The sequence below is a fragment of the Paucilactobacillus salsurae genome (assembly GCF_054784995.1).
This window is the reverse complement of record NZ_BAAHWX010000002.1, coordinates 1-115,343: the sequence shown is the minus strand read 5'-3', so window position 1 is coordinate 115,343 and position 115,343 is coordinate 1. Positions and strand designations below refer to the sequence as shown.

The window sequence follows — 115,343 nt, the reverse complement described above, 5'->3', positions numbered from 1 at the left end:
CTAATTTATCTTTTATGCCAAATGGTGCAGCTTTAACAGTGACTGTCTTTTGTAACTTATCCATGTTCTCACTCCTATAAACTATAAATTGATTTCCAATAAAATGAATAAATATGAATAAACGAAACGATTGCTATTTTTCCTCTTTTTATATAATTAAATTTTGCCTCCCCGTTTTTTTGCGATAAGTATCGTATTTACCAGCATATATATGAAAAAGCAGAATTATTTGGAAAAAGTGATATACCAGATTCTGCACACTAAGATCATAATAGTTTTTGAAAGCGCTGTCAACATCAGTAAATCGGCTTTTGTTTAATTTAATGAAATTGATTTCATATAGCATCATAATTTTCAAGTGAATCAATGTGTTTATTAATTTTTTGTAAATTTAAAAAAATTTACAAAATAAAAAAGGAATCAAATTTCTATTTTGTAGAAATTTGATTCCTCTATTATTTTATTAGTGAAGCTTCTAGGCGAAATTCACTATAATTCTATAATTTACTTCTTCAATGGTGTCCAGTTCCACTTAGTAAATTCTTCAATATCGCGACCTTCATCACGAGTAATCTTGAAGTGCTTATCTAAGATACTGTCCATCTTGTCATTGAATGCTTTACCATCAGCGGCTGATACAACGCCTTCTGAAACAAGTGTTTCAACGGCATCTTTAGCTTGGTGGAAACGATCCAATTCTGAGTATACACGCATGTCATATGCAGTAGTGATGTCACCGTCTTCACGATAACCATGTACATGTAAACCAAGGTGTTGACGTTGATAGAACATTGATTCAATCAAGTCTTCATAGCCGTGGAATCCAAAGACAACTGGTGTGCCTGATTCGCCAAAGAACTTAGTGAATTCCGCATCAGATAATGAACGTTCTGCGTTCAATGCGCCATTCTTTTCTTGTAGACGGTTCAATTCAACAACGTTAACGTAACGCATTTTAACTTGTGGGAAGGCATCGTTAACAAGATCAAGTGCAGCAAGTGTTTCAATTGTTGGTTCAACACCGGCTGAAGCAAAGACGATATCTGCCTTTTCGCCTTCAGCAACAGTTGAAGCCCAGTCAATTGTCTTAAGACCCTTGGTAGCTAATTCTTCAGCTTCTGAAACTGAGAACCATTGTTGACGAGGTTGCTTTGAAGCAACAATATGGTTAATCTTTTGACGCTCAGTAAAGGCACGATCAAAGACTGCAAGCAATGTGTTACCATCAGCTGGCAAGTATTGACGAATGAAGTCAGACTTCTTTTCAGCCAAGTGAGTCAACAGACCTGGATCTTGGTGAGTGTAACCATTGTGGTCTTGTTGGAATACAGTTGATGTTGAAATTAAGTTTAATGATGGATAATCATTACGCCATGGTTGGTCAGCAGCTTGGCGAATCCACTTGAAGTGTTGTGTAATCATTGAATCCACAACGCGTAAGAATGATTCGTAAGAAGCAAAGATTCCTGTTCGACCAGTCAATGTGTAAGCTTCAAGCCAGCCTTCTGCTTGATGTTCTGATAATTGAGCATCTAAGATACGGCCTTCTGGTGCTTCAAATTGGTCATTTGGTTCTTTGATTTCTTCCATCCATTGACGGTTTGTAATATCAAACATTTCCCAAAGGCGGTTTGACATTGTTTCATCAGGTCCGAAGAAACGGAATGAATGTGGATTCTTGGTAGCAATTTTAGCCAAGTATCCTGACAATACGTTCATATCCATGTTACGGTTAGCATCAGCTAATTGTGTTCCACGGTTGTCAGCGTTAATGTCATTTGTAAATTCTTTCCAGTCTGGCAAGTCAAGTGTTTCTGGCTTTTCGCCACGAGGACGACCACCATTAGCAACTGGGTTTTTAGCCATACGTTTGTCACCCTTAGGTGCAAAGTCAGCAACTTCAGCCTTCAATGAACCATCAGTATTGAATAATTCTGTTGGCTTGTATGAATTCATCCATTCTTCAAATTCTGGTAATTCACTAAGATTCTTTTGTGAAAGACCAAGTGGAACTTGGTGAGCACGGAATGAATTTTCAATTGGTTCACCGTGTGGATTATGTGTAGGACCGCCCCAACCTTTAGGAAGGCGAGCAATCACAACTGGCCATGCAGGAACGTTTCCGTCTTGGTAACGACCGTTTTCACGAGCATCTTCTTGAATTTGTTTGATATCAGCAATTGCTTGATCAAATAACTTAGCAGCTTTTTCGTGATAAGTCATGTAATCGTGGATATCATCATTTTCAAGGAAGCGAGGTGAGTAACCTAATCCAGTAAAGAAGTTTTTAATTTCTTCGTCACTCATACGTGAGAAAATTGTTGGGTTAGAAATCTTAAATCCATTTAAATCAAGAATTGGTAACACAGCACCATCATTCTTAGGGTTCAAGAACTTAATTGAATGCCAAGCTGTCATTGCTGGACCAGTTTCAGCTTCACCATCACCAACGACAGTGAATGCAATTTGGTCTGGGTTATCTAAAACAGCACCAGTAGCGTGTGAAAGTGAGTAACCAAGTTCGCCACCTTCGTGAAGTGAACCTGGAGTTTGAGCAGTCATATGTGATCCGATACCACCTGGGAATGAGAAACGTTTGTATAAACGTGACATACCTTCAAGATCTTGGGTGATTTCTGGATAAGCTTCAGTATATGAACCATCCATATATGAGTTTGTAACCATAACTTGACCACCGTGACCTGGGCCACCGATGTAGAACATGTTCAAACCATACTTGTTGATCAAACGGTTAGCATGTGCGTAAAGGAAAGTTTGTCCTGAGATAGTACCCCAGTGACCGATAGGCTTAACCTTAACGTCATCTGCTTTAATTGGTGTATTTGTAACTGAGAACAATGGGTTGCTCTTTAGAAAAATCATGCCGCCTGAAAGGTAGGTACTTGCGCGCCACCATGCATCAACTTTTCCCAAATATTCTTTGGAATCGTAATCTACTGCCATGAATTTTACACTCCTTCATAAACTTAAATAACTACTAGATAAAATTTGTAGCAACAACAACGTAAATTCCTAAGTTCTAATTTACACTCACTATGATACTTGGTTTTTCTAAAAAGTCAACTTTTTTGAAAATTGATACGGTCCAATTTAATCAAGCAACATAATCACGTTGTAAGGGCTTTTATAGCTACTTTTTGCAAAAAAATTTTTTAAAAAAGTTCGGATTTTATGGGTATTTTGATGTGAACACGCCTCTTTTGAGAGGTGGTTCTTCTATTATAAATTAAAAGTCATCATCCTTGTTGGATGATGACTTGAGGTTATTTTTTCAGAGTTGGATACTAACTCAACTTTTTGTTTTCTCTCTTTTTATCCGAAACGTGCTCCGAAAAACTGCACCTTCCGGTTAACCCACTAAAAGTAAAATCCCAAAACCAGGGATTTCACTTTTAGTACGTTAATCCTCAGGTGCAACCCGTTTTTCTCCGCACTCTATTCTTCATCCAAACTAACAAACGTATTATACTTCAAATACTTATAATGTAACCGCATGTTAGATACTTCAAATGGTGTTCCGTCATCTAGGAAGAAAATTCCTTCCATAATTCCAACGGGTTCCGTTGGTGACAGTCCTAATAGTTTTTGATCTTCCTTATTAGAAGGTTCTGCTAAAATTGACAAGAATGATTTTGTAACGGATTTACCTTCTATGTCTTCTAAATAATTGAAGATTGAGCCCTTCACCACATCCGGTGTTAATGCCGGCATAATTCGAATTGGGATATAACCTGTTTCGATAATAATCGGTTGCTCATCAAATAAACGTAGCCGTTTAATTTCATAGACAAAATCATTATCCGTTAAAAATAAATCATGTTGCAATTCCGGACTAGCCGGAATGACTTGATAGCTTAACAACTTAACAGATGGTTTTTTGCCATCCACTTGAAAACTATCCGTTACCCCTAAATTAGTCCCCTCGTAATGAAACATTGACTGATTTTTTAAGTATAATGGGTTAATAAAGGTTCCCGAACCACGTTTTTTAAAAATGATCCCTTGTTGTGCCAAAACATTTAATGCTCGTTTGACAGAACTTCGACTAACCTGATATGTTTCACTTAACGATCTTTCATCAGGAAGTTTCTTATCACTAAATTCATTATTAAAAATTCGCTCTTTGAGATCATGCATGACCTTGCGATATACTAAGTCTGCCATTCCATTAAGCTCCTCAATTTCAAACCCTAAGTTTCATATTCTGACATGAGTATACCAGATTTTTACAATTGGTTGTATACTTTTATAAAATTGGTCCGTTCCAAAACTTGGACTAACGAAAGGTGGCTCTTACACTTGAGTAAGAAAAAAAGAATTAAAAAAACTTTAGTTGAACAAATTCTTGATAAAAATAAAATCGATTACGAACAAACAGAATTTCCCACCCATCAGGAGGGAGACGTTGCTCAACTGACCGTTGACCACAGTGACATTGACGAACACTTAATCTATAAAACATTAGTCCTGACTGGCAATGAAACTGGTCCTGTGGTTGGTGTCTTACCAGTCGATATACACATGGATGAAAAGAAGCTCGCCAAGGTCTCTGGCAATAAAAAGGTTAATATGGTGCCTTTAAAAGATTTGTTAAAAACCACTGGCTATGAACATGGTGCCAACACACCTGTGGGTATTTTTGAAAAATTTGGTTACCCAATCTACTTTGACCAAGCAGCTGAATCTGAACCTTATATCTATGTCTCTTCAGGTAAAATTGGGCGGTCAATTAAAATTAATCCCGTGGCATTAGCACAATTAGTGCAAGCGCCATTTGTTGATTTAGAACAAGCTTAGTGAGGTCGTAAAATTGTTACAGTCATTTGGTCAAGCAATTGAATTTACAGGCCTTTTCTTAGTTGTCATTCCACTTATTTTAGGAACACTGCTGGTACTGATAGCGCGAAACACCAAAAAAATAGTCGTAAACAACTTTAGCTACGCTGCTCAAATTTATGGTGGCTTTATTGGGATCGTGATTCACGAATTGAGCCACCTATTCGTCGCACTACTGTTTTTCCACAAAATTAAAAGTTTTCGGCTACTGAAATTTCCAAACCAAATGAGTAACGATCAATCGTTAGGATACGTTAACCATACTTGGAATCCACGTAGTTTTTATCAAAGAATCGGTAACCTATTTATCGGTATTGCCCCAATCATCGGCAATACAGTAGCTATTCTTTATTTAACAAAGTGGTTATTTCCAACACTATTGCCTTTTCTAATGAGTCGATTTACCACAAATCCAGTCGTTGACGCTTCACCGTTAGTTTGGTGGCATGTCATCGTCTGGTTCCTATTAATCGTCAATATTTGTATCGGTGGCTTTGACCTTAGCCAGGCTGACTTGTCTAATTCAGTATTGGGCGGCATCAGTTTTATCACGGTCTTCGTGCTACTTAATTTAGTGATGGTCTTGCTTAATCAGGGATCCACCTTAATCAGCACGGTGCAAGGATTGATGTTACCTTTTATTTTTTCGATGGGACTTGCTTTGTTACTTTCCATCTTCGTTAATTTAATGATTCGTGGCCTAATTTTATTACGTTAATCCTGCCATTCATCTTTAAAGGCCGCCACAAAATCACGCATTAATTGCTGACGTTGTTGTCCAATTTGTTTGGCACTTTCGGTATTTAGCATCTCATAAATTTTAAATAATTTTTCATAAAAATGATTAATCGTAGTCCCCGGCTCTTGACGATATTGTTCCTTTGTCATGTGCATGCGGGGCTTTTTTTGTGGATCATACATTTCTTCACCCACATGACCACTGTAATAAAACGCCCGACCAATACCCAGTGCACCAATGGCATCAAGACGATCAGCATCTTGAACAATTTGCCCTTCAATTGATAATTTAACCGGATGATCACCCAACGTTTTAGAAAAAGACATATTGGTAATGATCGTCATCACTTCAGCAATCACTGCGGGATCAACTGTGAGTTGTTGCAATAACTGTCGCACTTCTTCCTGTCTACCTTCTGGGTCATCAGTTAATTTATCATCAATGACATCATGCAACCAACCCGCCAATAATGCAGTGAATTCGTCCGCTGATTCATTTCTTACTAACCGCGAAATCATAGTCGTTACGCGATGTAAGTGATCAAGTCCGTGGCCACTAGTATCACCACCCTCAACTTGTTTTACATATAGTTGTACCTGGTTTAGTTGTTCTTGTTGTTGTTTTGATAACACGATAATCACCTCATATTGATCCATTATAAAACAAAACAAGCATTAATTTTTTGGATTAATGCTTGTTTTCGATTTGAATGGCATGTTCCATAATTAATTGATAGAGTTGCGCGATAAATTCAGAAGTTAAATTGGCATCCCCATAGGTTTCAGTCAATCTAGCCACTAATTGATCCATTCTTGAAGCTTGCCGAACTGGCAAATCGTGATCTTGTTTAAATTCGGCCACTTTTTGCACAATTGTAAGTCGTTTTTTTAAAGCTTGCATAATTTGATCATCACATTGGTCAATTTGCTGTCGAAGTTGTTCTAATTCCATATCAATTCATCCAATCTCTTTTAAAATCGTGGTGGCAATCTCATCAGGTTGCCTACCATCAGTTTCAATCACCACATCGGCCACTTCTTGGTATAACTTTTCTCGGTATTGCCATAGTTCGATAAATGCATCATGATCCATTTGTTGTAACAGTGGTCGTTGCAAATCATTTTGAAGTCGCTCCAAAAGCTCTTCCGGTTGGGTTCGTAAATAAATTACCGGCGCCGCTGCTTGTTTTAACAGTTGGCGATTGGTCTTTTTCATAACCACCCCACCACCAGTGGACAAGACGCCTTCATCAGCCAAATGTGTTTTTAAAAGTTTCGTTTCCACTTGACGGAATTTTTCTTCACCCATACGGCTAAAATATGTAACAATGGTTTCTCCTAATGAAGCTTCAATTAGCTGGTCTAAGTCAAATTGAGGAATCTTTAATTGAGCGGCAAGTTGCGTGCCAACTGTCGTTTTGCCAGCACCCATAAATCCTACTAAAATCAAAGGTTGCATTATTTTCACTCCTCAAATTGTTGGCGTAACTGCTTTGATGATGCAAAAAAGTCGTGAATTTTATGTTCATCTTCAGCAGCAATTGCCACTTCAAGTTCTTTTAAAACCATTTCAAATTGCTTTAACGATTTCAATGTTGCTTCGCGATTTGTCGTTAAAATATCTGTCCACATTTTTGGATCAGCACCACCAATGCGCGTGGTGTCTTTAAAGCCACCCGCCGCATAATTTGGCATGTCAGGAAATTCTTGTAGTGCCTCTCTAGTGCTGTTAACTAATCCAGCAGCAACAATATGGGGTAGATCACTTAAATAGGCCATCATTTCATCATGTTTTGTGGCCGATAATTCGATAAACGTTAATTTTAACGGCGTCAGTAATTTTTGTAACTGTTCATTAGCATTTTGATCAGGACCAACAATAAAGTAGGGTGCATGATCATAGAGATGTACGTCCACTGCGTTAATGCCGGCTTTTTGTGTACCCGCCATCGCATGGCCACCCGCAAAATGAATTCCGTTTTCTAATAACGGTTGTGCCGCATTAAGAACCTGGACCTTTGTACTCCCAGTATCAGTCACTAAGACATTTTCCTTAAGTGAGCAATTTGCCAATTCGCTAAGTTGCTCAATGATCACCTTGGTTGGGCCAGCTAAGATAATAACGTCTGCGCTTGGAGCCACTTGCGTTAAATCAGTGTCCACCTGACTTGCCAAGCCCGTGTCCTGTGCTTTTTTTAAAGTTGCTGAATTGACATCAACACCAATAACTTCAATGGCATTATTATTCTGTTTTAAGGCTAAGGCAAGAGAAGCACCCATTTCACCTAAGCCACTGACAACAACCTTCATTACAATCTTCCTTACTCTATTAGTTTAGCAACTGTGTTAAATCATCTAAAAATGCAGGATATGACACACTGATGGCATCTGCATTTTTTAATTCACTATTATCATCGGCTAACAAGTTTGCAATTGCAAGCATCATTCCAATTCGGTGATCGCCATGTGAATCTAATGGTTCATGAGCAGCATGTAATTTCACACCACCTTTAACGACAAATCCATCTGGTTTAGCCTCAATACCCGCTCCCATTTTATTGAGTTCTTCAGTGACTGTTGCAATTCGATCGGTCTCTTTAACACGCAATTCTTGGGCACCGCTAATCACGGTTGTGCCAACAGCTTGGGTTGCTGCTAAAACTAATAGTGGAATCTCATCAACCATCGCTGGAATTTCTTGCGCACCAATTTCCGTTGCTCGTAATTGTTGGGCAGTTATCGTCACGTCACCCATTTCCTCTGCACTATCTGCTTGGTTAGTAATCTCGAACCTGGCGCCCATTTTTTCAAGTGCTTGAATAATTCCTGTTCGCGTAGGGTTCAATCCTACTTGTTGAAGTGTAATTTTACTGTTAGGTACACATAGTCCGGCCACGATGAAAAATGCAGCTGATGAAATATCACCGGGAACATTAATCGTTTGTGCTTTAAACTCATCTTGTGGCGTCACAGTAATATTGACACCGTCTTGTTCAATCGTGCCACAAAATTGTCGAATCATTTTTTCAGTATGATCACGAGTGATTAATTTTTCCGTTAAATGGGTTGGGGTGTCAGCCTGCAATCCAGCCCAAATCAAGGCACTTTTAACTTGTGCACTAGCAACAGGAATTTGATAATCAATGCCCTCTAACTGATCATTTTTTTGTAAGGTCATCGGTAAAAAATTATCGTTAGTTGCTTTAATTTTGGCACCCATCTGAGACAAAGGTTCACTAACGCGTTTCAAAGGACGCTTGCTTAACGAGTCATCCCCAAAAAAGTCGATATCAAAGGGTTGTTTTGCTAAAAAGCCTGTCAACAAACGTGTAGAAGTGCCTGAGTTTCCCATATCTAATGCCGTTTTGGATGCTGTGAAATGATTAAACCCACCTTGTCCCTTAATTTGCACAGCTGACTTTGTTGTTTGAATATCAACACCTAATGCACGAAATGCACCAATTGTATGTAAACAATCGTCGGAAAATAAAAAATGATCAACAGTCGTTGTACCATGGCTAATCGCACCTAGCATGATTGATCGATGTGAAATGCTCTTATCTCCAGGCACTAAAAGCTGCCCGTGTAAGCCATTTTTACTATCAGGTAATAAAACTGTTGTCATTTAAATTCCTCCAACGAAATTAGTCTTAATATTCTTTTAATTCTTGTAAGTATTGTGATACTTGGTTTTTGAAGCGTTCAATTGAATCACTATCAAATTTATCAAGTAATGCTTCTGTCAAGGTGATCGCCACCATGGCTTCAGCAACGACTGCAGCGGCAGTCACAGCAGTGGTGTCCGAGCGTTCAACATTGGCTTTATAAGCTTCTTTTGTTTTAACATCGACACTCATCAATGGTTTGTAAAGGGTTGGAATGGGCTTCATGACCGCCTTAATCACTACAGGCATACCATTAGTCATGCCACCTTCAAAACCGCCAAGATGGTCTGTTTGTCGATAAAATCCTTGATCTTGATCATAAAAAATCTCGTCCATACCGTGACTACCTGGGTGGTGGGCAAACTCAAAACCATCCCCAAATTCAACACCTTTAAAGGCATTAATTCCAACAATTGCTCGTGCTAATTTGGCATCAAGCTTTGTATCTGCACTGACATAACTACCAACCCCTGCCGGCATACCGGTGGCAATCACTTCCACTACGCCACCTAAAGTATCGCCTGCTCTCTTAGTTTCATCAATGAGATCACGCATTTTTTGATCAGCTTCTTCATCAAAAGTACGTGTTGGACTTTCATCGGTAACTTTTTTCAAAGATGCCAAGTCTTTGTATTGATCTAGTTTACTAGTATCGGCACTAATGCCGCCAATTTCGCGCACAAAGCCCAGCACTTCCACCCCGATTGAAGCTAACACTTGTTTACACAAGCTACCTACGGCAACACGCATGGTCGTTTCGCGCGCACTTGACCGTTCCAACACGTTACGTAAATCTTTGTGCTGGTATTTCATGCCACCTACTAAGTCAGCATGACCTGGACGAGGGCGTGTGACCTGACGAACTGAATTAGCTTCAGTAGCTTCGATCATTGGATCCATAATTTCATTCCAATGCGCATGATCACGGTTTGTTACGTTTAAAGTAATGGGTGAGCCCATTGTGATTAAGTGGCGAACGCCAGTTAAAATTTTAACTTGATCTGTTTCAATTTTCATCCGGTTACCACGACCGTAGCCTTGTTGGCGCCGTTTTAAATCAGCATTAATTTGTTCCACTGATAATTTTAAGCCAGCGGGAATGCCTTCAATAATTGACATTAACTCTGGACCATGTGATTCTCCTGCTGTGACATAACGCATAAACTTAGTTGCCTACCTTTCAATGGATCTGTTCAAATATTTTTTCTTCGTTAAAGAACGCGCGTACTTCATTCGTTGGGACAGTATAAATGGCTGGTTCACCAAAATCTTTCACGTAAACCAAATTCAATCGGCCATTACGATTTTTCTTGTCGTTTTGAATTTTTTCGTAAAAGGCGTCACTACCAAGCAATTCAGATTCAGTTGGTAACCCAACTACTTGTAATCGGTCTTTGATCGCTGCAGTAACGCCAGCAGTTGCTAAATCTTGATCTTCAAAAATTTGCATGATGTGTACCATCCCCACACTGATGGCTTCACCATGTGCTAAAGCGCCATTGGCTAGTAGCTCAATAGCATGACCCATTGTATGACCAAAATTAAGTAGTTGCCGCATGCCAGATTCTTTTTCATCTTCCATGACAACCCGTGCTTTAAACCCAACGCTCAGTTCACTTAATCGCGTTGCGTGCTGACGAATATCATCCACTGAATTGATGGTTTCAATCAATTGCCAAAAATCAGTCGAATCCAGTGCTGCTGTTTTGACAATTTCGCCATAGCCTTCAGCAACATAACGATCTGACATTGTCGCTAATGTATTAGGATCGATGAAGACTGCATCTGGTTGGTAGAAGGTGCCAATAATATTCTTAGCTTGACCAAGATCAATTGCTGTTTTGCCACCAACTGAACTATCAACTTGAGCTAGTAATGAAGTAGGAATTTGAATGAAACTAATGCCGCGCATATAAATCGAAGCAACAAATCCCGCCAAATCACCAATTACACCGCCGCCAAGAGCGATGACACCGTCACTTCTGGTGAAGTGATCATTAGCCATTTGATCAGCTAATTGGGCGACTGTTTGCCATGCCTTAGATGCTTCACCAGCAGGAACCTTATATGACTTAACATCAAAGCTTTCGTGACTTAATTTTTCTGCAACCTTCTCCTGGTACAAAGGCCCCACATTCGTATCACTGATTAACGCAATCTTTTTGGATTCCCAATGGCTTTTAACCAGTTGACCGATTCGATCTAATAACCCATTTTCAATTAAAACATCGTATTCTTTTTCAGGTAATGAAACATGTACCTTAGCCATTAACAACGGCTCCTTTTTGTGTCGTCATGCCATTCAATGCATCATGAAGGGCGAAAACTTTTTTTGTCATTTCTTTGTAAGTGTCCGGTTTCAATGCTTGTGGTCCATCTGAGAATGCTTTTTCAGGATTATCGTGAATTTCAACCACTAAACCATTTGCACCACTAGCTGTTCCAGCTAATGCCATTGGTGTAACTAAATCCCAGTGTCCTTCAGCATGGCTAGGATCAACAATTACTGGGTAGTGGGTCAATTTTTGCAGCACTGGTACTGCACTAACATCGAAAATATTACGTGTGTACTTGTCATCGAAGCTGCGAATACCGCGTTCTGACAATGCAATTTGGTGATTACCACTGGCAGCAATGTATTCTGCTGCATTCATCAAATCATCGATTGAAGCTGACATCCCACGTTTTAATAATACAGGTAAATTGGTTTTTCCAACAGCCTTTAATAGTGAAAAGTTTTGCATGTTACGGGCGCCAATTTGTAACATGTCTGTGTATTGGCAAACGGCATCAAGATGTGTTTCATCCATGACTTCAGTAATCATGTCCATGCCTTGTTGATCTGCTGCTTGGCGTAAGAATCTTAATCCATCTTCGCCGAGCCCTTGGAATGAGTATGGTGAGGTACGAGGCTTGAAAGCACCACCACGTAGCATTGTTGCCCCACCATCTTTAGCAACTTTAGCCATTCTAGCAACGTGTGTTTCTGATTCCACTGAACAAGGGCCAGCAATCATCGCAAATTGACCGTCAACACCAATTGTGGTGTGTGGTAATTTGATCACTGTGTTTTCAGGATGAAGGGCGCGGCTGCCTTGAACTGCTGCGGGATGATCCATAATCACATCGTCAATACCTGCTTTTTCATCATCAGTTAAATCAGCTGGTGTCACTTTGTTTAAGGCAATGCGGTTATTGTGAACGAAGATATCTGTCTTACCATTGAAGTGTTGTTGAATCATTTGTTTGGTTTTAGCTGCTGTTTTGTTGTTTAAAATAATAATCATAATATAGTCTCTTCTTTCTTTTTTACTGAGTAAGTTGTAGTTGAATTTTGTTTGTGATTGTTTCAATAGGCATTTCTAAGTTAGTAAAAATTTTAAAACTTAGCGCACCTTGATAAATTAACATTCCTAAACCGTTAAACACCTGGCATCCTTTTTGTTTGGCAAATTTTAAAAATTTTGTTTCAGGGGGTGAATAAATCACATCGCAAACAATTTGTGATTGATTGAGATGGTCTAGAACACCAGGCGGAGCTGGCATTGTTGCTTGATACTCGCCCATTCCCAAGTTGGTCGTGTTAACAATCAATTTACTTACTTCAATCGAGGCTTTCATCTGGGTTTCATCGGCGTAATCGATTAGGTGCATCTCTGTTTGTTTGCCATTTGCTAAGTCATCTAGTTGTTGGCGAATTTGGTTAAATGTTTGATTTTTTCTTTTAAAGACGTTGATTTGAGCAATTTGCTGGTCAATTCCGGCTTGGATAATCGATCTTCCTGCTCCGCCGGCACCAAACACTGTCATTGTTTGATGACGAACATCGATGTTGTGGTTAGCGAGATTTAAGAAAAATCCTTCACCGTCAACACTGTCGCCAATCAAGCGTCCATGATCGTTTTTAATGACATTGACCGATTGTAATTTTCTGGCTCGATCACTAACCTCATCGAGATATGGAATGACCGTCTGTTTAAATGGCATTGATAGGTTGGCACCACCGATATTCAACACTTTCATTGCTTCAATTGCTGTTTTGAAATGTTGTGGTTCAATGTCAAAGGCTAAATATCTTGCATTGATGTGATGATGACTGAAGCTGGTGTTATACATCAATGGTGAAAAGCTATGTTGAGCTGGATGGGCAAAAAAGCTAAATAATTGTGTTCGTCCATCAATATCTGTTAACTGTTGCATCAAAGCCACTCCTTTCAAAAATTAAAAGCCTCACAGTGTCGACAAACACTGTGAGGCTTCAAAAAATAATTGTTCAACTATCCATTACTACTGGTAAGAATAGAAAAACGCCACATAGTGTTTGTTTTTTCTAACAACATCTATGTGGCAATTGTTTTTAATACGCGAAAAACTATTGGTCACCTAGATGCAAACGTGATGTTTGCGTCTAGGATTGACCCAAACATCACTTGATAAACCAATAGTAATAATAGCTATTTACTTGTGACGTTCTATTTTCTAGCATATTAAAATCTCCTGTGAAATTGATTAAACACACTTTAACAATTCTCAAGATATCTGTCAAGCGTTAAAATTAAAAAATTATGAGAAATCAGTCAAAAACTTTCGTTGACCCCTTTACCAGACAATGATACGCTCAATAATATAAACCTTGAAGGAGCTTTTTTAACTTATGGATAAACAACTCAAAATTAAGGATTTAATGCTTGGTAATCAACAACCCCAACGAATTATCGTCCCAATTGTTGCCGACCAACTCGATGAAGTCTTGGTTCAAGCAGAAACAATTATGACCTCGCCTGCTAATTTAGTGGAATGGCGCATTGACTACTTTGCGCAAGATTTCAACATTGATCAATTAATTGCAACAGGAAAAAAATTAAAGCAGATTCTTGGCAGCAAGCCGCTCATCATTACAAATCGCACCAGCGACGAAGGTGGTATGTTAGACTTCGATGAAGCACAATACATTGATGCCTACGAACAATTTATAGAAGCAAACATTGCGGATGTGATTGATGTTGAATATTCAAAATCAGACCAAGTGATTACTCATTTGAAACATTTGACGGATAATAGTGATACAAAACTCCTACTTAGTCATCATGATTTTACTAAAACTGAAAGTAAAGAAGTCCTCATCTTCTTGTTTGCACAAATGGCCAAACAAAATCCTGATATTATCAAAGTGGCCCGTGCACCAAAAGATCGTGAAGATGTGATGGCATTAATGAACGCAACACTAGCTGCCGATCATCAGATTGATCAACCCATCATTGCAATGTCGATGGGTAAACTGGGCCAAATCTCGCGAATTGCAGGACAAACCTTTGGTAGTGTGGCAACCTTTGCCAGTTTAACGCACACCTCCGCACCAGGACAATTACCAGCTGGTGAATTACGTCGCATCTTGGATCTACTACAATAATAAAAAGTTCTGAACAAATCTGTTCAGAACTTTTTTAGTCTTCTGTCACAACAGCATGCGGTTCGTGTTCCATTTTCATCGCATATGCATGTTTCAAGAAAATTGGTGCCAAAATGGTCGTCAAAATGACTGCTGTGATGATTGATGAATAATAATCAGGGCCAATTAGTTTCGCATCAAACCCGATTTGGGCAATGATCAACGCCATTTCACCTCTAGAGATCATCCCGGCACCCACAATGTAAGCATCTGGAATGCTAAAATGAGTCAGTTTCGCCCCAAAACCAGCCCCTACTAACTTTGTGATGACAGCGATAATCGTCAAAATGGCAATTAACCATAGATCTTTCATAAACCCTGTAAATGTCATACTTAAGCCAATGCTGACAAAGAACACGGGAATAAAAACGGCATAACCAATTGGTTGAATATTTGCTTCAACTTCATGATTTACCTTAGTTTGGCCCACCGCAATGCCGGCAAAAAAGGCACCCACAACTGAACTCAATCCTAATAAATCAGCTACATATGCCATTGATAAACATAAAATAATGGCCACGATTGTCGGTCCGCCCGAAACATATAGATGCTTGGCTAATGATGTCAAAAACGGCGTTAGCCACTTAACAAGCACAAAAATGGCAACGAAAAATAAAATCTGGCCGGCAAAAGTAATGACCAAGTTACTGTGGGCGGCACTGGGGTCAACTTGTGACCCCATTAAACTAACCATTACGCTTAAAATCACGACTGCCAACACATCATCGACAACCGCGGCACCTAAAATGGTGGCGCCGGCTTTACTTTGGAGAACATTTAATTCTTTTAACACGGCTACTGAAATTGAAACAGAAGTGGCCGAAAAAATAACACTAATAAAAATACTCTCTAGTAAGCTGACGCCAATGGCCATACAAAATAAGTACGTTCCTAAAACTGGCAGCGCCACTCCAAAAAACGCGACGCTAATGCTCGGGGTTAAATATTTTTTTAGTAATTTCAAATCACTTTCCAGCCCGGCGCTAAACATCAAGATAATCACGCCAATCTCTGAAAATAAATGAATAAACTCATCCGCCTTAATCCAGCCCAAAAGAGCAGGGCCTAGAATAATACCAACTACGAGTTGTCCAATCACAGCTGGCAAACGCAAGCGAACGCTGATATGTCCGGCCAACGTAGTGGCAACTAAAATTAAACAAAGTGTTCCAATAAACTGCATATTTTCACCTCAAAAAATAAAAAAACGCAAGCACAAGGCGCCTTCTCACACCCCTGAGAAGGCTCAAACCTTGAGCTTACGTCAACCGAATTTTACATATTAACTTGCATTCAGCTTATCATATTTATTGATTATTCGTCACGATAAATGCATTCTGGCATCAAATTATTTTGTAATACCACGTTCAATGATTGCCACATAGCTTTGCGCATGAGTAATAATATCATTAAATTGTTCCAAGGTGGCCTGCGGATGTTGGGTCATAAACACCCTCGTTTCCTTTTCAATTTCACTCATCACAGCTGACACCATTGCAAAAATTGTTTCCTCGTCAACATCTTCACGGATCGGTAGTTTTTTCAACACCGGTTTAATCAATTGTACGATCTGTGTATTTTGATCAACGTTAAAGAGACCATGAATTTGCGCCATGATGTTGGTTGGGATTTCTTTTTCGCCCACATATCCCCGCAACAAAACACTAAACTCATCTGGATACTTTAGTTGTAATTCGATTTTGTATTTTGTCGCCCGACCAATCATATCGACAAAATCTGTTGCATCTTGCCAAACACTATAATCAGCGATGTTAATAATAAAATCGTTAGCACGCTTGATCACCGCTAAGAATAAATGTCCTTTATCACCAAAATAACGAAAGATAATGCCTTTAGAAACATCGGCTTCATTGGCAATCACGTCCGTCTTGGTCCCATGATAGCCAAATTTTGCAAAATTATGGGTTGCACTTGTTAAAATTCGTTGCATTTTTTCTGGATCTTTTGGAATCGTAGCTGCCATTGTTTAGCCCCTTTCGTTAGTTAATTTGCAAATCGCGTTGGCGATAAAAAACATATCCTAAAATAAATAATACCAGTGCACCAGCCATCATCCAACTAGCTTGTGACCAATCTACTTGATGTAAGGGCACTTGACCGATCCAGCCATACGGGGTTAACCGCGTTGCTGCTTTTGGCAAATCCATCATCTTGCCAAAATATAAGGAGAAAAATCCATATGCCGGAATCAACCAGGCAATGGTCTGAAGTCGTGGCAATAACCCAGCAAACACAGCCCCAATCCCTAGCGTCACAAACAGCGCAGGTAGATATCCATAAAAAGCGCGCATAAAACGAGAGAAATGAATCGGCGCATCCATGACCGATTGGCCAGCAACGTACATGCCAAAAATACTAAAGAATAGTGCTAACGTCCCCATGATTAAAGCCATCAACATGTAACCAACATATAAGTGTAATCTGGAAACCGCCTTCGCGTGAATTTGCTCCAACCAACCTTTTCTTTCATCGCTATTTAGCTTCAAAATAACTTGCATTGCCGGTACTGTTGCTAAGGCAACAAACACAATTGCTAAGACCGCTGCAAAGTTTAACACAATTGTTTTATTGGCGGCATTAATTGCACTACTACTAAACAATTGCTTCATCATCGGATTAGTTTTTAAAATATCACCTACTGTGCCAAAAATGGAACCATAACTAGCACCAAGGAAAAAGACACCAATCATCCAAAAGATGATCGCATTTCGTTCTAGGCGACCTAATAACGAAAAAGGACTGCGTAATAAGAACGAAGCCGTTTTACGACCAGGCCGTGTCGCAATGATACCAGCCGTCACATCGCGATGCGCATCAGTTACAAATGTTACCGCGAGAACAATCACGGTTAATCCAAAAATTAAACCTACAGGTGCCCAGTTATTGTCAACATAAACTGAAAGTTTTTCAATCCAGCCAAATGGAATCCACCACGTATAGTTAGGATTTTGCACATCAGTCCCCATCCGGGCAACGTATAATACTCCTAAAACTAAGTAACTTAGTGCAGTAGCTCCTCGTGAATTATCGCTTAACTGTGCCATTAATAACGCGAACGAGGCAAACATAATACCAAACAGCGCTAAGCCAATACCATACAAAAGACTACCATTCCAATCGACACCACGCATCCCTGAAATTTGTAAACCAACACTAGCGAAAAGGGCAAATAGTAAATTAATGACCACAATTTCACTAATCACTGCTACTAATGGGCTGAAATGTCCAACCGCATGCGAAAAAATCAATTCGGAAATACCTTCATCTTCTTCACCACGCGTATTTTTAACGGCAAAATAAATATTCATCATTGCCATAAAGAGCCCCATAAAGACCATCATTTCCATTGAATAAATAACTGCTGGTGTAAATGGTTCTTTTGCAATAAACGGACCAAATAATGACACCATCGCTGGACTTTTTAAAGTGGACACAATTGAGTCCGTTGCGGAACTGGTTCCATATAGGCCATTAAATTTAGCCGCAGCAATTACCATTAGGCCAACGAGACACAGCAACCAGACTGTAATTTTTAACCAGTCTTTTTTTAAATAGAAGCGGGTTAGAAAAAGACTTTGTGCAAATCTACCTTCATTCATGAGTTGTCACCTCATTTGAATCGTCATTGTAATAGCGTAAGAAAAGATCTTCCAATGTTGGTGGTGTACTTTGTAAACTCATAATTTGTTTAGCTGACAAGATCTGCATGACCTGATCCATTTTTTCGGTATCAACAGCAAATGAGAGATAATTTGGTTTACTATCATCCGTTTTTAAATCATGAATACCATCCAACTGGGCAATTTCTGGTACAGATTCCTTAGTTTGCACCGTAATCATCGTTCTCATCAAATGCCGCATTTCTGCTAATGACCCTGTTTCAATGATTTCACCTTTACGAATAATTCCTATTCGATCACACATGCGTTCAACTTCTGACAAAATGTGACTAGAGAGCAAAATACTCTTGCCTTGGTGTTTTAAGTCTAAAACATATTCCTGAAAAATTGCTTCGTTTAACGGATCGAGTCCAGATGTCGGTTCATCAAAAATATAAAAATCAGCATCTGTTGAAAGTGCCGCAATCAATGCAACTTTTTGTCGATTTCCTTTTGAATATGTGCGTGACTTTTTGGCGGGATCGAATTCAAATCTTTGGATCAGTTCATCCGTTTTAGCGTTGTGTTTTTGATGATTTAACTTTAAAAATAAATCAATCACTTCGCCACCTGTCAAGTTCGGCCATAAATAAACATCTCCCGGGACATAAGCTAATTTTCGATGAATTTTAACAGCATCACGCCAAACATCGTCACCGAAAATAGTGGCTTGCCCACCACTCGCTCGCAAAATACCTAATAGCACCCGAATGGTTGTTGATTTTCCCGCACCATTAGGCCCAATAAATCCAAAAACTTCTCCTTTTTTAACATCAAACGTAATATTTTTTAACGCTTGAAACTTACCAAATTTCTTTTTTAATCCTTCAATTTTCAATACTTCTTCTGACATCATTGCCATCCCCTTAACGCCTAATATCAGCGTGTTTATCAATTTTCAACGCCAGTATATGCTTTATTGACTCATTAGTCAATGACTAACGAGTCAATTTTTCGTTTTTCCTTATTTTCTCCACTAACTGATATTAATTGACTACTTTTTTGCTAGCGTTACACTATTAATTGAAACTGAAATACGAAGGGATTTTAAACATGAAAAACTTAAAAGCTTGCACGACTGTCCTCGTTGGCAAAAATGCAACCATTGATGGTTCAACAATGGCAGCACGTAATGATGACACCTTTTTGCCGATTACACCACAACGCTTTGTGATTTACCCAGCCGTTTCTGACCGTCACGAAACGCTGGTTTCTGGTCAAAATAATTTCACGGCACCATTACCTGAATCAGGTTATCGTTACATGGGTACACCCAATGTTGATGTTGCAAAAGAAGGCATTTACGATGAAAATGGCTTCAACGAAAAAAATGTTGGTATGAGTGCTACCGAAAGTGTCTATGCAAACGAACGCGTTTTAGCATTTGACCCATTAGTTGAAAATGGACTGGCTGAAGATGCAATTGTTGGTATGGTACTTCCTTTTATCAACAGTGCTAAAGAAGGGGTTACGTACTTAGGTAAATTAATTGCTCAATATGGTTCTCCTGAAGGCAACGGTGTTATTTTTAGTGATAAGAATGATATCTGGTATATGGAAATTGTCACCGGCCATCACTGGGTGGCACAACGCATCCCCGATGATGCATACGCCGCTACAGGTAACCGTGTGGCTATCCAAGAAATTGATTTTAATGATCCCGATAATTTTATGTATTCTAATGGCATTCAAAAATTCGTTACTGAACATCATCTTAATCCCGATAAAACAGGCTGGAATTTCCGGCATATTTTTGGAACTGCTACTGAGTTTGATCAACACTACAACACACCTCGTCAATGGTATGCTCATCGAGTTCTCAGCCCCAGTTATGATGCTTCTCCTGAAGACTTCGATCTACCATTTATTCGGCACACGGATCGAAAAATCACCCTTCAAGATATCGAATCCATCTTAGGTAGTCATTATAATGGCACACCATTTGATCCCTTAGGTCATGGTAGTGAAGAAGACAAGCATCGTTACCGTCCAATTTCACTTGCGCGGACGCAAAATTCACATATTTTACAGGTCCGTAATGACATGCATAACAATGATGCCGCACCAATTATGTGGCTATGCTTTGGCATCCCTGCTTTCACCCCATACGTTCCATTCTTTGGTAACATGGATGAACTGGATGACAGTTACGTAAATACCCCAATGGCGTTTGACCAAGATAATGCCAGTGCTTATTGGATGTATCGTGAATTGTCGATGTTAGTAGAGTCACATCACGCTCAATTTATTCAAAGTGATCTTGATTATTTGAAGGACGCGCGCGAATATCAGTATCAATTTGTTGAAGATACTTTAAAACAAGCTGACAATCTTTCTGGTCAAGCTTTAACTGATTTCTTAACTGCCCAAAACAAAAAGATGGTCGCAGAAATGGCTATTCGGACGAAGAAGTTGATTTCGCAACTTATTATGCACGGACTAGAATTATCAGATTTAACTTTTACTATGGATGCTAATTTATAAAAAATGAATTTCATTAAGACCACCCAATCAAATGAGTGGTTTTAATTTGCCTTTTTTCAATGCAAGCTAATTTTTTTAAGATTAGCCTTATTTGAGGCATAATAAATGTGATACAATAGTGCACATGTCGAAAAAACACATAGAGGTGACCAAATAGTGGCAACAGACTTTGCCGATCAACCAAAAGACGTCAATGGAAAACCATATAACCGATTAGCATTAGTTTTAACACTACTAATTGGAACATTTTCAACATTCTTAACTACGACAATGTTGACAACGGCATTCCCCACATTAATGAAAACTTTCAATATTTCTGCTGACACTGTTCAGTGGCTAACAACTGGATTCATGTTAATGATGGGTATCGTAATGCCAATTACCGGTTTTTTCCTCCAACGTTTTGATACCAAAAAACTTTATTTATCTGCAATTGTGCTCTTTTTTGTTGGTACAGTTGTCTGTTACTTTGCTAAAAGCTTTGGCATGCTTTTAGCGGGTCGATTAATTGAAGCCGCAGGAGTGGGTGTCACTTCTCCTGTTTACCAAACGATTATGACAACCATTTTTCCACCTTCACAACGTGGTGCCGCAATGGGAAGTGCCGGAATTGTGACAAGTTTAGCACCTGCCATTGGTCCCACATTTGCTGGTTGGATCTTAATTCATTACTCTTGGCGAATGCTTTTCCTTGCCATCATGCCCATCTCCTTATTTATTTTAATTTTAGGATTCTTTACCCTGCGTAAGGTTTTACCAACCAAAAAAGCGCCGATTGATTGGTTCTCAGTTGCCATGTCCGTGGTTGGCTTTGGGTCGATGCTATTTGCCTTTTCATCTGTCGGTCAATATAGCTGGGGCGATCCGATTGTTTACGTTACTTTAATTGTTGGTGTAATCGTGGTTTCCATATTCATTTGGCGCTCTCTTAAGATTAAGAATCCACTCCTACAACTAAAAGTGTTTGAGCACTCTGACTTTACATTGTCCGCAATCCTAGTTGCTGTCTCGTTTATGTCCATGAATGGGTTCACACTGGTATTACCATTATATCTGCAAACTATTGGTGGTGAATCGCCACTAGCTTCTGGATTAACGTTATTACCTGGTGCAATTGTTATTGGGGTGATGAACCCCTTCACAGGACGCATTTTTGACCGACTGGGTGGTCGTAACATGGTGATCACAGGCATGTTTTTACTACTTGTTTCTACTGCCTCGTTTATTCCAGTGACAGCCACCACGCCTAGCATTTATTTGACGGGTATTTACATGGTGCGAATGCTGGGTATTTCAATGGTTATGATGCCAGTGACCACCACTGGTATGAACGCTTTACCACTTAATCTCATCAGTGATGGAACTGTCGTCAATAACACGGGGCGTCAAGTATTTGCTTCTATGGGGACCGCCATTTTGGTGTCTGTCATGTCGAACGTGACATTGCATCACACACCTAGTCAAGCAGTCGCCAAAGCAACTCCTGTTGCCTACCAACACGCCGCATTAAATGCTAACGTCCTTGGCTTTCGCTACGCGTTTTTAATTGCCACCATTTTTGCAGCAGTCGGTTTTGCATTGACCTTCCTGTTAAAGCATGATAATAAAGGAGGTTATTAGTATGATTTTAATCTTCTTGTTTTTTGGTGCGGCATTATTTACTTGGACAATGATTTTCATGCGTCCCAGCCTGAAAAAAAATATTTGGGTGATTGTAGCATTAATTTTAACCTTAGGCAGTTTAGGGCTCATCATTGGTAATTATCATTCCCATTTAGGCATGAAAGTTGAAACCACCGAAATCAACTATCCCCTAACTTCCAGTGTTAAAAACAAACAGGTTTTGCTGTACAAACAGTTGGGAACTAAAAATGAACGCGTTTATCTTTATAAAACCAATCCTCTTGACGATAAATTATCAAAAACTAACCCGTTCAAAAGTCACGTGATTATTCAACAGAATCAAAAGAAGAATCAATTAACAGTGCTATCCCACTATTGGGTCTATCGCAATGAGGAAACTCGGTTGTTATTTAGTATTGGTGAACGTAATCATCAATTAATTAATAAGACCCTCAAGTTCCAACTACAGCCGCATTGGCAAATTCAAAAAATTAACTAAAGTAATCGCACACTTAGGCGGTTGCTTTTTTTGATTAATGGTAAAATGAAACTAACATTCAGCATAAGGAGGACGTCATTTTGGATATTTCAACAAATAAATTACAATTAGCAGACGGTAACCAAATGCCACAACATGGGTTCGGCGTTTATAAAATTACCGATGATCAAAACTTTACAGATTCAATCAAGGCTGCTTATGATAGTGGCTATCGTTTATTTGATACAGCGCAAATGTATGAAAACGAGCAACTGTTAGGTCACGCACTACAAAAATTAAAGATCGATCGTTCCAGCATCTTTTTAACCACCAAGGTTGGTGAAGCCAATCAAGGCTATGACCAAGCGATTGCTTCAGTGAAGGAATCATTGCAGAAATTGCAAACTGATTATGTTGATTTGTTACTCGTCCACTGGCCCGTCTATAATCACTTTTTTGAAACTTGGCGGGCTTTTGAGGATATGAAGAAACAAGGATTAGCAAAATCCATCGGCGTTAGCAACTACACCCTGGCTCATTTAGAGTTATTGACAACTAAGGCTGATGAAATGCCTGTTGTTAACCAAATTGAGGTCAATCCCCATTTTAGTCAAAAACCATTAATCAGTTATCATAATGATCATCACATTGTCACACAAGCTTGGAGTCCGTTGGGCCGTGGTAAAACATTGAATGATGAAAAATTAATTGACTTAGCAAAATCCAAAAATAAGAGTGTTGCACAAATTATCTTACGCTGGCACTTGCAAAACGGTATCTCGTTTATTCCAAAATCAACACATCCAACACGAATTGCTGAAAATGCGACTATTTACGATTTTGAATTATCTGCTGCAGAAATGCAGATTGTTGATTCAGCTAATCTAAACAAACGTAGTAGCACACAAGAACCCGAATTGGTTTATGAATTTGGCCAACAGTATCCACATTAAAAAATAACCTATCAGGTATCCACATCTGATAGGTTATTTTTTGTATTAGCGTTTTGAAAATTAATTGTTATCCTAAAATTCCTTCACCAGTTTCGGCAAGAAAGTCATCGGCCATTTGATTCCATGATGTTTCAATGTCATCAGTCAAACCAAATAGTCCACTGCGACCAATGATATAAATATCTGGGTTGGCATCATGAATCATTTTAAAGTGAGCTTTATTTGAAGAACCATCCATTTCAATCAAATAATTGTAACCATTTTCTTCACGAATTTGGCGAAGTTCTTCAATTTTGTGTAAGGCATTCGTAATGAATTTTTCACCCGCAAATCCAGGATCAACCGTCATGATGGTAACCTTGTCAACGTCGCCAAGATATTGTTTGATACTGTCCACAGAGGTTTCTGGGTTAAGTACAACACCTGCTTTTAAATCGGCTTTATGAATTTGATTAATGAGCCGAAATGCAATACCGCTAGCGCGTTCTGCGGGAAAACAAATGTATTCACTATGAACCTTGATTAATTCCTCCACCCAAAATGATGGATCTTCCACCATTAAATGTGATGAAATAGGCGTATCTGTAATTTTCTTGACCTGTTCAATAAACCAAGGTGACAAGGTTAAATTGGGTACAAAGTGCCCATCCATAATATCAACGTGAAAAGAATCTACCTTATCACTTAAAAAATCAATTTCTTCTTTAAATTTATCTAAGTTCATTGTCATTAATGACGGTGAAAATTTTACCTTCATAATCGTTCCTCCTACGAAATCTGAATATCGTCTAAACTGATATCGTCTTCAGTATCAGCACTCTCTTCTTTTTGTTCTGATTCATATGGCACATCTTTTTTGATCACTGCATAAACAACTCCGGTAACTAGCACGTTCACAGCGATCGCTGCTAATCCGGCTAACGGATGTGACATAGTTGGAAGCATCAAAAATCCACCAAATGGCACTGTGGCATCTGCCCCAAGAACCATAGTTGTGGCACCGCCACACATTCCACCAAGTGCCGCTGCAAAAATACCTCTGACCAGGTCATTCATGACAATTGGAATAGATCCTTCAACAATGTTAACAACACCCATCGGAACCGCAGATTTAAGTGTTTCAACTTCTGATTTGTTATAAATATTTTTACGAAGTAGCTTAGCAATGAAAAATGCTAATCCAAAACCAATTGGTGTTGCCGTATTAACTAATTGTAAGGCAGTCACTGGTCCATTAATGCCTTGTGCTTGTAGAGTTAAAACAAAGGCAAAGACTGTTTTGTTAATTGGACCACCAAAATCGACAATACTTAAAATACCGATCACAGCACCCAAGACAAGATTTGAAGCTGAACTCATTCCTTTTAAGAATGCAGTTAACCAACCAGTAAACCAAGCAACTGGTGTTCCAAAGACATATACCATTAATAAAGCACTTGCAGTTGCAGCTAAAAATGGCACGATCAAAGTTGGCATTAAGCCTTTGGCCCAGTTTGGTACTTTAACGTATGTGAGTACTAACCATGCAAAGAAACCAGCAACATAACCACCAATAATTCCACCAATGAAACCGGCACTAATAGCGATAGCAGCTAATCCAGTAACTAAACCTGGTGCAATTCCTGGCTTACCAGCAATAGAAAAAGCAATACCAGTTGAAATAATCATTGGCAACATTCCTAAACCTTTACCACCGATTGTGGCCATTGCTTGGAAGAAATTAAACTTTCCAATAACTAAGGCATCTTGTGATTTTCCACCAAATGCCATTCCAATGGCAATAATAAATCCGGCCCCACACACGATTGGAATCATGTATGAAATGGCTGTTAATAGATGTTCCTTAAATCTAGCTTTTTTGACTAATTCTTTCATTATTTTTTCTCCTCAATATTTAAGTTAAAAATAACCTTGAATTTTTTATTTACCAACAACTTCATGAAGTTTTGCAATCAATTTGTTTGGTGATTTAATAGCTACTTCTGTAGGGACTTTCACTACTTTTTTTCCTGCAAATCGTTCCTCACCAGAAATTTTGACATCAACAGCCAGCAAAACAACATCTGCATTTTTGATTTCTTCATCAGTCAATGCATTTTCAATACCGATTGTTCCTTGAGTTTCTACCTTAACTTCGTCACCAATTTTTTTGGCAGCGTTCTCAATTTTTTCCTGTGCAATGTACGTATGAGCAATGCCAACAGTACAAGCACTTACACCAGCAATTTTCATTTTCGGATCCTCCTAATTTTCAAACGAATCAATGACATCATTGACTGTTTTTGCTTGTTTTAATTGCTTTAACACATCATCATTCCCAAGTTTGCGAGCAAACTGTGATAACAACTTTAAATGTTCTTGAGCACCTTCTGGGCTATCCGTAACAGCAAATAGCACCACAATTTTGATTTTTTCGTCATCTAAACTTTCCCACTCGATAGGTTCATTCAAAGTGACAATCGCCACACCCGGTTCGACAACACTCTTTCCTTTACCGTGAGGAATGGCAACTCCACTGCCAATTCCAGTGACGCCTTGAGCTTCTCGATCATACACGTCACTCAAAAATGCCGCCTCATCAGTAATATTTCCTGTAAGGTAAAAACTATGAATGATTGCTTTTAGCACGTCATCCTTTGTCTTAGCATCATTATTTACTAAAACATTTTGCGTATTTATTGAACTAACCAAGTCCATCAAAACATCTCCTAGCCATTAATTTAAATCTTGGTAACTCACTTCTTGATCCGGTTGATAATTTCCAATCGCTAGCAACCTTACAAAATCTCGAATTTCGCACAGTCGCTGTTTATTTTCGGTCTCCGCCAGTAATAAAAACACGATCTGTTCAACGGACTTCTCTTCAGTATTCCAATTTAGTGGATAATTCGCACAATCAACATAAACAATTTTTGAGGTCACTACTTGGTCGCTTTGACAATGTGGCATCGCACAAATTTCGCTAATTTGAGTACTAGCTAATTTTTCACGCTGCATCAACTCTGCTAGTACATTATCTTTATCGGTTAATACTCCTTGTAAAACCAAAGACTGACAAACTTGATCAAATATATATTCTTTACTATGCGCTTTCGTTAATTGAAAAAAGAAATCTGGCTTAGTTTCTGTCATGTTTTCTCCTTTCAATATTGTTGACCTCATGTCGAATTGCGCGTTGATCTTTTTGACCAAGTAATGCACTAACTACTACATTTGGCCGATCATGATCCCCTGATAGCGGTACAGTTGAAACAATTAAGTCAACGTCATCATACTGTTGCTTGTGATTTTCGTATCCGCGAATTGAAACAACATCCTCGATCTCTAATTCCGGAAATAATTTTTCGATTTTCACCCGCAATAACTCAGCAGTTCCAATACCTGTTGTGCAAGCAACCAAAATCTTAAGTGGTTGTGTGGACCTTTCTATTTCGCGTGCAAAATAGATAGAAATAAAGCCGTTTTCGTCTTCTGGAATCTGAGGTAATTTGAATTGTGTACTAATTTCTTGTGATACCTCACTCACAACCGCAAATACTTTTGGATATTCTTGCTTAATTTGATCAAGTAATTCATTTTTGGCATAAATACCATTAGATAAACGATTAAGCATAGGCCGAATGTGATTAATCAAGTCCTGTAAAATATCTTTGTCATTAACCGGACAGTTCAATTTCTCAGCAACTTTTTGAGCATATTCTTCCGAAATTTGAACAGCTTCTTGTGGCACATCTTGTTTAATGGCATTTAAATGCTTGATTCGAGATGATTCTAAATATTCATAAATATAAATAATTTCAGCATCTGGTAAATCAAGATTTGAATAAGCACGAATTTTTTGTACCATCCACTTTGCACAACGATATAATTGTTCTTCCAAACTTATGCGGGTTTGAACATCATTAATATCAATATAACTTTTCTGACCAACGTTACGATATCGATTAATCAGAATATAGATATGCGAGAAAATGTTAATGTCATAGGGATAAGGAATTTCGATTTGCAGCCGCTTTTCTGCGTCTCGCAATAATTTAGCAATGAAATGCACATCACGTTCGTTAAGTGTGACGGAACCTTGATTGCCGATATTTGAAAAATCAATGATTCCAGTGAAATCGGTCAGCGCTGAAATTGCTCGACGAATTTGACTTTCCTCGCCGACAATGCCGAGTTCTCTGTTTTCACGGTCCAACTTTAAATTAAATTCTTGTAACCAATCATTAATCATGCGTTCGTCATTATTAATCACAGACTCACTTACAAAATATTGTTCAAGTAAAAATCGTAATTTCATTTTACGTGGTGATAGATACAATAGCCGCAATGTGATTTGCTCTCGACGTTTTCGCGGTGACAATTCGCCATTAGGTAGCTCTGCTTCGTGATGAATCTGTGTGTTTGATTCACGACTTTTGTTAATTCGAATTCCTTTTCCCTTAGCGGTCAAAATTAATGGTGGATTACCAACTTTTTGATTAATTTGATCAATAGTTCGATAAATTGTTTTCGACGAAACTGATAGATCCTCTGCCAACTTTTTAGCCGTTACAAAGTCATCTAAGTTTTCGAGTAAATCTAATAATTCACGTTTAATTCCAACCTTTGGCATCTTCTCACCTCCTCGCAATTTTATTGTATCCCGAAAATCAGAAAGCGTTTTCTTTTCATTTGTCCACTGCAATGGTCACTTTGTTAAAAGCTTAATTAGTCTCGTTGTTCCATAGTTTCTCGTACTGTTTGACAATATTTTCCACAGTAAAACCAAATCGTTTTGCCAACTCAGTACCGTCTCCACTTTCGCCAAAAGTGTCAATACCTATACTAATGCCGTTCAAGCCAACAAATTGTCCCCAACCGAATGTTGATTCCATTTCAATTGAAACGCGTTTTGTAACTGTTGATGGCAGTATTTGTTCTTGATATGTTTTGCTTTGTTGTTTGAATAATTCAAAGCTTGGCATTGAAACAACTGATAAGTCATATGATTTTTCACGTAGTTTTTGTTGTACTTCAATTGCCAAGGCAAGTTCAGATCCACTGGCAATTAAAATACCATCTGTATCAGATGTTTTTGCTGGTGAAGCAATGTAAGCACCTTTGGCAACATCCCCAGTTACTGTTTGTTGTAACACTGGTAATTTTTGTCGTGATAATACCAAAACACTTGGACGATCTGTCTCATTTGCAATAAACTGCCAAGCACTCAGCACTTCGTTTGCGTCAGCTGGACGGATAACGTTGACATCAGGCATAGAACGTAATGCAGCCAACTGCTCAATTGGTTCATGTGTTGGGCCATCTTCACCAACAGCAATTGAATCGTGTGTATAAACAAAAGTAACAGGTAGTTTTTGTAAAGCCGCGGAACGAATGGCTGACTTCATGTAATCTGAAAAAGTGAAAAATGTACTTCCGAAAACTCTTGAACCGCCATGTAGTGCAATTCCATTCAAGGCAGCTCCCATACCAAACTCTCGAACGCCAAACCAAATGTTACGGTTTTCAGGTTCACTATCTGAGAATCGGCCACTATCTGCTAATTGTGTCTTATTACTTGAAGACAAGTCTGCAGCACCACCCCAGAAATTTAAATTTTGATCAGCAATTTGTTGCATCACGTCTGAATTGGCGACGCGAGTGGCAATACTTTGTCCAACTGATGTTTTAACAATCACATTTTTCATATTTAATTTAGGAGACAATTCAGTCGTAAAGCTTTCAGCCCGATCATCATTTTGTTGGAAAGACTGATAGATTGATTGCCAAGCATCGTACGCTGCTTTACCTCGTACCTGTAAATTGTTTTTGAACTTATCATAAACTGCCGTTTCAATTTCAAATGGTGCATCAGTATATCCTAATTGCTTTCTCGTTGCCGCAACATTTTCATCACCTAATGCGGCACCGTGAACTTTATTTGTACCTGCTTGTGGCGAACCAAAACCAATGACTGTTTTTACTTCAATAATTGTTGGCTTTGAATTAGCTTTTGCTTGATTAATCGCATCATCGATAGATCGTAGATCCTCACCATCTTTAACCAATAAATAATCCCAACCCGCTGCTTCAAACCGTTTTTGCGGATTTTCTAATGATTCATTACTTAATGGCCCATCAAGAGTAATATCGTTAGAATCATATAAAACAATCAATTTATCTAATTTTTCTTTTCCTGCAATGTTAATGGCTTCGTGACTGATTCCTTCCATTAAATCACCATCACCGACTATTGTGTAAGTATTATGATCAATCATCTTATAATTAGTGTTGTATGTTGCTGCCATATGCTTTTCTGCCATGGCCATACCGACTGCCATACTGATGCCTTGTCCTAGTGGACCAGTAGTTGCATCAACTCCTGCTGTATGGCCAAATTCTGGATGCCCAGGTGTTAACGAACCAACCTGGCGAAATTGTTTTAATTGATCCATTGGTAAGTCATAGCCGCTTAAGTGCAGTAGGCTATATAACAAAGCTGATCCATGTCCAGCGGATAATACAAATCGATCTCGATCAATCCACTTAGGGTCGCTAGGGTTGACATTCAAATGATAATTCCACAAAACATAAGCCATTGGTGCAGCATCCAAACAGATACCTGGGTGTCCCGAGTTAGCCTTTTGAATCATATCAACACTAAGCATTCGAATTGAATTAACCGCTAATTCATCTTTATCATCAAATTGATGAGATTGAATTAATTCATCACTATTAATCATATTGTTCCTCCATTTTTACTTTAATTTAGTTGCTAGGTTAATAGTAATTTAAAATGGTGAAAACGTTTGCTATACTTTTGGCCAATGTAGTGGACAATATTTTTCAACTTTTGTCCTTATGTATATGAAAATAGTTTCATCTCAAAATCGATTTGAAATGAAACTATTCATTTTAATTAACTCATTTAGTTTTCAGTGTTTTTAATTAAACGCGCCACATTCTGTGCTAAAACATATAAATTTCGTGGACCATTCTCTATGGCTTGCGGTAGGGTTGTTACACCAGGCACAATTGGAAAAATTGCATCGATTGCTTTTGCATCATATAGGCTGTCAACACCGTCACCAACATTTCCAGCCAACACAATGACCGATGCATTTGGTGAAACTTTTTTAGTAGCCTGGGCTACGCCGTATGGTGTTTTACCAAACTTCGTTTGAAAATCAATGCCACCTTCACCAGTGAATACAAAATCAGCATTTTGGGCTTTTTGTTTTAATCCCGAGTATTCGATAACAATATCGATCCCTTTTTGCATTTCAGAGTTGGTAAATGCGAGCAATCCTGCACCTAACCCACCGGCAGCACCAGCTCCTGGATAGTCAGCCAAATCATGACCTAAATCACGCTTAATAATCGCTGCGTAGTGGGTTAAGTTTTGATCCAGTACTTTAACCATTTCAGGAGTTGCACCTTTTTGAGGACCAAACACTGCTGATGCACCATCTTTTCCAACGAGGGGATTAGTAACGTCTGAGGCAATGATAATTTTCACGTCATTAATTCTGGGATCAACATTGGCCAAATCAATTTTTGCTAACTGATCTAATTGACCACCTCCAAATTGCAAAGTTTTACCATTTTGATCAAGAAGTTGTACACCAAGTGCCTGTGCGATTCCAGCTCCACCATCATTCGTGGCGCTTCCGCCAATTCCAAGAATAATTTGCTTAACGCCTTGGTTAATTGCATCAAGCATCAGCTCACCAGTACCAAAAGTTGTCGTAATCAAAGGATTATGCGTTTGATCATCAACAAATTGAATACCACTGGCTGCTGCCATTTCAATAACAGCAGTTTGCCTATCCCCTAAAATACCGTATTGTGCTTGAACATCAGTATCTAGTGGACCAGTCACCGTTTTAGTGATGAATTTCCCGTTAGTTGCATCGACTAGAGACTGTACGGTTCCTTCGCCACCGTCTGCCATCGGTACCTTTTCAAATGTGGCATCTGGAAAAATATCAGCAACGCCCTTTTGAATAGCATCCGCAGCTTCTTTAGCAGTCATGCCACCTTTAAATGAATCTGGCGCGATTACGAATTTCATTTATTTACACTCCCTTTTGGCAAATTTTTTAATTTTGCTACTTAAATATGCATGAATCCAAGCATCACAGTCGCCACGATGGCCATTGTCAATCCAACAAGTGATTCATATAAAATTCCATTTGAACGTTCCGAAATGTCCATATGCATTGCATTTCCAGTAACGTGGAAATAATTACCATGTGGTAAATGATCAATCACAACACCACCGGTGTGGACCATTGCTGCTGCGGCTAATGGAGCAACGCCGAAACCTAAAATAGATTTACCAAATGATCCGGTTGCCAAGATAACACCTGTTGAAGTTGAGGCAGCAGCAGCAGCCATTAAAATACCTGAAATTGGTGCCAATAAGGTTCCTGAAACGTGAGAAACTTTTATTAAATTAATAACTTGCTGTGGCAAACTGGAACTCGTAATTAATCCACCAATTGCACCAGCACCAATTAAAATCAAAACAACGTCAGTCATTCGTGACATGCCTGAAGCGGCATATTCGCGTAATTGGCTCCCTTGTTTCATCGCAATTGCACCAATGATAGCCGCAATTGGCAAAACGTACATTGCATCTAGGTTTAATTTTGTTAAAAAGCCAATGTGTAAAACTGATCCAATCGGGTTGAGTAGCAACAAAACAATAGCAATTACAGGGGTCACCAAAGAACTACCCAAACTTGGTAAATTCGTTTTTGATTGAGCCTCTGCAGTTAGATTTTCTAAATCTTCATCTAAAACTTGAGAACCTTTATTTTTCAAAAGGGTGGCCAATAACACTGCCATTGCCAGCCCAAATAATGCAGGGATAAAGTCTGCAATCATGACCTGACTCAGCTCAACACCAAAACCTTTTGCGGCCGCAATCGTGTTTGGATTAGGTGAAATAATATTACCCGCTTTACCTCCTCCAGACAGTGCCACTAACAACGCCAATTTTGAAATGTGCATCTTTTTGCCAGCTTCAAGCGCAATTGGTGCAACAATTAATACTGCAACTGGGATAAATACACCTACTGCAGTGATAACCATTGTTGCTAAAGCCAGTGCGAAAATGGCTAATCGATCACCTAATTTTGAAACAATCGCGCGCGCCAGCGTTTCTGCTGAACCGGATTCCATCATGACACCGGCCAACATTCCAGCGGCTAAAACGCGTAAAATCGTGCCCATGACACTTTGCGAACCTGCAATTAAAATATTGATGGTTTGCAATAAGTTAGCACCACCTAATAAACAACCGACAATTGCACCTAACAATAATGAATATACTGGGTTCAACTTTTTTAAAATTAAAATAATAGCAAGTGCTAATCCAATTAAAGCTGCCCACCATGACACAACAACTGTTTGAGACATAAAAAAACTCCTTTCACTACTAGACCAATACTAAATTTTTTACATCGCTATTAATATTGGTCATTTCTCTTTATAAAGACCATTTTAGACTTGTAGTAACCGCTTACAAGTGCAATAATGGCACTAGCAAAAGTGCAATTAGTGCATTTTAATTAAAATGGAGTGTTGATATGATTAATTTTTCTAACGTTAAGAATGGCAATCGGTTACTAGACCAATTAATAAATCAGGATAGCTATTTACAATTAGCGGACATTGAAAAACAACTTCATTTATCGCGTCGGTCCGTTTTTTATCTGATGAAACGTTTAAATAAGGAATTAGTACATCAAAACTTAGATCCGATCGCCAACATTCACAATATCGGTTACTATATTTCGAACGAAGACAAAGCTGCACTTAATAACTGGAGTAATTCAACGCAAATAAGTTATTCTTCTTTGACAAAAACGCAACGACAAAATGTCATTATTTGGAATCTCATCAATCATGACCACATTTCAAATAATTATCTGATTGAAGAATGTGGTCTTTCCAGCCATACCGTTGTCTCAGATTTTAACGAAATCAGATCATACCTGCAGAACTATCAATTGTCCCTTCAGCAAACTAACAATGGAAAAAAGCTTCAAGGATCTGAATTATCAATTCGCAAATGGGTGTTGGCACAACTGACCCACTCAGACTCCATTATTTATGATTCGGTAGATGCTATCTCAGATGACTATACATTTATTTGTGGGCAGCTTCATCAATTAGAAGAGCGTACAAAAAACTATTTTAGTGATACTGCCGTTTTATCCACTAGTAAATTCATTCTTTGGTTAACAAACCGAATTAAACAAGAAAGTACGCGCTTAACTTTCCTCCCTCGAGTTTATACCGCTAGTAATGCCATAACTGTCAAATGGGCAACTGAATTACTCGCCCATTTCCATATCGACAATTCATTAGAAATTGCCTTTTTAGCACAAATCATCAATGCTAGTCAGTTCTACAGTTCACCAGAAACAGACCCTCTAATTCAACAAATTCTCCCTATCACTGACGAGATAATCGCCCGTTTCAAAGCAATTTCCGGTTCTAACACTGATTTTTCCACTATCAAACAATCGTTAAGTATTCACCTGCTAAATACGTTTTATCGTGCAACGTTAAATATTCAACCTGCTACTATTGAGATTCAATCCATTATTTCAAGTCATCCAGAATTATTTGTAACCACCCAAATGGCAATCAAACCATTTGAATCTTTTGCTAATTGCCAATTAAGCAACACCGAAATTGGTTTAATTGCCATTTATTTCGGTGGTCAACATCAAAAAGAAACACAATCCACTCAGCATAAACAATCAATTTTAGTTGTTTGTAAAAAAGATTCCGGGGTAGGAGAGTTGTTAATTAGTCAGCTCCATCATCGTTATCCAAACTATGAGTTTAAAGCGCCAATCACTAGTCAACAATATAATAATCTATCATTGAAAGGCCGAACCATTGTTGTCACAACTCTCCAACTGAAAAATAATCTCATTAACCAAACAAAAATAATTAAGGTATCACCAATTCTCACTAACCACGATTTGACGACACTGGATCACTTATTGAAATCTTCTTCTAAGATTGATATTTCCTATCGAATCAATCTAGAATCTTTAACTGACGTAATCGCAAATTATGCCCGTATTGAAGACGTTTCTGGTTTGAATAATGCATTATCGCAATTCTTTAGTGCAGCCAAGAAGAACGCTCAAAATTAAACGACATTTCATTAGAGATGTTTATTTTTCAATTTTTCTTTTATATTGTCGATATCAGCATCAAAAAGGTAAATTCTCACCAAAAAAAGCACAATCATTCTAAAAACTGGAATGATTGTGCTTTTTAAATTGATACTCAGAACCTAAACGCTTTGTTCCGAACTATTTATCAATCTCTTGCCATTTACCTTCAAAGGTCTCGACAATTTTATCAACTGTGAATCCATAATGTTCTGTGACAACGTCACCGTTACCACTGGCACCAAAATCATCAACGGCTACATGGCCACCGTAACTGCCGGTGTATTCACCCCAGCCAAATGAACTACCCATTTCAACTGAGATTTTAACCTTAACGTCTTTTGGTAAGATTTCATCTTTATAAGATTGGTCTTGTTTAGCAAAACGGTTCATGCTTGGCATTGACACAACTGAAACATCGTATGATTTTTCTAACAATGCTTTTTGCGCGTCTAATGCTAAAGCCACTTCAGAACCTGTTGCAATTAAAATACCATCAGGTGTGCCACTCTTGGCTGGTGAAATAACATAGGCACCTTTGGCAACTTTGCTGGCGTCTGCTTGTGGCAACAATGGTAATTTTTGACGAGTCATAACCATAACCGATGGATGATCATCTACATCGCCGACTGCTTGCCAGGCACCCATGACTTCAGTTGCATCTGCTGGACGAATAACGTCTACGTTTGGAATAGAACGCAATCCAGCAAGTTGTTCAATTGGTTCATGTGTAGGACCATCTTCACCAACTGCCAATGAATCATGTGTAAAGACAAAGATCGATGGGGTTGCTTGAATGGCAGCTAAACGAATAGCTGCTTTTAAGTAATCACTGAAAACAAAGAACGTACTACCAAACGCACGTGAATTACCATGCAGGTTAATTCCGTTAACTGCAGCAGCCATTCCAAATTCACGAACCCCAAAATAAACATTCCGGTTATCATAATCTAGGTCATCAAAAGCACCTGAATCAGTCAAGTTTGTCTTGTTTGATGAGTACAGGTCGGCTGAACCACCCCATAATTGTGGGTTAGCTTCAGCAACTTGTTGCATGATCGCTGAGTTACTTGCACGAGTTGCCAATGGTTTCTTGAATTCTTCACCATCAATAGATAATGAATCGGTCTTTAAGTTACCATCAGCAAATTGGTTGTAAACATCACCAAATTCTTGCTTGTATTGATCAAACATTTGGTTCCATTCGGCGTATTTAGCCTGCTTTTCATCAATATACTTAGCGTATTGACCATAAATTTCATCAGAAATTTCAAATGGTGCGGCTTGCCAATTATAAAAGTCACGCATGGCTTTCACATTGTCTTCACCAAGTGCGGCACCATGAACCTTGTTAGTGCCGGCTTGTGGTGTTCCGTAACCAATAGTTGTCTTAATTTCAATAATACTTGGTTGGTCAGTTGTTTGTGCATGCGCGATAGCAGCTTCAATTGCATCTGCATCGTTACCATCAAGCACTTTTGCATAGTCCCAGCCAGCCGCTTTAAAGCGGTACTCTGGTTTTTCAGTTGAGCTCAAGCTTAATGGACCATCAAGTGAAATGTCATTTGAATCATACAAAACAATTAACTTACCAAGTTTTTTATTACCAGCAATGTTAATTGACTCTTGACTAATACCTTCCATTAAGTCACCATCACCTACGATTGAATAGGTAAAGTGATCAAAAACATTGTATCCTGGACGGTTAACTTCCGCAGCCAAGTGGCGCTCTGCCATTGCCATCCCAACAGCCATGCCTAATCCTTGTCCCAATGGACCTGTTGTTGCATCGATTCCGGCAGTTTCAGTAACTTCTGGATGACCAGGTGTCTTGGAACCAAATTGACGAAATTGCTTAATTTGGTCCATTGGGAGGTCAAATTTATTCAAGTGTAACAAGCTGTAAAGCATTGCTGAACCGTGTCCAGCACTCAATACAAAGCGATCGCGATTAATCCATTTAGGATCTTCTGGGTTAAAGCGTAAAAACTTTTCCCATAATACGTAAGCCATAGGGGCAGCATCAATTGGTAACCCTGGGTGCCCACTATTTGCTTTTTCAATCATATCAACGCTTAAGAAACGAATTGCATTAATTGCATCAACATCAGTTTTTGTAAATGACATTAAAAGATCCATCCTCTCCGAAAAAATGCCAGGTAAATTACCTGACATTCAATTTTATTACAATATTATTTTGCGGCTCTAGCTTTGTCACGGCTGTTTAATACAGCACTTAAGATTAGGACAACTACTAAGAAACCAAGGATACCAACAACAACTGAGGCTGTACCGAAACTACCTAATTTTCCAAGTAAAATACCAGGAACCAAGTAATCTGTATCAGCAAATGTTGAAGCAGCAAGTTTCAAGCTACCTAGAACAGGTAGGATAAGAAGTGGTAACCAGCTAATCAAAAGTCCATTAACAGCTGAACCTAAGATTGCACCACGACGTCCACCAAAGGCATTACCATAAATAGCAGCGGCAGCACCACAGAAGAAGTGACCGACCACACCAGGAATGATAACAGTTGTCTTCATACCAATCATGACAAACATACTTAATGTACCAACGATGAAACTAACAAAGAATCCAATTAGAACAGCGTTTGGTGCATATGGGAAGATGATAGGAACATCCAAAGCTGGTTTTGAATCTGGAACCAATTTTTGTGCAATTCCTTGGAAGGCAGGCACAATTTCAGCTAAGATCATTCGAACACCTTGAAGTACAACAACGAATCCAGCAGCAAATGTACCGGCTTGTACTAAAGCATAAATAATAAAGTTTGTACCATCACTTAAGTGTTTTTCCACGAAACCGGGACCTGCGACAAATGCTAAAGCAATGTAAACAACTCCCATTAAGAGTGTAATCGAAACTGTTGAATCACGCAAGAAGCTTAAGCTCTTTGGAACGTTTAAATCTTCTGTGCTGTTCTTTTCATTACCAAACCACTTACCAATCAAGCCAGCAGTAGCATAACCAATGTTACCAGTGTGACCCATGGCAACTGAATCTCCACCAGTAATTTTACGCATAAATGGTTGACACAAAGCAGGTGTCACTGTTAACAAAGTACCTTCAAAAATTCCACCAAGAATGATTGTCTTCCAACCGCTTCCAAGATGTGCTGAAACCAAGATAACAGCTGTTAAACATGATACATAAAGCATTGCTTGACCAGTTAAGAAAATATATTTAAAGCGTGTAATTCGAGCAAGTAAAATGTTAACAATCATACCAACTAACATAATCAAGGCAGTTGTTGAGCCATACTTAACAAGTGCAATCGCAACTACGGCTTCATTACTAGGCACAACACCTTGTACGTGAAGTGCAAATTGGAACATTTTAGCGAACGGTGTTAAAGAATTACTTAAGATTCCAGCACCACCAATTAAAACTAAGAATCCAGCAAATGTTTTAATCGTTCCTTGAACAACTTCTGTCGCCTTTTTCTTTTGTAACAATAAACCAATCATTGCAATTAAAGCCACAAGAATTGCGGGTTGAGTTGCAATTGAAACGAATAAGTTCAAAATGCTTTTCATTTCTATTTCCTCCATATAATTTCAGATTTATAAAAAATTAATCGTGGGCAATATTTTCCTTATCTAACATATCGTTGACATGACCTTTAACCTCGTCCTTGTCAATTAAGCTCTTCAATAAAACGACCTTATCTTCGGGAATGCTACCTAAAGCACCACCCAAAGTAGATTCAACAAAGAAATAATCTGCTGAATCTGCAGTTGCACTACCAACATCTGAATGATCAACAGTAATTTCTTCTTGAACGTTTTCGTCCTTCAAAATTTGTTGAATGTTCATTTGAACCATAAAACTACTACCTAATCCACTTTGGCACACAGCTAAAATTTTCATGATTTTGCCTCCTATTTTTCCTTAATAACATCAATAATCGAACCAACATCTTGTGCATTCAATAGTGCCTGCAATTTATCAGTATCTGTTAATAATTGCATCAATCCTTGAATAACTTCTAAATGACTCTCATTATCCTTCGCAGCCAATACGAACCACAAACTAACTGGATGATCATCACTAATTAAATTAACGTCATGAGTTGTCTTCAACAATGACAACGAAATTCCGTTCGATCCCGCTTCGGGACGTGCATGTGCAAGGGCAATATGATCACCAATATTAAAATAGGGACCCTGCTTAGTCGCAATTTCAATCATTGCATCAACATAACTCGTTTCAATGCTTTTGTTTTCAACTAACGGCTTTGCAGATAATGTAATTGCATCTTGCCATGTTAGATCTGTTCGATCGGAAATCTGAACGGTTTCCGCGGTTAATAGCTCATCCAGCATTACTGGACCTCCTTTGATAAGATTATATTTATATCATACCTTTACAGCAAACGCTTACAAGTGCAATAATGGCATTGATAAAAGTGCAAAATGTTCACTAGTAGTGAGGAGATAATTTTTTGATTGAATTTACGAGAACGAAACATGGCAATGAACTGCTTGATCTGCTACTGCGATCAGATCAATATCAAAGCATTGCCGATTTACAAACTAAGCTGCATCTTTCAAGACGTGGTGTTTATTATTTACTCCGTCAGATCAATCAAGAACTGGTGAGTCAGCATCTTGATGAAATTTCGAATGTTCACAACATTGGTTATTTCATGACACAGTCAAGTAAAAAAATACTTAAAAAGTATAATAAAAAAGAACAAGATAAACCTTCTACCGTTTCAAAACAACAGCGGCAAACATTAGTTTTTTGGGAATTAATTAACGGTGCTTGCATTTCAATTAATGATATTGTTGCAAAATTTAACGTTTCTAACCACACAGCAATTTCTGATTTAACAGCAATTAAAACTCAATTAAAGAAACGAAATCTTGACTTAACACAAACGGCTAAGGGAAAACTATTAACCGGTTCTGAGGTTTCTATTCGAACTTTAGTCCTTGAACAACTGAACGATTCACAATCACTAATTTATGGTTTAATCGATCCTGATCCTGACAAAATTAACTTCATCCAAAATCAACTTCATGAATTAGAACAACTTTCAAAAAACTATTTCAGTGATGACGCGTTATTGATGATTAGTGAATTCACTCTTTGGCTTATTAATCGTCTTTCCAATTCCAAATATTTGTTAACTAAACGGTCTAATGCCTTAAAAATCACTAATCAAACCGCATTGACTTGGGCAAAAAATCTCTTAATCCACTACGATATTGTAAACGAATTTGAAGCAGCATTTCTAACACAAATTATTAACGCGAGTCAGTTTTATAAAGTTAATAAATCTGATGAGTTGATTCGTAAAATTGAACCTATCACACGTAACGTCATTGACAAATTTAACAACGTATCTGGGTCAAATATACCGCCCTATAAACTTGAAACCTCCTTATCTACCCATTTATTAAGTACGTTTTATCGTGCAACCTTTGGCATTAAATATACACACCCAAACCTACACTCCTTTATCCAAAATTATCATGAATTATTTATTTTTACAAAGATGGCGATTCAGCCGTTCGAAGATTTTGTTAATACGACATTATCAGATGATGAAATTGCCTTAATTGCTGTGTACTTTGGTGGTCAATTAAGGGATATCAATGAGCGTACTGATTCAACACCTGACGTGCTTTTGGTCTGTTCCAGCGGTATTGGTACTTCTGTTTTATTAAAAAATCAATTATCCCAGCGCTATCCGACGTTTAATTTCTCGCAGCCGCTTAGCGTCTTTCAATTTAAGAATTTTTCTCTGGATAACGTTAAATTAGTAATTTCGACAATTCAACTAGATGTTAAACTTGATATTCCAATTCTATTGGTCTCACCGATTTTGACAAATGATGATATTTCAAAAATCGATCGACGCTTAACGCAAACTCAAATTAATCAGCACTCGTCCTCAATTTTAAATGCAAATGCCATCATTGATATTATCAGTGACTATGTGCGTATAGAAGATGTTAGTGGATTAAATTCAGCATTGAATTATTATCTCGATGCAATTCGGGAGCGCGGTAAAAAAGTTATTGATCCCAAGGTTAATACGTCATTAGCTGATCTAATACCAACTGACCACATCACCTTTCAAAATCAACCTGAAAATTGGCAAAATTCAATAATCAATTGTTTTTCACCATTGCAACAAGATCATATTGTCACGGATGATTATGCACAACGAATTATCGGTTTAACTAACGAAAAGGGGCCTTATATGCATCTTGGAAATGGTGTTTTTCTTGCTCACGCAACTCCTAATGATGGCGTGAAGCAACTTGGAATTAGTTTGTTAATTTCAAAAGAACCCCTTCGAATTGATATTGAAAACTATGAGCCAACTAATATTAATCTCATTATCGGCTTAGCACCGATCGATCAACAAAGTCATTTAAATGCGTTAGCGGAACTTTTACAAAAATTGCAAAATAAAAAATGGCTAACGAGCCTTAAACAAGCAACTACAAGTTCACAGATTTTGAAACTCTTATCAAATTAAAAAAACGATTTTAAATTCATTAGAATTTAAAATCGTTTTTCATTACATTATTTTGCTTTTTTCTTCTTGAATCCAATAAAGGAAAGCATCGAAGTCAACAGCGTCAATCCAATAACAGCAGCTTGATTTTCTTTTTCATCAGTTTGTGGAAGCATTTGTTCTTTTTTACCTGAATTTGAAGAAGATTTTGCTGATTTATCTGTGCTGTCGTTTGCTTGTTGCATTGGAATAACAGTCACTTCAAAGGTATCACCTTGTATAGCATTTGGTAATGCAATAGTTGCCATACCCTTTGAATCTAGTTTACCTAAAACATTTCCATTTTCATCAACTAAGTTACCATTGCCATCAACGACAATTGTTATTGAGCCATTTGGATTTGTTTTATCAGTGATTTGAATTGTGTCACCAGGTTTTGCTGGTCCAACCTCTACAGTAACTGGAGCTTGTGCCGGAACATCAACTACCTTATTAACGGCATTTCCATTTCTATCAGTAACAGTAATGGTTAGCTTTTCACCATGCGGATCCACAGCTACCTCAGGGAGTATAAAGTTACCTGAGCCATCTGCGATAACCGTTTGTTTCATACCATTATGGTCTATCAAAGTAACCGTTGCACCTGGTTCAGTTACTCCTGTGATACTTGTCTTAGCACCGACATTTTTACCAACTGTTACTGTAATTGTTGGTTTCGTTGTATCTGGGTTAACCGTTACAGTGGTTGGTGTGGTATTGCCATTTATGTCGGTAGCCACCACATCCAAGTTCTCACCGGCTGGATTAACAGCGACGTCTGGAATACTGAAGCTTCCATCATCACCTGCAGTCGCAGTGTAATCTTTGCCGTTACCATCCGTCACAACGACGGTTGCGCCTGGTTCTGTTGTTCCTGTAATCGTGGTCTTACCACTGTCGTTAGTACCCGCGGTCACCTCTAAGGCTGGAGCGGTGGTATCTTCTGGCACCGTCACAGTTTCAGTGGTTTCATTACCATTTGGATCAGTCACCGTTACAGTGAGGTCTTCACCTGCTGGATCAACGACGACGTTTGGAATCGTGAAGTCACCTTTATCATCCGCTGTTACGGTGTGTTCTGTGCCAGCACCGTCGGTGATCTTAACTTCTGAACCTGGTTCCGTGGTTCCCGTAATGGTTGTTTCACCATTATTGTTGGTACCGGGATCTACCGTCACAGTTGGCTTGGTTGTATCTGGATTAACCGTCACGGTGGTTGGCGTGGTATTGCCATTTAAATCAGTAGCCACCACGTTTAGGGTGTCACCGGCTGGATTAACAGCGACGTCTGGAATACTGAAGCTTCCATCATCACCTGCAGTCACAGTGTAATCTTTGCCATTACCATCCGTCACAACAACAGTTGCGCCTGGTTCTGTCGTTCCTGTAATCGTGGTCTTACCACTGTCGTTAGTACCCGCGGTCACATCTAAGGCTGGAGCGGTGGTATCTTCTGGCACCGTCACAGTTTCAGTGGTTTCATTACCATTTGGATCAGTCACCGTCACAGTGAGGTCTTCACCTGCTGGATCAACGACCACATTTGGAATCGTGAAGTCACCTTTATCATCCGCTGTTACGGTATGTTCTGTGCCAGCACCGTCGGTGATCTTAACTTCTGAGCCTGGTTCTGTGGTTCCCGTAATGGTTGTTTGGCCATTATTGTTTTCATCAACATTGAAAACTGGTTTCGACACCAAGTGAACTGTAATTACATTGTCGCTTTCATTATTCGTGACAATAAACGATACTTTTGAATCTTGATTTGACGCAAGTCGATAATTTGCTAATTCCGGAAGGGTGCTCATTAGCGTACTGGTATCATACACAATCTCGGATCCAATTGCGCCAGTTGCTAGATCTGTTGCCAGCACTTTATTATCTTTATCAACAAACTTCACCTGCACATCGACAGCCTGCTGCTTATAAACTAAAGTAACAGTATTTTTACCAGCGCCATCTCCTGTAATTGTGTAAGTTGCATTATTAGGATCTACTAGTTCATAACCAACAATAACAAAGTTCTCATCATTATCGGCACTAATCGTAATTGTATCACCAAGTTGTCCTTGAACCGTCGTATCATCAGCAATTTTCGTTCCATCTGCTAGTTCATGTTGAACCAAAACATTTTGCAAAATAACGGGTTCTTTTCCAACAAATAGTTGTTCCGCATAGTCTAAATTGGCAACATCCCCAGTTGAGAACGTTGTCACTACATTACTGGATTCATACAAGATAGTTGTATCAACGTTACTTAATAGCACCGACTGTGCATCTTTTCCAGCTGCCGATACTGGTGTTGCCATAGAAATTGAATAACTATTCTGAACCGTGTTACCACCGACGTTTCCGAATTGCCCTGCATAGACATTTGTTTCATCTGATGGGCTAGAATATAAAGTCAAATTGCCATTCGTAATATATGCGCCATCAGCGCCATCTGCATAAATAGAAATATTATCATCATCATTTAATGCGGTATCCATCAGAACACCAAATTTAACGTTATTTAAAACTGTGGTTCCCTTGTTAAAAAATTTAAGACTATGTGAAATGCTTCCACTTAACTTAATCTGAACTTCTTCAGCAATTTGGATACCATTTCCACTTGTCATGACTTTAGCAAGCTTGGGACCACCAGCGGCATTTTCATTAATGTAATAGACAACATTATCCACATTGGTTGTTCCAAAACCAGTCATTTTACCATTACTATCGACATAAAAATATCTACTTGTATGACCAGACCCCTGCTTGAACGCATAAGTGTTTGCCGTTTGCTTGGGATCTTCTAAAGATTGAACTGTAACTGATACTAATGGTCTATCCGCCCCCGTCATAACATTACCCTGTGAATAAGCATACAGTGTAATTTTGTATTTGTTATCATTTGTCGTCACTGAAATATTGGCTGTCTTATCAGTCAATGTCCAATTTGAATCATTTTTGTAAATATCATTTAAGTCAGTAATATTGGCGTCCGCACTCGTTACGCTTCCACTATCTGAAGCACTGGTACTTGACATTGCAGCCACACTTACCGGTTTTGTAAGATTTCCATTATCATCTTTTGGTGCAGCGGTTAACGCTGTGTTCTTCAATTCATCAACTTCAGCTTGCGTATCTGCCACAACTGCTGCACTTGTACTTGCTGATGACGTTACGGCCTTCGTTGGTTCTTTCGCCTCACTTTGAGGATCGCTGCTGTCAGTATTACTTGCAATAGTAACAGTAGACTGATTAATTGTGTTTTGCGCACTTGAATTCGCAATTTCACTCGTAGCTTCAGTATTTGTATCAGCATGTACTTCTTGCGTACGCGCTAACTCAGATGCGCCAAAAGCAATCGAAACAACCCCAGCAACCAGCCAAAGCTTTCCCGCTTTATAAAGCTTATAATGTTCTTTGCGTTGCGTTCCATCATCAAATAATTTTTCTACTTTTTTCTTGCTATTTCTTTTCATTACTATCCTCCATTAACAGTAGTGTCTATAAATGTTAAACAGCGTTAACTATTTAGTAAGGCTACTTAACGCTTTAGTAAAAGACATTATAACCTATCATCTTCATAAGAGTCTACCCATTTGCTCAATTTAATTGTCAATTCCAAATTAATCTTGTTACTTTACTGGTGACCTATGGTATAGTATTAGTCAAGGTGCCAAACCTGGCAGGCCTTAAACGTCTGTCTGTACGTATTAATACGTACCCGCGTGAAATTTTTTTCACGCCACCATCACTAACGACTACTGGTGATGGTTTTTTTATACCTATTTTTGGAGGAACATCTGAAATGAAGATTCGAAAAATTCAACAGCAAGATGATGTTATATTGGCAACAATCATTAAAGATTCTCTTGAACACTTTCAACTAAACAACCCCGGTACTGCATATTTTGATCCACAGCTAACTCATCTTAGTCAATTTTATCAAGCATCTGACAAACGCGATTATTTTGTATTACTTGATCAAAATGATCGGGTTGTTGGTGGGGCCGGTTTTGGTGAATATCATGACCAAATCGCAGAATTACAAAAACTCTATATTTCGCCTAAATCACAAGGAAGTCACGGCGGCTATGCTCTAATTAACCAGGTAGAACTTGCCGCTACAAATGCCGGCTATATGCAACTATATTTGGAATCTCATCATGCACTAAAAGCTGCACTTCACCTCTATCAAAACGTTAATTTCAAACAGCTCAAACAACCATTACTACCCGGCCCTCATACCACTATGGATCGTTTTTTCATCAAAACAATCACTAAAAAAGACGAGAAAGCTAATTAGCCTTCTCGTCTTTTATTTGAACCCGAAATTATTTTTCTATTCCGTCACCGTCAAAATCTTGTTGCATGATCTCTTTCAAATCCGCGATTAATGGTTCCTTCGGATTAGCTGTTGTACACTGATCTTCATAAGCTAACTCAGCCATTTCATCAAGTGCACGGTCAAAATCTGCTTTCTTAACGCCATTGTCCTTCAAACTTAGTTTAATCCCGACCGCATGCGCTAAATCAATGAATTTTTGAATTAATCCTTGAATCAATTCTTCATCTGTACTACCTTGCACACCTACATAACGCGCTAAATCAGCGTAATCTTTATTGGCACGGAAATATTCATATTTTGGCCATGCTTGGATCTTGCGTGGTTCCTTAGCATTATATGCCACTACGTGTGGATAAGTAATTGCTATACATAATCCGTGAGGAAGATTAAATTCGCCACCTAATTTATGCGCAATTGAATGATTAATTCCCAAGAAAGCATTGCCAAAGGCCATTCCTGCAAGGGTTGAGGCATTATGCATTTCTTCACGTGCATGTGGATCACCATTGTATGAAGCCTCTAAATTATCAAATACCAATTTGGCTGCTTGTAGTGACCATGGTTTCGTATAATCGGAAGCCAATGCTGAGACAAATGATTCTGTGGCATGTGTCAACACATCTAGTCCTGATTCTGCAATGGTACGTTTTGGTACAGTTTCAATAAACTGTGAATCAACGATTGCCACATCAGGTGTGAGAGCATAATCTGCTAATGGATATTTAACGTGTGTTTTACTATCCGTAATCACGGCAAATGGTGTTACTTCAGAACCAGTTCCGGAGGTTGTTGGAATGGCCACAAATTTTGCCTTGTTGGCGCACTCTAATTTGTATGTGCGTTTTCTAATATCAAGGAACTTTTGTTTGGCACCAAAGAAACTGGCTTCTGGATGTTCATAAAACAACCACATATTCTTAGCAGCATCTAATGGTGAACCACCACCGAGTGCAATGATAGTATCCGGTTGAAACTCACGAATTTGACGTAAACCTCGTTCCACTGTATCAGTTGATGGATCAGGTTCAACATCTGAAAAGATTTCGTACTGGATCCGATCGCCATTGGCACGACGTTTCAATTCATTAATTACGATATCAGCATAGCCGTATTTCACCATGCTTGGTCCGGTAATCAACATTACTTTATTGACATCTTCCATATCTTCCAAATAACGGACAGATGTTTTTTCAAAATAAACTTTTGGTAATTTCACCCACTGCATATTATTTCTCCGTTTAGCAATTGTTTTGACGTTTAACAGATCAAAAGAAGAAACATTATGTGAAATTGAGTTTTTGCCCCATGATCCTGTCCCTAAAGTTAATGATGGAATCATTTCGTTATACATATTTCCAATACCACCGAGTGCCGAAGGTGTATTGACAATCACTCGACTAGCTTTCATCTTTAATCCATATTTTAAAATCAAATCATCATCTTCGGATTGAATGGCTGCCGTGTGCCCTAAGCCACCAAAATGCAAGAGTGCATCACAGATTGCAAAAGCTTCTTTTTGTGTTTTCGCATGATACATTGACAACACTGGCGATAATTTTTCTCTAGATAATGGTTCTTTAGGTCCAACTTCTTTGATTTCTGTAACTAAAATTTTTGTGTCTTCTGGCACTTTGATTCCAGCCAGTTGTGCAATTTTAACGGCTGACATTCCCGCAATTGGACCCTTAACGCCACCACGTTTTGCATCAAACATCGTATCGGCTAATTTCTTTTGGTCTTTCTTAGCAACAAAGAAAGCATTGTGGGCTTTGAATTCGTTTTTAACCTCATCATAAATATCATCGTCAACAACTGCACTATTTTCAGAAGCACAGATCATACCGTTATCAAAAGTTTTTGATAGTAAAATATCATTCACGGCTCGTTTAATGTGGGCCGTTTTTTCAATGTACACAGGACCATTACCAGGGCCAACACCCAATGCTGGTTTACCAGTTGAGTAAGCTGCCTTGACCATTCCTGGTCCTCCCGTTGCTAATACACTGGCAATGCCATCATGGTTAATCAAAGCAGTTGTCGCATCTAAACTGGGATGCGTAACCCATTGAATAATATTCTTTGGTGCACCAGCTTCGACAGCTGCGTCAAGTAAAATTTGTGCTGCTGCTTCGCAAGATTCTTGTGCCTGTGGATGAAAAGCAAAGATAATGGGATTACGTGTTTTTACCGCAATTAATGATTTAAAAATCGTTGTTGAGGTTGGATTGGTAACTGGGGTAATACCAGCAATAACTCCCAAGGGTTCAGCCACTGTTATTAATTGGCGCTCTTTGTCATCTTTGATAATGCCAACCGTTTTATCATTTTTAATGGAGTGCCAAATATACTCAGAAGCATAAATATTTTTAACTGCTTTATCTTCCATGACACCCCGACCAGTTTCTTCATATGCGAGTTTGGCAAGTAGCATATGCTTGTCTAATGCGGCCATTGCCATTTGATGAACGATATGGTCAATCTTTTCTTGGTCGAAGTTGTCTAATTGATCAAGTGCTGTGTGCCCATTTTCAACCAGCGTATTAATCATGTCATCAACATTCACTGTTTCTTGTTGTGGTTCTTTTATCATTTTCTCTTCCTCCTGTTTAGAAAAAAGTTTGTTAATCAATTCACAATTAACATTATAAACAAGATTTTTGAGTTGTAAAGTCATTGCATCTCAATAATTACAAATCGATAATTATTCATTTAAATAAAGGGTTTTCATTTCACAATTTAGTTTTCCGTGATTTCAAAACACATAAATAAAGTTTGTGAGTTTATTAACTAAGTGTAATCGCTTACATAAAAAAATAAATTTTTTTAGACATTTTTAAATTAGATGTCAAAATTAGGCTAATAAAAAACTTAGCTGCATATATTCAACTAAGTTCTAAGTCATTATTTTGTTTTTTTAATTTCTGTTCTCTTTGCTGTTTGTTCCATTAGTTTGAGTAAAGCTTCTGCTTTCAACTTCGTAATCACGCTATCAACGGCAATCTCCATTAGTTTTTCGTTTAATGTGTTCTTACCAACTAATTTCGGTTTTTCCTCATGACGAATGCTGGCCATCAACAGTTCGACAAAATGATCATACGCTTGTTTGGGATACTGACTTAACGTAACCTGATCCATTCCTGAACGGATGACATCAATTGGGAAACTAGCCTTTAACAGACTAATCACCAAAATATCAGCAATATGCATCACCTGATACTTTTTTTTAATGGGTGCCAAAATCGCCTTATGTTTAACATAGTTATTAATCATTGATGGTGTAATCGGATCTAAACCTAATGATCCAATCAAGTTATTAACGTATGCGACAACCTGATCCATATATAAATCAAACTTAGGTAATTCATCCCACATGGGAAAATTAACCTTGGCTAGCTCTGATTCGAATCGTTCAAATTGTTCCATCGTATTCATGATATCGACTCCTTTTAGTATTACAGATATCATAACTAACTTAGCTAGTTTTGTAAACTAGTTCACATCATCTTAAGATTCAATTTATCAACCCTTATTTCTCTATTTTATAGAGACACCAAACCATATCTGGGTGGTAAGTTTTAAGAATCTGATACTGATCACTACCAACTAAAGAATCATCACTCACAATGCTAAACCGGTAGCCATTTGCATCAAAACGATCAAAGGCGCTGGCCTTACTGCCAGCATAATGGATTGGAATGGATAATTGTTGGTCTTTCAAATAATGGTTTAATAAATTGGTTGTCGCTGGATGAATAATAGCCTTATTTTGCGTGAAATTCGGATTGGCAATTAAACATAAGGTCTTTAGTTCGTGATGAAAAACAGTTTCGATTGTTAGCCGATCCCAGTATTGGTAGGCCAATTCACGCCACCCAAAATCACTGTTTTGACTTTGATAAGCCGCTGGCAACAGTAAATAGTCGCCAGCAAATTTATGTAAGTTTTCAATGATATCATCAAAATTTTCATGTAAAACGATTTGATTTTTTTCTGCTCCCGGAATATGTTGGGAAGCTTCATAACTATCTGTAGATTTGGGACCTAATGTATGAACTGTTCTCATAGCGATAACCTCCATTGTTGACCAACTAAAAAACCACCAGACCTTTTCAACTTGCAAAAGATCTAGCGGTTTTGTGTTTTCCCGATAGAATCCAACCATATTTATCGGATGATTTCCTCAGACATGGACGCAAGTCAATTCGCGCCCACACCTGATTGTGCGGACGCTATCTAAAGAAATTAAACTTGAATTGTTGGTTGGCTTTTTTCATTGATGAGAACTCCTAGAATTTAATTGTTCTTATTAAACCAATCTTTACTGTAAATGTCAACTTTCAATAAATCGTAAGCTTTACTATTTACATCGAAGTAGAAAAAAAGTATAGTTAAACAGTAACAATTATCATTTAGAAAGAGGATTGACATGTTGCCACGGAAATTACCTCACCAGCTCGTTGGAATCATCGTCTTGTGCTTGATTCCGATTTTAGTGCTAAGCGGTTGTGCGCCCACTAAAAATAACAATGGACATCAGAAATTATCAATTGTCACGACAACCGATTTTTATGGTGAAGTGGCTAAAGCCGTTGTTGGTAATAAAGGATCTGTACGCTCAATCATCAACAAACCAGCGATGGATCCACACGACTACGAACCGACAACGCAAACAGCTAAAGAAGTCAGTAAGGCAGACTTCGTCGTAGCCAATGGCATTGGCTATGACCCATGGATTAATAAATTAGCTAATAATACGGAACATGCGCAGTTTATCAAAATTGGTAGTGACGTGTTGCATCGTCAAACTGGGGACAATCCCCATATCTGGTATGAACCGACAACAATGGCTAAATACGCGACTTATTTAGCTAAGCAATTGGGAAAAAAACAGCCCCAAAATAAACAATACTTTGCTAAGAATGCTAAAGCTTACATTCAATCGTTAGCTCCAATGCAACACGAATTTGATTCATTAGCACGACAGGCAAAAAAGGCTCAAAACAAAAATGTTTACGTGAGTGAACCCATCTTCGACTACGCCATTAATGCGATGGGCTATCATGTTGCTAACCAGCGTTTTGAAAATGCAGTTGAAAAAGGAACCGATCCGTCAGTGCAAACCATCAATCAAATGCAACAAGGTCTACGTCATCATAAGGTCGCTTTTTTCGTTTACAATAAGCAAGTCGATAGTCAAACCGTAAATAATTTGGTCACACTAGCCAAGAAAAAACATGTCCCCGTTCTTAAAGTTACAGAAACACTCCCTGCTCATCAAAATTATGAACAATGGATGACTAGTCAGTACAAAGAACTCAATCAAATTTTAAATCAAAAATAGGAGAAAAAAATGGCAAAAAAATCAAAAATCGCTAAAGCAGCAAAAATTCAAGCAACCGTGGACAAATATGCTGAACTTCGACAAACGTTAAAGCAAAATCATGACTATGAAGCTCTTAGTAAGTTACCACGAAATGCTTCACCCACTAGATTACACAATCGTGATCGCCTAGATGGTCGTCCACACGGTTATCTGCGTCAATTTGGTATGTCACGAATCAACTTCAGAAAATACGCACATGCCGGTCAGATTCCTGGCGTCAAAAAAGCAAGTTGGTAAAGCAAAAGCCTGTAATGCAAATTACAGGCTTTTTTATTAGAATTTAATTAGAAATACAACCTAGTAAAGTGTACACTAGTAGATAAATTCTATTGAAGAAGGCTTTCCAATGCAGCAACTAGAAAAAATTAATATTTTAAAAGATTTGATCAAAATTAATTCTGCCAATGGTAATGAAAAACAAGTTTCGACCTACTTAAAGACACTGCTCAACCGACATGGTATTGAAGATGTGCAATTAATTCCATATGATACAAATCGAATGAGTATCATTGCAAATATTGGTGACCCAACTGCCAAACGTGTTCTTGCCTTAGCAGGTCATCTCGATACCGTTGCAATTGGTAATATTGACAATTGGAAACACGATCCATTCAGTGCGTTGGAAGAAAATGGCACGATTTATGGACGTGGTAGCGCCGACATGAAATCTGGATTGGCAGCCATGGTCATCACAATGATTGAATTACATGAAAGTAAAACTAACTTGAATGGCCAATTACGGTTCATTGGTACTGTTGGTGAAGAATTAGGTGCCATGGGCGCACGCGACCTGACCAGCCAAGGTGCCGTTCACGATATTGATGCCATGATTGTGGGAGAACCAACAAGTGGTGACATTATTTTTGCACACAGTGGTTCATTTAATTACACCGTTAATTCCTATGGTAAAGGTGCGCACAGTTCATTGCCCCAATTTGGTAATAACGCCATTACGAATCTCACTAAATTCATCATTGCAGAACAAACTGCTTTTGACGGAATTCCCACTAGTGATGTCTTGGGGCCACTGGTTCACAGTGTCACCGTGATTAATGGTGGCCAGCAGGTCAATAGCATCCCCGAATTTGCCCAACTACAAGGCAATATCCGCCCCATTCCTGAATTTAACCCTGATCAAGTCACTAAACGTCTGCAGGACACGATTGATAAACTTAATCAAGAACCACAAAACCACCTGGAGTTAGTCGTCAACAATCGGTTTGAACCAGTTGTTAACGATCCAAATAGTGACTTTGTGCAATTGATTCAACGAGCACGGACGGCTGCTTTTTCACAACCGGCAAAGCTTGATGTCATTCATGGTGCCACGGATGCTTCTGAGTATATTAAAGATGATCATCATTTTCCGATGATTGTTTTGGGCGCTGGTAATTGGAATGATGCGCATAGTGTTGATGAAACTGTAAGTGTGGATAATTATTTGAAGGTTTTGGAGACTTATAAGAATGTTGCTGTTGCGTATTTGCAGTGATTAGTAAAGGCATTGATTCGATTTGAATCAATGCCTTTTTTTGTTTTTTGCTTTTTTATTGATTAAACGTGCTCCGAGCGACTGCTTCTTCCGGTTAACAGACTTTAAGTAAAATCCCAAACCCTGAAATTTCGCTTAAAGTCCGTTAATCCTCAGAAGCAACCTGTCGCTCTGCGCACTCTCTACTTTCTGGTCTGTCCATCCCCGTAAATAATATACTTCGTAGACGTCAACTCATTCAACCCCATTGGGCCTCTAGCGTGCAGCTTCTGGGTGCTGATACCGATTTCTGCACCGAAACCAAACTCAAAACCATCGGTAAATCTGGTTGAGGCGTTGATGTAAACACAAGCGGCGTCGATTTGCTGGAGAAATTGTTGCCCATTTTCATAATTATCGGTGATGATGGCCTCTGAATGTTTGGTGTTATAGCGATTAATATGTTCAATGGCTTCATCTAGGTTATCAACCACCTTGACCGCCATAATGTAGTCGTTATACTCACGACCCCAATCATCTTCGGTCGCTGACGTCATTGTTGGGACAATTGCGCGTGCCCGTTCATCGCCGCGTAATTCCACGTTGAATTTAGCTAATGCTTGTGCGAATTTAGGTAGATATTGGTCGGCTACTGCTGAATGAATCACAATTTTTTCCGCCGCATTGCAGACCGATGGTCGTTGCGTTTTAGCGTTGACAATGATATCTTCAGCCATTTTTTCTTGCGCAAATTCATCAACATAGATGTGACAGTTACCCGCGCCTGTTTCGATCACTGGTACTTTTGCATTTTCCACCACTGCTTTAATCAGTCGGCCACTACCCCGTGGAATCAAGACATCAATATAATCGGTTAACGCCATCATTTCGTTTGCAGTTTCGTGTGATGTATCATGTAAAATCTGAATAACATTAGCATCAAGATGCTCATTTCTTAAAACAGACTGCATGCACTCAACTAAATAAGCATTTGTCTGTAGGGCTTCTTTACCGCCACGCAAAATGACAGCATTGCCACTCTTAAACGTTAACGCAAAGGCATCGACAGTCACGTTTGGACGCGCCTCGTAAATAATGCCAATCACGCCTAATGGTACACGTTGCTTACCAATCATCAGACCCGCTTCATTTTTCCACATTTTATCGACGTTGCCGATTGGATCAGGCAGCGCTGCCACCTGTTCTAAACCGACTGCCATTTGTTCAACACGGTCTTCATCTAATGTTAATCGATCCACAAAATTCTGTGGTAACTGTGTAGCAGCAGTTAAATCTTTTTCGTTGACCTGCACAATTTGTGCTTTTTTCTCGCGTAAAGCCGCTGCCATTTTAAGCAAAATGGCATTTTTTTGACTGGTCTCTAGCTGCGCTAATTGTCGTTCAGCAACTTGTGCTTGTTGACCCATTTGAATTAAGTTATCCTGCTTTAAACTATCCATGCTGCTTCAGTCCTTCCATTGTGGTGAGCTGTGGTGTGAATAAAGTACCGATCTGACGTTGTGCCAGAATATCAAAAATAATTTTTGGATCTTTACCATTGGCAAGGACCATTTGTGCTCCAGAATCCATCATTTTCTTGGCAGCTTTTAATTTTGTCACCATGCCACCGGTACCAAATCTTGTACTGCTACCACTGGCAGAATCCAATACTTGTTGATCAATCTTATCGACTAATGACAGTGGTGTCGCATTCGGATTTTTATTTGGGTCTTCATTATAAAGACAATCGATATCTGATAAGACAATTAGAAGTTGCGCTTGAATTGAGGTTGCCACTAAAGCAGACAGTTGATCGTTATCACCAAATGTCGTTTTATGATCCATTTCATCAACGGCAACTGTATCATTTTCATTAACCACCGGAATCGCCTTTAATTTAATCAATGTTTCAAATGTATTCAAAACATGTTGGCGGCTGACTGGAAAATCCATGACATCGTGCGTCAACAGAATTTGCCCGATTTGTTGACCATAATTTGAGAAACGTTGATTAAAAATCGACATGAGCTCATTTTGTCCAATTGCCGCAATCGCTTGTTGAGCTGAAATATCTTCTGGGCGTTTAACCATGTGAAGTTGATTTAACCCCACACCAATCGCACCTGACGTGACCAATACAACCTCACGACCCTTTTGCTGGAGTGCGCTTAATACAAACGCTAACTCATCCATCGTCTTCAGGTTTAGTTGCCCACTGGGGTATATTAAACTACTCGTGCCAATTTTGATAACTACCCGTTTTGGGTCGACTAATTGAGGTCGTTGATCCATCTTTTTCACCCATCTTTCTTACAAGTTGATACTATTCTAATCAATTTTTCATTTTTAAACAACCATTTATAATCCACCAAGTCCAATTGAAGCATTTATTTCTCGATTTGATTCAATTATCTGTGCTAAATAATCAGCCACAAGGTCAGTCTGAACCTCTTTACCAGCAAACTTTTGTCCTTCTTTTGTCACAATAATCTGCGTCTCTTTTTGTGTTAATGGTGCTACTCGCACAATTGTGTACGGTAATTCTAGCTCATCAATCATTTTGATGGCATATTGTTGCCCTAATATAAGCTGTTGCGCCTCTTTGCCGTACCATTTTTGTAACAATTCTGGTTCAACTTCCTCGTTCACCCCGGCAACGGCGACCATTAAAATTCTTTGTGGCGGTGTTTGCCGTTGATCCAGTTGATCGACCAAATCAAAAACCTGCTGATCAGCCGTTTCGATATTTGGCAACCACACAAGTACATCGGCTGATTTGACATCATCCATACTTTGTTTACTTAATGTTGAATTAGTTTTCGCTTGTATTAACTTTTCATTAATCGATTCTGCTAATGTTTTAAATTCATTTTGTGCAATAATAACTACATTTTTCATTAGTATTTTCCTTTTTTCCCATTATTCAAATAATCGTGCTACACTAATGGCGAACCCATATTTAGGAGGATATTATTATGACACAACCATTAGTAAAGATCGGCCACTCAGATGTTGTTTCTACCCCGCTAGGGCTTGGAACAAACGCCGTTGGTGGTCATAACCTATTTCCCAATCTAGATGAAGATTTGGGTAAACAAGTCGTTGCCACTGCGCTTGATGGTGGTATCACTATGCTTGATACTGCTTTTGCCTATGGCAAAGGCCGCTCAGAAGAATTAATTGGCCAAGTGATTAAAAACTACAACCGCCATGATATTGTGATTGCGTCAAAGGCTGCTCATGTTTTTCATGATGATGGTACTGAAACAATGGAAAATGATCCACAATTTCTCACCGAATCTGTTGAACAAAGCTTAAAACGTTTAGGCACAGACTATTTAGATATTTTTTATATTCATTTTCCAGACGATCACACGCCTAAAAATGAAGCCGTAGCTGCACTACAAAAATTAAAACAAGCTGGTAAAATTCGTGCCATCGGTATCTCGAATTTTTCATTGGCGCAAGTCAAAGAAGCCAATCAAGATGGCTATGTTGATATTGTTGAAGACCAATACAGTTTAATTCATCGCGACAACGAAACAGAATTAATGCCTTATTTGAAAGAACACAACATTTCGTTTGTCCCTTATTTCCCATTAGCATCTGGATTATTAACTGGTAAATACAACAAGAATGCAGCGCTCAATCTTAAACAAGGCGACATTCGTCTGGCCAACCCCGATTTTAATGGTCAAAGATTCCAAACTATTATTGATAAAGTTGATTCACTCAAGTCAATTGCTGATGCCCATCAAGCGACAATTGCCCAAGTTGTTTTAGCATGGTATATGCAAAATCCACTCGTCTCAGTTGTCATTCCTGGTGCTAAACAACCGCAACAAGTTAAAAGTAATTTAGCAGCAATGAACGTTGAATTAACGCAGACGGAATATGACCTAATTGATAAAACTTTTCAGCAAATTTAAATGCCTGTCATTTCATTTTCAATCGTCGCATCAGTAATCCGAACATCAGTAATCGTACTTTGTTCAAGCAGCGGTAATAGCGATTGAATATTTCCTGCAAACAACAATTTGGTTTCGGTTTCGGTTTCTTGTAATATTGTGGCCCCAAGCGTTTCGGCAGTTTCAATAGGAAATCCATTACCCGTAATGGACACAAAGCTATCAACACTATCATGTGCTGGTAGCTCTTTTATTTTTCTGATTTGACCATGACGAAAATAAATCATTTTGTCAGTAAATAATTGCATTTCGGCGACACTATCCGAGACTAACAACACAATCGCATCCGTTTTTTTGACATAATCTTGCAATAACTGCCAAATTTGTTTTTGCTGATGTTCATTCATCTTATCGGTTGGCTGTTCTAATAAAATCACCTGTGCTTGCATCAAAATGGCTTGAATAATTGTGAGTTGCTGTAACTGAGCCTCATCTAACTGGTCAAGAGTCATTTTGTCGGTAAAGTTAAATTGATCCATGATTTGGAGCGCTTGTTTTTGCGAGACTGGATCCGTCCCTTTTTTTAAAGTCGCTGAAACAAATTTACCAATGGTTTTAAATTTACCTACCTCGGCATCCGGCATGATGTAAATAACCTGTTTTTGTAATTCTTTTTTATGCTTATTAGTCATTAAATCATTAACTGTGACTTGTCCACTGGTTGGTTTTTCTTCGCCTAAAATGAATCCATATAATAAAAGTAATGACTCAGACGCCGGTTTAATCAATGAAATTATTGATTGCGCTGGAATTTGAAGATTAATATCAGTCAAAACTGGTTCTTTTTTTACTTCTTTATTTAAATGATCAAAATTAATGGTGGCCACATTCATTACCTCGTTCAATTATTTCTTTCTATTATAAAGCAAAACACTTAACTTCACATCAAGCAAAGTTAAGTGTTTTTATTTAATAGTTATAATTTAAACAATTTCAAGATGTAAATCGTCGGCGTGGGCCCAGTGCATAACTCGCATGAAGCGGTATCCTGCAACAGAAATCACGGCTGGCAACAAAACACCACAGAACATAAATACCCAGAACGAATGCATATTCGTTGAAGCCAAATTAATTGGCGCAATCAATGAAGTTAACCCTAATCCACCAATTGTGTATGGAACACTGAAGTGGAAGAACATCGTTCCAATAGCGGAACTCACCATGGCTGCCACAAACGTTGGCAAGCATAACTGTGGATTTTTCAGTAAGTTCGGAAATTGAACTTTTGGTGTGATAAACCCTTGCGCAATGTTGGCACCCAAATTATTTTCTTGGAAGGACATTACCAGAAAACCGATAAATTGAGCAGAAGTTCCAATTAATGTCGCCCCTGAAGAAATTGGATTCAAGGCAATGGCGATTGCTAGAGCCGCTGAAGAAGCAGGCGTCATTAAAAAGATAGCAAAAGCAAGTGATAGAAGCATTGAACCAATCAATGGACTAACGGTCATAGCACCAGCAACCCATTTACTAAGGGCGTTCAAAGCAGGCGTTGTAACGGCCCCACATCCTAGTCCAAAAATAGTACCAACAAATGTTGAAGCAAGTGGCACAAGCATCATGTCTAGTGGTGTTTTACCTGTCAAAAACTTACCAACTAAGACAGCTAATAGACCTGCTAACACGGCACTAATTGGTTGACCAGTTGTAAATAACATGCTTGATGCTGCTTCATGCATTTGCCAACCTGTTGCTGTTGTTCCATTTACTGCGGCAGCTGTGAAATAGACACCATTGGCGCCGACAGTTGCTGAAATCATGGCACTAAACATAACTAATGTATTAACTTTTAACTGTGAAGCCACTGCTGCACCAAATCCAGCTGGTAAAAGCACTTGTGCGATTGCCCCGATTTGGTAAAGTTGGTTCCAGTGAACAATATTGGCAACTGATTGGAATAATAGCCCGACACCCAGCATAACTAAAATAGCGTTTGACACCGCAGCTGAAACGTTGTAAACGTAATCTTTCACAGACATTTGGTTGTCTGCAACCTCTGTATTTTGCATATGTATGTATCCTCCTTATGTGATTAGTTCCCGGTAAAGCTATGTATGTATAAATTAAAATTCAATGAGAACTTGTTAGTTATTTAATCATTTTTTAATTTAGTTGTCAACGACATATTGCAAATTATTTTATTGTAACCGTTATCTTTTTTTGCAAAATAAAAACTCTTCATTATTTGAAGAGTTCTAAACACTTTTTTGTTCAACTAGTTTGATAAAGTAGCCGTGTTGTGAAATATCTTTTTTTAAATCTTCCATTGTAAATTGATGGTAAAATTTACGGTAATCTTGATCCGCCAGTGTAAACAGATCCGTTAACGTTTCCTTAATATTACTAGCAATTCGCTTTGGATCTGGATTGTCGATTTCTTTAGAATTTCCTGTGATAAATTTAGCGTAACTGATCGTCGGGGGAATCGTTAGATCGTACAGTTCACCAACATTATATTCAGCCAGCGTTTTACTCAATTTATATCCGCCATTTTTGCCAACGGTACCGTCAACATAGTCGTTTTTATGAAGCAATGACAAAATATTTCTAATCATGACCGCATTTAGATCTAACGATTGCGCGAGTTCACGACTGGAAATCCGTCGATCTCGATTACGATCCAGATACAATAGACTGTGTACGGCCACCGAAAAATCAAGGCGCATGAGATATCCTCCTAAAATCTTTTTTACATACTTAGTTATACCAATATATTGGCCAAAATGCTATTATTTCACGCATAAAAGCATTAATTAGTGGCATTCTCTCATTTAAAGCCATCATATGTTAAAATATTGTTATCATGGTATTAGAAATAGTTATAAATTATTTCTAATGATACCGTTTTTTCTTGCATTTGTGTGAAATAGAATGTAGGATATTTGAATATCAATTAAATGACGATTGCTCGTCATTAAGTTAATGACAGAAATGAGGAATACTTGTTGGATAGTGGTCAGATAATAATCAATCTTGTGATTATTCTAATTACTTTTTTGTTCGCGGCGTTTTTCGTTGCCGCCGAATTTGCGCTTGTACAAACACGATTGACAGCTTTAGAAGAAGCTCAAGATCAACGTGATAAACCATCTACTAAAATTAATCGTGCTATAAAAATGGTGACAAACCTTAATGAATACCTTTCAACCACTCAGGTTGGTGTTTCAGTTTGTGGTATTTTACTAGGTTGGATTGGTGAATCCACCATTGAAACACTATTACTAAGTGTCTTTGATCTTTCCCATGTCCCTCTTGCTAACGCTGGTATGCACGCTCTTGGTGCAATTATCGGGGTGCTTGTTTTAACTTATTTAGAAGTGGTCTTTACCGAAATTGTTCCTAAAAACATTGCCATTGATATGCCGATGAAAGTGATGATGTTTATCACGACGCCACTCCATTGGTTCCATATTTTATTTTACCCATTCGTTTGGCTGCTCAATAGTTCATCAAACGGTGTAGTTAAACTGATTGGCTTAAAACCCGCCGATGAATCAGATGAAGTTTTATCTGAAGGTGAAATTGTCAGCTTAACGCGTAACTCTGTGCGTGGTGGTCAATTAGATAAAAATGATTTACTTTATATGCAACGTGCATTTGAATTAGATGATAAAACTGCTAAAGATGTCATGGTTGATCGAACCCAGCTTACGGTTATCGACATCGATAGTTCTATTAAAGAAGCTATCCAAATTTACATTACTGAAAAATATAGTCGTATCCCCGTGGTTGCTGAAAATGATAAAGATAAAATTATTGGCTACATTTTTAATTATGATTTAATTCGCCAATCGCAAACCGACTCTTCCATTTCATTAAGTAAGCTAATTCGTCACATTTCAACTACGCCCGAATCAACACCTATCACAACTGTCTTGCAACAAATGATTCGGACCAGAACACCGATTGTTGTGGTTGTGGATGAGTATGGTGGTACCAGCGGTATCGTAACTGACAAAGATATCTATGAAGAATTATTTGGGACGGTGCGTGATGAAATTGACGACGTTTCAGATGAAATCATTTTCAAACAACGTGATGGTTCCTACAAAGTGAACGGTAAAACAACTACTTATGATTTCGAACGATATTTCAACGTAGATATTAAGGATTTTGATCAATCAGAATCCGTTACGATGACAGGATATATCATCGATAATTATCCAAATGTCCACGTTGGTGACGTTATTCAAATTCAAAATTTTACTTTTGAAGTGTTAGATTACGAAAACTCTTACATTAATTGGTTTAAAGTTTCGCAGTTAGAACCAACGGATAATGATGACGCAGTTGAAGACACAGATAAGTCCTAAAAGTAGCTACGGCTACTTTTTATTTGACCCTATTTTTCATTTATCTTTCGATAAGGAATTCTTTTGTTAATTATTAATCAATCGATAAGATAAATGTTTACTAATAGACGATCAACTGATAAGATAAATATGTATTATTTTTACGTTTAGACGTGTAGAATGGTTTAAGGACACTACAAATAAAGGAGAATCAATATGGACCCCATTCATATTTTATATGTTTCAATTGAAGGCAACACCCGATCTTTTTTAAATCGTTTAGAAGCATATGCTAAACAGCAGCATGCCCTCGATGTAAAAAATCCAGAAATCGACGCTAAAGAAATTACAGAACAAACTGATTTTAATGATGAACGTGCACACTACTTTGCCTTTGTTCCAACCTATCTAGATGGTGGAAATGGAATTGACTCTGGCGTCAAAGAGTTAATGACCAACGTTTTAGGCGAATACATCGATTATCACAACAATGCACGGATGTGTGTAGGAGTGATCGGTAGTGGCAATCGTAACTTTAACGAACAATACTGCCTCACTGCAAAACGCTATGCTAAGCGATTTAATGCGCCATTTTTATCAGATTATGAATTACGTGGCACATCAGCTGATATTCAAAAAATTTACAAGGTTCTCGTAGACCGGACAAGTGATCTTGTTAATGCTTAAAAAATAAGAGGGTGTTGTTATGGTTTCAAATGATGCAATTGAAGCAATGTTAAATCATCGTTCAATTCGAAAATTCACAGCCCAACCACTTGATCAACAAACAATCGACACTTTACTACAAGTTGCATCTCAAAGCGCCTCTTCAATGTTCATGCAGCAGTTCAGTATCATTAGCGTGACTGATTCTGCCTTAAAAATGCTCATCAAAGACATAACCGGACACTCATCTGCATTAAATAATGGCCACTTATTCATTTTTATCGCTGATCAATACCGTAATGAACAAATTGGTCAAAAAGAAAATGTTGATACGACGCTACTTGGCCAAACTGACCGTTTGCTAGCTGGTATTTATGATGCAACAATTGCTGCCCAATCAATTGTGGTAGCTGCCGAAAGTATGCAATTGGGAACGGTCTATCTTGGTAGTCTTCTAAATGATGCCCAGCAAGTCATTGATGCATTTAAATTACCACGACTAACTTTCCCAGTTTTTGCACTAGCACTCGGTTACCCAGATGATCAACCAGAATTAAAACCACGCTTGCCATTAGCTGCTGTTCATTTTGAAAATCAGTACCAATTACCATCAAATTATGAGCAATTATTAGACCAATATGATCAGCAATTACAAAGCTACTATGAACATCGATCAAGTCATTCACGGGCAGAAACTTTCCGTCATAATATTATTCGACAAATGACAAAATCACCAAAAAAGCGCAAAGACTTGTTTAATGTTCTACAAAGTCAAGGATTTCTGACAGAGTTGAAATAAAAAAATCGACCGTTTGGTCGATTTTTTTGTTCTAAATTATTTAAAATTGGATTATGACTTATAGTCCACTGCGTGACCACCAAAGCCATTCCGCAAAGCAGCGACCACTTTACCAGTAAAGGTGTCATCTTGCATTGAACGGTAACGCATCATTAATGACAATGCAATCACTGGGGTTGGTACTTGTAGATCCAAGGCTTCTTGGAGTGTCCACTTTCCTTCGCCAGATGAGTGCATGCGACCCATTAATTGGTCTAAGTTTGGATCCTTGGCAAAAGCATCTTCAGCTAATTCCATTAACCAGCTACGAACAACTGAACCATGGTTCCACATTTTAGCAACAGCTTCATTGTCATAATCGTATGGGCTTTGTTCAAGCACTTCAAAGCCTTCACCAATGGCTTCCATCATACCGTATTCAATACCGTTATGCACCATCTTAAGGTAGTGTCCTGAACCGGCTTTACCTGTATAAAGAAAACCATCTTGTTCAGAAATTAATTCAAAAATTGGACGCAGATATTTGTCAAAGGTTTGTGCATCATCGCCACCAATCATGAAGTTTCCAGCATTTAGTGCACCATTTTGGCCGCCAGAAGTCCCACAATCAAAGAATTTCATTTCAGCAGCTTTAACAACTTCATTATCATTTAATGAATCGTGGAAGTTCGAATTTCCACCATCAATGATAATGTCATCCTTGTCAAGAAGTGTGGTTAACTGTTTGATAGTTGATTTAGTTGGATTTCCTGCAGGCAACATCACCCAGGCAATTTTTTTATCTGTTAAATTAGAAACTAATTCTTCAAGACTGTTGGCAGGAACAGCACCAGCTTCTTTAGCCGCTTGCACATTACTGGAATCTAAATCAAAACCAACGACTTCGATGCCATTACGAATCATATTTTTTGTTAAGTTAAGACCCATCTTACCTAAACCGATCATTCCAACACGCATATTCTAAATACCTCTTTTTCATTTATTGTTATGAAGTCATTATATGAAAATAACTAGCAGAAATCAACTAAAATAAATGAAAATTGTGAAAATATTTTTTACCTGTTATAATAAATAGTATTCAGTTTACAAGTGAAAGAGGTAACAAATAATGGCCCTCCAATTAATGGAACGTCTCTCTTCTAAATATAATGACCTTGGCTCAAGCAGCCGAAAAGTTGCTGATTTTTTAATCAACAACTTGGAAGACTGCCACGATCTTTCTATTCAAGAATTTGCGCAAGCCAGTGTTTCGTCAGTTTCTACAGTTTCACGTTTTGCTAAAAAACTCGGTTATTCCAATTATCCGGAATTCCAGCTGGCAATTGGTCAACAAATCGCTCAGCCGGCAATTATCTCTGCGGACATTAACAGCGAAGATCCTAATATTTTAGTCGCACAAAAAGTGTTTAGTTCAAACAGTTCGTCATTAAATAAAACACTTGATCTTCTTAGCGAGGCCTCCCTCAATAAAGCAGTTAGCTTGATTGAAAACTGCCATAGTCTTAGTTTTTTTGGATTAGGTGCTTCCGATGTGGTCGCACTCGATGCTTACCATAAATTTTTGCGTACGCAAGTGAACGCCGTTTTCAATACAGATTATCATATGGCATTGATGCAGGCTGCTAAAATGGATGACCAAGATTGCGCCATTGTCATTTCCCACTCAGGAAGAAATTTGGATACCTTAAAAATGGCTAAAATTTTAAAGAACAATCATGTACCAATGGTTGTCATTACCAGTTTTTCATCTTCTGAACTTGCCAAATTAGGTGACGTCACATTCTACTCCGTTTCCGACGACTCAAAATATCGCTCACAGGCATTGTCTTCATTAATTTCGCAAATGAGTATCGTTGATTGCCTGTACATGTCTGTAATGCGGGATGAATCCGATAAAGCAAGTCCTAAACTTGCTAAAATTAATACCGTTATCAAACAAACACGTGAATAAAAAAGCTTTTCTTCTGAATGATTTGGAAGAAAAGCTTTTTTAATTATTAAATTGTTGCTGTTAGTTCACGAACAAGCGGCTTGCCGCTTGCTAAATTGGTTACATCTGAAACACACTTTTCACCCATGCCATGAAGACATTCATACGTATAGGCAGAAGTATGTGGTGTAATTAAGAAATGTTCATTTTGTAAGAATGGGTGATCAGCACTGACTGGTTCAACTTCCATTGTATCAGCAGCGTAGCCTGAAACTTTACCATCCTCAACAGCTTTTAACATGGCTGTTTCATCAATCAAAGCACCGCGTGCATGGTTAACAAAATACACACCATCTTTGGCTTTCTTTAAGGCATCTGCATTAATTAAGTGGTAATCCGTGTCATTAAGCGAAGCATTTAATGAAATGTAATCACTCTTAGAAAGTAATTCATCTAAAGAAACTCGTTTCACATTGGGATTTTTTTCAAACCAACCAGCTGGGGCTTTGGGATCAGGATCCGTCACCATGACTTCTCCACCAAAGAACTGAAATAATTCGGCAACACGGCTACCAATGTTCCCACAACCAATAACACCATAGGTTTTACCTGAAAATTCGTGACCCATAAATTGGGCCCGATCTTCATAATGGCCTGCTTTAATTCGATTAGATGAAGCTGCTGATTGTCGGACAACTGCCATTAAGTTAGAAAAAGCATTTTCAGCAACAGCATTGCGTTCAACCAAAGGAGGAACGATTGTTACTTTAGTACCATGTTTTTTGGCGGCTTCTAGGTCAACATTATTGTAACCAATTCCATGGCGAGAGATTAATAACAACTCATCTTTGTTCTCAAAAAAATCTGCCTTAAAAAATGGGGTTACACTAGAAATAATGACGTTGTATCCATGTAGCTTAGCTGCTAAATCTGGTCCCGAAATATCTGGATCCACCATAAAGCGGTCAATTTGGCCAACTTTTTCCAATTGTTGCCAATGTTCTTTAAACACTTGGCCAAAACTACTTGAATTCACAACTGCGATTTTATATTCTGTCATTTTTACCGTCCTTCTCAATTTTATTCTCTTATTTAGGTACAATTACAACCATACCATTAATGCTTACTCATTTACAGGTTGAGCTTTTGATTTGAGCGTCTCAACTAAAACATGTTCAATAGCTCCAGGTCCTGCAAGCATTGTTTTAAAGTAAGTTTCAATTTTTTCTCCTAAACCAACTTCATAAAGATCGACACCAAATATCGTTTGATTACTCAAAATATTTTTGACATTCTCATGCACATCAAGTTCTGCATCTCCAAGCTTAATATCAGCAACTTGAGCATGTAAGTCATCAAGCATTGGATCAGGGCTTGGTTCAAAAGATTCACCTTGATCGTTAATACCCATTAAATAACGTAACCATGTTGCAATCACAAGCGGAATAAAATTCAAATTTTTGGGATCTCGATTAGCGTCATCAACATAGTGTTGAATTGTGACACCGTAACGAACGCCTAGTTTTTGCGATGTATCAGTTGCAATTCTTTGTGGCGTGTCAGGAATATATGGATTAGGTAAGCGTTTTGTTAAAAGTTCATGAATAAATGCTTGAGGATTAATTACTTTGGGATCTTTTACAACTGGTAAACCTTCTACATAACCAATTTGTTTAATTAGTGCTACTAAATTCTCATCTTTCATTTCGCTTGAAATTGATTGATAGCCAAGAATACTACCATAAATTGCTAAGGCGGTATGCAACGGATTTAAACAAGTTGTGACTTTCATTTCATCCGCATCATTAACTGTATCGCGATCAGTCATTAACACCCCTGCTTGTTCAAAAGCGGGACGTCCGTTTGGAAAATTGTCCTCCACAACCAAGTAATGCGCTTCTTCAGTATTTGTGAATGCAGCAATATTGGTATGCTGTTTAGAATGGAGAATTTTGGCATCTTCAAATCCATCATTTGCTAAGGACTCTGAAATTTTTTCAGCCGGATTAGGTGTAATGCGGTCAATCATTGACAAGGGGAAACCTACTTTATTTTTGTTCGATAAATAGTCAATAAATTCTTGATCCACAAATCCATTCTTTTGCCATTCGTTAGCAATTGTTAATACACTATTTTTTAAGCGATCACCGTTTTGTGAAAAATTATCAGTGCTTAACAAAGCAATTGATTTAGCGCCCTGTTTAAATCGTGCTAATAGCATACTAACCAATAACGACATGTTATTCTGTGGTCGATCTGGTCCATTTTCAATATCACTTTTGACAGGGACAAAAAATTCTCCGGCTGTATCCGTTAAATGATACCCCTTTTCTGTGATTGAAAATGAAACTACCTGTAAACTATCTTGTTCAAATAATTGTTTTAATTTATCAAAATCTGTTGTGGATTCCTGAACTGGTCCCACAAATAATGCATTGGTTACCGATGCAAATAATTCTCGATCTTGTGAACCGTCGGCCTTAGTAACCACACGTAAAATTCGATTATTGTATTTGCGATAAATGTCATTTACGACTGCATCGTCATGAGTATCAACGACAATCACCCCAGTGTTGCTTTGACCAGCTTCAATTAATTGATTACTGATTGCTGCATGAAACGCACGAAATAGATTTCCACCACCAAAATGAATCCACGTTGGTTTAGCTTGGGTATTTAATCTAATTTCACTTTCATCATACGTTGGAACAGTAATGCCACTTTTGGCAAATTCAGCGCTCTTGGTAACATAATTATCTGTTATTTTGACCATCATTACACTCCTTGCTTTCACAATGAATAACTTCAAAACTGGTATACTAGTATGCGTGAATACGCTTTCAGTTTATCATACATCTTAATTCTGTCAATATTTATTATGAGAACAAAAAATCACAGTAATAACTGTGATCGAATTACTATTTATTGTTTAAAATAATCTGGAAAACGTTCTAGCAAAGCAGGTGCTTCACTGTGCATCAATCTTAAGTGGGCTTCAATATTAAATCTAATAGCTTCAACATTTTTTTGTTTAACTGCATCATAGATTCCTTGGTGCTGTTGCAGTAAAGTTTTCCAATTTAAATCTTCAACATTCAGTCGCAACCAACGATACCGATTTAGGTGCATATTTATCGTCTGAAGCCAATCCCAAATCATTTCTCGTTTAGCACCGATATAAAACAATTGATGAAACTGCTCGTCCAAATCAAAAAAGCGATCATTGTCTTTATCCAAGGCGGCTTGTTTTTGTTCGGTTAAGTTTTCTTCAAGCTTTGCAAATTGATCGGGTGACGCCTCAATCGTAAATTCCAACAAAATATCAGGATCGATTTTACGTCTTAAAAACTGTGTATTTTCGGCAGATTCCATATCAATCTTTGTCACATACGTTCCGCTTTGCGGTACTACTTCTACGAGTGAGTATCTTTCTAGTCTTATAATTGCTTCTCTAACCGGCGTACGTCCAATGCCAAGATCGGATGAAACAATTTTCTCCGAAATTTTTTGTCCCGGAAAGTAAACACCGTGTAAAATTTGATATTTCAATTTATTGTATGCATCTAAACGCATGTTGACGACATTATCCATCTTTTTCACTCACTTCATCATATTGCAATTAATTATACTAGTTATTGTCTGAAAAAACGATTAAAATTACAAGAATTCTCTTCACGAAAACTATAAAAACACAATTTTCATTGACATTAAATTGGAAAAGTTGTTAAATGTAAGCGTTAACAGATATACCAGTTATCCTATTTTTTTGATAAAAATATTTTTTTCCATTTCTGGTATCTATGATTAGGAGGATAGATATTTTATGGACTACATCGTAGGAGTCGACGTTGGAACAACCAGTACTAAAGCAGTTTTATATACTTTAAATGGTGAAATTAAAGGTTATTCAAATCAACTTTATCCCCTTTTTCAAGACATGCCCGACATGGCTGAAGAAGATCCAGATCAAATTTTTGACGCAGCTGTCACCGCTATCTCTGAAGTTGTCAAAGACGCTAAGGGCCCAGTTCGAGCCGTTTCGTTTTCTACTCAACAACATAGTTTATTGGGACTAGATCAAAACTATCACCCTTTAACACGTGTGATTACCTGGGGAGATAATCGAGCTGAAAAACAAGCAACAACGTTATCAAAAAATGGCAAAGGTTTGGAAATTTACAACAAAACAGGTTTACCAATTCATCCAATGGGCGTCGTTTATAAACTATTGTGGCTGAAACAAGATGAACCCGAACTATTTAAAAAAACTGCCTATTGGGTAGGCTTGAAAGAATATCTTTTTTGGCGTTTCTTTGGTGAGCTTAAGGAAGAAACTGCCATGGCTGCAACTACTGGGTTAATGAATATTTTTGATATGTCATGGGATAAAGATATTCTGGACTTTGTCGGAATTTCCGAAAAACAATTACCTGAATTAGTTGATCCAACCTATCAAATGAGTGGATTACGCTCTGAAGTGGCAACTAAATTGGGGCTCCCAGCCGAAACAGTTTTTGTCATGGGCGCAACTGATGGGGCCTTAGCAGAAGTCGGTCTGGGTGCGATTGATAAAGGTGAAGTAGCCGTTACTATTGGTACTTCTGGTGCGGTAAGAACTTTTATCGACCATCCGCAATTGGATCCAAAAGGACGCACCTATTGTTATCCCGTAATGAACGGTAAGTGGATTGTTGGCGGTCCTGTGAATAACGGTGGTATCGTTTTTCGTTGGGTTCGAGATAACTTATTTGAGCCTGAAAAAGCCACTGCTAAGCTTCTGGGTGTGGATGCATATGATCTACTCACAGAAATCGCCAAAAAAGTTCCGGCTGGAGCTGATGGTTTAATTTTTCATCCTTATCTCGGTGGCGAACGGGCACCTATATGGAACGGTAACGCGCGGGGCTCATTTTTTGGATTAACGAGAACTCATACGCGTGCTCACATGGTTCGAGCAGCTCTTGAAGGCGTTGTATTTAATCTCTATTCTGTTCTCTTATCCTTACAAGAAGCGGTTGGAGAGCCAACTGTCATCACCGCAACTGGTGGATTTTCACAATCTGCTTTATGGCGTCAAATGTTATCAGATGTTTTTGAGCGACCCGTAACCATCCCCGAGGCTTTTGAAAGTGGTTGTCTCGGAGCAATGGTTGTCGGTCTCATTAGCATTGGTGAAGCAGAAGACATGTCAATTGTTAAAGCATTCATTGGTAAGCAAAATACTTATCAACCAGATCCTGACAACTTTAGAAACTACCGTGATTTATTACCAATCTATTTACGCATTGGGCGTCAATTAGAATCTGAATATGATAGTATTGCGGATTATCAACGAAATCATGCGCAATCTACGGAAAAAAAGTAGGCCAGAATCTAAAAAAGCATTCCGAAAAAATCGGGATGCTTTTTTATTTTCTTTTGTGTTTAACAAATGTCATAAAGTGCAGTATTGCAGCCAATAAAATATAAAAGATAATCACAAATGAAACAAATGATAACCAAAAATTAGGTCCAATCAACCCGGGACTGATTAACATCTGAATCACCATTGTGATTAGTGCCATCACAGTAACCATTACAAATAATTCAATATAGCGTTTCATCGTATTATCATCCCTTTTCTCTTTTTGGCCTAACTTTGCGCCCCATTTAAAACATTCTTGTTCCTTGCTGTCACTCAAACTGGTTTGACCGTAGCTATTTGTTAATACTAATTCGTGAACCTTGATTAAACCAGCTAATCCCATGGCTTTATCAATCGTATTAAATGTAACATCCGTGACCCCAGTAACCATATTTTCAAAAGTACTGGTGTAACAAGTTGTAATTGATAAATAATGCTTGTCCTTAAACTTCGTAGGATGAATGGCTCCTGTTCGATCAAATCGTCCCATTCTTTGGCGCAAACAATCAAAGAAGTTTTTCATAATCCCGGACAAGCCGCCAATATAAGTTGGTGCTGCAATGACCCAAACATCACTTTCAATCAGCTTTTTCTCTAGTAGATCTAAATCTGGATTTGGTTGTCCAGTATCTGGCAGAATATGATAATCCTTTAAATCAACCATCTCGACTTCGTGACGTTGGTCAACGCCATCCAGTACAGCTTTTAGCATTTTTGCAGTAATTCCATCTGAATTATGCGCACCCAAAATTCCCAAAATTTTCATAGCAATTCTCCAACTATCTTCTCGATTTTCTTATTTTAGCAACATCAAACATGACTACTGCCAAGCAAATCCACATTAGCACCGCAACAGATAGAAACAATGTTTGATACCCAAAGTCATCAATAATAATACCGCCATATAGTGGTCCTAGTGCACGACCAACAGAAATGGACATATTCATCATTCCCTGATACTTTCCCGTTTGAGCGGGATCAGTCAGTTGATCAATCCAAGCAGGAATACTTGGTAAGCCTAACATTTCACCAATCGTTAAAACCACAAAATCAACGACAAAAAAGGTAAATGATTTGGCAAAAATTAACATGAAAAACGAAAAAGCAAAAATGACGATGCCAATTGAAATTTGTCGATCAATCTTCATATAAGGGGCCAACTTATTCACTAATGGTTGCCCTAATAAGATTAAGAAGCCGTTCAATGTCCATAATAAACTGTAGTTATGGAAAGGAATATTCATGTTCGTCAAATGAACTGACATGACACTTTCCCACAAAGTATAACTTAGATAGGCAGATAACACTAACAAACAAATAAGCCAAACCAGTCGTTGTACTTGTTCTTTATTCTTTTTGCTTTCGATTCCAGCGATGTTTCTAGTATTTCTTTTAGGAATTGCTACATTAAATGTAAATACAGTTATAAAAAAGAAAATAACATAACAAGCACTAGTGACCATAAATACGACACTAACACCGTAATCGATTAAATATCCGACTAGGAGTGTCCCGACCACGACACCTAAGTTTAGCGCCATATATAAAGCATTAAAAATATACCTAATTTTAACACCTTTGATTGATGCCGCGTACGCATTGATAACAGTGACGTTTGCTCCATCACCAAAGCCGATAAAAACCAGGAGTATGGCAAACATCGGCCAATCATGGAAAAAAATCAGCAAAATGACGGCAACCGTTGCAATACTTTCTGACAATACTGCTGTTTTATAAGGGCTCCAATGATCAAATAACCAGCCACCCAAATAATTTCCAGCTATCATTGCACATGACATATAAAACAAAACTAACCCTGCGAGTGCCAAACTTTCGTGTAGGTAATTGTGCATATAGACAGTTGTCAGTGGCCACAAAAAAGCTGCTCCAGCTTGATTTAAAAAATTAGCTAGAACAACCCAAATTAGTTTAATTCCTTTTTTCTCAGCCATGAAACTCCTCAACCTTCTCATTGACTCAATCCGTGAATTAACAATCTTTGGACTTAAAATTAAGGAAAGTTATTTATATTTCGGTTCTGGACTCCACACGAATCATCCATGTCACACCATATTGGTCAACTACTGTTCCTAACTGACCACCAAATTCTTGTGATGCAAAAGGAATAATCACCTTAACAGTTTCAGATCCAGCGACACGATCAAATAAAGCCTGTGCATCAGTAATTTGATCTTCAGTAAAATCTAACAAAATTGAAATCAATGATGATGGTTGTGGTATTGCCATTAATGCATCTGAGCAAAAAATAGTAGCACCAGCAATTTTAAATTCGGCGTGAATGGTTTTGTCTTCTAAATGATCAGTACTAATGCCAAATTGGTCAGCCTGATCTTGAGTGACCGGCAGACGAACAATGTCAGTCGCGTCAAAAACTTGTTCATAGTATTGTAATGCTTTTTTAGTATTCTCAAAAGCTAAATACGGATACGTCGTTGCAGACATTCAAAAAATCCCCCGTCTAAGTATTACCTTTAATTATATTAATGATTGGTATGCACGTCAAACTTACGCCATCTGTTTATTTGATCCATATTTTTCAGCTGTATACCTGCAAAAATTAGGTTCTGTTTAAGTTTTTGCAATTCTTTTGAAACCGTTTACAAAAATTGGTATGATGCATTGTAAAGTGTTTTTTATTTATTGTCTAAGGAGGCCAATTTAACCATGGCTATGAAGGAACCGAATAAATATATTTTAGCAATTGACCAAGGGACTTTAACAACCCGTGCTATGTTATTCAATCAAACCGGATTTAAGGTGGCAGAAATTGAACGTCATTTATCAAGCTTTGCGCCCCACGAAGGGTGGATGGAGCATGATGCTAACGAAATATGGAATGCGGTGCAACAAGTCATTGCCACGATTCTAATCAACAGTAGCATTCGTCCTCAGCAAATTGCTGGGATTGGTATCACGAATCAACGTGAAACAACAGTTATCTGGGATAAAGCAACTGGTGAACCAATTTATCATGCTATTGGTTGGCAATCACAACAATCAGTTGGCATTGTGCAACAGTTAGTCAAAGACGGGCACACTGACATGATTCGTGAAAAAACAGGTCTATCTGTTAATGCCTATTTCTCGGCAACTAAAATTCGTTGGGTGCTAGATCACGTCGATGGTGCCCAACAACGTGCGGAAAATGGTGAGCTATTATTCGGGACCATTGATTCTTGGATTGCCTGGAAACTTTCAGAAGGCGACGTTCATGTTACCGACTACTCCAATGCAAGCCGCACCATGCTGTTTAACATTAATTCGTTAAAATGGGACCAAGAATTACTTGATCTATTAAATATTCCAGTCCAAATGATGCCAGAAGTACACGAAAGTTCCGAAGTCTATGCCACAACCAAAACGTTCCAATTTTATGGTGCTGAAGTGCCGATTGCCGGCATTTGTGGTGACCAACAAGCAGCCCTTTTCGGTCAGGCTGGTTTTGAAAAAGGAATGGTCAAAAACACATATGGACCTGGTGCCTTTATTGTGATGAATACAGGTGACAAGCCGCAACTGTCCAATCACAATTTGATTCCAACGATTGCGTACAGTCTCAATGGAAAAATAACTTACGCGCTTGAGGGAAGTATTTTCGTTGCTGGCCAAGCCATTGATTGGTTACAAGATAATCTTGGCATGATTAGTAATCCCTTCGAGTCTCGCGAAGCGGCACTGAAATCTGACAATGAAAATGAAGTTTACGTTGTACCTGCCTTTACTGGTTTAGGAACACCATACTGGGATGAAGATGCTCGTGGAGCGGTTTTCGGTCTCACACGTGGAACTAATAAAAATGATTTTATCAAAGCCACCTTACAATCCATCGCATATCAAACTAAAGATGTCATTGAAACTATGCAACAGGATACCGGTTTAAAAGTGGCTTCTTTAAAAGCTGACGGTGGTGCTTCAAGAAATACCTATTTAATGCAGTTTCAAGCTGATATTTTAAATACTGAAGTGGATCGTGCCGCTGAAGAAGAAACCACCGCGCTTGGGATCGCTTTTCTAGCTGGTCTAGCAGTTGGTTACTGGCAAGATACTGCTGAAGTTAAGAGTATCTTAGATAATGGTAAATTATTTACACCACAAATGGATGACGACACACGCAAACATCTTTACCATGGTTGGCAAAATGCTATTGCTGCCACTCGTATGTTTAAACCTTAAAAGATAGTTTTTTATTTTTCGCTATGCTATTATATAGCTTGCGGCCTTTTTGCAATTCCTCGTTTAACGTTGCTGATGCAACGAAATTGCAATAAAGCCGCTTTTTTATTTAAAATTAAAAATAAAACACTAAATTAAGGAAGTGACAATTTGAATCAATCACGAAAACATAGCGCCTTTTTAATTCTGGGTATTTTCTTACTGGGGGCCTGCATGCGGACACCGATTACTTCAGTGCCTTCAATTATCAATAATATTGCGGCAACACTCAACGTTAAGCCAACCAACTTGGGTATTTTAACCACGTTACCATTACTTTGTTTTGGTATTTTTGCACCATTAGTACCCGTTATTAGTCATCGAATTGGTAATGAATGGACCATTACCTTGGCAACGGCCCTTTTATTCGTTGGCTCATATTTACGTGTAGTGAATGAACCCATGTTATTTATTGGTACTTTATTAACTGGACTTGCCATTACCTTTATTAACGTTTTGCTTCCTGCCCTAATAACAGATAATATGCCTGCCAGAATTGGTTTTATGACCAGTTTGTACACGTTATCGATGACGTTTTTTAGTGCGCTTGGTGCTGGTTTGAGTTCTCCTATTGCCCAAAAAACCAGTTGGCAATTTGTCATTTCTGTATTGAGTCTCATTGCCTTAGTGACATTTGTCCTATGGTTACCAAACCTTCGTTATAACCATCGCGATGCCGTTAATGCAACGACCAAACATCAATCGCCTTGGAGTAATAAAAACGCTTGGTTGATTTTAGGTTATTTTGGCATGTCATCACTTATTTTCTATACGTTAGTTGCTTGGCTACCGACTATGGCAATTAATGCTGGTTTATCAGCTAATACTGCCAGCTTACTTGCTGGCCTATTCCAACTAGCTTCTGTTCCTCCATCGTTTTTCTTACCAATGATGGCAGTAAAAAGAGACAATCGAACTGGTCTCATTATTACAGCAGCCGTTGCAACTTTTGTTGGTGTCGTAATGTTACTTTTCCCTATTAATTCTGTCATTTATTTTGTCATTGTTAATATTATTTTAGGTAGTGCAACTGCGGCCACTTTTGCCCTCACAATGACTTTATACGGTTTAAAAACAAAAAATCCAACTCAAACTGGTGACCTCTCAGGAATGTCACAGTTCGGTGGCTATCTCATTGCTGCAATTGGACCAGTTTTAACCGGCTTTTTACAATCACTCTTTCATTCTTGGATGATTAGTCTAATTTTTATGCTGGTCGTCATCGTTTGTTTTGCAATTTGTGGTGCTTTTAGTGAAAAGAAACCATTTATATTTGATGATTAACACTTTAAATCACAAATATTAATCATCATACAAAAGCAATCAATTTTTGGCGTGCATGATTTGACCATAGAGTATATAATCAAACTTGTTAATCCGCTTTTTTAATATTCAAAGGAGTGAACATTTTGGCAAAAGAGAATACAGCAGTTTTTACATTTTTTGGAGCAACAGGTGATCTCGCAAAACGTAAACTTTATCCTTCGCTTTTTAAGTTATTTCAAAAAGGATATCTCAAAAAACATTTTGCAATCATTGGAACTTCACGGGCAGATTGGACAGACGATCATTTTAAAGAAGTGGTTTTAGACTCAATCTCAGATATTCCCGAAGAAGCACCTGAACAAGCAAAAACATTTGCAGGCCATTTTTACTACATTGCACACGATGTTACAGATAAGGCCCATTACGCTGTTCTAAAAGAACTGATTATTAAATTAGAAAAAGAATACAAAACTAACGGCAACCGTATTTTCTATCTTTCGATGGCCCCTTCATTTTTTGGCCAAATTGCCTTAAATCTAAAATCAGAGGGCTTAGTTGATGAAGATGGTTATAACCGTTTGGTCATTGAAAAACCATTCGGTCGTGATTTCAAATCGGCTAAACAACTGAATGAAGAATTAACCAGTACTTTTGAAGAAAATCAAATTTATCGAATCGACCATTATTTAGGAAAAGAAATGATCCAAAATATCGAAGCATTACGCTTTGGTAATTCAATTATTGAATCATTATGGAACAATCGCTACATTGATAACATTCAAGTGACCTTAAGTGAAAAACTAGGTGTCGAAGAACGGGCCTCATATTATGACAATTCTGGCGCCCTGCGTGATATGGTGCAAAATCATATTTTGCAAATCGTGAGTCAACTCGCGATGGAACAACCCGTATCCTTTATTGACGCAGATGTTCGTGTTGAAAAAGTCAAAGCACTACGGAGTTTGCGTGTTTACTCAACCGTCGAGGCTGCTCGTAACTTTGTTCGTGGCCAATACGATGCTGGTGATTCGGGCAAACGGTATCGTGATGAAGATGGTGTTCCAGCTGATTCAAATACTGAAACATTTGTGGCCGGCAAATTACTCTTTGATAATTACCGCTGGTCAGGGGTTCCATTCTACATTCGAACTGGTAAAAAATTAGCAGATAAGTTTACCCGTATTGACGTTGTTTTCAAAAAGCCGCTCATCGATATTTTTGCATTTCCACAACGCTCAGACGTTGCATTACAAGACAATGTGTTAACCATCTACGTTGAACCTAAATCTGGTTTCTCATTGAAACTCAATGCTAAGAGCACCGGTCAAGGGTTCGATACGGCCCCTGTCAAACTTGATTTCTTCCAGGATGAAACTTCTGAAAAGGAAGTTCCTGAACCATATGAACGGCTTCTTCACGATGCTCTTGAAGGCAACAGCACCAACTTTGCCTCATGGTCTGAAGTTGCCTATGCTTGGAAATTTGTCGATGTCATTCGTAAGTTATGGGATCTTGAAGAACCTAATTTCCCGAACTATATTCCGGGATCAATGGGACCAATTGCTTCCGACGAACTCTTACAACGCGATCACCGCGCTTGGGTTTATCGATTAAATCAATAATCAGGATAAAGATAATCGAAATGAATTTCGTTTCGATTATTTTTTTACATGAATTTGTGAAATATTTAACTTTTTTGACTAAATTATTTTACGAACTTCAAAATAATGGTAGTATAGTGATGTACAAGTTTAAAAAGAAGAAGGAGAGTTATAACATGTCTGATCAAAAAGCTCAAATTGGTGTTGTTGGTCTTGCTGTCATGGGTAAAAACCTTGCATTGAATATTGAAAGTCGTGGATTTACGGTTGGAGTCTTCAACCGTTCACGTTCAAAAACAGATGATATGATGAAGGACCATTCAGAAAAGAAGTTGGTTCCAAGTTATACTATTGAAGATTTTGTTAGTTCCCTGGAAAAACCTCGTCGTATTTTGATGATGGTTAAAGCGGGTGCTCCTACTGATGCAGTCATTGATGAGTTATTACCATTACTTGATAAAGGTGATGTTTTAATTGATGGTGGAAACACAAACTTCCACGATACAATGGCTCGTAATGCTAAACTTGATAAATCAGGCATTAACTTCATTGGTATGGGAGTTTCTGGTGGTGAACTTGGTGCATTACAGGGCCCATCACTGATGCCTGGTGGCCAAAAAGATGCCTATGATTTAGTTGCCCCAATCTTAGACCAAATCGCAGCTAAGGCAAAAGATGGCAAGCCATGTGTTGCTTACATTGGCCCTAACGGTGCTGGCCACTACGTTAAAATGATCCATAATGGAATTGAATATGGTGATGAAGAATTAATCGACGAAAGCTACAACATTTTACGAAATGTTGCTGGTCTTTCAATCGATGAATTAGCTGATACCTTCAAAGAATGGAACGAAGGCGAATTGGACAGTTACTTAGTTGAAATCACTGCCGATATCTTAACTCGTAAAGATGATCTTGGTGATGACAAAAACTTACCAATCGTTGATGCTATCTTGGATCGTGGTGCTAATAAAGGAACTGGTAAGTGGAGTTCAGAAGATGCCCTTGCTATCGGTGTTCCTCAATCAGTCATTACTGAAGCCGTTTATGCGCGTTACATTTCGATGATGAAAGACGAACGTGTGGCTGCAAGTAAGCAACTTGCTGGCCCAGCTGCTAAAGTTGATGTTGATAAAAACACCATTGTGGAAAAAGTTCGTCAAGCACTCTTCTTTGGAAAAATTATGAGTTACGCTCAAGGTTTTGAACAACTTCGCTTTGCCTCTGAAGAATATGACTGGGATTTGAAGTTTGGTCAATTAGCTCAAATCTGGCGTGAAGGTTGCATTATCCGTGCCCAATTCCTTCAAAGTATTACAGATGCCTTTGATAAAGATCCTAACTTAACTAACTTGTTATTAGATGACTACTTTAAAGACATTGCAGCTAAATACCAAAATTCAATTCGTGAAGTAGTTGCATTAGCTGTTAAAGCTGGTGTACCGGTTCCAAGTCTTAGTGCAGCTGTAACTTACTATGATTCATATCGTGCTGAAGTGTTACCCGCTAACTTACTTCAAGCACAACGCGATTACTTTGGTGCTCATACTTACGAACGTAACGACCGCCCAGGTAATTTCCATTATTCATGGTACGAAGAACAATAATAAATATTTCAGAATAGAAAATCACCCACTTCATCATTTTTTGTGGGTGATTTTTTTAAATCTCTTTAATACTGACAATTGCAAAACCAGCTATCATACTCATTAGCACAAGGCCGATGTAAACTATGTTTTGAATCATACCATTAGGATTATTTGCAAACGCGATTCCATAAAGTGAAGGCCCAAAAGCTGAAATTAAATAGCCCCCAGCCTGCGCCATACCAGAAAGCTTAGCTGTTTTGTAAGGATCTTTCGTTTTGATTGCAAACATTGTCATATCAAAAATAAAAAATATACAAATCGCATATCCTATCAAAAAACTTTCGATTGTCCAAAATAGAATAGATGCTGTATTTTGAAAAAATAGCATACCGGCAGCTGCAGTTCCGGCGATCCCCGCAGATAAAATAGTCACCAGTTGTCCTTTTTTTTGCAAACCAACTAATAACTGGGGTACAAAAATGGTAATAGGCAGTCCAATTAAAGCAAATACCGCCATAATAATACCAACTGCGTCAGAACTGACATGATGAGTCGTCATTAGCGCGGGCATCCATGCCGTAAACGTGTAGTTCAGTGTAGCTTGCCCACCAAATGTGAGCAAAAAAGGCCAAGCTTTAATATTTTTCCAATAATTAATATTCACGGAGTGTGTATTCGCCGATGATGGTTGTTTTTTTTCTATTTTTTCCGGTAACCAGTTCAAAATCGTTACCCAACCTAAAAATGCGGCACTCGCTGCTAAAAGCATCAGCCAAACGATTGATTTCCAACCAAAAGCGGTTACTGCTGGTGCAGTAATTAAGTTAAAGACCGCGTTACCAAAAATCATTGAAAATGAGTAAAGTGTTGTATATAATCCAATTTTTTCCGGAAAATACGCTGTTACTAATGCAGGCATAAAAACATTCAAATGAGCAATGCCAATGCCAATTAGTGCAGTTCCAAATAACATTGTGGGCATCGTAATCATCAACCTAAGACCCGAACCAATAACGATTAATCCCAATACTAAAATCAGTGACTTTTTAAAACCAAGTTTTTCAAGAGTAGCTGCAGCAAAATTTGAAAATATTAAAAACATTACCAAAGGTAAAGTTGTCAAAATTCCTAAACGGGCTGGGGCTACCTGTAGCTTGTCGGCAAGTTGGTTGAGAATAAGTGGTAATGTGGTAATAGGCGAACGCATAATAAAACCAATCATCACAATTACTGGAAGCATCCATTTTAACTTTTTTATTTTTGTGCTAATTTAGACCACTTCCTTCCCCTGATTAATTCAGAATAGCATATCAACAATACTAAAAGCTATGGCAATCGCCATAGCTTTTCAAGTTAGTAATAATTTTTATTCTTTTAAACTAAAACGGGCTTTGCCGTTGATAGTTGTAAATGGTCATAATCATGATCCCCGATCATAATTTGTCCAACATCGTGAAATCCAAGTTTTTCGTATAATCTTCTGGCATTATCATTAATCACATCAACATTCAGGCCAATTCGATTATATTTAAATTGGTAGGCAACATTGGTCATCTCACTGATTAATTGTGTAGCGATACCGTAGCCACGGTAATCACTATTCACTGCAATTGAATCTAAGTAAAATTCATTTGCAAAAGCCTCAGGATCGGCATAAAAGTCGACATTTTTAATCGACGGTATGTGACTTGCTGCCTTCGCATACTCTCGACTAACGGCTCTTTCATTGATATCTGGATATCCAAATGCCACTCCAACCACTGTTTCGTCAACTTCAGCGACTAACGTCGTCGCTATGCCATCTAATAACGTTTGCTTTCGATGGGCATTAAATATCATTTTCTGCGGATCATATCGTGGTACATTTCTGAATTCAGCCAAATCCATCTCATCATAAATCAAAGATATCAATGGCACTATCTGGGGCACGTCATCTGATTCCGCAACACGAATTGTTAAAATAGTATCCCTCCATTCAAGATGTTACTAGCATATCTGATATTTAACAAAAATGCAAAAATCACGGCTAACTGTGCTCCTCAGATCAATTTTCAATACTAATAATGCAATAAAAAATAGTTGTTTCAATGAAGAAACAACTATTTTTTCCGATATACTGAACTTTACTTTGCAGGCTCGTTATTAACTTGCGTACGAACAACTAGCACATCAACTACTGCATTGCGATTGACAAATGAGGTAACTGAGCCCATCACTGCTCGTTGCATTGCAGATAACCCACTAGCCCCCATCATAATTAAATCCAATTGATGATCTTTGGGAAAATCGTAGGCAATTACTGTTTTGGGATTTCCTAACCTAATATGGATATCAACATTTGTAAAACTATCAGTAGATCGTAAATGGTTAACTAATTTATTTAAATACTCTTTTGCTTCATTCACTAATTGATAGGTGATACTTCCATCTGACATCCCAGCATAATTGTAGGTCACTGATCTGGTATCCAAAACATTTAGTAAGTCAATGTGTGCATTATTACGCTTCGCTACTGCTACTGCTTTTTCCAATGCTAATTTGGCTTCCTGCGAGCCATCTACCGGTACTAAAATATTTTCATAAACCTGATCCATGCGCTAATCTTCCCTTCAATTGTCTTTTTTTGTTAACCCTATTGTAACATTAATCACAATCATCAAGCTATCATAATTCATTAATTGCAGTTTTTATTTCAGTATCTCCATTAATAATGTTAAAAATTTTTTGTTCCGTTTTTGATTCTTGAAGACTATCTACTACAGTTTGTGCAACGTCCATCCGTGCAATAGCACCAGGGATATCTTCAGCCACAGTTAGTGAAATTTTTCCTGTCCCAGTATCGTCCGTTAAACGACCTGGTCTAATAATCGTATAATTTAAATTCGTTTGATTAATCAGCCACTGATCAGCATAATACTTTGCTGCATAATAAGGTCGCATTTCTCCCAACCATTTAGTCCTATCATCCGTATATAAGGCGCTAATTAATATAAATCTTTTAATTCCAGCGATTTCAGCGGCCTGCATGCTTTTAACCGCCCCATCTAGATCAACTAACATTGTTTTATCTGCACCAGTTTTGCCACCAGAACCAGCAGTAAATATAATTGCATCGATACCGACCATCAATGTAGCAAGTTGGTTTGGCAATGCCTCCAAATCAAACTTGATTGTCTCTACAGTTGAATCAAAATCTTTAAACTGTTCAGTTTTTCTTACTCCCGCTACTACTTGATTACCGTTGTTAACTAACAATTGCACAATCTTTTGTCCAATGTTACCATGAGCACCAATGACTAACACTTTCATACTCTCATCTCCAAACTTTATTTGGTGTCAATTATACTTGCTAGCCATAATGATTGCTATTATGAACACTTTTTTAAGAGAAAATTCTTCGTAAAATAATAGTGATTTTTAATTGTATCAATAATAATAATCATGTATAATCTACTGGTTGTTGTTAACAAAGGAGGAATTATTATGCCTGCAGTATATTTACGCAAAGCGACTAAAGAAGATTTACCTAAAGTGGAAGAAATTATTGATGAAGCTAAAGGTTATCTAAAAAAACAAAATATTGATCAGTGGCAAGGTGTTTATCCATCTAACGACGATCTTTCTAAAGATATCGAAAATGATATCACCTATGTGTTAATGGTCGATGATAAAATTGCTGGAACCGCCGCACTTTGGCGTGGTATTGACCTTAATTACCTCAAAGTTGAAGGTGGTTCTTGGATAAATGGAATTGAAGCACGTTATACTGCCATTCATAGAATTGCTGTTTCAAGTGAATTTCGTGGTCAGCACTTGTCAGACAGACTAATTTCAGGATTATTGACAGTTTCTCGAGCTCTTGGCTTTGTAGATGTTCGTATTGACACCCATCCTGATAATAAAGGCATGCAACATGTCATCACAAATAACGGTTTTGACTATCGTGGTATTATCTACATGAAGGTCGACAATGAAGATTCCAAACGATTTGCTTACCAAATTATTATGAAGTAACACAAAAAGGTTATGCTCACATGATTGTGAGACATAACCTTTTTTAGCGTTCATTGCGATATGCAATACTTGTTTCTTCTTTAACCGCCACTTCTTGTGTAAATTCATGAATGAATTCCAATACTTTTTCTAATCGGTCAATGCCAAAAACGTTCATCCAGCTATGAGCCCGCTTCAAGCCAATATCGAACAGCAGTTTTTGAATTCGACTACCTTCTTTTGTTAACTTCAAAATCTTGCGACGTCGATCTTTGTCATCTGTTTTTTGGATCACATATTTTTTATCAAGTAATCCACCAACTTGACGTGAAATCGCCGATCGAGAAACACGATGTAAATTAGCTACATCCATGAGTGTAACGGGCTCTGTTGTTTGCCAAATTTCATGCATAATCAAAAACTGATCAAATGAAATTCCATAATCGGCAGCTGGTGCTGAAATAAATTCTTGCAAATACTTTAAGGAATATAAATACGAAGATATAAAAGTATCAAATAACTTTTCTTCTTCATTCATCATTCGAAAACTCCTCCCGCTGGTCTGTTTTGTCATATCAAGTTTACGCATCAAACAGCCTAAACGCAAGGAGTTTCTGCATATTTGCGCTATTTGCAATCAAATTTTCAGTGCTTTTTAATCATTTACTCAATTAGCTGTTTCTAAAACGTCAATTTTCATAAGCTTATCGTCTTCAACATCCATATGATAATTTAAATCACTTCGATCTAATTCTTTTTGAACTTCCTTAATTACATGTTGGACATCACGGCGGTCATTTTCAAGTTGTGATGCTTGCACTTTCAATTGATCTCCGTCCTCATGAATGTCATATTTAACATAAATCACATTTAAGATTTCTTGTACTAATTGTCGTTTTGTCACTATTGTCACCTTTCTTTTTTTGATAGAACGTCTCTAGTGTAGTTTAACTTTGTATAAATGTAAAAAATTCTACTTTATTGACATCTTTGGCGAATTAGCATACAATCCTACCAATATATTTTAAATACATACACTAAACGCGATTAATTTTTGGGGAGGAATTTACATAGATGAAACCACGAATTGCACTACCTGCAGATACTTTTACTGAAGCCACCAATGTGATCAATGAACGCAACGCTGAGTTTGCACCAGATCCAGCAATTCAAGCAGTAACTAAATCTGGTGGTTTACCCATTATTTTACCTGCCATTGATCCTGAAGATGCCGCATCATACATCGATTTATTTGATGGTCTCCTCTTATTGGGTGGTTTCGATGTTGATCCCACCTTCTATAATGAAGAACCCCACTATGAACTAGGAGAAACCTTCCGTAAACGTGACTTATTTGAAATTGCATTACTTAAAGCCGCTATCAAAGCAGGTAAGGCTGTGATGGGAATATGTCGCGGTATGCAGGTGGTGGATGTTGCTTTAGGAGGCACATTATATCAAGACTTGTCTGAGGATCCTGATGCCAAACTGAAACATAATCAAAAAGCACCTGGTAACTTGCCTACGCATCATGTTAACGTTGCGGATAGTAGTTTGCTTTCATCTTTGATTGGTAAGCGTTGTTACGTTAATTCACGCCATCATCAGGCAATTCACACCGTTGCTCCTAGCTTGAACGTTGTTGCTAAATCGGACGATAACGTTGTTGAAGCCGTTGAGTCAAAAGACAGTAACCAAATTGTTGCTGTTCAGTGGCATCCAGAGAATATGTACAAACACAATAAAGAAGCTCAAGCATTATTTTTCGACTTTATTTCCCGTAGCAGTGTCGTTCAAACATCTAATTCGATTCGAACCGCTTAATTGCAAATATTGCACTCGACTCTATTAATGAGTTGAGTTTTTTTATAAAAGTATGCCAAAGATAGGAGTTTGTCTAATGGATCAAATTGACAAAAAAATTATCAACATTTTACAAAAGAATTCTCGCACATCCTTGAAAACATTATCTGAACAGTGCTATATTTCATCACCAGCAATAGCAGCACGAATTAGTCGCATGGAAACGCAAGGCATCATTTCAGATTATCAAGCTACTGTTGACTATGAAAAATTAAGCTACCACGTTAAGGCGTTTATTCGTCTGCAATTGGAGCCCACTCAAAAAAAGATCTTTTATCCATATGTTCAGTCTGTGCCCAACGTTTTGGAATGTAATTGTGTCACTGGTGATTATTCTGAACTTTTGGAAGTCGTATTTCCATCTACGGCTGATCTAGATAATTTCGTCAACGATCTTCAACAATATGGTAAAACGAGCACCCAAATTGTTTTTACTACTAGCGTTCAGCGGCGCGGTTTAGAACTAACTGAAGAACAAGAAAAGAAGCATGATTAGTGACTAATCATGCTTCTTTTTTAAATTAATAATGATTCAATTTGATCTAATCGTTGTTCGAACACAGCAAATGCATCTTTTAGATACTGATCGGTAGTCAAATCCACACCGGCCTGCTTTAAAATTTCAATCGGGTATTGTGATCCACCCGCTTTTAAGAAGTTAAGATACTTTTCTAACGCTTGTGGTTTCTTTTGCCAAACAGCTTGTGACAAAGCTGTCGACGTTGCCCAAGAGGTGGCGTATTGATAAACATAATAATTCATGTAGAAATGTGGCACATAGGCCCAGCCTTGCGTTTTTGTGCCCGTTGGCGTCACAGCTGGTCCATAATACTTATTCACTAACTCACTGTTTATTTGGTCTAAGTAATCTGCAGTCAAGGCTTGACCTTGTTGTTCAGCCAGATATGCCTGATGTTCGAACTCTGCAAATTGCGTTTGACGATAAATCGTACCAATAAAGCCGCTAATATATTCTTCTAAAATAAAAATTTGTTTTTGGCAATCATTGGCATATTTTTCCAGTAAATAATCTGTCAAAATATTTTCGTTGAATGTCGAGGCCACTTCGGCCAAAAAAATGGGCGCATCTGCGTACTCAGATGGTTGATTCTGAGTGGCAAAATAGCTATGCATCGCGTGCCCTGATTCATGAGCCAAAATAAAGGTGCTATACAACTTATCTGTCCAATTTAATAAGATATAAGGGTGTGTGTTATAAACACTAATTTGGTAGCCACCAGACCGTTTGCCTTTATTTTCAGCTGCATCAATCCATCTGCCGTCAAATTCTTTTTCTAAGCCTGTTGTATAGTCAGGCCCCAGAACCTGTAAAGCTTCTAAGGTCAGCTGCTTACCTTCTGCAAATGTTGTTTTTAATAAGTCTTGTCCAGCTAATGGGACATTAATGTCATATTTATAAAATGGATCCAGTTTTAAAACACGTTTTTTTAATGCATACCAACGATGAGCGAGATTGAGATGCTCATTAACGCTCGTTACTAACGTATCGTAAACACTTTCTGGAATAGCATTACCACTCAGTGCAGCCTGTCGGGCACTATCGTAGTGTCTAATCTGTGCTTGAGTATTTTCTGAATTAATAAAACTATTTAACGTTTGTGCAAATGTATTTCGTAGTGCATGATACGGCTTTTCATAGGCTTCGGTTGCAGCTTTACGCACACTTCGATCTTGTGATTCCGTAAATTGACTGCGATTACCATGTGTAAGCTCGACTTGCTTCCCAGTTTCATCGACAATTTGACCAAAGGTTAAATCCGCATCGTTCAAGGTATTATAAATTTCATCGGCCGCATCCATGATTTTACTTGTGCGCCCTAAAATACGCTCTTCTTTGTCAGACAAAATATGCTTTTTTTGGCGGCGCAATTTAGTTAGCATAAATTTAAATTCAGTTAGTTGTGGTTCTTCAGCATAAAATCGTTGTAATTTCTGTTCATCTAATGCTACTAATTGCGGGTCTAAAAAAGCCATTTCGGCACTAATCTTGCTTAATTCGTTTGAAATATGACCAAATAAGGTTGCAGCTTGTGATTGCGTTGTGTCACTGTCCCGTCTTAAAAAAGCATAGACAAATTCTTTTTCTAATTCTTCATCGATTTGTTTTGATAATTGCAGGACATTGAGTAAATTTTTAGCACTATTAGTGACGGTTTGTTCAAATGTTTTAAATTCATCAACCACTTTTAGCGTTTGTTGTAGCGCTTTTTGCATTTCTTCATCGTTGTTAAATAAATCGTCTAAATTCCATTTTAATTGGTCATCAACTTGATCACGTGTTACTAACTCACCGTTATCGCTCACAGTTAGTCATCCTTTCACTTCTTCAAATCAGCTAAATACTGTGCATTTTTTTCTGGATCAAATTCTTTTTCTGACTTACCAATCACCATGGTTGCAAGTGAATTACCGACAACGTTAACTGCCGTCCGTCCCATGTCAACAAACCGGTCAATACCGGCAATAAACGTTAATCCAGACATTGGTACACCAATCGTGGAAACTGTTGCCAGCAACACCACAAAAGAAGCGCCTGGAACACCGGCCATTCCCTTAGATGTAATCATCAACACGACTAATAACGTAATTTGATGTCCTAATGTCAGATGAATGCCATAAGCTTGAGCCAAAAATAACGCAGCTAATGATTGATAAATTGCAGAACCATCAAGATTAAACGTATAACCAGTTGGAATCACAAATGACACAATTCCTTTGCTAACCCCATAATGTTCCATTTTATCCATTAATCTTGGCAAAGTTGCCTCTGAACTAGCCGTTGAAAATGCGATGACAATTTCATCTTTAATCACATTCATTAGGGTCCAGAATTTAAATCCAAATATCTTAGCCACAAGTCCTAGAATGCAAGTTACGAAAACAATCATCGTCGCGTATGCAATGACTACAAATAGTCCCAATGGCGCTAAAGCTGAGAAACCCATTTCACCTACTGTCATTCCAATCAAGCCAAAAACACCAATTGGTGCAAATTTCATAACCCAATTTGTCACTTTAAACATGACTTCTGAAACTGCTTGTAAGAAGTCAATAATAATTTTACCGCGTTCGCCAATGGCTGCTGTGCCTAGGCCAAAGAAAACTGAGAAAAAAATAACGGGCATCATATCGCCATCCGCTAACGATTTAAAAAAGTTTGTGGGAATAATTCCCAACAGTGTATCCCAAATACCAGTATGTGATGCAGATTTTGCAGTCGCCATGTATTTCGAAATATCAGAACTTTGTAAATCATGGATATTGATAAATGTCCCTGGGTGAGTAATATTGCCGACAATTAACCCTAACGCAATGGCAATTGTTGTCATTACCTCAAAGTAAATCAATGTTTTACCACCAATTCGTCCAAGTTTGTGAATATCGCCCATGTTAGCAATTCCAACTGTTAAACAAGACACCACAATTGGTAACACAATCATTTGGATCAAACTAATAAACATCGTCCCCAAATTTTGCATCACCGTGATCGCAGTCTGATTATGATAAAAGAAGCCGCCAAAAATAATTCCCAAGATAAGTCCAATTACAATTTGCCAACCTAAACTCAATCTCCCTATTCGGTATTTCTTCATTTTCTCTCATGTCCTTTTCACTAATTTTTAATAATGTCAATTTTATCACAATTTATCGTTGAAAAAATAAATTTCGTGAATTTTGAAATTCAATTGAAAACGTGTTATTATGCACAATCTTCAACAAACCGTTACTTTAAAATTAAAATTAGGTCATTTGTGAAACTATAATAATTTCAGTTACAAAATGAAATACTGATGAATTAACTATTGAAAATTGTAATTATTTATTTTACAATTCAAACTGTAATAAAAAATATTTCATTTCAAAAAAACTTTTTCTTAAATAAGTTAGTTTAATTTACTTTGATTGTGAAATAATTTCAATTTAATTTTTGGAGGTTTTGATAATGGTTGAACCGAATACAGATTTTATGATGCCCAACGTGAACTTCTTTGGTCCTGGTGTAATCGAACAAGTTGGTAAACGCGCCAAAATTCTTGGTATAAAAAAGGCCCTCATTGTTACAGATAATTTTTTGCGTAATTTGGAAAATGGTCCTGTTAAACAAACTGAAGCTTCGTTGCAAGCTGCGGGTGTTGATTATGAATTTTACGATAATGTCGAACCCAATCCTAAAGTGCGAAACGTCACAGAAGGTAAGCAGGTATATGTAGATAATAATTGTGATGGTATCATTTCAGTCGGTGGAGGTTCTTCTCACGACTGTGCTAAAGGAATCGGTATTGTGTTATCAAACGGAGATGATATCACTGCACTTGCAGGAATTGATACCCTAAAAAATCCATTGCCACCATTATTGGCCGTTAACACAACTGCCGGTACTGCCAGTGAAATCACCCGTCACGCTGTTATTACAAATGAAGAAACTAAACTAAAATTCGTTGTTATTTCATGGCGTAACGTGCCCTTGGTATCTTTTAATGATCCTTTATTAATGTTAGATGTGCCAAAAGGAATGACTGCTGCAACTGGAATGGATGCCCTCACTCACTGTGTCGAATCTTATGTTTCGCTTCACAGAAATGACATTACTGACGCGCAGGCCATTCAAGGGATTAAATTAATCAGTAAATACTTGCCACAGGCTTACGCTGATGGTCATAATATCGAAGCCCGCACCAAAATGGCTGAAGCTTCATTATTAGCCGGAATGGCCTTTAATAACGCTGATCTCGGTTACGTCCACGCAATGGCCCATCAATTAGGTGGTCAATATGATGCTCCCCATGGGGAATGTTGTGCAGCTTTAATGCCGACTGTTGAAAAGTGGAACATGATTTCTGCGCCAGAACGTTTCGCTGATATTGCTCGCTTTATGGGTGAAAATGTTGATGGTTTAAATGTCTGGGACGCCGCCCAAAAAGCGATTGATGCACTGCAACGCATTTCTGATCAAGTTGGTATTAGAACCGTTAAACAACTCGGTGCCAAACCTGCTGATTTTGAATTATTAGCAAAGAATGCTTTAAAAGATGGTAACGCCGGCCCTAACCCTCGTAAGGGATCAGCAGCCGATATTGTTAAATTATTTGAAGAAGCTTACGCTAAATAAAACTTTGATTTTAAAAACGTCACGTTTTTTTAGTTTACCAATGTCAATCCTTTTTTTAGATATTATGGTAATTTTCTGCTATTCTATTCAATGAAGATTCATCATTTTGGGAGGGTGATTAAATGGCAGAACATCATAACTGTGTTTCGTTGGTACCACTATTTCAGCAATTAACAGAAGAAGAACAAGCAACGATTGAATCAATTGTGATTCATCATCATGTTGCGGTCGGTGAAACGATTTTTGCTTCTGAAGATGACTTAGACTCACTTCTAATCATTGCCTCCGGACAAATTAAAGTTTATCAACTCTCTGAAAATGGTAAAGAACAATTACTATATCTCTTGCAGGCCGGCGATTTTGAGGGAGAATCTGCTCTGTTTAGTAAATCAGTTCGTCAATCTTTCGGGGAAACATTACTACCTTCCGAAGTTTGTGAAATTAAACGGACAGATTTTCAAGAGCTGATGAAACACTATCCAAGTATTAGTATTAATTTGTTAAATGAATTTGGTCATCGGATTACGCAATTGGAAAAAAGAACCACGCAGGCAACCACTGAATCCGTGGAAAGTCGCTTAGCAGATTACCTAATTGAAACTGCTTCGGCAATTGATAAAAACAGTTTTAAACTACCACTTAAGAAAAAAGATTTAGCCACCTATTTAGGAACAACACCAGAAACAATTAGTCGAAAACTAAAACTTTTTGAAGCTGACGGTCTAATTCAACAACAGGCCAAACAAATTACCATAACCGATCCTGATGCGTTGTCTCTTGTTTAAAAAATGAATCCGTCACTTACAATTTAATGTAAGTGACGGATTTATTTTATTTTACTATGACCAGCTTGCCAATCATTTGGCCTTTTTCAACTAATTGATGAGCTTGAAATAAATGTTCAGCTGTCAAACCTTTAATGGTTTGCGTAACAGTCGATTTAATTTCTTCTTGATCAAACAACCGTGCTAATTGCGATAAAATCTTTCCTTGACTCGCCATGTTAACACCATATTTTGCCTTGGCAAACATGAACTCCCAATCAAAACTAACCGCTTTATCCTTCAGTAAGTTAAGTGGCATTTTTTGAACGGTTTCCACGATTGATCCAATATGACCTGTTGCTTGAACAAGTTGCGCAGCTTGCTCAAAATATGGTTCCGTTGTGTGCAAAATCATAATGTCATCAATGTGACCAATATATTCAGCTGGTAGTTGACCCGCTAGGCCTTGATGGTGATCCAATACAATATCTGCGCCAAGTTTTTGGACCCAAGCAACGCTTTCAGGTCTGGAAGCAGTGGTAATTACTTCTAAGCCTGCCCATTTGGCTAACTGTATGGCACTTGATCCGACACCACCGGCACCATTAATAATTAGGATCCTTTTGTTTGAATTACCGTTTTTAGCAAAAGTTAGTTGGAATTTTTCAAATAGCATTTCATAAGCGGTAAGCATCGTCAATGGCATTGCTGCCACTTGTTCATCCAATAATTTTTGTGGTGCTAAACTAACTAACCGCTCGTCAACAAGTTGATAGTCTTGGTTTGAGCCTGCTCGTTGATTACTTCCAGCGTAATAAACTCTGTCACCCACATTAAAATTTTTAACTTCGGAACCAGTTGAGACAACTTTACCAACCGCATCGAACCCTAAAATTTTGGGATCGGTGACTGTCTTTGTTGCTTGTCTAATTTTCGTATCTACTGGATTCACTGAGACCGCGCTAATTTCAACTAAAATGTCGCGATTAGTTGCAATTGGGGTTTCAACTTTTAAATCTTTAAATGTTTGCTCAGTCAATGCGCCACCTTCGTAAAAACCAACTGCTTTCATAATCTGTCCCTCACTTTTCTTGGTTCAATCTGTCATTAAGTTAAAATAATCCAGAAAAGAATTCAACAATTTTTTGCCATGCGCGTTGGAAAATATTACCATATTTAGCCATTAACGCCTTACCATCTGCACTATTAGCAAAATCACTAAGTTTAGCCATGGCATCGCCGACACTATTTTTAAGTGAATCTGAAACATTTTGCACGTTGCTAATGTATGATTTAGTGGTTGAAACTGGTGATTTTTGCACTTGAATTAAGGCATTTACAATTGTAATTTTTGAGCTTTCTGGTGTTTTCGACCCAATATTATACTTACTGAGTTCTTCATCTAACATTTGGCGCACTTCATCTTTAGTCGCATACTGGTTATTATCTTGGCGTTGTTTAGCTAAATCTGCTGAAACGTTCCCGACTGCTGCCATTAATTGACCCGGATACTTTGTATCACTACTATTTGAATCAATTGCTGGTTGAGTGGCCTCTAAAACTGAGTTAGCCGCTGATGTGTTTTGCGCACTCAAATTGATACCATCTGCAGCAAGCGCTTTGTACACTCCTGTTAGAGCCGCCTCACCAGATACCGGTTTGTTGGCCGTGACCGTAATAATAACATCGTTAACACCAGCCATTGTCGCCACCATCGCGTATTGTTGCGCGGTCACTTTAGTAATGTTGCTATCACCGTTATATTTAACGATATTGACTTTAACACCAGTACCAGCATCTGCAGGTGCCAATGAAACTGAACTAATCATCGCTGAATCAGTTGTTGAATCATTTGAAATATATTGTCGATAATCCGCTGCTGTGGATGTCAACACAGCATAGTCATCTGTAGCTCCCAAAGTTGTTTTAACTGAAGATTGATCACTAGATGCTAAACCCGCTCCATACACAATATAAGGCTTGCTCAGTTTTTTAGTTTGAACTGCCTGATCAGCATGGACCAACGATCCTGATAAGGCTGGTACACTGACCAATGCAATCAGTGAGGTTACCATTAAAATGGCTAAAAATTTAAGTTTATTCATCGTGCACCTCCTAAAGTACTTCCCTATTTTACCATGTTGCACCAGCCAGTGATTTTGTCTAAGATTGAAATTAAGAAAAAAGCTAACATTGCTTGAATTGAAAGGATTATGGTTATGGGCATCAAAACGCTAAATGCTGCTGAAATTGCACAATATTGCCATTTAATTGGCCGTTTTACTGAAACAACCATCCGCAACCAGCAGGTTTTATATGCGACAAATCTGGGGGCCACAATTAAGTTTCAGCTTAACAAAACTTCACAGCTAACATTGAATTTTTTAAATAATGGGCATCCACTTGGCCCGGCCCAGATTATCGGTGTGCGCATTGATCACAAACATTGGCAAAAATTCAGTGTCAATCAAATGCCCATCACGATACCAGTGGCACTCAACCAGCATACAATTGAAATTATGATGATTGGCAATAGTGATCTAGATGACGTGTGGACTGATCAACAAGGCTTTGCTTTTCAGTCAATGACTGTTGACGAAACTGCCACCGTCACACCCGCACCCGCACAAACGCCAGTCACCTTTATTGGTGATTCAATTACTGCTGGTTGTTGGCTAAACGGGCTGCACGCTTCTGTTGACTATGGTGCTCACCAAAATTATGTGGCCGTTTGCGCTGATTTATTACTCCTAGATGTAACTAGAATTAGTTATTCTGCCGCAGGACTATTACGTCCTGGTATGGGTGGTGTTCCAAATGCGTTGGGCTTTTTACATAAATTGGATCAACAAACACCATTTATACCACCGAAAGCACAATTAGTTGTGGTCAATATTGGCGTTAATGATCATGCATACCCACGGGACGCTTTCACTGAGCGCTTAATTTCGTTTTTAACTCGTTTGCAGCAGTATTATCCAACCACGCAAATCATGGTAATGATTCCCTTTACGCAAACCTTTGCACCGATTTTTAGAAAAATTGTCCCCACATTTTCAAACATCGGCATCATCGAAACAAAGGCTTGGCGTTTAGCCTACACGGATGGCCTCCATCCTAATTTTAAAGGCTCCCAAATCGCCGGCCACAATCTCGCCAAAGTTTTAGGTCAATATCTCTAATCTTTGTTTCTCATGTCGTAACCATGTACAATGGAAATTAGTAAGTTTTAATAACGTAATTGGTATGGGGAGGAAATTATGCAAAATCAACGTGTTTTACCAATTGAAGACGGCAATAACTTTCGTGATCTTGGTGGTTATCAAACCATCAATGGGCAATCCATCAAGTGGCATCGTCTGCTGAGATCCGGCCATTTGCATACCTTGAATCAAGATGATTTGACGGTCTTATCTCAGTTAAACGTCAAGTACGATATTGACTTTCGGGCCCCTGATGAAATCGAAAAACAACCGGACAAAGTACCGTCAACAGCAACCTATACCCCATTGCCGGTGTTTGACCGTGATGAAACAGACGCATCCAAAAGTTCTGCGCAACTGGCGGCTGAATTAAATGGGCCTAAAGCAGGTTACGATCATATGTTAGAAGTTTATAAAAACATGGTCACAACGAAACAAGCTAAAAATTCTTATCAAACTTTTTTCGATAGATTACTCAGTGTTAATGAAACAGAATCAGTCCTGTTCCATTGTACGGCCGGCAAAGATCGCACGGGCATGGGTGCCGTTTTCTTGTTGAGTGCCTTGCAAGTTGATCAACACACCATTGTGGATGATTATTTACTGACAAACGCTGTGACTCGCGAATACGTCACCCAGAAAATTGATCGCTTAAAGCAACAACAAAATGTGTCAAAAACGTTGACCGAAAACATTTTGGCCCTTTCAACGGTTTCACCTGATTATGTTAATACTGCTTTAACCTTGATTAAACATGAATATGGAACTGTTTTGAATTATTTACAAAAATACATTGGCGTTTCAGATCGGCAACTGAGCGATTTACGCCAACTTTACCTCGACTAAAAAAGATTCCAGCAATTGCTGGAATCTTTTTAATTTAGTGCGTTGTAACGCCATTTTTCATGGCAGTCACAAATTCGGTAATCTTTGGTGCGGCATTTTGTGGATTTTCTTCAATTAACTTAACAATTGCCGATCCTACAATCGCGCCATCAGCTAACTGATTCATCTCTTGTGCTTGTTCAGGTGTGTGAATCCCAAATCCGACAGCCACAGGTGTATCAGTTACTTGTTTGATTTTTTTAATCGTAGTTTGTAATTGATTGGAAACTTGATCACGCATCCCGGTGACCCCCAAAGATGACACTAGGTAAATAAATCCGGTACTATCCTTAACGATTTTTTCAATCCGATCACCAGATGTAGGTGCCACTAGTGGAATGATGCTGACATGATGCCGGTTGGCAATTTCAGCAACTTCCCCACGTTCTTCGACAGGTAAATCAGGAATAACGGTCCCATTAACACCTAAAGTTTCACAACGGTCATAAAATTCTTCATAACCATAATCAAAAATCTTATTGGCATAAGATAGGAAAACCAATGGGACATCAGTCTGTTCACGAATACGTTCCACCATCGTGAAAATTTTGTCGGTTGTGATTTCAGCAGCAAACGCCCGTAAATCAGCTGCCTGAATCACTGGTCCATCAGCAACCGGATCACTAAATGGAATTCCCAATTCAACAACGTCTGCCCCAGCATTAGCCATCGCCACTACATATTCGATACTTTTATCAATTGATGGATCACCGGCAACGGTGAAGCCCACAAATGTATTCTCTTTTGCAAATGCTTCTTTTAAACTAGTCATGTAAATCCACCCCTTTATAACGTGCAATCGCAGCGACATCTTTATCACCGCGTCCAGATAAATTGCAGACAATCACTTGATCAGGTCGCATGGTTGGTGCCAATTTTTTAACATAGGCCACCGCATGAGAACTTTCAATTGCGGCAATGATGCCTTCTTCTTTTGCGATGTATTCAAATGCTTCAACAGCTTCATCATCTGTAATCCCAACATATTGTGCGCGATTAATGGCTTGTAAGTGGGCATGTTCTGGTCCAATACCAGGATAATCTAGACCGGCTGAAATTGAGTAAACAGGGGCAATATCACCATCATCATCTTGGCAAAACAGTGATTTCATACCATGAAAAATGCCCATGCGTCCTGTTTCAAGGGTCGCAGCGGTTTCTTCAGTGTCAACACCTTTACCAGCCGCTTCGCACCCAATTAGTTGAACATTCTCGTCATCAATAAAATCGTAGAAAGCACCAATGGCATTGCTACCACCACCGACACAAGCAACGACAGCATCTGGTAACTTGCCAGTTTCTTCAAGCATCTGTGCCTTAATCTCTTTACCAATCACAGATTGAAAATCACGCACCATCGTTGGAAATGGGTGAGGACCCATTACAGAACCAATGACATAGTGGGTATCATCCATACGCCGTGTCCATTCTTGCATAGCGGCGTTAACGGCATCTTTTAGTGTCCCGGTTCCAGTTGAAATGGCGTTCACTTTTGCACCAAGTAATTCCATTCGGTAAACATTTAATGCTTGGCGTTCGGTATCTAATTTACCCATGAAGATTTCACATTCCATCCCCATTAATGCAGCTACTGTTGCGGTGGCAACGCCATGTTGGCCGGCACCTGTTTCTGCGATGACACGCGTTTTGCCCATTTTTTTAGCGAGTAAAATTTGGCCGAGAACGTTATTAATTTTATGTGATCCAGTATGATTTAAATCTTCACGTTTGAAATAAATCTGTGCACCACCTAAGTCTTTACTCATTCGTTTAGCATGATATAAAAGTGATGGGCGGTTAGCATACTTCACTAATAAATCTTTTAATTCTGCTTGAAAATCAGGATCGTCTTTATAATGATTATATGCTTTGGTTAACCGATCAATTTCTGTCATCAATGTTTCTGGGATATATTGGCCACCGTATTCTCCAAAGCGGCCGGTTTTTGTTGTTGTTTCTTTAGCTTCTTGCATTGCGCGCCCTCCGTATAAATTGTCTTATTTTTTCTGGATCCTTTTGTCCATCAGTTTCTACTCCGGAACTGACATCGACATAATCTGGTTGAACTGTCTGAATTGCTTGTTGGACATTGTCTGGCGTCAGACCGCCAGCCAAGAAAAAGGGTTGCCGATTGGCTTGAATCAGGTCCCAATTAATCTTTTGACCACTACCTGGTTGCTGACCATCATACATGACAAAATCTGGTGTTGTTGTTAAATGATCAGTGACGTGAATGACTTGGGTCACTTGAACTCCCATCTTTTGAATTTGTTCAACCAAGTCTTGATCTTGACGACCATGCAGTTGAACTAGTTCAATCACCTGCTGTTCGATTAATGGGACAATTTGATCAAACGTGGGATTAACAAACACCCCGACCGTCTTAATTGTTGGTGATAATTCTTGCTTAATCGTTAGTGCTTCTTGTAATTGCACTTGCCGTTTACTTTTAGCAAACACAAACCCCACTAAATCTGGTTGCAGTTCATTTAATATGGGTACTGTTGTGAGCGAATGAATGCCACAAATTTTAACTTTGGTCAACTGACATCGGCTCCTTTAGGTCTGCTAACATTTTCTTTTTATCATCTGACTCCATTAACGTTTCACCAACTAGTGCCACATGAATATCATGTTGTCGTAATACTTGCGTATCTTGAGCTTGTTTAACGCCACTTTCAGCAACGTAAATGCAGTCATCCGGGACAAGTTTTCGTAGACGTTCGCTGTTACTGAAATCAACGGAGAAGTCTTTTAAATTGCGATTGTTGATGCCGATAATTTTAGCACCCACTTCGATGGCTGTTTTAATTTCGTTTTCGTCGTGAGCCTCAACTAATGCTGACATGCCCAATGACTCAGCGAGATTCAAATAATCTTGTAATTGTGACTTAGTCAAGATATTAACAATTAATAGCACCGCAGATGCACCTGCTAGTTTGGCTTGGTAAATCATGTATTCATCAATCGTAAAATCTTTGCGTAATACTGGGATCTGAACGTGTTGCACAATCTCTTTTAAATAGTCTAATGACCCTAAAAAATACTCTGGTTCGGTCAAAACAGAAATGGCATTGGCACCGGCAGCATCATATTCTTCTGCAATTTCTACATATGGAAATTGTTCCGCAATGATGCCTTTTGAAGGAGAGGCTTTTTTTACTTCTGCAATGATATTCATTCCTGATTTCTCCAGTGCCGCCTCAAATGGTTTGGTTTCATCAACTGGCAACTGTGCCACCTGTTGTTTAAGTGCTGCTAATGAAATCATTTCTTTTTCTTTAGCCACTCTCTTTTTAGTGACCGCTACTAAATCGTCTAAAATCATGCAACGGCCTCCTGAGTATATTGAATTAATTGCGTGAGTTTTTCACTAGCTTTACCACTTTCAATGGTTTTTCTAGCTAAATCAATACCATCTTGAATACTTAATGCCGGATTAGCAATGTGTAACGCTGCGCCGGCGTTCAATAAGACAACGTCATATTTGGGACCTTGTTTACCCGCTAAAATATCTTTAGTAATTTGCGCATTTTCATGTGGTGTCCCACCAACTAATTCACTTTTATCAACTAATTTCATTCCATAATCTCTTGGATCAATCGTGTATTTAGTGATTTTGCCGTTCCGTAATTCAACAACACTAGTTGGCTTGCTCAAGGTGATTTCATCTAACCCATCTTGACCATGGACAACCATTGCATCCTTAACACCAAGTTGTTTTAATACATTGGCCATTGGTTCGAGTAAGGTTTCATCGTAAACACCTAACAATTGTTTTGTAGCATGTGCCGGATTAGTTAATGGCCCAAGAATATTGAAGACGGTACGAATTCCCAAAGTCTTTCTAACAGGCATCACGTATTTCATTGCTTGGTGATACTCTTGGGCAAATAAGAAACAAAAACCAATTTCGTGCAGGAGTGCTTCACTTTTGGCAGGCGTTAAATTAATGTTCACACCTAGTGATTCAAGCACATCAGCTGCGCCACTTTTTGAAGATGCAGCCCGGTTACCGTGCTTAGCGACTGGAATGCCAGCAGCGGCAATTACCATGGCTGATGTAGTTGAAATATTAAAGGTGTTTGCATGATCCCCACCTGTACCAACAATTTCAAGGACTGTTTCATCGGCATTAAATTTAGCGGCATGATCGCGCATTGATTTGGCGCTCCCGGCAATTTCATCAACCGTTTCATGTTTCATACTTAAGGCGGTTAAAAATGAAGAAATTTGAATATCATTTGTTTCCCCATTCATAATCTCGTCCATCACTTGTTGGGCCTCATCAAAAGTTAAATTTTCATCATTTGCGACTTTCTTAATTGCTGTTTCAATCATTATAAATTCCTCATTTCATTTTTTGTTTTGATCTATCAATAATGCTTGTTAAATGATAATAAAGAATTGCCATCGTTTAATTGTTTTTGTCATTTGTTGCACCCTCTTGAAAATTTTTGTAACAAAAAATCCGTCCACATAACAAAAATCATTTGTTATAAGGACGGATTATTTTTTCCGCGGTGCCACCTTATTTTGGAAGAGTGTGAAGGAAAACGGGTTGCTTGTGAGGATTAACGTGCTAAAAGCGAAATTTCTGAACTTGGAATTTGGCTTTTAGCGGGTTAACCGCAACAAGCAGTTTTCCTGAACACGTTTAGGCTATACTGCCTAAAACCTCCCACATCTCAAAGAAATGCAATCACATTTCCGACAATCTCACGCGTGTCTGACGTAACGGGGTAATCGATATCACTATCTTTGGCCGTTCCCTCGATGGTCCATTTAATAGTCTGCGTTCGATTGAACTCTCAGCAACGTCAACTCTCTGCGCGTGCACGGCTATCTTGATCTCCATCTCATTGGTTTATGTGGACGAATATTTGATTGGTTATTACATTAAAACATTATGAGAAAAAATGCAAGTGCTTTTTCATTATTTTTGTAAATCAGGGACTTTAATTTGCAAAAAATTACTGATAATTCGGCGTCCCACCTCAGGTTCAGTCATAATTGATTCTGGATGAAACTGAACACCATAGACCAAATTTTTTTCATCGGCAATTGCTTGAATCGTGCCATCTTCTGCTGTCATTGTGACAGTTAAGTCGTCCGGAATAGTGTCAGGATCCAAAACTAACGAATGATAACGAGCAGCTTCAAAACTTTGTGGGCAGTTTTGAAATAAGTTATCCGACCCAATTTGGGTCATCAGTGATGGTTTGCCATGCATTAATTGTGGTGCATGAACGACTTTACCCCCATATGCCTCGCCAATTGCTTGATGGCCAAGGCATACACCTAAAATAGGAATTTTACCAAGAAATGCTTGTAGAATAGCCGGCATGTTATTCGCGTCTTCCGGACGACCTGGCCCAGGTGACAAAACTAGTTTAGTAGGATGCAGTTGTTCCAACTGTTCAACCGTCAATTCGTCATTTTTGATCACTTTAATTGGCTCATCTGTTAATTGACCAATTAATTGGTACAAGTTATAAGTAAAACTATCGTAATTATCGATTAGATAAAGCATGAGCGACACCTCCAACGTCTGATTTATTGATCGCATTCACCACGGCAAGGGCCTTGTTATTAAATTCTTGGTACTCATATTTCGCAACACTATCGGCGACAATCCCGGCCCCGGAATGAACGACGATGTGCTTGCCTTTCCGATAAGTTAACCGAATCCCAATACAAAAATCTAAATCACCAGAAAAATCCAAGTATCCTAAGCAGCCACCGTAGACACCACGCTTACGATCTTCTAAATCAGCAATAATTTGCATCGCACTAATTTTTGGCGCTCCCGATAACGTTCCTGCCGGCAAAACCGCATTGATCACATCTAAACCTGATGCATCAGGTGCGACTTTACTTTCAACAGTTGAGCCTAAATGCATGACATTCGCAAATTTTAATAGATTACGTGTTTGCGTGACCTGCACACTACCAAACTGGCTGACCATCCCTAAGTCATTTCGGCCCAAATCAATCAGCATATTGTGCTCAGCTTTTTCTTTTTCATCAGTTTGTAATTCGTGAGCAAATTTTGCATCTTCTTCAGGTGTTTCACCTCGTCTTCTCGTTCCTGCTAATGGATACGTAAACAAAGTATCGTCACGTTTTGTAATCAACGTTTCTGGACTGGCGCCCACTGTTTCAAAATCACGATGATGGAAATAGAATTGATACGGAGATGGACTGTCAGCAAACAACGTCGGTGCCACCCCTAACAACGAACCATCCATTTCTGCAGCTTGTGGATTTGAAAAAATCATTTGAAAAATATCGCCATCCACAATATGCTGTTGTGCTAAAGCAACTCGTTGACTAAATTCTGTCAGAGAAAACTGAAAATGAAATGGCTTCGTTAACGCAAACGTTGGTAATGGTTTCGGGGCAATGTCGGCAATTGTCGTGCGTAGATCTTCCAAGCTTGCAAGCACTTGCTCATAGACTTGATCAAGATCAAGATCTTCAGTTGCTACAATTTGGCTAATTGTCACCTTTTTTTCACGATGATTATAGGCAATCACACGATCGACTAGTAATAGATCGGCGTCATCTAGTTGCATTGGATCTTGAACATTTTTCGTCAACGCGGTGGTCGCATATTTGGCATAATCATAACTAAAATAGCCAATTAAGCCGCCAGTGAACGGTGGTAAGTCAGGCAATCTTGGTGTTTGATATTTTTTTAATAGTTTTTCTAAAATTGGTTTTAGCGATGTTTGCTGGATCGTTTCGTTGCCCTTCGTATCAGTTGTTGTTAAATAACCATCACGATACGTAAAAGTTTGTTTCGGCGCTAACCCAATAAAGGTATAACCATCTTCAGTACTTTTAGGTTTACCAGTTAACAAAAAACCGGGTTCATTTGCATCCTTCAACGCATTAAAAATTTCAACTGGTTTAAAATCACTCATTGTAAATTGAACGGTGACCGGTACTGCCGGATAACGTTGTGCTAACTTTGATAATCTTTCTGGGACCATGGTGTCTCCTCCTTCAAATAAAAAAACCGCCCATAACAACTACACAAATTGTGTTGTTAAGGACGGATACATTTTCCGCGGTGCCACCTTAGTTTGAAAGAGTGCGGAGGAAAACGGGTTGCACCTGAGGATTAACGGAATAAAAGTGAAATCCCCGGTCTTGGGATTTTACTTTTATTGTGTTAACCGGAGGGTGCAGTTTTCCGGAGCACGTTTAGACCACATCGCCTAACACGTTGATCTAAAACTTCCACATCTTATCGAAATGCGTATTCACATTCCTGGCAACTGACGTATGCCTGTACGTAGCGGGGTAATTGGTTTTCACCGTTGGCCGCTCCCTCCGTGGTCCATTTGATTATCTGCGTTCGGTCACATTCTCAGCAATGGTGACTCTCTTGGCGGGCACAATAATTTTGATCTCCACTTCATCGGTTTATATGGACGATATTTAATTGGTGCTTAGATTACACACTTCTTTTTTATCTGTCAAGCATCAAATGTCAAATATTTTTCTATCACGAATTTTTTTACCGGACACAATACTCGATAAAATGGACCATTCACGCCAAAAAATTGTATAATAAAAGTAATCAGAATGATTAGGAGGTCATGTCATGGATATTCATGTCCCATTGGTTGATGATCACTTACCTGATCAATATACCAAACACTGTGATCCAAAGTTGAAATATAATGGTGCACCCTTTGTTTCATTTCCAATCTCCATTTCAAATGTGCCAAGCGGTGCCAAAACATTGGCCATCGAATTTTTAGATTATGATGCAGTACCGGTAAGCGGTTTTACTTGGATTCATTGGTTAGCAGCTAATATTCCCGCTGATATCACTGAAATTCCAGAAAATGCTAGTCGTGAGCACTCATTCAGTATGCTGCAGGGTAATAACTCAACTGCTGGTGGCATGATTCATGAAACTGATCCTCTGACCACCCGTCACTACTACGGCCCTACGCCACCGAATGCCGACCACAATTATCTATTAACGGTGTATGCGCTCGATGACATGTTGCCATTAGAAAACGGGTACTGGCTCAACGAATTTTACGTGGCCATCCAAGACCACATTTTGGAGCGCACACTGGTGCCATTACTCGTTAAAAAATAAGTTAAAGGACGTGAGAAATATGCCTAACAGAATTTTCTTCAATCCCGGTGATTCAATTGCCAACATTAACGACTATAACGAAGCAGTCCGGAAGGGCCAAATCTTTAAGAAATCTAAACAAGCAGATGATCTGATTGTCGCTAAAGGTCCAGATGACGAAGAATATGCAATCTTCTACGCAAAAGATGCCTTACCAGCTGATCACGAAAGTCATCCCAAAGGCTACGAAATTAGTAAAAAAATTTAAAAAAATGGCATTACTCACTGTAATAACTGAGTAATGCCATTTTATTTAGAATTGCATGCCTTGTAAAAATTCTGCAATTCGTTGACTTGGTTTATTGAAAAATTCATCAGCAGTGCCATCAAATTCAACTTTACCATCTTCTAAAAAGATAATTTGATTAGCAACCCGCCGCGCAAATTCCATATTGTGTGTCACCACAATCATCGATTGTTTCATTTGTGCTAGATTTAATAACACATGTAAAACTTGCGCTTCTAGCTCTGGATCAAGTGCACTGGTAGGTTCATCAAACAAAATGTATTCCGGATCCATGGCTAATGCTCGACAAATTGAAATACGTTGTTGTTGGCCGCCGGATAATTGATTAGGATAGCGGTTTTGTGTATCTTCCAGACCAACTTCAGCTAATAATTTTCTGGCCTTGTTTTCAGCATCCGTTTTAGATTGCTTGAGAACGCGAATTGGACCTTCAGTAATATTTTCTAAAATGGTCAAATGCGGAAATAAGTTCCAACTTTGAAACACCATCCCCGTTTTTCGGCGAATTTTTAAAACTTGCTTAGTCGAAAGATCCGTTGAAAAATCAATCGTGTCTTCACCAAATCGATAAATGCCTGAATTTGGTTTTTCCAGCAAGTTCAATGAGCGCAGGAGTGTTGATTTGCCAGCACCAGAAGGACCAACAATCACCGTCGTCTGCTGAGCTGGAAATTCCACATTGATGTCATTCAACGCATGATGATCCCGAAACTGCTTATCAACATGTTCTAATTTTATCATTGCTTATTCCCCCGTTGCTTGAACATACCGTGACATGTATTTTTCCAGATAGTGCTGTGCAATTGTTAAAATTGAACAAAAAACAGCATACACCAACGCCACAATGGAATACATCAACAATGGTTCGTAATTTTTGGCCGCAATCTGTTGACTGACCATGAACATTTCCAAAATCGTGATGGAACTAGCTAAAGAAGTATCTTTAACTAGGCCAATAAATGAATTTGACAGTGGTGGTAACGCAACTCGTAGCGCTTGCGGGAAAATAATTCGAAACAATACTTGTTGATAGGTCATGCCAATTGAATAGGCTGCTTCCCATTGGTCTTCTGGAATGGATGAAATAGCCCCACGGACAGTTTCAGAACAGTACGCACCTGTATTTAACGAAAATGTGATAATTCCGGCAGTAAACGCATCGAACTGAATCCCAATATTGGGTAGCCCAAAAAAGACGATAAACAATTGCACTAATAGTGGGGTTGAACGAAATAACCACACATAAAAGCTAAAAATTGCTTTAACGACGTTCCAAAGGCCTACGACAACCGGATTACCTTTGGGTTTGGAAATTCGAATTAAGGCTGTCACCACCGCGATGACAAACCCAATGGCAAAAGAAATTAATGTCAGTGGGATGGTAAATTTAACACCGGCCCAAAAAATTTCTGGGGTCGAATGAACAATTGTATGCCACATAAAAAGTCCCTTTCAAAATGTAAATCAATGTTCTATTTCTTAGTGATGTCTGAAGTAAAGTACTTATTAGAAATCTTAGTTAATGTACCGTCTTGACGAAGTTCTTTCAAGGCTTTATTAACCTTCTTTTGTAAGGCTGGATTGTCTTTAGCAATTAGACCAGCAATTTTAGCAGGTTCTGCCTTACTATCTGGTACCATCGTAGCCGTAAAGTCATTCTTAGCTGAAGGATTATCCTTCACGTATGCTAAATATGCTTCACGAGAGTTTAAAGTTCCATCTACACGACCTTGCTTAACTAGGTCCAGAGTTGACGTAAATTCACTAGATGGTGAAATTTTGGCGCCAAATTTTTGGGCAATCGTTTCGTTGTTGGTTCCCGTACCTTCAGCAAATTTCTTGCCTTTAATGTCATCAATTGATTTGATGTCAGTGTTACCCTTTTTAACAATTAAAATTTCTCGTGAGTAAATGTATGGTGTCGTGAATAAGTAACGCTTTTCACGGGCACTGGTTACGCCAATGTTATTTAATGCAATATCAAACTTGTGATCACCAACACCAGCAATTAAAGAATCCCACTTAGTTGGCACAAACTTGGCCTTCAAACCGGCTTTTTTAGCAATTGCTTTGCCCAGTTCAACTTCAAAACCTTTTAACTTACCATCTTGGCGATATGAATAAGGGGCGAATGTTCCCTCCAAACCAATCGTCAAGGTTCCAGGTGTCTTTAATTGTGCTTTATCAGATGAGCTTTTTTTACCACAAGCTGATAATGCCACAACCATCAATAAACTTGCTAAAACAATCCCAATTCTTTTAATCCATTTTTTCATTATATTATTCTCCTCAAATTTTTATCGTGTTAGTTGTTAGCCTACTTGCAACACAGTGCATCCCTAATTGGGACAACTACTAAGTTATTCAGCGGTTCTTTAATCATCGTTATCCCCCCGTTAGGTCATTTGACAAAAAAATCCCCATTCCCAAATCGGAATAAGGACGATTTATCACAGTTCCACTTTGCATGGATAATAAAACGATTCCTCAAGCCTGTCAACGTTTTAATCGATTATATCGCAAACGATTTGATTTTGAAACGTCTTTTTTCGTTACTTTTATAATGGTTTGATCATGTTATGCCAAACTTCGCCACCATGCGTGGAATCTGAGATTCCTTCATCTTCGTAACCGTGTTTTGCATAGAATGGTACTAAACGATCCAAACAAGTTAACGTCACCGCTAAGCGTTCATGTTGCTTAGCTGTGCTAGCTAAATGATCCAATAATTGTGTTGCAATGCCTTCATTTTGATGAGCTGGATCAACGGCAATTCCTAGAATACTTTGAAAACCACCCGTTTTTGGGTTGGTCGTAACACTAGCAAATAAATCATCAGTTAAATATCGTTCGCTAATAACCGGGCCGTTAACAAATCCAATAACTTTACGATCAGCATCGCGGGCTACAAAAAATGTGTCATTAATTGTGTTGATGCGATTAGCGATTGCTTCGCCAGTCGCTGCTTCTTCATTGGTAAACCCAGCATGTTCAATATGCATTAAATCTGCTAAATCTGTAGGTTGTGGATGATCAATTAAAAAATCTGTCATTATCTTGAGCCTGCTGCCTTTCTTGCCGTGGTTTCGAGTCGATCAAATAGTTGTTCCGCGTTATCTTTAAAATCATCAATTAATCGTTCTTTTTCCGGTGCTAGTCTAGCAACCTCTTCGTGCATGAGATCAGTAATAACTAAATCTGGCGCCTCAAAAGCAACCGTATCATAGTGGCCATCTAGTTCTTGATCAATTAAGATCTGCAAGGTATCAAGAAGTGCCTGAGCAATGATGTCGTCTGCACTCTTTTCTTGACCACGAACTTTTAATTGGGCCTGCCGCATGGCCACTTCTTCCATATTCTCTGGAATTTCAATACTCACAATTCAATCTCCTTACTTATCGTACCCTCAGTAACATTCATGATACCATAATCTGCTTGCAACGCTATCGATAACCCTTGAGTTAAGTTTTTATTGTTTTTATCCGCTAGGTTGTTATAATAAAATCTAACAAAAACCAGACAAAAGAGGGTTCTCTTATGAAAACCGCAATTGTGACAGATAGCGCTGCCTATTTGTCACCCGACCTAGTTAAACAATTTAACATTACGGTGGTACCGATTACTGTGATCTTTAATCAACAATCATATTTAGAAAACGTTGATATCGACTCACAAACCTTTTTCGAGCGTCTCAGAACTGAAAAAACATTACCGACAACTTCACAAATCTCAATGGGCCAAATGCAAACCACCTATGATCAATTAGCTGATGCTGGTTATGATGAGGTGATCTCAATTCACTTATCGTCCGGTATTACCAGTTTCTACGATAATTTATCAATGTTTGCACCGACGTACGATCGTTTGAAAGTTTATCCATTTGATTCTAAAATTGCCAGTGCTGGTGAAGCTAATATGGTGTTGTTAGCCGCTGAAATGGTGAAACATGGCGCCCATGCCGAACAAATCATGCCGGCTTTAGAAAAGCTGCGGCAGACTACTAACGTTTACTTTATCGTGGATGATCTAGGGCACCTGTTACGTACTGGTCGAATTTCTAATAGTTCCGCCTTTGTTGGTAACTTATTACGAATTAAACCGATTTTAACGTTTAATGAACGTGGTCAAATTATCGCCTTAACCAAAGAGCGAACTATGAAAAAAGCCTTTAAAAAAGCGCGCGACGATTTTGCAGAAGATATCCATCAAGTTGATTACCCACTGCGTGTCACAATTATCGACGCGAATGCTCAAGAAGTCAGTGATGAATGGGTTGCCACCTTTAAAGAAGCCTTTCCAGCTATCCCGGTTGATACAAGCCATTTGGGCCCTGTCATTAGTGTCCACACTGGTGAAAAAACGATGGGCTTTGTTTGGGCTTACGATTGGGAAAAATTAGCGCAAAAATATCTATAAACCGATTGAAGATGAGACAGCTGTCTCATCTTTTTTGATGCTCATTGACTTTTGACTGTGATATGGGTAAACTGAGTAAAATTTTATTTATTAAAATTTGATGAGAACCAATTAAAATACATAGATAAGGGCGTGAGAACATGTTCAGTGAGATTGGGCAAATTATCTTTGATAATGAAGCCGTTGCTAAAACACAAGATTTTACCATGGGACTAGAGGTGGAAATGCAGCGAGTCGATGCCAATGGTAATTTCAGCAAAGAGCCATATCCGTTTGGGATTGGCAATGAACAAACAAACCCTTGGATTACTAACGATTTATTGGAGACGATGCCTGAAGTTGTCACACCACCTGCCGCTACCGCGTTAGATGCCATGCATTATTTATTTAGCATCAACAACGCGTTACGACAAGCCTTGGCACCAGGCGAATTACTCTGGCCATTATCCATGCCACCGAAGTTACCAGCAGATGAATCACAGCTGCAATTGGCCAAAATGGGGCCAACACGTGAAAAATACTTACATAAATGGGCTAGTCGTTATGGTTACCGTGAAGGTACACAGGCTGGCGCCCACATCAACATCAGCATTGATCCACGAGTGATAGATATTGTTTATCCAAAAGTTAAAACCCAATTTAAAACCCGGATCGAATTAGAAAATCATTTATATACCAAACTAGCACAAGGTTTTATGCGTTACCGCTGGCTTCTTACATACTTATTCGGTGCTAGCCCTGTTGCAGAAGGTGATTTTTTCAATCCTGGTCAAGGTCCTGATGGTCCCATTCGTAGTATTCGTCAAAGTTCTTATGGCTTTGGAATGACCTATCCAGGAGATTTTACCAATGTCGATCAATACGCTAAAAATATTATTGAAGGGGTTAAATCTGGTCAGTTAATTAACGAAACAGAATTTCACGATGGCGTGCGACTAAAGGGTAAGGGCCCAATTGATAAATTAGCTGCTAATGGTATTCAGTATTTAGAGATTCGTGTTCTTGATTTGAATCCGACAACCTCCGTTGGCATTAAAACCAAAACATTGAAATTTATTCGCCTACTGGCCAGTTACTTCATCATGTCGACACCCATGAATGAAAATGAAGTTAATGATGTTTTAACTCGTGCTCGTGAAATTAACATTGCGGTTGCTGAAGAACATCCAAATGACATCTGCAATTATCGTAATGAGGCCCAAGCGTTTTTAAATCGAATTGCACTGTATGCTAATCAAATTCAACTGGGACCTGAATACCAAGAAGAACTACAAGATGTTAAAGAACGCATTGATCATCCCGAGTTCACACCGAGCGCTAAAATGCTTGATCATCTCAAGGACGGTTCCATTCACGATTATGCGCTTGAGTGTGCCCGTACTTATCAAGATGCTGCCTTGCAAGCCATTCGACCGTTTAAAGGGTTCGCCCAAAAAGACGTTTTAACCGCTGATGATTTAAAGAAACAATTGTTCTCTGGTAGTTGGGACCCTGCTGCCGATAAATTAAGAAACTAATCAAAAAAAGTTTGGACAATTTGAAAATGTCCAAACTTTTTATTTACTTAAATTTAACAGCTGTCCCATACGCTGCAACGGATTGCATATCTGCACTAATGGAGCCAGAATCAAAGCGCATCATGACAACTGCATCAGCTCCCATTGCCACCGCATTTTGACGAAGTCGTTCAATCGCGACATCGCGCGCTTCAATCATCATTTGTGTATAATCTTTGATTTCACCACCGACGATATTTTTCAATCCGGCACCGATATTACGCACAATGTTTTTGGACTGGGTGGTTAACCCAAAAACTTCCCCAATAATGTCATACTCTTGATCTGGAATCTTTTCCGTGGTTGTTACTAAAATTTCTTCAGCCATGCGATCTCCTCCAATAGTACTGTTTTTCTAAAGTTTACCATTTACGAATATATTTTTATAGGCCTAACGAATGATTTAGTGCAATTTGATTTTGCAGTAACGTTAAATAACCATCCTGCGAATTGTTTTTGGTCATGTAAACCGCATCTAAATCGGCAAATTTCACATTTTGATGACTAGCAACAAATGCTACGGCAGCAGCAATACTAACAGGTGATTCAATCATGCAACCGACCATACAAGCAACGCCCGCTGTTTCACAAATGGTATTAATTTTCTCGGCCACACCTAACCCACCAGTTTTCATCAACTTGATATTCACATAGTTGCAGGCATGTTGGCTGACAATCTTCAAGGCATCTTGTGCTGAAAACACGCTTTCGTCAGCCATAATTGGAATTGGGCTATTATCAGTAACCTTTTTGAGACCATCAATATCATCTGCAAGCACTGGTTGTTCAATGAAATCAATTGGTAAGTTCAACTTGGCTAACTGTTTGGCAACCGTAATTGCCTGCTGGGCAGTCCAGGCTTGATTGGCATCCAGGCGTAATCTGATTGCTGGCCCGACTGCTGCAGAAATTTGCTGAACGCGATTCAGATCTTCTTCGATCGCTGTGCTACCAAGTTTAATTTTTAGGGCAGTAAAGCCTTGGGCGACTTTTTGTTGGGCATGAGCGATCATCTGCTCCATTGAGGCAATACTGATTGTAAAATCAGTTTTGACAACTTGTTGTTGACCACCCAGTAAATCGACTAATGATGTTTGACTGCACTTTGCCCGCAGGTCATAAAGCGCAATTTCAATTGCTGCTTTGGCAGGTTCATTATGAACGATGGTCGTTTGAATCAATGCTAATAATGCCTTAAAATTTTCAATTTTTTGATCAATTAGGGCGGGGGCTAAGACATCTTGAATGATTGTCCGAATTGTGGCAATTGTGTCCCCAGTGACAACGAGATTTGGCGTCGCTGAGCCAATGCCTTCAAGACCATTTTCAAGCACCACTTTGACCACCACGCTGTCCATTTGGTTAACGGTATGTTTGGCTGTCACGAATGGTGTTGTTAATTGACTTGTTTGAACCTGGCAAGTAACAGTTTTAATTTTAGTCATGGCAAAGACTTCCCTATTCTAATTCTGAACTATTCATTTCTTCACGCTGTAGCCGGCGTGCTGTATCGTCTTTCAATAATTGATAAAGGGTTGCGGTAATTGGGACACCTAAAAACATCCCCAAAATTCCAGCTAATCCACTACCAACTGTGATGGCAAGTAACACCCACATCCCCGGTAATCCAATCGAAGTACCCACGACGCGCGGATATATTAAATTACCTTCAATTTGTTGTAACACTAAAATGAACACAATAAATAAAATTGCCTCAATTGGTGAGTTGACCACAATTAACAAGAAACCGACAATCGCACCAATCCAGGCGCCAAAAATGGGAATGAGCCCCATAATGCCAACAAATGCGCCGATTGGAATGGCATCTGGAAATCTAAAAATTAACATTCCCGTCACGCATAACGTCCCTAGAACCACAGCCTCTGTCACCTGACCCACGATAAAACTACTAAACATTTTATTAGCAACGCGTAAAACGTGACGAATTTTTTCCAATGGTTTCGTGGGGATATAAGCATCAGCCACTCGATTAATATTTTTCGTTAATTTGTTTTTGCCTAGTAACATGTAGATCGAAAATGTGAACGCCAAAATAAAGTTCATTAAGCCACTGAGAATACCACTAAAGATCTTAAATGTTGACCCAAAGACACCACTAACACCCGTCGTTAGATACTTCATCACTTTGCTTTGAATGCTTGTCCAATCAATATTCAACTGGCTCAGTTGTTTGGTGATTGTTGGAAATTGGTCAGTATTTTGTAGCCAGTTGACTAGTTGCATTGTCACATTTGGGATGGCTGTGAAAAAGCCCGTCAAGGCATTGATAAATTCAGGTAATACTAACTTAAAGATCCCAAAAATGACCAACACAATAATGATTAACGACACCACAATGGATAAGGGGCGCCGTGATCCAATCACCCATTTATTTTGTGACTTAGGAAAGTACCATTTTTCAAGCCGCATACATAAAATGTTCAACACATACGCGAGTGCAAAACCTAGAATAAATGGATAAAGCACGCCGATTAACATCAACACAAAATTAAGTAATTGTTTGGGATACACGAGGATCAATAAAAAAATGGCGATCAGGATCCCAGTTTGAATAAGTTGCCGTTTAGTTGGTTTCATAAAAACTCCTGTTGTTATTTTTTTATTATTATATCATTTTTAATTTTGTCATTGACGCGACAAAAATTTCGCTTTATAGTTATTTTGTTAGCTAGCTAACAAAAAGGAGAAAATTATGACTAATATCGGTAGGTTGCTTAAAAAAGCGGACAATCAATTAACTAAAAAATTTGATCAATTTGCTGCTCAATATGATTTGACCGGCACCCAAATGTCTATTATCGACTTTCTCAGTCGTCACTCAGATCAAACAACTTCTCAAAAAGCCATTGAAATTGAGTTTAATATCAAGCGATCCACCACTACGGTGCTACTGCAGCGCATGGAGAAAAAAAGTCTCGTACGACGCTTTGATTCGGCAACAGATGCCCGCAAGAAAATGGTGGTCCTCACTGATAAATCAAAAATTCTCACCGACCGTATTAATCAATACATGACCCAGCAACAAGATTTACTTGCAGATCATTTTTCAAGTGCCGACATTAAAATATTTGAAAAAATGCTGCAATTTTATATTCACCAGAACTGAAAGGACGAATTTCGTGCAAAATCAAGATCGTATTAATCCAAAAGTCACTGCTTCCGTATTTGCAACTGGTCTCCTGTCATTTAGTGGCGTGATTGTCGAGACTTCAATGAACGTTTCTTTTCCAACTTTAATGAACACTTTCCAAGTCAACACTGCAACAGTTCAGTGGATGACCACTTTATACATGTTGGTAGTGGCTATCATTGTGCCACTTTCATCTGTTTTGAAGCGGTCATTTAAAACTAAATCACTGTTTTTAGTGGCCAATTTATTGTTCATTCTTGGCTTGATTATGGATGCTTTAGCGCCTAATTTCGGCGTTTTGTTACTAGGCCGAATGATTCAAGGTTTTGGTACTGGGATCGCGTTACCATTAATGTTTAATATTATTTTAGAACAAGTTCCTGCTCATCGAATTGGGACAATGATGGGTATCGGGACGTTAATCACAGCAATTGCCCCAGCAATCGGGCCCACATTTGGGGGATTAGTCGTCAATTCTCTGGGTTGGCGTTTTATTTTTTTGCTGTTGTTACCAATTCTGATCATTTCATTATTGTTAGGCTTATTCTGTATCCAACAAAAAAGCACACCACAGCGAACGCATTTTGATGTATTCAGCATTATTGCTTTAATTCTAATGTTCTCTGGTCTCATTTTTGGCTTTAGTAACATGGGGAGTCACCCCTTTTTGAGCTTATCAGTATTAGGGGCTTTTATCGTTGGTATCTTGGGGATTTTCCTGTTTATTTGGCGATCACTCCACATTTCTGCCCCAATTATTCAACTAGCTTCATTTACAAATCTCAAGTTCACCGGCCACGTGATTAGTTTCTTTTTCTTTCAACTGGCTTCACTAGGGCTGTCATTTATCATTCCTAATTACATTCAGCTCGTGAATGGGAACACTGCCACGACAGCTGGTTTAATTGTTCTTCCCGGTGCTGCTCTTGGTGCGATCTTGGCGCCATTTAGTGGTCGTATTTTAGATTCTTTCGGCGCCAGATCGCCAATCCTAATTGGGTCCAGTTGTACATTAATCGCCGTCATTCTACTCTCCGTTTTCACACGTCATTTACCAAACGTAGCAATCATTTTCATTTATCTCATTTTTATGATGGGTGCTGGTTTAGCTTTTGGTAATATTATGACTAACGGTATCAATCAACTCAAAAGTACGTTACACTCAGATGGAAATGCCATTATGAATACGCTGCAACAATTTGCAGGCGCAACGGGCACTTCAATCGTGGCAACCATTATTTCGCAGAGTCAAAGTACATTGGCCGGCAGTAAAGCTGTCACCACTGCCATTGGTAGTCAGCATGCCTTTATCGTGTTAACTGTGTTAGTTTTGATTGAATTGTTAATTTTGACTGTTGTGACCAAAACTTCTAAAAACGAGGAAACCAAATGACCTATCAATTAATTTTGTTTGATGTTGACGGCACACTAATTAATAGTTTTGTCAGTTATCAAACCATCATGCAAACCATCCTACCGAGCTTCAACGTTCAAGCAAGTAAAGCAGAATTACAACATACTTTTTCGCTTTCAGTAGAAGCATCAATGGACTATTTTCATATTGACTTGTCAAACAAGGAATCTTTACTGACGCAATACCGGCAAGAACTCAATAATCCCGAAATTGTTGAACCGCTTTATCCTGACATCATGACTGTGATTGACGAACTTCGTCAGCAAAATATTTTAACAGGTATTGTGACCTCACGAAGTCATGCTGACGTGCAACGGCTTGAGCCTGACGAATTAAAACAAAAAATGGATATCATTGTCGATGCTAATGCAGTTCAAAATCCCAAACCGGCAGCTGATCCGATCATTAAGGCAATGATAAGTTTAAGCATCGATCGCGAACAGACTTTATATATCGGGGATGCAATCGTTGACCAAACTGCTGCCAACGCTGCTAACGTTGATTTTGGCGTGGCTAATTGGGGAGCAGATCCTTCGTTAACTTTTTCGGAACCAACATATTCTTTTGAATCACCAAAACAGCTCCTAAATATCCTTTAAATTTATTTTCAAAGTTGTAACATGTAACTATCAAAGCAATTGGGGAGCTTCTTTTGTCGAAAAAACAAATACTAATCGTTACTTGTGCACTCTTACTTTCAAACGCGATGAGCGGGATTGATAATACAATTATTAATACTGCATTACCTGCCATTATTTCGGACTTACATGGAATTGAATTGATGGGCTGGATCATCTCAATATTCTTATTAGGAACTGCTGTTAGCACACCGTTATGGAGTAAATTTGGTGAACACGTTGGTAATAAGATGGCCTATCAACTGGCGGCAGTATTTTTTGTCGTTGGCTCTTTTCTTCAAGGAATTGCACCAAATATTACTTTTTTAATTATCGCACGTGCGATTGCGGGTATTGGCAATGGTGGACTAGTTTCGCTTCCCTACATCATTTACGCACAATTATTTACTGATCCCCGTAAACGAATGCAGGTGTTAAGTTTTGTTTCGGCCAGCTACAGTATGGCTACTATTATTGGTCCACTTATTGGTGGATACATTGTTGACACATGGTCCTGGCACTGGATTTTCTACATTAACGTTCCCATTGGTTTACTTTCAGCCACCATCATTCAAATCTTCTACGAAAATAATCACGATCATTTAAAAAGATCACAGGTTGATTACCACGGTGCTACATTAATGTCAATTGGTTTAATTAGTTTACTATGTGGTATTGAGCTAATTGGGACAGCGCATCCCCTAGTAGTATTATCTGCATTTGCAATCGCAGCTTTCTTTTTAAGCATGCTAATTTATGTCGAACAACACGTACCTGATCCGATTATCCCAGCTCGATTATTTAAAAACCGATCATTAATGATTGACTTTTCATTGTTCACTTTAATTTGGGGCGCATTTGTTGGTTTCCTAATTTACTGTCCAATGTGGGCTCAGGGCCTTTTAGGAACATCTGCATTAATTGGTGGTGCAACTCAAATTCCAAGCTCTATCACCAACTTTGCCGGTTCTGGATCGGTTGCCCCATTACGTCGAATTCTCACACCTCAAAAAATCATCTTCATCAGTATTTTGACACTAATATTATCCTTTTTACTTCTCATCTTTTTTGGTATCAAAACACCGTACTGGTTGCTGTTAGTGGCCGGTGCCTTTGAAGGATTTGGAAATGGTGCCTGTTTTAATGAGCTTCAAGTTAAGGTGCAACAAGATGCTAATCGAGAAGATATTCCAATTGCAACCTCTTTTAGTTTTTTAATTAGAATGCTTAGAACGTGTTTGGATACTTTGACATTCGATTTGATTTTAGTTAAATTAGATCAAAAACAGGAGTTTTTAATCCATGAAAAGCTTTGCACACCATTATAGTAGCGACATCTCTCGTGAACAATTTGAA

At 38.5% G+C, this 115,343-nt stretch carries 109 protein-coding genes (1 of these 109 running past the window's edge); 38 read left to right on the top strand and 71 right to left on the bottom strand.

The window, feature by feature from the left end; translation table 11 throughout:
- The 3 genes from ACYVQZ_RS02555 to ACYVQZ_RS02545 form a co-directional block, all read right to left on the bottom strand.
- On the bottom strand, positions 1–64 hold the 5' portion of the coding sequence (locus tag ACYVQZ_RS02555) for an MFS transporter (RefSeq protein ID WP_461239827.1). It extends 1,373 nt beyond the left edge of the window; only the first 64 of its 1,437 coding nucleotides appear in the window; the start codon lies at positions 62–64; its stop codon lies off the left edge, out of view.
- 440 nt (positions 65–504) lie between these two features.
- On the bottom strand, positions 505–2,964 hold the full coding sequence (locus ACYVQZ_RS02550; protein ID WP_461239826.1) for a phosphoketolase family protein: 2,460 nt from the start codon (positions 2,962–2,964) through the stop codon (positions 505–507).
- A gap of 492 nt (positions 2,965–3,456) precedes the next feature.
- Positions 3,457–4,185, bottom strand: a complete 729-nt coding sequence (locus ACYVQZ_RS02545) for a GntR family transcriptional regulator (protein WP_461239825.1) — start codon at positions 4,183–4,185, stop codon at positions 3,457–3,459.
- A gap of 135 nt (positions 4,186–4,320) precedes the next feature.
- Here ACYVQZ_RS02545 and ACYVQZ_RS02540 point away from each other — a divergent pair, with 135 nt between their 5' ends.
- The gene (locus tag ACYVQZ_RS02540; protein ID WP_461239824.1) at positions 4,321–4,818 is read left to right on the top strand and encodes an aminoacyl-tRNA deacylase; all 498 of its coding nucleotides are present in this window, start codon (positions 4,321–4,323) and stop codon (positions 4,816–4,818) included.
- Between the two features lie 13 nt (positions 4,819–4,831).
- Positions 4,832–5,575, top strand: coding sequence for a hypothetical protein (locus ACYVQZ_RS02535; RefSeq protein ID WP_461239823.1), 744 nt, complete (start codon positions 4,832–4,834; stop codon positions 5,573–5,575).
- Here the strand turns inward: ACYVQZ_RS02535 and ACYVQZ_RS02530 are convergent.
- The 9 genes from ACYVQZ_RS02530 to aroE are packed head-to-tail and all read right to left on the bottom strand — an operon-like array spanning position 5,572 to position 13,460.
- Positions 5,572–6,228 (bottom strand): HD domain-containing protein, encoded by a 657-nt coding sequence (locus tag ACYVQZ_RS02530; RefSeq protein ID WP_461239822.1) that lies wholly within the window; start codon positions 6,226–6,228, stop codon positions 5,572–5,574. The two genes, ACYVQZ_RS02535 and ACYVQZ_RS02530, sit on opposite strands and share 4 nt — an antisense overlap.
- A gap of 55 nt (positions 6,229–6,283) precedes the next feature.
- Positions 6,284–6,547, bottom strand: a complete 264-nt coding sequence (locus ACYVQZ_RS02525; RefSeq protein ID WP_461239821.1) for a chorismate mutase — start codon at positions 6,545–6,547, stop codon at positions 6,284–6,286.
- Between the two features lie 6 nt (positions 6,548–6,553).
- Positions 6,554–7,054, bottom strand: a complete 501-nt coding sequence (locus ACYVQZ_RS02520) for a shikimate kinase (RefSeq protein ID WP_461239820.1) — start codon at positions 7,052–7,054, stop codon at positions 6,554–6,556.
- A 5-nt stretch (positions 7,055–7,059) separates the two neighbouring features.
- On the bottom strand, positions 7,060–7,905 hold the full coding sequence (locus ACYVQZ_RS02515) for a prephenate dehydrogenase (protein WP_461239819.1): 846 nt from the start codon (positions 7,903–7,905) through the stop codon (positions 7,060–7,062).
- Positions 7,906–7,924: 19 nt separating this feature from the next.
- Positions 7,925–9,220, bottom strand: coding sequence for a 3-phosphoshikimate 1-carboxyvinyltransferase (gene aroA, locus ACYVQZ_RS02510; RefSeq protein ID WP_461239818.1), 1,296 nt, complete (start codon positions 9,218–9,220; stop codon positions 7,925–7,927).
- 25 nt (positions 9,221–9,245) lie between these two features.
- Complete coding sequence (gene aroC, locus ACYVQZ_RS02505) at positions 9,246–10,421, bottom strand: chorismate synthase (RefSeq protein WP_461239817.1); 1,176 nt, start codon at positions 10,419–10,421, stop codon at positions 9,246–9,248.
- A 19-nt stretch (positions 10,422–10,440) separates the two neighbouring features.
- The gene (aroB, locus tag ACYVQZ_RS02500; RefSeq protein ID WP_461239816.1) at positions 10,441–11,529 is read right to left on the bottom strand and encodes a 3-dehydroquinate synthase; all 1,089 of its coding nucleotides are present in this window, start codon (positions 11,527–11,529) and stop codon (positions 10,441–10,443) included.
- A complete protein-coding gene (gene aroF, locus ACYVQZ_RS02495; RefSeq protein WP_461239815.1) occupies positions 11,522–12,547 on the bottom strand; it encodes a 3-deoxy-7-phosphoheptulonate synthase in 1,026 nt (341 codons plus the stop codon). Before aroF ends, aroB begins: the two co-directional genes overlap by 8 nt.
- A 22-nt stretch (positions 12,548–12,569) precedes the next feature.
- Positions 12,570–13,460, bottom strand: a complete 891-nt coding sequence (gene aroE, locus ACYVQZ_RS02490) for a shikimate dehydrogenase (RefSeq protein WP_461239814.1) — start codon at positions 13,458–13,460, stop codon at positions 12,570–12,572.
- Between the two features lie 454 nt (positions 13,461–13,914).
- Here aroE and aroD point away from each other — a divergent pair, with 454 nt between their 5' ends.
- On the top strand, positions 13,915–14,670 hold the full coding sequence (gene aroD / locus ACYVQZ_RS02485) for a type I 3-dehydroquinate dehydratase (protein WP_461239813.1): 756 nt from the start codon (positions 13,915–13,917) through the stop codon (positions 14,668–14,670).
- A gap of 34 nt (positions 14,671–14,704) precedes the next feature.
- Here aroD and ACYVQZ_RS02480 read toward each other — a convergent pair whose 3' ends face one another.
- The 4 genes from ACYVQZ_RS02480 to ACYVQZ_RS02465 form a co-directional block, all read right to left on the bottom strand.
- On the bottom strand, positions 14,705–15,892 hold the full coding sequence (locus ACYVQZ_RS02480; RefSeq protein ID WP_461239812.1) for a cation:proton antiporter: 1,188 nt from the start codon (positions 15,890–15,892) through the stop codon (positions 14,705–14,707).
- 165 nt (positions 15,893–16,057) lie between these two features.
- Positions 16,058–16,693: a TetR/AcrR family transcriptional regulator gene (locus ACYVQZ_RS02475; RefSeq protein ID WP_461239811.1), complete on the bottom strand. Its 636-nt coding sequence runs from the start codon at positions 16,691–16,693 to the stop codon at positions 16,058–16,060.
- 16 nt (positions 16,694–16,709) lie between these two features.
- On the bottom strand, positions 16,710–18,329 hold the full coding sequence (locus ACYVQZ_RS02470) for an ABC transporter permease (protein ID WP_461239810.1): 1,620 nt from the start codon (positions 18,327–18,329) through the stop codon (positions 16,710–16,712).
- Positions 18,322–19,245 (bottom strand): ABC transporter ATP-binding protein, encoded by a 924-nt coding sequence (locus ACYVQZ_RS02465; protein ID WP_461240033.1) that lies wholly within the window; start codon positions 19,243–19,245, stop codon positions 18,322–18,324. Before ACYVQZ_RS02465 ends, ACYVQZ_RS02470 begins: the two co-directional genes overlap by 8 nt.
- Positions 19,246–19,442: 197 nt before the next feature.
- Here ACYVQZ_RS02465 and ACYVQZ_RS02460 point away from each other — a divergent pair, with 197 nt between their 5' ends.
- The 4 genes from ACYVQZ_RS02460 (at position 19,443) to ACYVQZ_RS02445 (ending at position 23,927) form a co-directional block, all read left to right on the top strand.
- Positions 19,443–20,873 carry a C69 family dipeptidase gene (locus ACYVQZ_RS02460; RefSeq protein WP_461239809.1) on the top strand — a complete coding sequence of 477 codons (1,431 nt, stop codon included), beginning with the start codon at positions 19,443–19,445 and terminating at the stop codon, positions 20,871–20,873.
- A gap of 156 nt (positions 20,874–21,029) precedes the next feature.
- Entirely contained in the window at positions 21,030–22,493 is a 1,464-nt protein-coding gene (locus ACYVQZ_RS02455) for an MDR family MFS transporter (RefSeq protein ID WP_461239808.1), read from the top strand.
- A gap of 1 nt (position 22,494) precedes the next feature.
- Complete coding sequence (locus ACYVQZ_RS02450; protein WP_461239807.1) at positions 22,495–22,995, top strand: DUF4811 domain-containing protein; 501 nt, start codon at positions 22,495–22,497, stop codon at positions 22,993–22,995.
- Between the two features lie 80 nt (positions 22,996–23,075).
- Positions 23,076–23,927 (top strand): aldo/keto reductase, encoded by an 852-nt coding sequence (locus ACYVQZ_RS02445; RefSeq protein ID WP_461239806.1) that lies wholly within the window; start codon positions 23,076–23,078, stop codon positions 23,925–23,927.
- A 67-nt stretch (positions 23,928–23,994) separates the two neighbouring features.
- Here ACYVQZ_RS02445 and alsE read toward each other — a convergent pair whose 3' ends face one another.
- The 9 genes from alsE to ACYVQZ_RS02400 all read right to left on the bottom strand — a co-directional run bounded on the left by alsE (position 23,995) and on the right by ACYVQZ_RS02400 (position 33,332).
- On the bottom strand, positions 23,995–24,687 hold the full coding sequence (gene alsE, locus ACYVQZ_RS02440; protein ID WP_461240032.1) for a D-allulose 6-phosphate 3-epimerase: 693 nt from the start codon (positions 24,685–24,687) through the stop codon (positions 23,995–23,997).
- A gap of 8 nt (positions 24,688–24,695) precedes the next feature.
- A complete protein-coding gene (locus ACYVQZ_RS02435; protein ID WP_461239805.1) occupies positions 24,696–25,802 on the bottom strand; it encodes a PTS fructose transporter subunit IIC in 1,107 nt (368 codons plus the stop codon).
- Positions 25,803–25,847: 45 nt separating this feature from the next.
- Positions 25,848–26,159 (bottom strand): PTS fructose transporter subunit IIB, encoded by a 312-nt coding sequence (locus ACYVQZ_RS02430; RefSeq protein ID WP_461239804.1) that lies wholly within the window; start codon positions 26,157–26,159, stop codon positions 25,848–25,850.
- 12 nt (positions 26,160–26,171) lie between these two features.
- On the bottom strand, positions 26,172–26,624 hold the full coding sequence (locus ACYVQZ_RS02425) for a PTS sugar transporter subunit IIA (RefSeq protein ID WP_461239803.1): 453 nt from the start codon (positions 26,622–26,624) through the stop codon (positions 26,172–26,174).
- Positions 26,625–26,642: 18 nt separating this feature from the next.
- Complete coding sequence (locus ACYVQZ_RS02420) at positions 26,643–27,059, bottom strand: PTS sugar transporter subunit IIA (protein WP_461239802.1); 417 nt, start codon at positions 27,057–27,059, stop codon at positions 26,643–26,645.
- Positions 27,046–28,539: a BglG family transcription antiterminator gene (locus tag ACYVQZ_RS02415; protein ID WP_461239801.1), complete on the bottom strand. Its 1,494-nt coding sequence runs from the start codon at positions 28,537–28,539 to the stop codon at positions 27,046–27,048. The genes ACYVQZ_RS02420 and ACYVQZ_RS02415 overlap by 14 nt, the downstream gene beginning before the upstream one ends.
- A gap of 91 nt (positions 28,540–28,630) precedes the next feature.
- Positions 28,631–30,649: a transketolase gene (gene tkt / locus ACYVQZ_RS02410; RefSeq protein WP_461239800.1), complete on the bottom strand. Its 2,019-nt coding sequence runs from the start codon at positions 30,647–30,649 to the stop codon at positions 28,631–28,633.
- Between the two features lie 185 nt (positions 30,650–30,834).
- A complete protein-coding gene (locus ACYVQZ_RS02405; RefSeq protein ID WP_461239799.1) occupies positions 30,835–31,980 on the bottom strand; it encodes a glycerate kinase family protein in 1,146 nt (381 codons plus the stop codon).
- Between the two features lie 41 nt (positions 31,981–32,021).
- Positions 32,022–33,332 (bottom strand): GntP family permease, encoded by a 1,311-nt coding sequence (locus ACYVQZ_RS02400; RefSeq protein WP_461239798.1) that lies wholly within the window; start codon positions 33,330–33,332, stop codon positions 32,022–32,024.
- Between the two features lie 170 nt (positions 33,333–33,502).
- On the opposite strand from ACYVQZ_RS02400, the gene ACYVQZ_RS02395 reads away from it, so the two are divergent.
- Positions 33,503–35,089, top strand: a complete 1,587-nt coding sequence (locus ACYVQZ_RS02395) for a BglG family transcription antiterminator (RefSeq protein ID WP_461239797.1) — start codon at positions 33,503–33,505, stop codon at positions 35,087–35,089.
- Between the two features lie 162 nt (positions 35,090–35,251).
- Here the strand turns inward: ACYVQZ_RS02395 and tkt (ACYVQZ_RS02390) are convergent, their stop codons facing one another.
- From tkt (ACYVQZ_RS02390) to ACYVQZ_RS02375, 4 genes are all read right to left on the bottom strand, one after another.
- Positions 35,252–37,237, bottom strand: coding sequence for a transketolase (tkt, locus tag ACYVQZ_RS02390; protein ID WP_461239796.1), 1,986 nt, complete (start codon positions 37,235–37,237; stop codon positions 35,252–35,254).
- A gap of 65 nt (positions 37,238–37,302) precedes the next feature.
- The gene (gene ulaA / locus ACYVQZ_RS02385) at positions 37,303–38,667 is read right to left on the bottom strand and encodes a PTS ascorbate transporter subunit IIC (RefSeq protein ID WP_461239795.1); all 1,365 of its coding nucleotides are present in this window, start codon (positions 38,665–38,667) and stop codon (positions 37,303–37,305) included.
- A gap of 37 nt (positions 38,668–38,704) precedes the next feature.
- A complete protein-coding gene (locus ACYVQZ_RS02380) occupies positions 38,705–39,001 on the bottom strand; it encodes a PTS sugar transporter subunit IIB (RefSeq protein ID WP_461239794.1) in 297 nt (98 codons plus the stop codon).
- A gap of 11 nt (positions 39,002–39,012) precedes the next feature.
- Positions 39,013–39,456, bottom strand: a complete 444-nt coding sequence (locus ACYVQZ_RS02375) for a PTS sugar transporter subunit IIA (RefSeq protein ID WP_461239793.1) — start codon at positions 39,454–39,456, stop codon at positions 39,013–39,015.
- 119 nt (positions 39,457–39,575) lie between these two features.
- On the opposite strand from ACYVQZ_RS02375, the gene ACYVQZ_RS02370 reads away from it, so the two are divergent.
- Entirely contained in the window at positions 39,576–41,627 is a 2,052-nt protein-coding gene (locus tag ACYVQZ_RS02370; protein ID WP_461239792.1) for a BglG family transcription antiterminator, read from the top strand.
- Between the two features lie 47 nt (positions 41,628–41,674).
- On the opposite strand, the gene ACYVQZ_RS02365 is transcribed toward ACYVQZ_RS02370, so the two are convergent.
- On the bottom strand, positions 41,675–45,112 hold the full coding sequence (locus ACYVQZ_RS02365; protein ID WP_461239791.1) for an Ig-like domain-containing protein: 3,438 nt from the start codon (positions 45,110–45,112) through the stop codon (positions 41,675–41,677).
- A gap of 329 nt (positions 45,113–45,441) precedes the next feature.
- Between ACYVQZ_RS02365 and ACYVQZ_RS02360 the strand changes: the two genes are divergently transcribed.
- A complete protein-coding gene (locus ACYVQZ_RS02360; protein ID WP_461239790.1) occupies positions 45,442–45,939 on the top strand; it encodes a GNAT family N-acetyltransferase in 498 nt (165 codons plus the stop codon).
- Positions 45,940–45,967: 28 nt separating this feature from the next.
- Here the strand turns inward: ACYVQZ_RS02360 and adhE are convergent, their stop codons facing one another.
- The 3 genes from adhE to ACYVQZ_RS02345 form a co-directional block, all read right to left on the bottom strand.
- Positions 45,968–48,571 (bottom strand): bifunctional acetaldehyde-CoA/alcohol dehydrogenase, encoded by a 2,604-nt coding sequence (gene adhE, locus ACYVQZ_RS02355; protein WP_461239789.1) that lies wholly within the window; start codon positions 48,569–48,571, stop codon positions 45,968–45,970.
- A gap of 311 nt (positions 48,572–48,882) precedes the next feature.
- Entirely contained in the window at positions 48,883–49,413 is a 531-nt protein-coding gene (locus tag ACYVQZ_RS02350; protein WP_461239788.1) for a DUF1836 domain-containing protein, read from the bottom strand.
- Between the two features lie 94 nt (positions 49,414–49,507).
- Entirely contained in the window at positions 49,508–50,044 is a 537-nt protein-coding gene (locus tag ACYVQZ_RS02345) for a hypothetical protein (RefSeq protein ID WP_461239787.1), read from the bottom strand.
- 363 nt (positions 50,045–50,407) lie between these two features.
- On the opposite strand from ACYVQZ_RS02345, the gene ACYVQZ_RS02340 reads away from it, so the two are divergent.
- The 3 genes from ACYVQZ_RS02340 to ACYVQZ_RS02330 all read left to right on the top strand — a co-directional run bounded on the left by ACYVQZ_RS02340 (position 50,408) and on the right by ACYVQZ_RS02330 (position 52,856).
- Complete coding sequence (locus ACYVQZ_RS02340; protein WP_461239786.1) at positions 50,408–51,322, top strand: metal ABC transporter solute-binding protein, Zn/Mn family; 915 nt, start codon at positions 50,408–50,410, stop codon at positions 51,320–51,322.
- Positions 51,323–51,331: 9 nt separating this feature from the next.
- Positions 51,332–51,601: a 30S ribosomal protein S14 gene (gene rpsN / locus ACYVQZ_RS02335; RefSeq protein WP_461239785.1), complete on the top strand. Its 270-nt coding sequence runs from the start codon at positions 51,332–51,334 to the stop codon at positions 51,599–51,601.
- A 109-nt stretch (positions 51,602–51,710) separates the two neighbouring features.
- Positions 51,711–52,856 carry an ArgE/DapE family deacylase gene (locus ACYVQZ_RS02330; protein WP_461239784.1) on the top strand — a complete coding sequence of 382 codons (1,146 nt, stop codon included), beginning with the start codon at positions 51,711–51,713 and terminating at the stop codon, positions 52,854–52,856.
- 182 nt (positions 52,857–53,038) lie between these two features.
- On the opposite strand, the gene ACYVQZ_RS02325 is transcribed toward ACYVQZ_RS02330, so the two are convergent.
- The 3 genes from ACYVQZ_RS02325 to ACYVQZ_RS02315 form a co-directional block, all read right to left on the bottom strand.
- Positions 53,039–54,295: a glutamate-5-semialdehyde dehydrogenase gene (locus ACYVQZ_RS02325; RefSeq protein WP_461239783.1), complete on the bottom strand. Its 1,257-nt coding sequence runs from the start codon at positions 54,293–54,295 to the stop codon at positions 53,039–53,041.
- Positions 54,288–55,127 carry a glutamate 5-kinase gene (gene proB, locus ACYVQZ_RS02320; RefSeq protein ID WP_461239782.1) on the bottom strand — a complete coding sequence of 280 codons (840 nt, stop codon included), beginning with the start codon at positions 55,125–55,127 and terminating at the stop codon, positions 54,288–54,290. Before proB ends, ACYVQZ_RS02325 begins: the two co-directional genes overlap by 8 nt.
- Before the next feature lie 66 nt (positions 55,128–55,193).
- Positions 55,194–55,733: an NAD(P)H-binding protein gene (locus ACYVQZ_RS02315; RefSeq protein WP_461239781.1), complete on the bottom strand. Its 540-nt coding sequence runs from the start codon at positions 55,731–55,733 to the stop codon at positions 55,194–55,196.
- Positions 55,734–55,810: 77 nt separating this feature from the next.
- Here ACYVQZ_RS02315 and ACYVQZ_RS02310 point away from each other — a divergent pair, with 77 nt between their 5' ends.
- Positions 55,811–56,764: an aldo/keto reductase gene (locus tag ACYVQZ_RS02310; protein ID WP_461239780.1), complete on the top strand. Its 954-nt coding sequence runs from the start codon at positions 55,811–55,813 to the stop codon at positions 56,762–56,764.
- On the opposite strand, the gene ACYVQZ_RS02305 is transcribed toward ACYVQZ_RS02310, so the two are convergent.
- The 3 genes from ACYVQZ_RS02305 to ACYVQZ_RS02295 form a co-directional block, all read right to left on the bottom strand.
- Positions 56,761–57,630, bottom strand: a complete 870-nt coding sequence (locus ACYVQZ_RS02305; protein WP_461239779.1) for an ATP-binding cassette domain-containing protein — start codon at positions 57,628–57,630, stop codon at positions 56,761–56,763. The two genes, ACYVQZ_RS02310 and ACYVQZ_RS02305, sit on opposite strands and share 4 nt — an antisense overlap.
- A gap of 96 nt (positions 57,631–57,726) precedes the next feature.
- Entirely contained in the window at positions 57,727–58,812 is a 1,086-nt protein-coding gene (locus ACYVQZ_RS02300; protein ID WP_461239778.1) for a PTS sugar transporter subunit IIC, read from the bottom strand.
- A gap of 186 nt (positions 58,813–58,998) precedes the next feature.
- The gene (locus ACYVQZ_RS02295; RefSeq protein ID WP_461239777.1) at positions 58,999–59,469 is read right to left on the bottom strand and encodes an RrF2 family transcriptional regulator; all 471 of its coding nucleotides are present in this window, start codon (positions 59,467–59,469) and stop codon (positions 58,999–59,001) included.
- Between the two features lie 279 nt (positions 59,470–59,748).
- On the opposite strand from ACYVQZ_RS02295, the gene ACYVQZ_RS02290 reads away from it, so the two are divergent.
- From ACYVQZ_RS02290 to ACYVQZ_RS02280, 3 genes are all read left to right on the top strand, one after another.
- Positions 59,749–61,116, top strand: coding sequence for a hemolysin family protein (locus tag ACYVQZ_RS02290; RefSeq protein ID WP_461239776.1), 1,368 nt, complete (start codon positions 59,749–59,751; stop codon positions 61,114–61,116).
- A 195-nt stretch (positions 61,117–61,311) separates the two neighbouring features.
- Positions 61,312–61,782, top strand: coding sequence for a class Ib ribonucleoside-diphosphate reductase assembly flavoprotein NrdI (gene nrdI / locus ACYVQZ_RS02285; protein ID WP_461239775.1), 471 nt, complete (start codon positions 61,312–61,314; stop codon positions 61,780–61,782).
- 19 nt (positions 61,783–61,801) lie between these two features.
- Positions 61,802–62,560, top strand: coding sequence for an NADPH-dependent oxidoreductase (locus ACYVQZ_RS02280; protein WP_461239774.1), 759 nt, complete (start codon positions 61,802–61,804; stop codon positions 62,558–62,560).
- Between the two features lie 51 nt (positions 62,561–62,611).
- Here ACYVQZ_RS02280 and gnd read toward each other — a convergent pair whose 3' ends face one another.
- Positions 62,612–63,517: a phosphogluconate dehydrogenase (NAD(+)-dependent, decarboxylating) gene (gnd, locus tag ACYVQZ_RS02275; protein ID WP_461239773.1), complete on the bottom strand. Its 906-nt coding sequence runs from the start codon at positions 63,515–63,517 to the stop codon at positions 62,612–62,614.
- 151 nt (positions 63,518–63,668) lie between these two features.
- Here gnd and ACYVQZ_RS02270 point away from each other — a divergent pair, with 151 nt between their 5' ends.
- Positions 63,669–64,511 (top strand): MurR/RpiR family transcriptional regulator, encoded by an 843-nt coding sequence (locus ACYVQZ_RS02270; RefSeq protein WP_461239772.1) that lies wholly within the window; start codon positions 63,669–63,671, stop codon positions 64,509–64,511.
- Between the two features lie 46 nt (positions 64,512–64,557).
- Here the strand turns inward: ACYVQZ_RS02270 and ACYVQZ_RS02265 are convergent, their stop codons facing one another.
- From ACYVQZ_RS02265 to ACYVQZ_RS02255, 3 genes are all read right to left on the bottom strand, one after another.
- Entirely contained in the window at positions 64,558–65,550 is a 993-nt protein-coding gene (locus ACYVQZ_RS02265; protein ID WP_461239771.1) for a D-isomer specific 2-hydroxyacid dehydrogenase family protein, read from the bottom strand.
- A gap of 63 nt (positions 65,551–65,613) precedes the next feature.
- A complete protein-coding gene (locus ACYVQZ_RS02260; RefSeq protein ID WP_461239770.1) occupies positions 65,614–67,263 on the bottom strand; it encodes a mannitol dehydrogenase family protein in 1,650 nt (549 codons plus the stop codon).
- A 149-nt stretch (positions 67,264–67,412) separates the two neighbouring features.
- The gene (locus tag ACYVQZ_RS02255; RefSeq protein WP_461239769.1) at positions 67,413–68,081 is read right to left on the bottom strand and encodes a GntR family transcriptional regulator; all 669 of its coding nucleotides are present in this window, start codon (positions 68,079–68,081) and stop codon (positions 67,413–67,415) included.
- Positions 68,082–68,313: 232 nt separating this feature from the next.
- On the opposite strand from ACYVQZ_RS02255, the gene gntK reads away from it, so the two are divergent.
- A complete protein-coding gene (gene gntK, locus ACYVQZ_RS02250; protein ID WP_461239768.1) occupies positions 68,314–69,855 on the top strand; it encodes a gluconokinase in 1,542 nt (513 codons plus the stop codon).
- Positions 69,856–69,898: 43 nt separating this feature from the next.
- Here the strand turns inward: gntK and ACYVQZ_RS02245 are convergent, their stop codons facing one another.
- The 3 genes from ACYVQZ_RS02245 to ACYVQZ_RS02235 form a co-directional block, all read right to left on the bottom strand.
- The gene (locus tag ACYVQZ_RS02245; RefSeq protein WP_461239767.1) at positions 69,899–70,660 is read right to left on the bottom strand and encodes a flavodoxin family protein; all 762 of its coding nucleotides are present in this window, start codon (positions 70,658–70,660) and stop codon (positions 69,899–69,901) included.
- A gap of 13 nt (positions 70,661–70,673) precedes the next feature.
- On the bottom strand, positions 70,674–71,846 hold the full coding sequence (locus ACYVQZ_RS02240) for an MDR family MFS transporter (protein WP_461239766.1): 1,173 nt from the start codon (positions 71,844–71,846) through the stop codon (positions 70,674–70,676).
- Between the two features lie 73 nt (positions 71,847–71,919).
- Complete coding sequence (locus ACYVQZ_RS02235) at positions 71,920–72,357, bottom strand: VOC family protein (RefSeq protein ID WP_461239765.1); 438 nt, start codon at positions 72,355–72,357, stop codon at positions 71,920–71,922.
- Between the two features lie 228 nt (positions 72,358–72,585).
- Here ACYVQZ_RS02235 and glpK point away from each other — a divergent pair, with 228 nt between their 5' ends.
- The 4 genes from glpK (at position 72,586) to gndA (ending at position 78,601) form a co-directional block, all read left to right on the top strand.
- Positions 72,586–74,088, top strand: a complete 1,503-nt coding sequence (gene glpK, locus ACYVQZ_RS02230) for a glycerol kinase GlpK (protein WP_461240031.1) — start codon at positions 72,586–72,588, stop codon at positions 74,086–74,088.
- A 150-nt stretch (positions 74,089–74,238) separates the two neighbouring features.
- Entirely contained in the window at positions 74,239–75,411 is a 1,173-nt protein-coding gene (locus ACYVQZ_RS02225; protein WP_461239764.1) for a CynX/NimT family MFS transporter, read from the top strand.
- A gap of 125 nt (positions 75,412–75,536) precedes the next feature.
- Positions 75,537–77,015 (top strand): glucose-6-phosphate dehydrogenase, encoded by a 1,479-nt coding sequence (zwf, locus tag ACYVQZ_RS02220; RefSeq protein WP_461239763.1) that lies wholly within the window; start codon positions 75,537–75,539, stop codon positions 77,013–77,015.
- 155 nt (positions 77,016–77,170) lie between these two features.
- A complete protein-coding gene (gndA, locus tag ACYVQZ_RS02215; protein WP_461239762.1) occupies positions 77,171–78,601 on the top strand; it encodes an NADP-dependent phosphogluconate dehydrogenase in 1,431 nt (476 codons plus the stop codon).
- Positions 78,602–78,656: 55 nt separating this feature from the next.
- On the opposite strand, the gene ACYVQZ_RS02210 is transcribed toward gndA, so the two are convergent.
- From ACYVQZ_RS02210 to ACYVQZ_RS02195, 4 genes are all read right to left on the bottom strand, one after another.
- Positions 78,657–79,823 carry an MFS transporter gene (locus ACYVQZ_RS02210; protein ID WP_461239761.1) on the bottom strand — a complete coding sequence of 389 codons (1,167 nt, stop codon included), beginning with the start codon at positions 79,821–79,823 and terminating at the stop codon, positions 78,657–78,659.
- Between the two features lie 134 nt (positions 79,824–79,957).
- Positions 79,958–80,470: a GNAT family N-acetyltransferase gene (locus ACYVQZ_RS02205; protein ID WP_461240030.1), complete on the bottom strand. Its 513-nt coding sequence runs from the start codon at positions 80,468–80,470 to the stop codon at positions 79,958–79,960.
- 236 nt (positions 80,471–80,706) lie between these two features.
- Complete coding sequence (locus ACYVQZ_RS02200) at positions 80,707–81,177, bottom strand: universal stress protein (protein ID WP_461239760.1); 471 nt, start codon at positions 81,175–81,177, stop codon at positions 80,707–80,709.
- 70 nt (positions 81,178–81,247) lie between these two features.
- Positions 81,248–81,892: an SDR family oxidoreductase gene (locus ACYVQZ_RS02195; protein WP_461239759.1), complete on the bottom strand. Its 645-nt coding sequence runs from the start codon at positions 81,890–81,892 to the stop codon at positions 81,248–81,250.
- A gap of 174 nt (positions 81,893–82,066) precedes the next feature.
- Between ACYVQZ_RS02195 and ACYVQZ_RS02190 the strand changes: the two genes are divergently transcribed.
- The gene (locus ACYVQZ_RS02190; RefSeq protein WP_461239758.1) at positions 82,067–82,597 is read left to right on the top strand and encodes a GNAT family N-acetyltransferase; all 531 of its coding nucleotides are present in this window, start codon (positions 82,067–82,069) and stop codon (positions 82,595–82,597) included.
- 43 nt (positions 82,598–82,640) lie between these two features.
- On the opposite strand, the gene ACYVQZ_RS02185 is transcribed toward ACYVQZ_RS02190, so the two are convergent.
- Together ACYVQZ_RS02185 and ACYVQZ_RS02180 are read right to left on the bottom strand one after the other, a co-directional pair.
- Positions 82,641–83,117 (bottom strand): MarR family winged helix-turn-helix transcriptional regulator, encoded by a 477-nt coding sequence (locus ACYVQZ_RS02185; protein WP_461239757.1) that lies wholly within the window; start codon positions 83,115–83,117, stop codon positions 82,641–82,643.
- Positions 83,118–83,243: 126 nt separating this feature from the next.
- Complete coding sequence (locus ACYVQZ_RS02180; protein WP_461239756.1) at positions 83,244–83,480, bottom strand: hypothetical protein; 237 nt, start codon at positions 83,478–83,480, stop codon at positions 83,244–83,246.
- A gap of 170 nt (positions 83,481–83,650) precedes the next feature.
- On the opposite strand from ACYVQZ_RS02180, the gene ACYVQZ_RS02175 reads away from it, so the two are divergent.
- Both ACYVQZ_RS02175 and ACYVQZ_RS02170 read left to right on the top strand, forming a co-directional pair.
- On the top strand, positions 83,651–84,400 hold the full coding sequence (locus ACYVQZ_RS02175) for a gamma-glutamyl-gamma-aminobutyrate hydrolase family protein (RefSeq protein WP_461239755.1): 750 nt from the start codon (positions 83,651–83,653) through the stop codon (positions 84,398–84,400).
- Positions 84,401–84,476: 76 nt separating this feature from the next.
- On the top strand, positions 84,477–84,935 hold the full coding sequence (locus tag ACYVQZ_RS02170; protein WP_461239754.1) for an Lrp/AsnC family transcriptional regulator: 459 nt from the start codon (positions 84,477–84,479) through the stop codon (positions 84,933–84,935).
- Between the two features lie 20 nt (positions 84,936–84,955).
- Here ACYVQZ_RS02170 and pepF read toward each other — a convergent pair whose 3' ends face one another.
- Together pepF and ACYVQZ_RS02160 are read right to left on the bottom strand one after the other, a co-directional pair.
- The gene (pepF, locus tag ACYVQZ_RS02165) at positions 84,956–86,764 is read right to left on the bottom strand and encodes an oligoendopeptidase F (RefSeq protein WP_461239753.1); all 1,809 of its coding nucleotides are present in this window, start codon (positions 86,762–86,764) and stop codon (positions 84,956–84,958) included.
- 14 nt (positions 86,765–86,778) lie between these two features.
- The gene (locus tag ACYVQZ_RS02160; RefSeq protein ID WP_461239752.1) at positions 86,779–88,053 is read right to left on the bottom strand and encodes a dicarboxylate/amino acid:cation symporter; all 1,275 of its coding nucleotides are present in this window, start codon (positions 88,051–88,053) and stop codon (positions 86,779–86,781) included.
- A gap of 350 nt (positions 88,054–88,403) precedes the next feature.
- Here ACYVQZ_RS02160 and ACYVQZ_RS02155 point away from each other — a divergent pair, with 350 nt between their 5' ends.
- Together ACYVQZ_RS02155 and ACYVQZ_RS02150 are read left to right on the top strand one after the other, a co-directional pair.
- Entirely contained in the window at positions 88,404–89,570 is a 1,167-nt protein-coding gene (locus ACYVQZ_RS02155; protein WP_461239751.1) for an iron-containing alcohol dehydrogenase, read from the top strand.
- 122 nt (positions 89,571–89,692) lie between these two features.
- Complete coding sequence (locus tag ACYVQZ_RS02150) at positions 89,693–90,355, top strand: Crp/Fnr family transcriptional regulator (protein WP_461239750.1); 663 nt, start codon at positions 89,693–89,695, stop codon at positions 90,353–90,355.
- 46 nt (positions 90,356–90,401) lie between these two features.
- Here the strand turns inward: ACYVQZ_RS02150 and ACYVQZ_RS02145 are convergent, their stop codons facing one another.
- Together ACYVQZ_RS02145 and ACYVQZ_RS02140 are read right to left on the bottom strand one after the other, a co-directional pair.
- Positions 90,402–91,406, bottom strand: coding sequence for a zinc-binding alcohol dehydrogenase family protein (locus ACYVQZ_RS02145; RefSeq protein ID WP_461239749.1), 1,005 nt, complete (start codon positions 91,404–91,406; stop codon positions 90,402–90,404).
- Between the two features lie 40 nt (positions 91,407–91,446).
- The gene (locus tag ACYVQZ_RS02140; protein WP_461239748.1) at positions 91,447–92,439 is read right to left on the bottom strand and encodes a DUF1002 domain-containing protein; all 993 of its coding nucleotides are present in this window, start codon (positions 92,437–92,439) and stop codon (positions 91,447–91,449) included.
- Between the two features lie 114 nt (positions 92,440–92,553).
- Here ACYVQZ_RS02140 and ACYVQZ_RS02135 point away from each other — a divergent pair, with 114 nt between their 5' ends.
- Together ACYVQZ_RS02135 and ACYVQZ_RS02130 are read left to right on the top strand one after the other, a co-directional pair.
- Entirely contained in the window at positions 92,554–93,516 is a 963-nt protein-coding gene (locus ACYVQZ_RS02135; protein WP_461239747.1) for a GDSL-type esterase/lipase family protein, read from the top strand.
- Positions 93,517–93,594: 78 nt separating this feature from the next.
- Positions 93,595–94,383, top strand: a complete 789-nt coding sequence (locus ACYVQZ_RS02130; protein ID WP_461239746.1) for a tyrosine-protein phosphatase — start codon at positions 93,595–93,597, stop codon at positions 94,381–94,383.
- 34 nt (positions 94,384–94,417) lie between these two features.
- On the opposite strand, the gene trpA is transcribed toward ACYVQZ_RS02130, so the two are convergent.
- The 7 genes from trpA to ACYVQZ_RS02095 form a co-directional block, all read right to left on the bottom strand.
- Positions 94,418–95,194, bottom strand: coding sequence for a tryptophan synthase subunit alpha (gene trpA, locus ACYVQZ_RS02125; protein ID WP_461239745.1), 777 nt, complete (start codon positions 95,192–95,194; stop codon positions 94,418–94,420).
- Complete coding sequence (trpB, locus tag ACYVQZ_RS02120) at positions 95,187–96,395, bottom strand: tryptophan synthase subunit beta (protein WP_461239744.1); 1,209 nt, start codon at positions 96,393–96,395, stop codon at positions 95,187–95,189. Before trpB ends, trpA begins: the two co-directional genes overlap by 8 nt.
- Positions 96,382–96,966: a phosphoribosylanthranilate isomerase gene (locus ACYVQZ_RS02115; RefSeq protein WP_461239743.1), complete on the bottom strand. Its 585-nt coding sequence runs from the start codon at positions 96,964–96,966 to the stop codon at positions 96,382–96,384. The genes trpB and ACYVQZ_RS02115 overlap by 14 nt, the downstream gene beginning before the upstream one ends.
- Positions 96,953–97,750: an indole-3-glycerol phosphate synthase TrpC gene (gene trpC / locus ACYVQZ_RS02110; RefSeq protein ID WP_461239742.1), complete on the bottom strand. Its 798-nt coding sequence runs from the start codon at positions 97,748–97,750 to the stop codon at positions 96,953–96,955. Before trpC ends, ACYVQZ_RS02115 begins: the two co-directional genes overlap by 14 nt.
- Entirely contained in the window at positions 97,747–98,763 is a 1,017-nt protein-coding gene (trpD, locus tag ACYVQZ_RS02105; protein ID WP_461239741.1) for an anthranilate phosphoribosyltransferase, read from the bottom strand. Before trpD ends, trpC begins: the two co-directional genes overlap by 4 nt.
- 595 nt (positions 98,764–99,358) lie before the next feature.
- Positions 99,359–99,955: an anthranilate synthase component II gene (locus ACYVQZ_RS02100; RefSeq protein WP_461239740.1), complete on the bottom strand. Its 597-nt coding sequence runs from the start codon at positions 99,953–99,955 to the stop codon at positions 99,359–99,361.
- Positions 99,936–101,420: an anthranilate synthase component I family protein gene (locus ACYVQZ_RS02095; protein ID WP_461239739.1), complete on the bottom strand. Its 1,485-nt coding sequence runs from the start codon at positions 101,418–101,420 to the stop codon at positions 99,936–99,938. Before ACYVQZ_RS02095 ends, ACYVQZ_RS02100 begins: the two co-directional genes overlap by 20 nt.
- A 617-nt stretch (positions 101,421–102,037) precedes the next feature.
- On the opposite strand from ACYVQZ_RS02095, the gene ACYVQZ_RS02090 reads away from it, so the two are divergent.
- Positions 102,038–102,547 (top strand): YbhB/YbcL family Raf kinase inhibitor-like protein, encoded by a 510-nt coding sequence (locus tag ACYVQZ_RS02090; RefSeq protein ID WP_461239738.1) that lies wholly within the window; start codon positions 102,038–102,040, stop codon positions 102,545–102,547.
- 19 nt (positions 102,548–102,566) lie between these two features.
- The gene (locus ACYVQZ_RS02085) at positions 102,567–102,794 is read left to right on the top strand and encodes a hypothetical protein (RefSeq protein ID WP_461239737.1); all 228 of its coding nucleotides are present in this window, start codon (positions 102,567–102,569) and stop codon (positions 102,792–102,794) included.
- 45 nt (positions 102,795–102,839) lie between these two features.
- Here the strand turns inward: ACYVQZ_RS02085 and ACYVQZ_RS02080 are convergent, their stop codons facing one another.
- From ACYVQZ_RS02080 to ACYVQZ_RS02060, 5 genes are all read right to left on the bottom strand, one after another.
- Positions 102,840–103,574, bottom strand: a complete 735-nt coding sequence (locus ACYVQZ_RS02080; RefSeq protein WP_461239736.1) for an amino acid ABC transporter ATP-binding protein — start codon at positions 103,572–103,574, stop codon at positions 102,840–102,842.
- A gap of 3 nt (positions 103,575–103,577) precedes the next feature.
- Positions 103,578–104,273, bottom strand: coding sequence for an amino acid ABC transporter permease (locus tag ACYVQZ_RS02075; RefSeq protein ID WP_461239735.1), 696 nt, complete (start codon positions 104,271–104,273; stop codon positions 103,578–103,580).
- A 32-nt stretch (positions 104,274–104,305) separates the two neighbouring features.
- Complete coding sequence (locus ACYVQZ_RS02070; protein ID WP_461239734.1) at positions 104,306–105,109, bottom strand: transporter substrate-binding domain-containing protein; 804 nt, start codon at positions 105,107–105,109, stop codon at positions 104,306–104,308.
- A gap of 282 nt (positions 105,110–105,391) precedes the next feature.
- Positions 105,392–105,886 (bottom strand): GNAT family N-acetyltransferase, encoded by a 495-nt coding sequence (locus ACYVQZ_RS02065; RefSeq protein WP_461239733.1) that lies wholly within the window; start codon positions 105,884–105,886, stop codon positions 105,392–105,394.
- The gene (locus tag ACYVQZ_RS02060) at positions 105,886–106,212 is read right to left on the bottom strand and encodes a hypothetical protein (protein ID WP_461239732.1); all 327 of its coding nucleotides are present in this window, start codon (positions 106,210–106,212) and stop codon (positions 105,886–105,888) included. Before ACYVQZ_RS02060 ends, ACYVQZ_RS02065 begins: the two co-directional genes overlap by 1 nt.
- 158 nt (positions 106,213–106,370) lie before the next feature.
- Between ACYVQZ_RS02060 and ACYVQZ_RS02055 the strand changes: the two genes are divergently transcribed.
- Positions 106,371–107,249 (top strand): DegV family protein, encoded by an 879-nt coding sequence (locus ACYVQZ_RS02055; RefSeq protein WP_461239731.1) that lies wholly within the window; start codon positions 106,371–106,373, stop codon positions 107,247–107,249.
- A 140-nt stretch (positions 107,250–107,389) separates the two neighbouring features.
- On the top strand, positions 107,390–108,766 hold the full coding sequence (locus ACYVQZ_RS02050; RefSeq protein WP_461239730.1) for a glutamate--cysteine ligase: 1,377 nt from the start codon (positions 107,390–107,392) through the stop codon (positions 108,764–108,766).
- Between the two features lie 43 nt (positions 108,767–108,809).
- Here ACYVQZ_RS02050 and ACYVQZ_RS02045 read toward each other — a convergent pair whose 3' ends face one another.
- From ACYVQZ_RS02045 to ACYVQZ_RS02035, 3 genes are read right to left on the bottom strand one after another with little or no spacing between them, the layout of a single operon-like run.
- Complete coding sequence (locus tag ACYVQZ_RS02045) at positions 108,810–109,133, bottom strand: heavy metal-binding domain-containing protein (RefSeq protein ID WP_461239729.1); 324 nt, start codon at positions 109,131–109,133, stop codon at positions 108,810–108,812.
- 55 nt (positions 109,134–109,188) lie between these two features.
- Positions 109,189–110,250: a dipeptide epimerase gene (locus ACYVQZ_RS02040; protein WP_461239728.1), complete on the bottom strand. Its 1,062-nt coding sequence runs from the start codon at positions 110,248–110,250 to the stop codon at positions 109,189–109,191.
- Positions 110,251–110,263: 13 nt separating this feature from the next.
- On the bottom strand, positions 110,264–111,403 hold the full coding sequence (locus ACYVQZ_RS02035) for an AI-2E family transporter (RefSeq protein WP_461239727.1): 1,140 nt from the start codon (positions 111,401–111,403) through the stop codon (positions 110,264–110,266).
- 115 nt (positions 111,404–111,518) lie between these two features.
- Here ACYVQZ_RS02035 and ACYVQZ_RS02030 point away from each other — a divergent pair, with 115 nt between their 5' ends.
- Genes ACYVQZ_RS02030 through ACYVQZ_RS02015 form a run of 4 tightly spaced genes read left to right on the top strand, consistent with a single transcriptional unit; the run spans position 111,519 to position 115,315 of the window.
- Complete coding sequence (locus ACYVQZ_RS02030; RefSeq protein WP_461239726.1) at positions 111,519–111,932, top strand: MarR family winged helix-turn-helix transcriptional regulator; 414 nt, start codon at positions 111,519–111,521, stop codon at positions 111,930–111,932.
- A 13-nt stretch (positions 111,933–111,945) separates the two neighbouring features.
- Positions 111,946–113,349 (top strand): DHA2 family efflux MFS transporter permease subunit, encoded by a 1,404-nt coding sequence (locus tag ACYVQZ_RS02025; RefSeq protein ID WP_461239725.1) that lies wholly within the window; start codon positions 111,946–111,948, stop codon positions 113,347–113,349.
- The gene (locus ACYVQZ_RS02020; RefSeq protein ID WP_461239724.1) at positions 113,346–113,969 is read left to right on the top strand and encodes an HAD family hydrolase; all 624 of its coding nucleotides are present in this window, start codon (positions 113,346–113,348) and stop codon (positions 113,967–113,969) included. Before ACYVQZ_RS02025 ends, ACYVQZ_RS02020 begins: the two co-directional genes overlap by 4 nt.
- A gap of 53 nt (positions 113,970–114,022) precedes the next feature.
- Positions 114,023–115,315, top strand: coding sequence for an MFS transporter (locus ACYVQZ_RS02015; protein ID WP_461239723.1), 1,293 nt, complete (start codon positions 114,023–114,025; stop codon positions 115,313–115,315).
- The last annotated feature ends 28 nt before the right edge of the window (positions 115,316–115,343 follow it).

Excerpts from the sequence above, each read along its gene's own strand:
- adhE (WP_461239789.1), bottom strand. The coding sequence starts at position 48,571 with ATGATAAAAGAACCACAACAAGAAACAGTGAATGTTGATGACATGATT.
- ACYVQZ_RS02425 (WP_461239803.1), bottom strand. The coding sequence starts at position 26,624 with ATGGACTTGGTTAGTTCAATAAATACGCAAAATGTTTTAGTAAATAAT.
- ACYVQZ_RS02245 (WP_461239767.1), bottom strand. The coding sequence starts at position 70,660 with ATGAAAATTTTGGGAATTTTGGGTGCGCATAATTCAGATGGAATTACT.
- gnd (WP_461239773.1), bottom strand. The coding sequence starts at position 63,517 with ATGCGTGTTGGAATGATCGGTTTAGGTAAGATGGGTCTTAACTTAACA.
- ACYVQZ_RS02070 (WP_461239734.1), bottom strand. The coding sequence starts at position 105,109 with ATGAAAAAATGGATTAAAAGAATTGGGATTGTTTTAGCAAGTTTATTG.
- ACYVQZ_RS02065 (WP_461239733.1), bottom strand. The coding sequence starts at position 105,886 with ATGACAGATTTTTTAATTGATCATCCACAACCTACAGATTTAGCAGAT.
- ACYVQZ_RS02360 (WP_461239790.1), top strand. The coding sequence starts at position 45,442 with ATGAAGATTCGAAAAATTCAACAGCAAGATGATGTTATATTGGCAACA.
- ACYVQZ_RS02035 (WP_461239727.1), bottom strand. The coding sequence starts at position 111,403 with ATGAAACCAACTAAACGGCAACTTATTCAAACTGGGATCCTGATCGCC.
- trpC (WP_461239742.1), bottom strand. The coding sequence starts at position 97,750 with ATGATTTTAGACGATTTAGTAGCGGTCACTAAAAAGAGAGTGGCTAAA.
- ACYVQZ_RS02045 (WP_461239729.1), bottom strand. The coding sequence starts at position 109,133 with ATGGCTGAAGAAATTTTAGTAACAACCACGGAAAAGATTCCAGATCAA.
- proB (WP_461239782.1), bottom strand. The coding sequence starts at position 55,127 with ATGGATCAACGACCTCAATTAGTCGACCCAAAACGGGTAGTTATCAAA.
- ulaA (WP_461239795.1), bottom strand. The coding sequence starts at position 38,667 with ATGAAAAGCATTTTGAACTTATTCGTTTCAATTGCAACTCAACCCGCA.
- ACYVQZ_RS02280 (WP_461239774.1), top strand. The coding sequence starts at position 61,802 with ATGGTTTCAAATGATGCAATTGAAGCAATGTTAAATCATCGTTCAATT.
- nrdI (WP_461239775.1), top strand. The coding sequence starts at position 61,312 with ATGGACCCCATTCATATTTTATATGTTTCAATTGAAGGCAACACCCGA.
- ACYVQZ_RS02200 (WP_461239760.1), bottom strand. The coding sequence starts at position 81,177 with ATGGATCAGGTTTATGAAAATATTTTAGTACCGGTAGATGGCTCGCAG.
- tkt (WP_461239800.1), bottom strand. The coding sequence starts at position 30,649 with ATGATTAATAGTGATGAATTAATTCAATCTCATCAATTTGATGATAAA.
- ACYVQZ_RS02380 (WP_461239794.1), bottom strand. The coding sequence starts at position 39,001 with ATGAAAATTTTAGCTGTGTGCCAAAGTGGATTAGGTAGTAGTTTTATG.
- trpD (WP_461239741.1), bottom strand. The coding sequence starts at position 98,763 with ATGATTGAAACAGCAATTAAGAAAGTCGCAAATGATGAAAATTTAACT.
- ACYVQZ_RS02300 (WP_461239778.1), bottom strand. The coding sequence starts at position 58,812 with ATGCAAAATACAGAGGTTGCAGACAACCAAATGTCTGTGAAAGATTAC.
- trpB (WP_461239744.1), bottom strand. The coding sequence starts at position 96,395 with ATGCAAGAAGCTAAAGAAACAACAACAAAAACCGGCCGCTTTGGAGAA.
- ACYVQZ_RS02310 (WP_461239780.1), top strand. The coding sequence starts at position 55,811 with ATGACACAACCATTAGTAAAGATCGGCCACTCAGATGTTGTTTCTACC.
- ACYVQZ_RS02030 (WP_461239726.1), top strand. The coding sequence starts at position 111,519 with ATGACTAATATCGGTAGGTTGCTTAAAAAAGCGGACAATCAATTAACT.
- ACYVQZ_RS02270 (WP_461239772.1), top strand. The coding sequence starts at position 63,669 with ATGGCCCTCCAATTAATGGAACGTCTCTCTTCTAAATATAATGACCTT.
- ACYVQZ_RS02550 (WP_461239826.1), bottom strand. The coding sequence starts at position 2,964 with ATGGCAGTAGATTACGATTCCAAAGAATATTTGGGAAAAGTTGATGCA.
- ACYVQZ_RS02515 (WP_461239819.1), bottom strand. The coding sequence starts at position 7,905 with ATGAAGGTTGTTGTCAGTGGCTTAGGTGAAATGGGTGCTTCTCTTGCC.
- ACYVQZ_RS02080 (WP_461239736.1), bottom strand. The coding sequence starts at position 103,574 with ATGATAAAATTAGAACATGTTGATAAGCAGTTTCGGGATCATCATGCG.
- ACYVQZ_RS02520 (WP_461239820.1), bottom strand. The coding sequence starts at position 7,054 with ATGCAACCTTTGATTTTAGTAGGATTTATGGGTGCTGGCAAAACGACA.
- ACYVQZ_RS02430 (WP_461239804.1), bottom strand. The coding sequence starts at position 26,159 with ATGAAAATTGCTGGTGTAAGTGCTTGTACTGTTGGCATTGCTCATACG.
- ACYVQZ_RS02205 (WP_461240030.1), bottom strand. The coding sequence starts at position 80,470 with ATGGATTTGGCTGAATTCAGAAATGTACCACGATATGATCCGCAGAAA.
- ACYVQZ_RS02130 (WP_461239746.1), top strand. The coding sequence starts at position 93,595 with ATGCAAAATCAACGTGTTTTACCAATTGAAGACGGCAATAACTTTCGT.
- ACYVQZ_RS02405 (WP_461239799.1), bottom strand. The coding sequence starts at position 31,980 with ATGAAATTCGTAATCGCGCCAGATTCATTTAAAGGTGGCATGACTGCT.
- aroB (WP_461239816.1), bottom strand. The coding sequence starts at position 11,529 with ATGGCTAAGGTACATGTTTCATTACCTGAAAAAGAATACGATGTTTTA.
- ACYVQZ_RS02195 (WP_461239759.1), bottom strand. The coding sequence starts at position 81,892 with ATGAAAGTGTTAGTCATTGGTGCTCATGGTAACATTGGACAAAAGATT.
- gndA (WP_461239762.1), top strand. The coding sequence starts at position 77,171 with ATGTCTGATCAAAAAGCTCAAATTGGTGTTGTTGGTCTTGCTGTCATG.
- ACYVQZ_RS02375 (WP_461239793.1), bottom strand. The coding sequence starts at position 39,456 with ATGCTGGATGAGCTATTAACCGCGGAAACCGTTCAGATTTCCGATCGA.
- ACYVQZ_RS02150 (WP_461239750.1), top strand. The coding sequence starts at position 89,693 with ATGGCAGAACATCATAACTGTGTTTCGTTGGTACCACTATTTCAGCAA.
- glpK (WP_461240031.1), top strand. The coding sequence starts at position 72,586 with ATGAAGGAACCGAATAAATATATTTTAGCAATTGACCAAGGGACTTTA.
- aroF (WP_461239815.1), bottom strand. The coding sequence starts at position 12,547 with ATGATTATTATTTTAAACAACAAAACAGCAGCTAAAACCAAACAAATG.
- ACYVQZ_RS02525 (WP_461239821.1), bottom strand. The coding sequence starts at position 6,547 with ATGGAATTAGAACAACTTCGACAGCAAATTGACCAATGTGATGATCAA.
- rpsN (WP_461239785.1), top strand. The coding sequence starts at position 51,332 with ATGGCAAAAAAATCAAAAATCGCTAAAGCAGCAAAAATTCAAGCAACC.
- ACYVQZ_RS02170 (WP_461239754.1), top strand. The coding sequence starts at position 84,477 with ATGGATCAAATTGACAAAAAAATTATCAACATTTTACAAAAGAATTCT.
- ACYVQZ_RS02315 (WP_461239781.1), bottom strand. The coding sequence starts at position 55,733 with ATGAAAAATGTAGTTATTATTGCACAAAATGAATTTAAAACATTAGCA.
- ACYVQZ_RS02330 (WP_461239784.1), top strand. The coding sequence starts at position 51,711 with ATGCAGCAACTAGAAAAAATTAATATTTTAAAAGATTTGATCAAAATT.
- ACYVQZ_RS02345 (WP_461239787.1), bottom strand. The coding sequence starts at position 50,044 with ATGAGAACAGTTCATACATTAGGTCCCAAATCTACAGATAGTTATGAA.
- ACYVQZ_RS02395 (WP_461239797.1), top strand. The coding sequence starts at position 33,503 with ATGATTAATTTTTCTAACGTTAAGAATGGCAATCGGTTACTAGACCAA.
- ACYVQZ_RS02100 (WP_461239740.1), bottom strand. The coding sequence starts at position 99,955 with ATGCTTTATCTAATCGATAATTACGATAGTTTTACTTATAACTTGTAC.
- ACYVQZ_RS02260 (WP_461239770.1), bottom strand. The coding sequence starts at position 67,263 with ATGGTCAAAATAACAGATAATTATGTTACCAAGAGCGCTGAATTTGCC.
- ACYVQZ_RS02340 (WP_461239786.1), top strand. The coding sequence starts at position 50,408 with ATGTTGCCACGGAAATTACCTCACCAGCTCGTTGGAATCATCGTCTTG.
- aroE (WP_461239814.1), bottom strand. The coding sequence starts at position 13,460 with ATGCAACAGTTAACAGATATTGATGGACGAACACAATTATTTAGCTTT.
- ACYVQZ_RS02145 (WP_461239749.1), bottom strand. The coding sequence starts at position 91,406 with ATGAAAGCAGTTGGTTTTTACGAAGGTGGCGCATTGACTGAGCAAACA.
- ACYVQZ_RS02020 (WP_461239724.1), top strand. The coding sequence starts at position 113,346 with ATGACCTATCAATTAATTTTGTTTGATGTTGACGGCACACTAATTAAT.
- ACYVQZ_RS02480 (WP_461239812.1), bottom strand. The coding sequence starts at position 15,892 with ATGCAGTTTATTGGAACACTTTGTTTAATTTTAGTTGCCACTACGTTG.
- gntK (WP_461239768.1), top strand. The coding sequence starts at position 68,314 with ATGGACTACATCGTAGGAGTCGACGTTGGAACAACCAGTACTAAAGCA.
- ACYVQZ_RS02475 (WP_461239811.1), bottom strand. The coding sequence starts at position 16,693 with ATGGCAGCTACGATTCCAAAAGATCCAGAAAAAATGCAACGAATTTTA.
- ACYVQZ_RS02400 (WP_461239798.1), bottom strand. The coding sequence starts at position 33,332 with ATGTCTCAAACAGTTGTTGTGTCATGGTGGGCAGCTTTAATTGGATTA.
- aroC (WP_461239817.1), bottom strand. The coding sequence starts at position 10,421 with ATGCGTTATGTCACAGCAGGAGAATCACATGGTCCAGAGTTAATGTCA.
- ACYVQZ_RS02235 (WP_461239765.1), bottom strand. The coding sequence starts at position 72,357 with ATGTCTGCAACGACGTATCCGTATTTAGCTTTTGAGAATACTAAAAAA.
- tkt (WP_461239796.1), bottom strand. The coding sequence starts at position 37,237 with ATGTCATTTACAAAAACTGATGTTGATGCAATTAATGCAATTCGTTTC.
- ACYVQZ_RS02470 (WP_461239810.1), bottom strand. The coding sequence starts at position 18,329 with ATGAATGAAGGTAGATTTGCACAAAGTCTTTTTCTAACCCGCTTCTAT.
- ACYVQZ_RS02090 (WP_461239738.1), top strand. The coding sequence starts at position 102,038 with ATGGATATTCATGTCCCATTGGTTGATGATCACTTACCTGATCAATAT.
- ACYVQZ_RS02040 (WP_461239728.1), bottom strand. The coding sequence starts at position 110,250 with ATGACTAAAATTAAAACTGTTACTTGCCAGGTTCAAACAAGTCAATTA.
- ACYVQZ_RS02255 (WP_461239769.1), bottom strand. The coding sequence starts at position 68,081 with ATGGATAATGTCGTCAACATGCGTTTAGATGCATACAATAAATTGAAA.
- ACYVQZ_RS02350 (WP_461239788.1), bottom strand. The coding sequence starts at position 49,413 with ATGAATACGATGGAACAATTTGAACGATTCGAATCAGAGCTAGCCAAG.
- ACYVQZ_RS02085 (WP_461239737.1), top strand. The coding sequence starts at position 102,567 with ATGCCTAACAGAATTTTCTTCAATCCCGGTGATTCAATTGCCAACATT.
- ACYVQZ_RS02545 (WP_461239825.1), bottom strand. The coding sequence starts at position 4,185 with ATGGCAGACTTAGTATATCGCAAGGTCATGCATGATCTCAAAGAGCGA.
- ACYVQZ_RS02465 (WP_461240033.1), bottom strand. The coding sequence starts at position 19,245 with ATGATGTCAGAAGAAGTATTGAAAATTGAAGGATTAAAAAAGAAATTT.
- ACYVQZ_RS02095 (WP_461239739.1), bottom strand. The coding sequence starts at position 101,420 with ATGGTCCCAGAAAGATTATCAAAGTTAGCACAACGTTATCCGGCAGTA.
- ACYVQZ_RS02055 (WP_461239731.1), top strand. The coding sequence starts at position 106,371 with ATGAAAACCGCAATTGTGACAGATAGCGCTGCCTATTTGTCACCCGAC.
- ACYVQZ_RS02190 (WP_461239758.1), top strand. The coding sequence starts at position 82,067 with ATGCCTGCAGTATATTTACGCAAAGCGACTAAAGAAGATTTACCTAAA.
- ACYVQZ_RS02160 (WP_461239752.1), bottom strand. The coding sequence starts at position 88,053 with ATGAAGAAATACCGAATAGGGAGATTGAGTTTAGGTTGGCAAATTGTA.
- ACYVQZ_RS02325 (WP_461239783.1), bottom strand. The coding sequence starts at position 54,295 with ATGGATAGTTTAAAGCAGGATAACTTAATTCAAATGGGTCAACAAGCA.
- ACYVQZ_RS02450 (WP_461239807.1), top strand. The coding sequence starts at position 22,495 with ATGATTTTAATCTTCTTGTTTTTTGGTGCGGCATTATTTACTTGGACA.
- ACYVQZ_RS02240 (WP_461239766.1), bottom strand. The coding sequence starts at position 71,846 with ATGGCTGAGAAAAAAGGAATTAAACTAATTTGGGTTGTTCTAGCTAAT.
- ACYVQZ_RS02155 (WP_461239751.1), top strand. The coding sequence starts at position 88,404 with ATGGTTGAACCGAATACAGATTTTATGATGCCCAACGTGAACTTCTTT.
- ACYVQZ_RS02265 (WP_461239771.1), bottom strand. The coding sequence starts at position 65,550 with ATGACAGAATATAAAATCGCAGTTGTGAATTCAAGTAGTTTTGGCCAA.
- ACYVQZ_RS02185 (WP_461239757.1), bottom strand. The coding sequence starts at position 83,117 with ATGATGAATGAAGAAGAAAAGTTATTTGATACTTTTATATCTTCGTAT.
- ACYVQZ_RS02435 (WP_461239805.1), bottom strand. The coding sequence starts at position 25,802 with ATGAAAGAATTAGTCAAAAAAGCTAGATTTAAGGAACATCTATTAACA.
- aroD (WP_461239813.1), top strand. The coding sequence starts at position 13,915 with ATGGATAAACAACTCAAAATTAAGGATTTAATGCTTGGTAATCAACAA.
- ACYVQZ_RS02075 (WP_461239735.1), bottom strand. The coding sequence starts at position 104,273 with ATGTGGCATACAATTGTTCATTCGACCCCAGAAATTTTTTGGGCCGGT.
- ACYVQZ_RS02420 (WP_461239802.1), bottom strand. The coding sequence starts at position 27,059 with ATGACAGAAACTAAGCCAGATTTCTTTTTTCAATTAACGAAAGCGCAT.
- ACYVQZ_RS02050 (WP_461239730.1), top strand. The coding sequence starts at position 107,390 with ATGTTCAGTGAGATTGGGCAAATTATCTTTGATAATGAAGCCGTTGCT.
- ACYVQZ_RS02365 (WP_461239791.1), bottom strand. The coding sequence starts at position 45,112 with ATGAAAAGAAATAGCAAGAAAAAAGTAGAAAAATTATTTGATGATGGA.
- ACYVQZ_RS02210 (WP_461239761.1), bottom strand. The coding sequence starts at position 79,823 with ATGCTTCCAGTAATTGTGATGATTGGTTTTATTATGCGTTCGCCTATT.
- ACYVQZ_RS02295 (WP_461239777.1), bottom strand. The coding sequence starts at position 59,469 with ATGCGCCTTGATTTTTCGGTGGCCGTACACAGTCTATTGTATCTGGAT.
- ACYVQZ_RS02415 (WP_461239801.1), bottom strand. The coding sequence starts at position 28,539 with ATGCCAAAGGTTGGAATTAAACGTGAATTATTAGATTTACTCGAAAAC.
- ACYVQZ_RS02460 (WP_461239809.1), top strand. The coding sequence starts at position 19,443 with ATGAAAAACTTAAAAGCTTGCACGACTGTCCTCGTTGGCAAAAATGCA.
- ACYVQZ_RS02135 (WP_461239747.1), top strand. The coding sequence starts at position 92,554 with ATGGGCATCAAAACGCTAAATGCTGCTGAAATTGCACAATATTGCCAT.
- ACYVQZ_RS02175 (WP_461239755.1), top strand. The coding sequence starts at position 83,651 with ATGAAACCACGAATTGCACTACCTGCAGATACTTTTACTGAAGCCACC.
- ACYVQZ_RS02140 (WP_461239748.1), bottom strand. The coding sequence starts at position 92,439 with ATGAATAAACTTAAATTTTTAGCCATTTTAATGGTAACCTCACTGATT.
- trpA (WP_461239745.1), bottom strand. The coding sequence starts at position 95,194 with ATGACTAGTTTAAAAGAAGCATTTGCAAAAGAGAATACATTTGTGGGC.
- aroA (WP_461239818.1), bottom strand. The coding sequence starts at position 9,220 with ATGACAACAGTTTTATTACCTGATAGTAAAAATGGCTTACACGGGCAG.